92 protein-coding genes, 1 tRNA gene and 1 pseudogene are annotated in these 104,644 nt (G+C 57.8%); 57 read left to right on the top strand and 37 right to left on the bottom strand.

Annotation, left to right across the window (positions count from 1 at the left end):
- Positions 1-21 precede the first annotated feature (21 nt).
- Positions 22-735: pseudogene (locus tag B2590_RS07085) on the top strand (L-serine ammonia-lyase); the annotation flags it as partial.
- A 27-nt stretch (positions 736-762) separates the two neighbouring features.
- On the opposite strand, the gene B2590_RS07080 reads toward B2590_RS07085, so the two are convergent.
- The gene (locus B2590_RS07080; protein ID WP_036204456.1) at positions 763-3,333 is read right to left on the bottom strand and encodes a GcvT family protein; all 2,571 of its coding nucleotides are present in this window, start codon (positions 3,331-3,333) and stop codon (positions 763-765) included.
- Between the two features lie 131 nt (positions 3,334-3,464).
- Positions 3,465-4,583 carry a GGDEF domain-containing protein gene (locus B2590_RS07075; protein ID WP_286811315.1) on the bottom strand — a complete coding sequence of 373 codons (1,119 nt, stop codon included), beginning with the start codon at positions 4,581-4,583 and terminating at the stop codon, positions 3,465-3,467.
- A 176-nt stretch (positions 4,584-4,759) separates the two neighbouring features.
- Here B2590_RS07075 and B2590_RS07070 point away from each other — a divergent pair, with 176 nt between their 5' ends.
- Complete coding sequence (locus B2590_RS07070; RefSeq protein ID WP_041335836.1) at positions 4,760-5,155, top strand: DUF2784 domain-containing protein; 396 nt, start codon at positions 4,760-4,762, stop codon at positions 5,153-5,155.
- A gap of 35 nt (positions 5,156-5,190) precedes the next feature.
- Complete coding sequence (locus B2590_RS07065; RefSeq protein ID WP_036204460.1) at positions 5,191-6,228, top strand: sodium:calcium antiporter; 1,038 nt, start codon at positions 5,191-5,193, stop codon at positions 6,226-6,228.
- On the opposite strand, the gene B2590_RS07060 is transcribed toward B2590_RS07065, so the two are convergent.
- Positions 6,225-6,728 (bottom strand): C40 family peptidase, encoded by a 504-nt coding sequence (locus B2590_RS07060; RefSeq protein ID WP_036204461.1) that lies wholly within the window; start codon positions 6,726-6,728, stop codon positions 6,225-6,227. The two genes, B2590_RS07065 and B2590_RS07060, sit on opposite strands and share 4 nt — an antisense overlap.
- Before the next feature lie 159 nt (positions 6,729-6,887).
- On the opposite strand from B2590_RS07060, the gene B2590_RS07055 reads away from it, so the two are divergent.
- From B2590_RS07055 to B2590_RS07025, 7 genes are all read left to right on the top strand, one after another.
- Entirely contained in the window at positions 6,888-8,456 is a 1,569-nt protein-coding gene (locus B2590_RS07055; RefSeq protein WP_286811314.1) for a bifunctional GNAT family N-acetyltransferase/carbon-nitrogen hydrolase family protein, read from the top strand.
- Between the two features lie 19 nt (positions 8,457-8,475).
- Positions 8,476-10,275, top strand: coding sequence for a YdbH domain-containing protein (locus tag B2590_RS07050; protein WP_286811313.1), 1,800 nt, complete (start codon positions 8,476-8,478; stop codon positions 10,273-10,275).
- Positions 10,276-10,280: 5 nt separating this feature from the next.
- Positions 10,281-10,499 (top strand): YnbE family lipoprotein, encoded by a 219-nt coding sequence (locus tag B2590_RS07045; RefSeq protein ID WP_051946621.1) that lies wholly within the window; start codon positions 10,281-10,283, stop codon positions 10,497-10,499.
- A 29-nt stretch (positions 10,500-10,528) separates the two neighbouring features.
- Entirely contained in the window at positions 10,529-10,873 is a 345-nt protein-coding gene (locus tag B2590_RS07040; RefSeq protein WP_085682039.1) for a YdbL family protein, read from the top strand.
- Entirely contained in the window at positions 10,874-11,548 is a 675-nt protein-coding gene (locus tag B2590_RS07035) for a hypothetical protein (RefSeq protein ID WP_036204465.1), read from the top strand.
- Positions 11,549-11,684: 136 nt separating this feature from the next.
- Positions 11,685-12,218 (top strand): hypothetical protein, encoded by a 534-nt coding sequence (locus tag B2590_RS07030; protein ID WP_286811312.1) that lies wholly within the window; start codon positions 11,685-11,687, stop codon positions 12,216-12,218.
- 23 nt (positions 12,219-12,241) lie between these two features.
- Positions 12,242-12,637: a hypothetical protein gene (locus B2590_RS07025; RefSeq protein ID WP_085681383.1), complete on the top strand. Its 396-nt coding sequence runs from the start codon at positions 12,242-12,244 to the stop codon at positions 12,635-12,637.
- On the opposite strand, the gene B2590_RS07020 is transcribed toward B2590_RS07025, so the two are convergent.
- The 3 genes from B2590_RS07020 to B2590_RS07010 form a co-directional block, all read right to left on the bottom strand.
- Positions 12,634-13,494 carry a PA4780 family RIO1-like protein kinase gene (locus tag B2590_RS07020; protein WP_286811310.1) on the bottom strand — a complete coding sequence of 287 codons (861 nt, stop codon included), beginning with the start codon at positions 13,492-13,494 and terminating at the stop codon, positions 12,634-12,636. The two genes, B2590_RS07025 and B2590_RS07020, sit on opposite strands and share 4 nt — an antisense overlap.
- Before the next feature lie 107 nt (positions 13,495-13,601).
- Positions 13,602-13,970, bottom strand: coding sequence for a ribbon-helix-helix domain-containing protein (locus tag B2590_RS07015; protein ID WP_036205757.1), 369 nt, complete (start codon positions 13,968-13,970; stop codon positions 13,602-13,604).
- Between the two features lie 47 nt (positions 13,971-14,017).
- A complete protein-coding gene (locus B2590_RS07010) occupies positions 14,018-14,587 on the bottom strand; it encodes a DJ-1/PfpI family protein (protein WP_041335849.1) in 570 nt (189 codons plus the stop codon).
- Positions 14,588-14,727: 140 nt separating this feature from the next.
- Between B2590_RS07010 and B2590_RS07005 the strand changes: the two genes are divergently transcribed.
- Both B2590_RS07005 and arfB read left to right on the top strand, forming a co-directional pair.
- A complete protein-coding gene (locus B2590_RS07005) occupies positions 14,728-15,720 on the top strand; it encodes a CobW family GTP-binding protein (RefSeq protein ID WP_286847913.1) in 993 nt (330 codons plus the stop codon).
- Positions 15,714-16,127, top strand: coding sequence for an alternative ribosome rescue aminoacyl-tRNA hydrolase ArfB (arfB, locus tag B2590_RS07000; RefSeq protein WP_075195873.1), 414 nt, complete (start codon positions 15,714-15,716; stop codon positions 16,125-16,127). Before B2590_RS07005 ends, arfB begins: the two co-directional genes overlap by 7 nt.
- A 13-nt stretch (positions 16,128-16,140) precedes the next feature.
- Here arfB and B2590_RS06995 read toward each other — a convergent pair whose 3' ends face one another.
- Complete coding sequence (locus B2590_RS06995; RefSeq protein ID WP_286811306.1) at positions 16,141-17,157, bottom strand: permease; 1,017 nt, start codon at positions 17,155-17,157, stop codon at positions 16,141-16,143.
- A gap of 102 nt (positions 17,158-17,259) precedes the next feature.
- On the opposite strand from B2590_RS06995, the gene B2590_RS06990 reads away from it, so the two are divergent.
- Positions 17,260-17,586 carry an ArsR/SmtB family transcription factor gene (locus B2590_RS06990; RefSeq protein WP_036204480.1) on the top strand — a complete coding sequence of 109 codons (327 nt, stop codon included), beginning with the start codon at positions 17,260-17,262 and terminating at the stop codon, positions 17,584-17,586.
- Positions 17,587-17,592: 6 nt separating this feature from the next.
- Here B2590_RS06990 and soxR read toward each other — a convergent pair whose 3' ends face one another.
- Positions 17,593-18,066, bottom strand: a complete 474-nt coding sequence (soxR, locus tag B2590_RS06985) for a redox-sensitive transcriptional activator SoxR (RefSeq protein ID WP_286811305.1) — start codon at positions 18,064-18,066, stop codon at positions 17,593-17,595.
- An 89-nt stretch (positions 18,067-18,155) separates the two neighbouring features.
- Here soxR and B2590_RS06980 point away from each other — a divergent pair, with 89 nt between their 5' ends.
- Positions 18,156-18,788, top strand: a complete 633-nt coding sequence (locus B2590_RS06980; RefSeq protein ID WP_041335856.1) for an MBL fold metallo-hydrolase — start codon at positions 18,156-18,158, stop codon at positions 18,786-18,788.
- Position 18,789: 1 nt separating this feature from the next.
- On the opposite strand, the gene B2590_RS06975 is transcribed toward B2590_RS06980, so the two are convergent.
- From B2590_RS06975 to B2590_RS06965, 3 genes are all read right to left on the bottom strand, one after another.
- Positions 18,790-19,143, bottom strand: coding sequence for a DUF1428 domain-containing protein (locus B2590_RS06975; RefSeq protein WP_036204482.1), 354 nt, complete (start codon positions 19,141-19,143; stop codon positions 18,790-18,792).
- Positions 19,144-19,159: 16 nt separating this feature from the next.
- Positions 19,160-19,519, bottom strand: coding sequence for a YciI family protein (locus B2590_RS06970; RefSeq protein WP_007151921.1), 360 nt, complete (start codon positions 19,517-19,519; stop codon positions 19,160-19,162).
- A 79-nt stretch (positions 19,520-19,598) separates the two neighbouring features.
- Positions 19,599-20,825: an RNA polymerase sigma factor gene (locus tag B2590_RS06965; protein WP_199448815.1), complete on the bottom strand. Its 1,227-nt coding sequence runs from the start codon at positions 20,823-20,825 to the stop codon at positions 19,599-19,601.
- Between the two features lie 107 nt (positions 20,826-20,932).
- On the opposite strand from B2590_RS06965, the gene B2590_RS06960 reads away from it, so the two are divergent.
- Both B2590_RS06960 and B2590_RS06955 read left to right on the top strand, forming a co-directional pair.
- On the top strand, positions 20,933-21,310 hold the full coding sequence (locus tag B2590_RS06960; protein ID WP_036204488.1) for a thiol-disulfide oxidoreductase DCC family protein: 378 nt from the start codon (positions 20,933-20,935) through the stop codon (positions 21,308-21,310).
- Between the two features lie 77 nt (positions 21,311-21,387).
- A complete protein-coding gene (locus B2590_RS06955) occupies positions 21,388-21,705 on the top strand; it encodes a DUF2007 domain-containing protein (protein WP_036204490.1) in 318 nt (105 codons plus the stop codon).
- 58 nt (positions 21,706-21,763) lie between these two features.
- On the opposite strand, the gene B2590_RS06950 is transcribed toward B2590_RS06955, so the two are convergent.
- The 3 genes from B2590_RS06950 to B2590_RS06940 all read right to left on the bottom strand — a co-directional run bounded on the left by B2590_RS06950 (position 21,764) and on the right by B2590_RS06940 (position 25,823).
- Positions 21,764-22,588 (bottom strand): DUF6160 family protein, encoded by an 825-nt coding sequence (locus B2590_RS06950; RefSeq protein ID WP_007151916.1) that lies wholly within the window; start codon positions 22,586-22,588, stop codon positions 21,764-21,766.
- Positions 22,589-22,687: 99 nt separating this feature from the next.
- Positions 22,688-24,499 carry a choice-of-anchor D domain-containing protein gene (locus tag B2590_RS06945; protein ID WP_286811304.1) on the bottom strand — a complete coding sequence of 604 codons (1,812 nt, stop codon included), beginning with the start codon at positions 24,497-24,499 and terminating at the stop codon, positions 22,688-22,690.
- A gap of 289 nt (positions 24,500-24,788) precedes the next feature.
- Positions 24,789-25,823 (bottom strand): AraC family transcriptional regulator, encoded by a 1,035-nt coding sequence (locus B2590_RS06940; RefSeq protein ID WP_174447640.1) that lies wholly within the window; start codon positions 25,821-25,823, stop codon positions 24,789-24,791.
- 137 nt (positions 25,824-25,960) lie between these two features.
- Here B2590_RS06940 and B2590_RS06935 point away from each other — a divergent pair, with 137 nt between their 5' ends.
- Positions 25,961-26,638, top strand: coding sequence for a class I SAM-dependent methyltransferase (locus tag B2590_RS06935; RefSeq protein ID WP_075195865.1), 678 nt, complete (start codon positions 25,961-25,963; stop codon positions 26,636-26,638).
- Here the strand turns inward: B2590_RS06935 and B2590_RS06930 are convergent.
- The 3 genes from B2590_RS06930 to B2590_RS06920 all read right to left on the bottom strand — a co-directional run bounded on the left by B2590_RS06930 (position 26,632) and on the right by B2590_RS06920 (position 29,623).
- On the bottom strand, positions 26,632-27,624 hold the full coding sequence (locus B2590_RS06930) for a PA2778 family cysteine peptidase (RefSeq protein ID WP_075195864.1): 993 nt from the start codon (positions 27,622-27,624) through the stop codon (positions 26,632-26,634). The two genes, B2590_RS06935 and B2590_RS06930, sit on opposite strands and share 7 nt — an antisense overlap.
- Before the next feature lie 12 nt (positions 27,625-27,636).
- Positions 27,637-28,038, bottom strand: a complete 402-nt coding sequence (locus tag B2590_RS06925; RefSeq protein ID WP_075195863.1) for a PA2779 family protein — start codon at positions 28,036-28,038, stop codon at positions 27,637-27,639.
- 142 nt (positions 28,039-28,180) lie between these two features.
- Positions 28,181-29,623 (bottom strand): phospholipase D family protein, encoded by a 1,443-nt coding sequence (locus tag B2590_RS06920; protein WP_228210527.1) that lies wholly within the window; start codon positions 29,621-29,623, stop codon positions 28,181-28,183.
- A 216-nt stretch (positions 29,624-29,839) separates the two neighbouring features.
- Between B2590_RS06920 and B2590_RS06915 the strand changes: the two genes are divergently transcribed.
- Genes B2590_RS06915 through B2590_RS06905 form a run of 3 tightly spaced genes read left to right on the top strand, consistent with a single transcriptional unit; the run spans position 29,840 to position 32,606 of the window.
- The gene (locus B2590_RS06915; RefSeq protein WP_091641896.1) at positions 29,840-31,498 is read left to right on the top strand and encodes a serine/threonine-protein kinase; all 1,659 of its coding nucleotides are present in this window, start codon (positions 29,840-29,842) and stop codon (positions 31,496-31,498) included.
- Positions 31,498-32,241: a PP2C family protein-serine/threonine phosphatase gene (locus B2590_RS06910; RefSeq protein WP_286811316.1), complete on the top strand. Its 744-nt coding sequence runs from the start codon at positions 31,498-31,500 to the stop codon at positions 32,239-32,241. Before B2590_RS06915 ends, B2590_RS06910 begins: the two co-directional genes overlap by 1 nt.
- Positions 32,242-32,255: 14 nt before the next feature.
- A complete protein-coding gene (locus tag B2590_RS06905; protein WP_091641659.1) occupies positions 32,256-32,606 on the top strand; it encodes an FHA domain-containing protein in 351 nt (116 codons plus the stop codon).
- Here the strand turns inward: B2590_RS06905 and B2590_RS06900 are convergent.
- The 3 genes from B2590_RS06900 to B2590_RS06890 all read right to left on the bottom strand — a co-directional run bounded on the left by B2590_RS06900 (position 32,603) and on the right by B2590_RS06890 (position 34,622).
- Positions 32,603-33,331: a glutamine amidotransferase gene (locus tag B2590_RS06900; protein WP_286811303.1), complete on the bottom strand. Its 729-nt coding sequence runs from the start codon at positions 33,329-33,331 to the stop codon at positions 32,603-32,605. The two genes, B2590_RS06905 and B2590_RS06900, sit on opposite strands and share 4 nt — an antisense overlap.
- Before the next feature lie 13 nt (positions 33,332-33,344).
- On the bottom strand, positions 33,345-34,067 hold the full coding sequence (locus B2590_RS06895; RefSeq protein WP_091641657.1) for a YebC/PmpR family DNA-binding transcriptional regulator: 723 nt from the start codon (positions 34,065-34,067) through the stop codon (positions 33,345-33,347).
- Between the two features lie 126 nt (positions 34,068-34,193).
- Positions 34,194-34,622, bottom strand: a complete 429-nt coding sequence (locus B2590_RS06890; RefSeq protein ID WP_041335876.1) for an SRPBCC family protein — start codon at positions 34,620-34,622, stop codon at positions 34,194-34,196.
- A 187-nt stretch (positions 34,623-34,809) separates the two neighbouring features.
- Between B2590_RS06890 and B2590_RS06885 the strand changes: the two genes are divergently transcribed.
- The 3 genes from B2590_RS06885 to B2590_RS06875 all read left to right on the top strand — a co-directional run bounded on the left by B2590_RS06885 (position 34,810) and on the right by B2590_RS06875 (position 38,139).
- A complete protein-coding gene (locus tag B2590_RS06885) occupies positions 34,810-35,883 on the top strand; it encodes an AI-2E family transporter (RefSeq protein WP_091641654.1) in 1,074 nt (357 codons plus the stop codon).
- A gap of 79 nt (positions 35,884-35,962) precedes the next feature.
- Entirely contained in the window at positions 35,963-37,111 is a 1,149-nt protein-coding gene (locus B2590_RS06880) for a zinc-binding dehydrogenase (RefSeq protein ID WP_286811302.1), read from the top strand.
- A complete protein-coding gene (locus B2590_RS06875; protein WP_286811301.1) occupies positions 37,111-38,139 on the top strand; it encodes a proline racemase family protein in 1,029 nt (342 codons plus the stop codon). The genes B2590_RS06880 and B2590_RS06875 overlap by 1 nt, the downstream gene beginning before the upstream one ends.
- 338 nt (positions 38,140-38,477) lie before the next feature.
- Here B2590_RS06875 and B2590_RS06870 read toward each other — a convergent pair whose 3' ends face one another.
- A complete protein-coding gene (locus B2590_RS06870) occupies positions 38,478-38,756 on the bottom strand; it encodes an ACT domain-containing protein (RefSeq protein WP_199448720.1) in 279 nt (92 codons plus the stop codon).
- Positions 38,753-40,450 carry an acetolactate synthase 2 catalytic subunit gene (gene ilvG / locus B2590_RS06865; RefSeq protein ID WP_286811300.1) on the bottom strand — a complete coding sequence of 566 codons (1,698 nt, stop codon included), beginning with the start codon at positions 40,448-40,450 and terminating at the stop codon, positions 38,753-38,755. The genes B2590_RS06870 and ilvG overlap by 4 nt, the downstream gene beginning before the upstream one ends.
- Before the next feature lie 327 nt (positions 40,451-40,777).
- Between ilvG and B2590_RS06860 the strand changes: the two genes are divergently transcribed.
- Entirely contained in the window at positions 40,778-41,860 is a 1,083-nt protein-coding gene (locus B2590_RS06860) for an efflux RND transporter periplasmic adaptor subunit (RefSeq protein WP_286811299.1), read from the top strand.
- 5 nt (positions 41,861-41,865) lie between these two features.
- The gene (locus tag B2590_RS06855; protein WP_286811297.1) at positions 41,866-44,952 is read left to right on the top strand and encodes an efflux RND transporter permease subunit; all 3,087 of its coding nucleotides are present in this window, start codon (positions 41,866-41,868) and stop codon (positions 44,950-44,952) included.
- 16 nt (positions 44,953-44,968) lie between these two features.
- On the opposite strand, the gene B2590_RS06850 is transcribed toward B2590_RS06855, so the two are convergent.
- Positions 44,969-46,783, bottom strand: a complete 1,815-nt coding sequence (locus B2590_RS06850; protein ID WP_258955190.1) for a putative bifunctional diguanylate cyclase/phosphodiesterase — start codon at positions 46,781-46,783, stop codon at positions 44,969-44,971.
- A 327-nt stretch (positions 46,784-47,110) separates the two neighbouring features.
- Between B2590_RS06850 and B2590_RS06845 the strand changes: the two genes are divergently transcribed.
- Entirely contained in the window at positions 47,111-48,994 is a 1,884-nt protein-coding gene (locus B2590_RS06845; protein ID WP_258955189.1) for a sensor domain-containing diguanylate cyclase, read from the top strand.
- On the opposite strand, the gene B2590_RS06840 is transcribed toward B2590_RS06845, so the two are convergent.
- The 3 genes from B2590_RS06840 to B2590_RS06830 all read right to left on the bottom strand — a co-directional run bounded on the left by B2590_RS06840 (position 48,984) and on the right by B2590_RS06830 (position 54,319).
- Positions 48,984-50,450 (bottom strand): amidase, encoded by a 1,467-nt coding sequence (locus B2590_RS06840; protein WP_227544250.1) that lies wholly within the window; start codon positions 50,448-50,450, stop codon positions 48,984-48,986. The genes B2590_RS06845 and B2590_RS06840 overlap by 11 nt on opposite strands.
- A 140-nt stretch (positions 50,451-50,590) precedes the next feature.
- The gene (gene djlA / locus B2590_RS06835; protein WP_036204533.1) at positions 50,591-51,361 is read right to left on the bottom strand and encodes a co-chaperone DjlA; all 771 of its coding nucleotides are present in this window, start codon (positions 51,359-51,361) and stop codon (positions 50,591-50,593) included.
- 90 nt (positions 51,362-51,451) lie between these two features.
- Positions 51,452-54,319: an HD domain-containing phosphohydrolase gene (locus tag B2590_RS06830; protein ID WP_286811296.1), complete on the bottom strand. Its 2,868-nt coding sequence runs from the start codon at positions 54,317-54,319 to the stop codon at positions 51,452-51,454.
- 106 nt (positions 54,320-54,425) lie between these two features.
- On the opposite strand from B2590_RS06830, the gene alkB reads away from it, so the two are divergent.
- Positions 54,426-55,076, top strand: coding sequence for a DNA oxidative demethylase AlkB (gene alkB, locus B2590_RS06825; RefSeq protein WP_036204535.1), 651 nt, complete (start codon positions 54,426-54,428; stop codon positions 55,074-55,076).
- Here alkB and B2590_RS06820 read toward each other — a convergent pair.
- Positions 55,046-55,945, bottom strand: coding sequence for a LysR family transcriptional regulator ArgP (locus B2590_RS06820; protein WP_036204537.1), 900 nt, complete (start codon positions 55,943-55,945; stop codon positions 55,046-55,048). The two genes, alkB and B2590_RS06820, sit on opposite strands and share 31 nt — an antisense overlap.
- An 83-nt stretch (positions 55,946-56,028) precedes the next feature.
- Between B2590_RS06820 and B2590_RS06815 the strand changes: the two genes are divergently transcribed.
- The 4 genes from B2590_RS06815 to B2590_RS06800 all read left to right on the top strand — a co-directional run bounded on the left by B2590_RS06815 (position 56,029) and on the right by B2590_RS06800 (position 60,900).
- A complete protein-coding gene (locus tag B2590_RS06815; RefSeq protein ID WP_007151886.1) occupies positions 56,029-56,649 on the top strand; it encodes a LysE/ArgO family amino acid transporter in 621 nt (206 codons plus the stop codon).
- 246 nt (positions 56,650-56,895) lie between these two features.
- Positions 56,896-58,383 (top strand): SulP family inorganic anion transporter, encoded by a 1,488-nt coding sequence (locus tag B2590_RS06810; protein WP_286811295.1) that lies wholly within the window; start codon positions 56,896-56,898, stop codon positions 58,381-58,383.
- Position 58,384: 1 nt separating this feature from the next.
- Positions 58,385-59,311 carry a universal stress protein gene (locus B2590_RS06805; RefSeq protein WP_041334700.1) on the top strand — a complete coding sequence of 309 codons (927 nt, stop codon included), beginning with the start codon at positions 58,385-58,387 and terminating at the stop codon, positions 59,309-59,311.
- A complete protein-coding gene (locus B2590_RS06800) occupies positions 59,311-60,900 on the top strand; it encodes a phospholipase D family protein (protein ID WP_286811294.1) in 1,590 nt (529 codons plus the stop codon). The genes B2590_RS06805 and B2590_RS06800 overlap by 1 nt, the downstream gene beginning before the upstream one ends.
- Positions 60,901-60,920: 20 nt before the next feature.
- On the opposite strand, the gene B2590_RS06795 is transcribed toward B2590_RS06800, so the two are convergent.
- Both B2590_RS06795 and B2590_RS06790 read right to left on the bottom strand, forming a co-directional pair.
- Positions 60,921-62,105: an NAD(P)/FAD-dependent oxidoreductase gene (locus B2590_RS06795; protein WP_036204542.1), complete on the bottom strand. Its 1,185-nt coding sequence runs from the start codon at positions 62,103-62,105 to the stop codon at positions 60,921-60,923.
- A gap of 61 nt (positions 62,106-62,166) precedes the next feature.
- A complete protein-coding gene (locus tag B2590_RS06790) occupies positions 62,167-62,976 on the bottom strand; it encodes a PhzF family phenazine biosynthesis protein (RefSeq protein ID WP_286811293.1) in 810 nt (269 codons plus the stop codon).
- Positions 62,977-63,166: 190 nt separating this feature from the next.
- On the opposite strand from B2590_RS06790, the gene B2590_RS06785 reads away from it, so the two are divergent.
- On the top strand, positions 63,167-64,585 hold the full coding sequence (locus tag B2590_RS06785) for a PLP-dependent aminotransferase family protein (RefSeq protein ID WP_286811292.1): 1,419 nt from the start codon (positions 63,167-63,169) through the stop codon (positions 64,583-64,585).
- Between the two features lie 7 nt (positions 64,586-64,592).
- Here B2590_RS06785 and B2590_RS06780 read toward each other — a convergent pair whose 3' ends face one another.
- Entirely contained in the window at positions 64,593-65,231 is a 639-nt protein-coding gene (locus B2590_RS06780) for a response regulator transcription factor (protein ID WP_286811290.1), read from the bottom strand.
- On the bottom strand, positions 65,224-66,729 hold the full coding sequence (locus B2590_RS06775) for a sensor histidine kinase (RefSeq protein ID WP_085681360.1): 1,506 nt from the start codon (positions 66,727-66,729) through the stop codon (positions 65,224-65,226). The genes B2590_RS06780 and B2590_RS06775 overlap by 8 nt, the downstream gene beginning before the upstream one ends.
- Before the next feature lie 145 nt (positions 66,730-66,874).
- On the opposite strand from B2590_RS06775, the gene B2590_RS06770 reads away from it, so the two are divergent.
- The 6 genes from B2590_RS06770 to B2590_RS06745 all read left to right on the top strand — a co-directional run bounded on the left by B2590_RS06770 (position 66,875) and on the right by B2590_RS06745 (position 73,996).
- On the top strand, positions 66,875-68,503 hold the full coding sequence (locus B2590_RS06770) for an acyl-CoA synthetase (protein WP_136633124.1): 1,629 nt from the start codon (positions 66,875-66,877) through the stop codon (positions 68,501-68,503).
- Positions 68,504-68,595: 92 nt separating this feature from the next.
- The gene (locus B2590_RS06765; protein ID WP_085681358.1) at positions 68,596-69,972 is read left to right on the top strand and encodes a solute carrier family 23 protein; all 1,377 of its coding nucleotides are present in this window, start codon (positions 68,596-68,598) and stop codon (positions 69,970-69,972) included.
- A 244-nt stretch (positions 69,973-70,216) separates the two neighbouring features.
- Entirely contained in the window at positions 70,217-71,050 is an 834-nt protein-coding gene (locus tag B2590_RS06760; protein WP_286811289.1) for a metal-dependent hydrolase, read from the top strand.
- A 106-nt stretch (positions 71,051-71,156) separates the two neighbouring features.
- Positions 71,157-72,107 carry a DegV family protein gene (locus tag B2590_RS06755; protein WP_036204559.1) on the top strand — a complete coding sequence of 317 codons (951 nt, stop codon included), beginning with the start codon at positions 71,157-71,159 and terminating at the stop codon, positions 72,105-72,107.
- Between the two features lie 157 nt (positions 72,108-72,264).
- On the top strand, positions 72,265-73,299 hold the full coding sequence (locus B2590_RS06750) for a hypothetical protein (RefSeq protein WP_286811288.1): 1,035 nt from the start codon (positions 72,265-72,267) through the stop codon (positions 73,297-73,299).
- A 31-nt stretch (positions 73,300-73,330) separates the two neighbouring features.
- Complete coding sequence (locus B2590_RS06745; RefSeq protein ID WP_036204562.1) at positions 73,331-73,996, top strand: LysE family translocator; 666 nt, start codon at positions 73,331-73,333, stop codon at positions 73,994-73,996.
- A gap of 67 nt (positions 73,997-74,063) precedes the next feature.
- Here B2590_RS06745 and fdxA read toward each other — a convergent pair whose 3' ends face one another.
- Together fdxA and mutS are read right to left on the bottom strand one after the other, a co-directional pair.
- Entirely contained in the window at positions 74,064-74,387 is a 324-nt protein-coding gene (gene fdxA, locus B2590_RS06740) for a ferredoxin FdxA (RefSeq protein ID WP_007151871.1), read from the bottom strand.
- A 137-nt stretch (positions 74,388-74,524) separates the two neighbouring features.
- Positions 74,525-77,158 carry a DNA mismatch repair protein MutS gene (mutS, locus tag B2590_RS06735; RefSeq protein WP_091644149.1) on the bottom strand — a complete coding sequence of 878 codons (2,634 nt, stop codon included), beginning with the start codon at positions 77,156-77,158 and terminating at the stop codon, positions 74,525-74,527.
- Positions 77,159-77,240: 82 nt separating this feature from the next.
- Between mutS and B2590_RS06730 the strand changes: the two genes are divergently transcribed.
- From B2590_RS06730 to B2590_RS06720, 3 genes are all read left to right on the top strand, one after another.
- Positions 77,241-77,741 carry a CinA family protein gene (locus B2590_RS06730; protein ID WP_036204565.1) on the top strand — a complete coding sequence of 167 codons (501 nt, stop codon included), beginning with the start codon at positions 77,241-77,243 and terminating at the stop codon, positions 77,739-77,741.
- A gap of 147 nt (positions 77,742-77,888) precedes the next feature.
- The gene (gene recA, locus B2590_RS06725; protein ID WP_036204567.1) at positions 77,889-78,941 is read left to right on the top strand and encodes a recombinase RecA; all 1,053 of its coding nucleotides are present in this window, start codon (positions 77,889-77,891) and stop codon (positions 78,939-78,941) included.
- A gap of 37 nt (positions 78,942-78,978) precedes the next feature.
- Positions 78,979-79,449, top strand: a complete 471-nt coding sequence (locus B2590_RS06720) for a flavodoxin family protein (RefSeq protein ID WP_041334718.1) — start codon at positions 78,979-78,981, stop codon at positions 79,447-79,449.
- A gap of 6 nt (positions 79,450-79,455) precedes the next feature.
- Here B2590_RS06720 and B2590_RS06715 read toward each other — a convergent pair whose 3' ends face one another.
- Entirely contained in the window at positions 79,456-79,830 is a 375-nt protein-coding gene (locus tag B2590_RS06715) for a PilZ domain-containing protein (protein WP_227664956.1), read from the bottom strand.
- Positions 79,831-80,010: 180 nt separating this feature from the next.
- A complete protein-coding gene (locus B2590_RS06710) occupies positions 80,011-80,295 on the bottom strand; it encodes a hypothetical protein (protein WP_286811656.1) in 285 nt (94 codons plus the stop codon).
- A gap of 167 nt (positions 80,296-80,462) precedes the next feature.
- On the opposite strand from B2590_RS06710, the gene B2590_RS06705 reads away from it, so the two are divergent.
- The 3 genes from B2590_RS06705 to B2590_RS06695 are packed head-to-tail and all read left to right on the top strand — an operon-like array spanning position 80,463 to position 85,192.
- Positions 80,463-82,871 (top strand): Lon protease family protein, encoded by a 2,409-nt coding sequence (locus B2590_RS06705; RefSeq protein WP_228210815.1) that lies wholly within the window; start codon positions 80,463-80,465, stop codon positions 82,869-82,871.
- Positions 82,872-82,930: 59 nt separating this feature from the next.
- Positions 82,931-83,557, top strand: coding sequence for a response regulator FixJ (fixJ, locus tag B2590_RS06700; RefSeq protein WP_007151863.1), 627 nt, complete (start codon positions 82,931-82,933; stop codon positions 83,555-83,557).
- Positions 83,558-83,602: 45 nt separating this feature from the next.
- The gene (locus B2590_RS06695; RefSeq protein ID WP_286811785.1) at positions 83,603-85,192 is read left to right on the top strand and encodes a response regulator; all 1,590 of its coding nucleotides are present in this window, start codon (positions 83,603-83,605) and stop codon (positions 85,190-85,192) included.
- Positions 85,193-85,205: 13 nt separating this feature from the next.
- Here B2590_RS06695 and B2590_RS06690 read toward each other — a convergent pair whose 3' ends face one another.
- Positions 85,206-86,081 (bottom strand): MaoC family dehydratase, encoded by an 876-nt coding sequence (locus B2590_RS06690; protein ID WP_286811784.1) that lies wholly within the window; start codon positions 86,079-86,081, stop codon positions 85,206-85,208.
- Between the two features lie 169 nt (positions 86,082-86,250).
- Between B2590_RS06690 and B2590_RS06685 the strand changes: the two genes are divergently transcribed.
- The gene (locus B2590_RS06685; RefSeq protein WP_199448698.1) at positions 86,251-87,282 is read left to right on the top strand and encodes an AraC family transcriptional regulator; all 1,032 of its coding nucleotides are present in this window, start codon (positions 86,251-86,253) and stop codon (positions 87,280-87,282) included.
- Positions 87,283-87,407: 125 nt separating this feature from the next.
- A tRNA-Asp gene (locus B2590_RS06680) sits at positions 87,408-87,484 on the top strand.
- A gap of 204 nt (positions 87,485-87,688) precedes the next feature.
- On the opposite strand, the gene B2590_RS06675 is transcribed toward B2590_RS06680, so the two are convergent.
- On the bottom strand, positions 87,689-88,747 hold the full coding sequence (locus B2590_RS06675) for an AraC family transcriptional regulator (RefSeq protein ID WP_286811783.1): 1,059 nt from the start codon (positions 88,745-88,747) through the stop codon (positions 87,689-87,691).
- 131 nt (positions 88,748-88,878) lie between these two features.
- On the opposite strand from B2590_RS06675, the gene B2590_RS06670 reads away from it, so the two are divergent.
- The 11 genes from B2590_RS06670 to B2590_RS06620 all read left to right on the top strand — a co-directional run bounded on the left by B2590_RS06670 (position 88,879) and on the right by B2590_RS06620 (position 104,585).
- Entirely contained in the window at positions 88,879-90,945 is a 2,067-nt protein-coding gene (locus B2590_RS06670; protein WP_286811782.1) for an FAD-dependent oxidoreductase, read from the top strand.
- A gap of 214 nt (positions 90,946-91,159) precedes the next feature.
- Complete coding sequence (locus B2590_RS06665; protein ID WP_041334726.1) at positions 91,160-92,410, top strand: DNA repair protein; 1,251 nt, start codon at positions 91,160-91,162, stop codon at positions 92,408-92,410.
- Positions 92,411-92,542: 132 nt separating this feature from the next.
- Positions 92,543-93,427 carry an NAD(+) kinase gene (locus B2590_RS06660; RefSeq protein ID WP_007151855.1) on the top strand — a complete coding sequence of 295 codons (885 nt, stop codon included), beginning with the start codon at positions 92,543-92,545 and terminating at the stop codon, positions 93,425-93,427.
- 4 nt (positions 93,428-93,431) lie between these two features.
- Positions 93,432-94,445, top strand: a complete 1,014-nt coding sequence (locus B2590_RS06655) for a metallophosphoesterase (protein WP_036204586.1) — start codon at positions 93,432-93,434, stop codon at positions 94,443-94,445.
- A gap of 3 nt (positions 94,446-94,448) precedes the next feature.
- Positions 94,449-95,324, top strand: a complete 876-nt coding sequence (locus tag B2590_RS06650; RefSeq protein WP_151981838.1) for a rhomboid family intramembrane serine protease — start codon at positions 94,449-94,451, stop codon at positions 95,322-95,324.
- 138 nt (positions 95,325-95,462) lie between these two features.
- Positions 95,463-95,762, top strand: coding sequence for a YeaC family protein (locus tag B2590_RS06645; protein WP_036204593.1), 300 nt, complete (start codon positions 95,463-95,465; stop codon positions 95,760-95,762).
- The gene (locus tag B2590_RS06640; protein ID WP_085681349.1) at positions 95,759-96,601 is read left to right on the top strand and encodes a DUF2797 domain-containing protein; all 843 of its coding nucleotides are present in this window, start codon (positions 95,759-95,761) and stop codon (positions 96,599-96,601) included. Before B2590_RS06645 ends, B2590_RS06640 begins: the two co-directional genes overlap by 4 nt.
- A gap of 30 nt (positions 96,602-96,631) precedes the next feature.
- Complete coding sequence (gene pepN, locus B2590_RS06635) at positions 96,632-99,277, top strand: aminopeptidase N (RefSeq protein ID WP_286811781.1); 2,646 nt, start codon at positions 96,632-96,634, stop codon at positions 99,275-99,277.
- Between the two features lie 185 nt (positions 99,278-99,462).
- Positions 99,463-100,851, top strand: a complete 1,389-nt coding sequence (locus tag B2590_RS06630; protein WP_036204601.1) for a DUF1329 domain-containing protein — start codon at positions 99,463-99,465, stop codon at positions 100,849-100,851.
- A 154-nt stretch (positions 100,852-101,005) separates the two neighbouring features.
- Complete coding sequence (locus B2590_RS06625; RefSeq protein ID WP_226909899.1) at positions 101,006-102,154, top strand: YCF48-related protein; 1,149 nt, start codon at positions 101,006-101,008, stop codon at positions 102,152-102,154.
- A 46-nt stretch (positions 102,155-102,200) separates the two neighbouring features.
- Positions 102,201-104,585 carry an efflux RND transporter permease subunit gene (locus tag B2590_RS06620; RefSeq protein WP_036204606.1) on the top strand — a complete coding sequence of 795 codons (2,385 nt, stop codon included), beginning with the start codon at positions 102,201-102,203 and terminating at the stop codon, positions 104,583-104,585.
- The last annotated feature ends 59 nt before the right edge of the window (positions 104,586-104,644 follow it).

The following is a 104,644-nucleotide window of genomic DNA, read 5'->3' as shown; positions in this document are numbered from 1 at the left end:
CACCAGATTCAGTTATAACTCGTGCAAAACGGTATCCGCCATGAAGGGGAGTTGCCCGGAGGCCTCAAGGTTCGGCGCAGGGCTGCGTCGCTGTATCGCTCGCTGATGGATAAAACGCGAGTGGACCTGATATCGCCGTCGTTGAGCGCGCTCGACTGGGTGAATCTCTATGCCCTCGCCGTCAATGAAGAGAACGCGGCCGGCGGTCGGATTGTGACTGCACCGACCAACGGCGCCGCCGGCATTATTCCTGCGGTGCTGCACTACTACTGGGAGTTCTGCCCCCAGGCGGATGAAGACGGCGTTGTCCGCTTTATGCTGACAGCGGCGGCAATTGGCGTTCTGTTCAAAGAAAACGCGTCCATTTCAGGGGCGGAAGTGGGTTGTCAGGGCGAAGTGGGATCGGCCTGTGCGATGGCTGCTGCCGGCCTGGCTGCAGCGACAGGCGGCTCACCAGAACAGGTTGAGAACGCGGCCGAGATTGGTATGGAGCACCATTTGGGGATGACCTGTGACCCCATTGGTGGGTTGGTGCAAATTCCCTGTATCGAGCGTAATGCCATGGCATCGGTGAAAGCCATCGACGCAGCCATTATGGCTTTGCGAGGAGACGGCAAGCATTTTGTGTCCCTCGACAAGGTGCTGCACACCATGCGGGAAACCGGTCGCGATATGCTGGACAAGTACAAGGAAACTTCAAGAGGCGGGCTGGCGGTCAACATCATCGAGTGCTGACCGCCAGTGTTGGCTGAACGACAGCGTTCAGGACTTGACCCGCTCGTTGTCCGGATCAAACAGCGCCCGGTAGCCGACGGCTTCGATACGGATGGGGTAGTGCTCCTGGAAGTATTCCAGAGTCAGTTCCCGGCCCTCCTGAGCATACTCCACGGGAATGTACCCCAGCAGGATGATCTTGCCCACTGACGGCCCCCACACCACGCTGGTGTTGTAGGAGCGGCGGCCGTGACTGTCCACCAGCACTTCTCCGGTTTGCGGGTCGAGGATCGGCCACTGGCCAACCGGGTAGCGCAATACCCCGTTGGCATCCCGATGTTCCGTCATGGTCATGGTGCACAGGTACGCGGCCTGCTGTGACCAGCTTCGTTGTTCCAGGTAGGCGGCCTTGCCATGGAAGTCTGCCTCCTTGACCTTGGGTCGCTGGAGTCCGGCTTCGTAAAGGTTGTACTCCGTTTCGAGGTCTACGTTCTGCAGCCGCAGGCTCTTCTCCAGACGGCGCGTGTTGGCGTAGGTTTCGATGCCAACCGGCGTAACGCCAGCGTCGTACAGCAGATCCCAGATTCGCAGGCCATAGCTGAACGGGAAGTAGAGCTCCCAGCCCTGTTCGCCCACATAGGATATCCGGAATGCCCACACCGGAACGCCCTGGACATTCAGTTCCCGGGCGGTGGCAAATGGGAAATTCTCTGCCGACAGCTCGTCAGGGTTGGTGACGAACTGTGCCAGCGTTTCCCGCGCCTTCGGCCCCCAAAGCCCCAGGGTGGCCAGCTCATCGGTGCGGTCCTGCAGGCGGATATTGTTCAGGCCTTTTTCCCGTGCGATGCGTTTGATCCAGCAATGGTCCCGATGGCCAGTGTCGCCGCCGCAGACCACCCGATAATCGTTGTCGCCCCGCCGGATGATGGTCAGGTCTGAGCGGATGCCGCCACGGGCATCCAGAAAGTGAGTATAAACACCCTTGCCATGAGGGATGGTACCGCCCACCTTGGCGACGGACAGATACTCCAGCAGAGTTTCGGCGTCGTCTCCGGAGATGTCGAAAATAGCGAAGTGGGACAGGTTGATCATGCCCACCGATTCGCTCATTTCCAGTTGCTCGGCGTTGGACACTTCCCAGAAATGCCGGGCGTCCCATTCATGTTCCCGTACCGGAATGCGGTCGCGGTATTTCGCCAGCAAAGTGGACTCGTTCGCGGCGTAGCCGTGAGCCCGCTCCCAGCCGGCGGCTTCCATGAAGTAGGCACCCAGCTCGACTTCCCGCAGATAGAAGGGGCTGGTTCGCATCTTACGACCGGTCATGTAGGGCTCGCGGGGATGCACCGCCGGGGTGTAGATTTTTTTGGCGGTTTCGTAGCATCGGTTGTAAACGTAGTCCGGGGTTTTCTGCAGCGGATAGTGGCGGGCGATGTCGATGCTGTGGGGGTCCATCTCCGGAGAGCCATGGGTCATCCAGTCCGCCAGGATTTTGCCTGCACCGGGGCCATCCTTGACCCAGACCGCTTCACAGAACCAGAGGTTGCGCACTTCCGGGGATTCCCCCATCAGTGATCCGCCGTCGGGTGTGACCGACAGCAGGCCGTTAAAGGAGTGCTTTTCCTCCCAGCCCAGTTCGCCAAGGATCGGCGTCATTTCGATGGCTTTTTCGTAGGCGTCCATAACCTGATCCAACGTCAGATCTCGCATGGATGGCGACATCCGCGCCTCGCCGGGCTCGGAAATGGCCGCGGGGTAGACCAGTCGGGGATCTTCCGCTTCGTAATAGCCCCACTCAATGCGGCCACCCTCGGTGGTGGTAGGGTCGCCAGTATCCCGCACGTAGGCGGAGTTGCCCTGGTCGCGGAACAAGGGGTAGACAATCTGCTTGCCGGTGCCGGCCAGTTCCTCGTAAGGGCCGAAGAACAGCAGCGGGTGTTCCAGTGGCATCAGCGGCAGGGGCGAGTTGGCGGTGTTGGCCATCAGGGGCCCCCAGATGCCCATGGACAGCACCACGTACTCGGTTTCGATATAGCCTTTGTGGGTTTCCACGCCCCGTACCTGGCCGTCCTGTATGTCGATGCGGATGGCCGGAGTGTAGGCAAAGGCCTGCAATTTCCCGGTAGCGACCGCCTCTTCAACCAGATCGCCTGCAACGCTCTGGGAGCGGGGCACCACCAGCCCCGCGTCCGGGTCCCACATGGCGCCCTGGATACAGTCTTCGTTCAAAAGGGGAAACAGTTCTTTCGCCTGTTTCGGTGAAATCATGCTGACGTTGGTGCCGAATGCCTTGCCGGAACCGACCTTGCGGCGGAGTTCGTCCATGCGCTCGTCGTCATCAGCGCGAGCCACTTCCATGCCGCCGCATTTCACATAGTTGCCGCGCTTTTCATAGAACGCCTGGCTGTACTTGGTGGTATAGATATTCAGCTTGTCGTGGGAGGTGGTGAAGCAGAAGTCCGAGGCATGGGAGGTAGAGCCGATGTCCGAGGGAATGGCGGATTTTTCCAGCCCGACGATGTCGTCCCAGCCCTGTTCGATCAGGTGGTGGGCGACCGATGAGCCAACGATACCGCCCTGGCCAATGATGACGACTTTTGCACGTTTCGGTAGTTGTGCCATCTCGATTCCCCTTTACCCACAATGGCAGCCGCGTGCGCGGCCTTGATTCAATGTGGCCCGGATCGGTCAAGGGTGGTAAATCCAATACGACACCAAGTCGTCCAAAAACGGCAGGGATGCTCGCGTAGCGTTCAGGCCAGTTCGCAGGCCTCCGTAATCACCCGGTTTCGGCCAGCGGCCTTGGCGCGGTATAGCATGGCGTCGGCCCGGCTGATGGCATCCTCGATGCCCTGCCCAGGCAGGTATTCGGCAATACCGACGGTGGCAGTCACGGAGACACCCGCGATGGGTGCCCTTTCAATGGCGCGGCGGCAGCGTTGTGCGGCGTGGCGGGCGCTGCGAAGGTCCACGCCCGGTGTGGCGACGAGGAATTCGTCTCCGCCCCAGCGTGCGGCGAGGTCCACTTCACGAACGGTTTTGGAAAGGATGTCTGCAAACCCGCGAATCACCGCATCACCGATTTCGTGGCCGTAGTCATCGTTGATGCTCTTGAATTCGTCAATATCAATCAGAATGATGGTCAGAGGGCGCTGGTATCGGTCTGCCTGGGCGGCTTCGGCAGACAGGAAACGGTCAGCACCCCGGCGGTTTGCCAGGCCGCATAGCGGGTCTGTGTTCGCCCAATGGTGCAGGGTTTCAGCTCGCGCAAAGGCACTCCAGGAGCGTTCACGCAGCAGCGTTCCGGCGCTGGTAAGCACCAACAGAACGGTGAGGAACAGATGGATGCGCAGCAGGTATACCCAGTTTTGACAGTGATCGCCTGCTGCCAGGAAGCATTGAGAGACTTCCTGGGTGGCCAGCGCGCCCGAAAACAGCAAGGTCGCGACACCTGTCACCATGCCGCCCCGAAAACCAAGCGCAATAAAACCGCCAACGATCATGATACCCACTGCCCAGTAGTGCCCGCCCGTGAGCAAAAGAAGGTGTTCGCCGAGCGGGTCGCCAACCGCAAAATGCCATGCGAGGCGGCTGAGAATCATTGTCCCGACTACAGCGACGAGGGTGATTTCCATGGTTCTGAGCTGCAAGGATCGGTGCCAGAATGCGAAGCCAAGAATGGTGAGAATGATGGAAAAAACAGGGTAGGCGATGGTAATGAACGGATCGCTCTGTTCCCGGAAGGCCCAACTGAGCATCATGATAGCCACGGTCAGGGCCAGTACGCCAAGATAGGTACGCCGCCGGTAGGTCTCAAGGCGGTTAAGTTCTATTTTGACGGCTTGGAGATGATTTCCGGGTGCTGGATCCATAGCGTTTGTAATTCCGTTTATCACGGGCGCGCTTGAGGCGCCGACATAACCACAGAAGATTGTAGGTATTTGCTACAGATATTATCGTGCATTCCGTGCGCGAGTCCACGTTTGCCAACCGATGTTATCTGGCGGGATCATAGGAATCTGGCAATTTGTTAGAGTAGACAGTCGTCATGGGCAACGTTTATCAGATTCTCGCCGATACCGTCCTGACCATTCATCTGCTGGTGGTGGCCTTCGTTCTGTTCGGGTTGGTTCTGGTGCTGGCGGGCAACGGCCTGGGTTGGCGTTGGGTGAACAACTTGTGGTTCCGGCTGGCCCATCTGGGCGCGATTGCCATCGTGGTTGCAGAGGCCTGGCTTGGTATTGTCTGCCCGTTGACCACGCTGGAAATATGGCTACGGTCAAAGGCGGGTGTTGATGGCTACACCGGCAGCTTTATCGAGCATTGGCTGCAGCAGATTCTCTATTACGATGCGCCTGCCTGGGTGTTCATTGCCGCCTATACGGTATTTGGGCTTCTGGTCGTCGCTACCTGGTGGTGGTTTCCGCCTCGCTCGCGCAGATAGGCGCCATTCTCTCTTTTTCCAAGGAGATTTTTAACGTGGAGCTATCGTCTCCCGGAAGCTGGACCCTTCTTCAGGGTAGTCTCGTGTTTTTCGTGTGTGCCGCCATTATTGCGCTGGCCGGTACGCGTATCACACGGGTTGTGGACCAACTCGCTGACCGCACAGGAATAGGAGAGGCCGCTGCGGGTGCGGTGCTTCTGGGGGCGTCGACATCCCTGGGTGGGTCGGTGCTGTCGGTGACTGCAGCGTGGCACGGCAACGCGGAACTGGCCGTGAGCAACGCTTTGGGTGGCATTGCTGTCCAGACGTTTTTCCTTGCGGTGGCGGATATGGTTTATCGTCGCGCCAATCTTGAGCATGCGGCTGCGTCTGTGCCGAACATGATGCAGAACGGCTTGCTGATTTGCCTTCTGGCGTTGATCCTGTTCGCGCCCCACCTGCCGGACGTGACGTTCTTCGGTGTTCATCCGGTCACACCGGTTCTTCTGGGCGCCTACATCTACGGAATTTACCTGGTGCGGGACGCATCGGAATCGCCCATGTGGCGGCCCTCAATAACCAGGGACACGCGGCAAGACGAGCCTGACGACGTAACAGCCATGCCGCCGCTGCTGCGGCTTTGGATAGAGTTCCTGGCGCTGATGCTGGTGCTGGGAATTGCAGGCTGGATGCTGGAGCCGGCGGCAACGGTGATTGCAGACAGGGCTAACCTGAGCCAGACCATTGTTGGCGTGATGTTGACGGCGATCAGTACCTCAATACCCGAGCTGGTGACGTCCATAGCCGCAGTTCGCCGAGGCGCTCTGACCTTGGCCGTAAGCGGTATTATTGGCGGCAACGCGTTCGACACGCTGTTTACTGCAGCCTCCGATATCGCCTACCGGGACGGGTCGATCTACCATGCCATGCCGGAGGATTCGGTATTCTGGGCGGCGCTCACCCTATTGATGTCCGGCGTGCTGATGATGGGATTAATCCGCCGTGAGCGCCACGGTATCGGTCAGATCGGTACAGAAAGCGTGGTTATCATGGTTCTCTATCTGCTGGGCGTGGTGTTGCTATTGGCGGGCTAGTCAAACCGTCTAGCCTGGCTGAAACGATCCCGCCAGTAGTATCCGTTGAGGGACGAGCGGGTAACGCCGATGGAGGTCGAGGAATGAATGAAGCTGTCACCACCCATGTAGATGCCAGCATGCTGGTCCTTGCCTTTGATACGGAAAAACACCAGGTCGCCAGCACGCAGCTGGTCACGCCCGACCACGTCACCGGATGCCAGCATCTGTGAGGTTGTACGGGGTAACTGACGGCCGAGGGCTTCATCGAAGGCAGTGGCGATGAAGCCAGAGCAATCGAAGCCATTGGCTGAGGTGCCGCCGTAGCGATAGGGCGTGCCTTCGTAACGCTCGAATACCTGCCATAACCGATCTGCTGTCGCCGCATCCTCGGGTGTGGCGTTGTGAGGGGGCTGCCAGGTGGTGCCATTCGTTGGAGGCAGGTTCTGGTTACTGGCGCAGCCTGCGAGGCCGACGGCCATCAGGATTGCGAGCATCGGAAGCACTGGGCGCCGATTCATGGGAAAGCCTCTAATCGTTTTACATGGGCCTACTCTAAAAGGCCTGGCGCCGGTTTGTCAGGTTAAAGTTTGCTTCGATTTGTTTTCTGCAGAGGCCACTTGACGGCTCGAGGACATTTCGCGAACTATGACTTTAGGCTTCCAGCTTCCGAGGTTTCCATGAGTCCTCCCTTTTCAGACAAGACACAGCGCCTGTACGTAAGAAACGCCACCCTTGGCGATATACCGGGAATCATCGCCCTGAGCCGCCGGGTGTACGCGGGCACAGGGATGTATGGCTACACCGCTGGCCCCCTGACAGGGCAGATCAACACCTTTCCTGATGGCCAGTTTGTCGCCATGCTGGGTGACCGTGTGGTGGGGTATTGCGCCACGTTTCGTATTGGTGAAGACGTTGCATTGGCGCCCCATGACTGGACAGAAATTACCGGTAACGGTTATGCCTCGCGCCACGACCCGGAAGGGGAGTGGCTGTACGGCATGGAGGTGTGTGTAGACCCCGACTGCCGTGGCTACCGCATTGGTGAGCGCTTGTACAACGAACGTAAAACGCTCTGCCAGGCGCTGGAGTTGCAGGGCGTTGTGTTCGCGGGCAGGTTACCGACACTGGCCAGGCGCCTGAAGAAGTTTGAATCGGTGGAAGAGTACGTGGAGGCGGTGAAATCGAAAAAGCAGCGGGACCCGGTACTGTCGTTCCAATTACACAACGGTTTTGAAATCCACGGCATTATTCCGCACTACCTGGATGCTGACCACGCTTCCCTTGGTTACGGTATCCACCTGACCTGGCGGAATCCCAAGGTTGCCCGTAACGGCGACAATGGCAAACGCAAGCGATACGGGCGGCGAATGCCCGACACCGTTCGGATCGGCACGGTCCAGTACCAGCAGCGCCGGGTGACATCGTTTGAAGAATTCAGCGACATCGTCCGGTACTTTGTGGATGTGGTGTCCACCTACAAAGGTGATTTCGTGGTGTTCCCGGAGTTGTTCACGCTGCAATTGCTGTCCATTGAAAGCCGTGAAGGGACCCCGGCAGAAGCCATCGAAGCGGTGACGGAATACGCCGAACCCTTCCGCAACCTGATGCGGGATCTGGCCCTGAGGCACAACATCAACATTATCGGTGGCTCCACGCCGGTCAAGGAAGAGGACGGCCGGGTTCGCAATGTTGCCTATGTCTTCCTGAGGGACGGGCAGGTGTTCTCGCAGCCCAAGATTCACCCCACGCCAAACGAAGCCTATTGGTGGAATATCACCGGTGGCAGCCGTGTCACTGCCATTGAAACCGATTGCGGCCCCATTGGTGTCCTGGTTTGCTACGATGCGGAGTTTCCCGAGCTGACGCGTCATCTGGTGGACCAGGGCATCCAGATCCTGTTCGTGCCTTTCTGTACCGATGAGCGCCAGAGTTATCTGAGGGTACGGTATTGCTGCCAGGCCCGTGCGGTGGAAAACCAGCTGTTCGTGATCATGTCCGGCAATGTCGGCAACCTGCCCAAAGTGCCCAACATGGAGTTGCAGTACGGCCAGAGTTGCATCCTGACACCCTGTGATTTTCCCTTTGCCCGTGATGGCATCGCAGCGGATACCACGCCGAACGTGGAGACCGTCGCCTTTGCCGATCTACGGCCGGAAACACTGCTTACCGCCCGCAACAGCGGCACCGTGAAGAACCTCAAGGATCGCCGCCACGACCTGTACGCGGTGAACTGGCGCGGACACTGACCCATTGATGGCAGCTTTCATGACATTACGCCGATGCCTGCTACTGCTTCTGAGCCTGATTGTCATGTTGTCGATGGCGGGAGGCCTGTATGCCCTTGTGGCGTGGGAGACCTGGCGGAAGGCCAACGGCATCAGCAACCTTGAATGGCGATGGGGTGACGTCTCGCTGGCGGGCCTGCGACTGCACCGATTGTCTGCAACCCAGAGCCGGGAAGGGCAGCGCTATCACATGGTGGGGAAGCAACTGTCGCTGGCCTGGCGCTGGCATTGGTATGGCCCCATGCCCGAGGCCATTGTGATCGAACAACTGGCACTGACTCTGCCGCAAGGTGTCCATGCTGAGGGCGATCTGACAATCTCAAATCTCCTGGAACCCGATAAACGGCAACTCACCACGAGCGCCATGAAGATCAAAGGTCGTTTGGCCGAACGCGGCCTCGCCGGCTGGACGATGGGTGAAGGCCGGATAAACCTGACGGTCAGCGGTACAGCCAGCGAGCGGTCTGCAACACTGACCCTCGGCGAACAAAGCCGTGTCGAGTTCGACGATATTGCCGCGCCCGGAAAGGATTCCCGGTTGGATGACCTCGTGGTCAACCTGGCGGGTGTGACTCTGGTCGGGGACTATCAGCTGGCCCCCATGGCATTGGAGCGTCTTGCGGTCGAGGGGCCGTTTGAAGCGACCGTCGCCACCATTCACAACTCCCAGTTGCTTCCCCAGCCCTGGCGATTCGATGGGCAACTGGACGGCACCCTCAGCGAATTGAAGATCGAAGGCAGGCTTTCGTCGGATGCAGGCGTCGATGCTGACATGGACATGAACTATCCGTTCGAAGGCATACCGGCGCTTGAGGTGAGCATGAACGCTGCCGGAGCAAGTGGCGGTCGCGCGCTGGCGGATACGTTCACCGCGTGGCCCGCGGCGCTCGAGGTGAGTGACGGCCGCGTCGAGGCGGCCCTGAGTGCGCGCTTCCCATCTCAGGGCATCCGCGTTCAGGGAGACCTTGTTTTCGATAACCTTGGTGGATTGTACGACCGGACGGCCTGGACCGGTCTCGACGGCAGGGTGAATCTGAACCTGGACAATGACCACGTAAATGTCCGGACCTCCGACCTGGTATTAGATATCCTCAATCCGGGCATCGCCTTGCGCGATGTGCGGGTCGCCGGCCTCTATCGCTCACCCCGGGATCAGATTGCCAACGGTACCCTGGTTCTGGACCAGGCCTCTTCCGAGCTTCTGGGTGGCGAGGTTTGGGTCACACCCGGAGAATGGCAACTTGCCGACATGCCGCTGCGGATTCCCCTTGAACTCAGCGGCATTGAACTGGCGAAACTGATGCAGGTATACCCCGCCGAGGGGTTGGCGGGCAGTGGTTTGCTTCAGGGCGCCATTCCGGTCCGGGTTGGTCCGGAGGGTGTGAGCATTGATGCCGGGCAGGTCCAGGCGGTGGCTCCTGGCGGTACGCTGAAACTGCCTGCCGATCGATTGAAGGGGATGGCTCAGGGTAACCAGGCGATGGCACTGGTGGTCCAGGCCATGGAAAACTTTCACTACTCCGTTCTCAACAGCACGATAGACTACGCTCAGGATGGTACCCTTGTGCTGGGATTGCGGTTGGAAGGCAGCAGCCCCGAAGTACGAGATGGTCATCCCATTGTCCTGAATATCAATCTGGAAGAGGACATTCCAGCGTTGCTGACCAGCCTGCAACTGAGTGGCCGGGTCAATGACGCCGTGACAGAAAAAGTGCGCAACCTGATACGGGAGCGGGACGCGCAACGTCAATCCACCGGGGCGGGAAACAATCAGGAGTAAGGCATATGGTCGCATTTGGGCCGGGCGGTTTGTCCGGAAAAGGTGGTTACACGCTGGTGCTGCTGGCACTGGCCCTGGGTATGGCAGCCTGCACGCCTACGGTCAGGATGGAGGCGCCCAAGGAGCCCATCACCGTGAACCTGAACGTCAAGATTCAGCATGAAATCTACGTGAAGGTGGATGAAGAGGTGGATGAACTCTTCGGCGAGAAGGGGTTGTTCTGATGGTCAATTCTGAATCCAGGGAGTCACTCATGAAACGGTTTTCCAAACTCGGTGCGTTTATCCTCGTGCTTTGCCTGGCCATACCGGCCGCGGCCATGGGGCTGCAAGAGGCCAAAAGCCAGCTGGATACCGCCAAACAGCAAGGGCTGGTAGGGGAAACCCCAACGGGTTATCTGGACGTGGTCAAGGCAAGCGGAAACGCCCAGGGCATTGTCGACGCCATCAACCAGGCACGTCGGGATGAATACGCCCGCATTGCGGAGAAACACGATATTCCTGTCACCCAGGTGGAAACGGTGGCCGGCCAGAAAGCACTGGAAAGAACACCATCGGGGCAGTACATCCTGAAGGATGGCCAGTGGGTTAAAAAATAGATGGGCCGATTCCAGGAAATCGGTACAGCGACGATTCCCGGTAACGGGACCCGGTTGCGACTGCTGCAACGTAATGATGAGTTCTCTATCAAGATTGCCGGTACCACCGGTGAGCTGATGAACAGCCGCCTGCATGGCTCGGAGGACGCTCTGGCCACGCTCGCCTGCGAGCGTATCGGCGGCCTGGCTGGGCCCCGGGTATTGATTGGTGGGCTGGGCATGGGGTTCACGCTGGCTGCGGCGTTGTCGGCCCTTGCAGAGGATGCCAGGGTAACCGTGGCGGAGCTGGTGCCCGAGGTCGAGGACTGGAACCGGGGGCCGCTGGGCGCTGCCGCCGGGTACCCACTGAACGACGCTCGTGCCAGTGTTCATGTGGGCGATGTGGCGGAGTTGCTGAGAGAAGGCGATGGCAACTGGGATGCCATCCTGCTGGATGTGGACAACGGCCCGGAAGGGCTCACCCGCAAGGAGAATAACTGGATTTACTCCCCGGACGGTATTGCAGCTGCCCAGAAGTCCCTTAGCCCCGACGGCGTACTGGCCTATTGGTCCGCCGGCCCGGAGCATGCATTCACCGAAAGGCTGCGCCGCGCGGGCTTCTCCGTAGAGCCAGTTACGGTCAGGGCTTTGAGACCGGGCAAGGGCGCACGCCACGTGATCTGGCTGGCCTGGTAGAGCGGGCCCTCCGAGGGCCTTATTGCTGGATGGTCATTCGAAATACAGGTATGTGTGTTGTATGTTTGTGGATAGAGGGGCGATGCTCCACAGCAAACGCCCCATCCATTCGCTGAAAGACTCAGGAGGTATTGTCATGAAACCCTCAATGAGTTTGACCGGTGAGCACGAAAGCCACAAAGTGGCTGCTGTTTTCGAGACAGAGTCAGATGCCAATGGAACGGCAAAAGCATTGTGCAACGAGACCAGCCTGACCAATGATCAGGTATCCGTGCTGAGCCCCGCGGACCGGCGCCAGGGAAAAGAACTTGAACCTGAAGACCAGGGTATCTGGCAGACGCTTGTGCGTTCCCATGTGGGTCTGAGTGTCGGCGGTGCCGTGTCGGGTTTTGTCGTCTATGTGATACTGAATGCCCTTGGCATTGGCTTTGTTTCGCAGAATACGGTGGTTTCTGCGTCTGCGCTCACCGCGCTTGGTTTGATGCTCGGGCTATTGCTCGCAGGGGGCATAACAATCCGCCCGGACCATACACCCTATCTGATGAAGGCACAGTCAGCATTGCGCAAGGGCCATTACGTATTGGCCATTCATGCTGAAAGCACACAACAGATTCAGGAAGCAAAGTCGCTTCTGCGCGCCCGGAATGTTAAAACAGTGCAGACCTTGTGATGTAACCGACCGGGATTCTGTGTATGGAAGATCTGAAGCGTTCGCGGGTAACTATTGTCGCCGTCAGCGCCGTTGTTCTGTTTTTTCTCACCAACTATCTGGCGCGTTTCCTGTTCGGGCTGACAGGGGTGGTGGTTTCCGTGGTGATCGCAGCATTGATTGCGGCCTACATCGGCTGGTCGGTGGCCCGGGTATTGAAACGGGTGCCGACCAGTGAAGAGCGCGGTCGCGTGCTGTGGGCCTATGGCGGCTTTCTCGGCGCACTGTTCGTGGCCTGGGGTGCCTATGTGGGCCTGTCTGCCGGGCTGGATTCCTCGGGAGTACTGTTCCTGCTTAGTCATTACCTGCCGTACCCGGCGCTGGCCCACCTGATGTTGTCAGACCGTATGGCAGCCCGGTTCGTGGGGAAGGCCGGTTAGTCGTCGCCGGCCTCGGCATCCCTCAGGCGTTCCAGGCGTTCGCGCTCTTCCTCTTTCGCGGCATCAATAACCGCCATCAGCTCGTCCACATCCGCGCTTTCCGTGTCGTGCTCGAAACACCCGGTCAGCCGGCTGTCGGGGTGCAGGTCGCCGGACTCATAGAGCGCCCAGATTTCCTTGCCATAATCCGTGTTCAACAGTTCAGGGGCGAAGCGGCCAAAATAACGGCGCATGTTGTCCACGTCCCGTTCCAGCATTCTTTCCGCGCTGTTGTTGCCAGAAGCATTAACCGCCTGCGGCAGGTCGATGATGACCGGGCCAGTGGCATCGACCAGTACATTGAACTCTGACAGGTCGCCATGGATCAGGCCGGCGCTGAGCATGCGCACCACGTCAGCAATGACTTTGCTGTGATAATCCCGGGCCTGCTCCGGCGTGAGTGTGACATCGTCCAGCCGTGGCGCTGCTTTGCCGTCTTCGTCGGCAATCATCTCCATCAGCAGCACGCCATCCACGAACCCAAACGGTTCCGGTACTCGCACGCCAGCGCCTGTCAAACGATAAAGGGCGTCCACCTCGGCGTTTAGCCAGGCGTCTTCCTGTTCCTTTTGCCCGTAGCGGGTTTTCTTGCCCATGGCGCGGGCGCGACGGCTGTTACGAACCTTACGGCCTTCCTGGTATTGAACGGCCTGTTTGAAGCTACGTTTCTGAGCCTCCTTGTACACCTTGGCGCAGCGAACACTGTCACCGCAGCGCACTACGAACACCTGGGCCTCCTTGCCGCTCATCAACTGGTAGAGCACTTCGTCCACCATGCCGTCATCGACAAGGGGCTGCAATCGTTTGGGTATCTTCATAGATCCTTTCGGTCGGCTGGTTGGGCCTGGCGGGTCATCGGATGTCGACCGGCGTGTATGGGGGCATCTTACCTGAAATTGGTAAAAGACCCCTCATATTCGCGGATTTAGTGCGTGGCTTCGCTGGGGGGCTTCTGGTCCATGTTCCTGGCGAGGATCTTGTCGGCATCCAGGGAGGCGATGGGTATCTGGGTGTCGCGGGGAATATCGCCGCTGAGTTGCAGGGCGACGTATCGCATGGCACAGACCCGCAGAAAGGAGGTGAAGTTGCCCAGGTCATGCCCGGCATCGATGGATTCGTGATAAAGCCTGGTGATCATCTGGGGCAGGTTCATGCCGTCCCGGGCGGCGATTTCTGTGAGTGCGTTCCAGAACGCGTTCTCCATGCGAATACTGGTGACCATGCCGTCGATGCGCAGGGAATGGGTGCGGCTGATCCAGAGTTCGGAATCCGCGTGGACGAAGAGTTTACACATGGTGTGGTCCTCGTGAATCCGGGGCTGCATTGGCAGCCCCGTTTCCGTCACTTGTCCAGCAGTTTGAAAAACTGTGCCAGCCACTGCGGATGCGCTGGCCATGCCGGTGCTGTCACCAGATTACCATCGGTGACCGCGGCGTCAACGTCGATGGCGGCGAAGCGGCCTCCCGCCAGCTCCACTTCCGGTTGGCACGCCGGGTAGGCAGAGCATTCGCGGCCTTCGAGCACACCGGCCGCGGCCAGCAGTTGTGCGCCGTGACAAATGGCCGCCACCGGTTTTTCGGTTTCAAAGAAGTGGCGGACCAGTTTCTTGACGTCGTCGTTCAGGCGTAGGTATTCCGGGGCGCGACCACCGGGTACGACAAGCGCGTCATAATCCGCGGGGTTGAGTCCGGCGAAATCGGCGTTCAGGGCGAAACGATGGCCCGGCTTTTCGGTGTAGGTCTGGTCGCCTTCGAAGTCGTGGATGGCCGTGGCCACGGTGTCTCCTGACTTTTTGTCAGGGCAGACCGCATGCACCGTGTGGCCAACGGCCTGAAGTGCCTGAAAGGGCACCATGGTTTCGTAGTCCTCGGTGAAATCACCTGTGATCATCAGTATTTTTTTACCGTTCATACCCGTCTCCTTGTGCTTGTTGGTGGTAGCCTGAATACAGTATCAGCGGGCGAATCGCAGCGGGTATTAGGGGAATACTACAGTGTTATGTTATAACACTATGTTCTGCCGACCTTTTCAATGAACGACACGGGCGATCTATGACTTCACCAATACCCACCAATCTGGTGCTCGGCTTTCTGGGCGTGGGAAAGACCACCGCCATACTGGACCTGCTGAAAAAAAAGCCGGAAGGGGAGGTGTGGGCGGTTCTGGTGAATGAGTTTGGCGAAGTGGGCATTGATGGCGCCTTGCTGGAAACCGAAGGTGCTTTCGTGCGGGAAGTGCCAGGAGGCTGCATGTGTTGCGTGGCCGGGTTACCGATGCAAATCGGACTCAACCAGTTGATTCATAAAGCCCGCCCAGACCGGTTGCTGATTGAACCCACGGGCCTTGGGCATCCCTCCCAGATTATTGAAACCCTGACGGGAGAGCATTATCAGGATGTGCTTCAACTGGGCCCCGTGCTTTGCCTGGTCGACCCGAGAAGGCTTGAGGAGCAAAAGGTTCTGGAAAACGTACAGTTTCAGGATCAGGTTGCGGCAGCTGATATTGTGATCGCCAATAAAACTGACCTTTGCACACCGGAGCAGGTTGACCGGTTTGATCATTGGGTGGCCGAGCTGCAGCCGGAAAAGACGGCTGTTTTCCACACCCGGAAAGGCCGGTTGGAATCCGCCTGGCTCGACGGGGAGACCGCGCTCTCCGAGGTCAGTACGCCCCACGCGCATCATCACCATGCCTCTTCGGAAGCCTCGCCGGTTCCCGATATCCAGGACGAACCGTGGCAGCGGGTCAGCAACTGTGGGCAGGGGCATTTCAGCGTGGGCTGGCGTGTCCATCCAGACACGGTCTTTTCAGAAACCGCTCTGCTGGCATTATCGCTCGATAGCCGTTTTGTCCGGTTCAAGGCTGTGGCTCAAACCAGTGATGGCTGGCGGACGATCAATATGGCGGACGGCGCGCTGTCGGTATCTGAGTGCGAACCACGAGAACTGTCCCGTCTCGAAGTCATTAGCGAGCAAAGCCTGGACGTTGATGAGCTGGATGCCAGCCTGCGTGAATCTATCGAGAAAACGGGCCTGTCATGCTGAAAATTTCCAATGCGGTGGAACTGGGGGACTGGGAGATCGAGCTTACCCAGATCCGGGCCCAGGGCGCCGGTGGCCAAAACGTCAACAAGGTAGCCTCCGCCGTTCACCTGCGCTTCGACGTCCTCAACTCCAGTTTGCCACCGTTCTATAAAGAGCGGTTGATGCGACTGTCCGATCAGCGCATTAGCAAGGAAGGTGTGATTGTCATCAAGGCGCAGAAATTTCGCACCCTGGAGCTGAACAAGGAAGACGCCCTTGAACGCCTGAAAGCCTTGATTCAGGACGCGGTAAAGCAGCAGAAAGCCCGCCGACCCACGCGCCCCACCAAGGGATCACAGCGACGGCGCGTGGACAAAAAGACCCGCAAGGGGAAAACCAAGGCCTTGCGGGGGAAGGTCCCGTTGTAAGTATCGGGCGTGTTCAGTACAGCAAAAAGGTTGCATAGCCGGCACTGATTGCCATGCCTATTACCACCGCCAGGAAGACAGCCACGAGCGGCCAGCGGAACAGAGACTTCAACAGGATCAGTTCTGTCAGGCTGGCGCCTGCACTGCCAATGATCAAAGCCATCACCGCGCCAGCGCTGACACCTTTACCCAATAGGGCCGCTGCCAATGGGATGACCGCCTCGGCACGGATGTAGAGGGGCGCGCCAATAACCGCTGCAATCGGTATGGCAAAGGGGTTGTCGTCGCCTGCATACGCAGCGAGCAGGTCTGCTGGAACAAAACCGTAGATAACACTTCCGACCGCGATACCCACTATCAGGTATGGCAGCACCTTTCTGAAATCCGACCAGGTTTCGTTCCATAAACCGTTGAATTTCCCGGCACGGATATCCCCGAGAAGTGATTCGTAGTAGGACACGACGGGAATAGCGTACCCCTGGCTGCTGTATGTAATGGAACTGCTTGCCCCGGAGCTGCCGCCGGAGCAGGAGGGTTCCGTATTCGTGGACCCGGCGTTGCCGGATGCCGCTGAGCAACCACCCTTAACGGTATCGACGTTGAGCAGATATCGCTCGAATCCCAGGCGTTGCAGTACCCATCCGGCAATAACGGAGACCAGCAGGCCGAAGGTAACGAAAATACCGGTTAGCTTCAGGCCAAACGTGACGGACAGCAGCACCACGATGATCGGATTCAATAAGGGGGACGCGAAGAGGAAAACCATCATCGGCCCAAACCCGGCACGGGCACGGATAAGCCCTTTCAGTAAGGGAATTGTGGAACAGCTGCAGAAGGGGGTGATCGCTCCCAGCAGAGCGGCATACAAATAGCTTTTGCCGCGCCGGGCGCTGAGCGCGGCTGCGATCTTCTCTTGCGGCACATAACGTTGCAGCACTCCAACGAGATAGCTGATCAATAGGAACAGGGCTGATAATTCCAGGGCGAGAAAAGCGAACATCCCCAGGGTGTCTTGCATTTCCTGTGACATGGTAACCTCTATATTTCTAGATATATGGAAATATAAATCTAAATTGCGCTTGGCTTTGCTGTCAAGTAAGTTTCTAGAATTATCGAATTAAGAGTGATGGCTATGACAAATGAAGAAGCGGCTATGTGTCTCGCAGAGCTTGGAAATACTCACAGGCTGTCGATTTTCAGGTATCTGGTGAAGGCGGGCCACGACGGCGCGTCCGTCGGCGATGTGCAGCGCCAGCTTGGAATTCCCGGGTCAACTCTTTCTCACCATCTGTCGCGCATGGCCAACGCGGGTCTTATCAAGCAGGTGAAGCACAGCCGTGTTATTACCTGCTTGCCAAATTTCGAACTACTGGAAGCACTGACCGGGTTTCTCAAGGAGGAGTGCTGTGTGGGACATGAATCGGAAAAACCTGCTACAGAGAGCGGAAAGCAGCCTTGATAACGTCTATTTCTCGGGAGCGTCGCTATCGAGCAATCTCGCGCCGGGGCCTTCATCGCCAAGCTCGTCCCAGGGATTGCGTAGCCGGCAGGCGTCGATGGACAGGCAGCCGCAGCCGATGCAGCTTGTGAGTTGATCCCGAAGTCCGACCAGTAACTCTATGCGGTGATTCAGATCGGACTTCCATTGCTCGGAGAGCCGCTGCCAGTCGTGGGATGTCACGGTGCGGTCGGTCGGCAGGGTTGCCAGGGTTTCGCCGATCTCCGACAACGGAATGCCAAGCCGTTGCGCTACTTTGATAACGGCGATTCGACGCAACACGCCCCGATGGAAACGTCGCTGGTTTCCGGCATTGCGCCAGCTGTCGATCAGTCCTTTCTTCTCATAGAAGTGTATGGCTGAGACTGCGACTCCACTGCGCTCAGCAACCTCGCCGACGCTCAGAGCGGTTTTAATTTCTCCGTTTTCTATGCTCACCATAGCCAACTCCAATCGCTGGATTTGTTGACCTCAAGTTTACTTCAGGTTTTAAGCTGCTGTCGAACCTGACACAACAACAGGAGGAAGCGATGAGACAGATCCAGACTGATTTGTGGGAAACGGATGTTGAAAGCCCGTTTCCGGGGCTGACAACCCACGCCTATCTACTGACCCGGGACGACGGCAACGTATTGTTCTACAACACAGGCCATCATCACGAGATTGATAGAATGGCAGAGCTTGGTGGTGTCGCCCATCAACTCCTTAGTCATCAGGACGAATTGGGGGAGACGCTGGTGACGATCCATCAACGCTTTGGTGCCACTCTTGGCGGTCATGTCCGAGAGCGGGAGGTGTTCGCCAAGATCCGCGATCCCGACGTTCTGTTTGATCATCGTGAAACCATACTGAACAACATTGAGGTGATCCCGACGCCAGGGCACACACCCGGAAGCACCTGTTTTCAGGTGTTGTCTCCGAGTGGGAAGCGTTATCTCTTCACCGGCGATACCCTGTTCCTGTCGGAGTCCGGTGAGTGGCAGGCGGGTTACATCAAGGGTGTCAGCGACAGGGAAGAGCTGGCTCGCAGCGTGAGGTTGCTGGGTACCCTGACACCGGACGTGGTTATCTCCAGTGCATATACTGGCACGTCCGGGTTCAGGGAAGAGACTCCGGATGGCTGGGCGGGGGCCATCGAGAACGCGTTGAAACGGCTGGGGTAGACTACTCGTCCACAACCGTTTCAAATCCGCCATAAATGAGGCGTTTCCCATCGAAGGGCATGGGATTTACATCCGCCTGGATACGGGGGTCTTCCATCACTTTTGGCATGCCCCTGTTCCGGGCCTCGCGCGAGGGCCAGAGTATCCAGGAAAACACCACCGTCTCATCGGGCTTGCACTTCACCGCCATGGGGAACGATGTGACCTCGCCGTCGGGCACATCGTCACCCCAGCATTCCACCAGTTTGAGGGCGCCGTGATCCTTGAACACCACGGCCGCATCGCTGGCGTGTTTGATGTATTGCTCTTTGTTGGCGGTAGGGACCGCCGCTACAAATCCGTCGACATACGTCATGTTGAATCTCCTGGTATCAGTCCTTGGGAGGAAGTTCGCGCGCGGGCCTGACTTCAATGCTGCCAAAGCGCGCAGGGGGGATACGGCTCGCGAGTTGCAGAGCCTCGTTCAGGTCGTTGGCATCCAGCAGGTAGAAGCCCGCCAGTTGTTCCTTGGTTTCGGCAAACGGGCCGTCTGAGATCAGCACCTCGTCGTCCCTGACTCTCACCGTTGTAGCCGTGTCGATGGGCTGCAGAGGTTGGCCGGTTACAAACTTGCCCTGACTGGTGAGCTTCTCCACGCCGGCAATACACTCCTGGTTGAGGTCGTGCCACTCCTGTTCCGTCATGTTGTTGATGATGCTTTCCTGGTAGTACACCAGAGCCACGTACTTCATGTGAATCTCCCTTTTTGCGTGTGGTTATCTGTATGTCGTACGGAAGGTGGCTGAATCGACAGCCCGGGAAAATTTTTTATCACGCGCTGTCGAGAGCCGTCAGCCGTCGGCTCAGGTAGCGTTGTTCCGGCCCCTGTTGCGTGAGGGTCAATGCTCTCTGATAAGCAGTGCGGGCGCCTGCGAGGTCGCCCGAACGGCGAAAGAGATCGGCGCGTGCGGCGTGATAGAGGTAGTAACTCTGGATGGCTTTGTGGCCGGCCAACTGGTCGAGCAGCTTCAGGCCTTCCTCCGGTGTGTCTCGCATGGCCACTGCCACGGCGTGGTTCAGGGCAATGACCGGGGATGGCTGACGTTGATAGAGAGCCTGATATAGCCTGGCGATACGGGCCCAGTCGGTATCCGAAGCGGTGGCGGCCTTGGCGTGGGCGGCGGCGATGGAAGCCTGAAGGGTATAGGGTGCCGCTGGTGTCAGTTCCAGGGCTCGGGCGAGCCAGGCCAGTCCGGAGCGAATCTGCTCCTGGTCCCAGAGAGCGCGGTTCTGGTCCTCCAGGGTTATCAGTTCGCCATTCGCATCCTGGCGAGCATGGCGCCGTGAATCGTGCAGGAGCATCAGCGCCAGCAGGCCGAAGACTTCCCCATCCGGCAACAGTTCGGCCAGTAGTTTGGCCAGGCGAATGGCCTCGCCAGCGAGGCTGATGTTGACGACGGTGTTGCCTTCGCTGGAGGAATAACCCTCGTTGAAGATCAGGTAGACGACCTTCAGGACGCTCTGCAGGCGCTGAGGGAGCTCCTTTCGTTCCGGAACTTCGTAGGGAATATTCGCTTCACGTATCTTGCGCTTGGCGCGGACAATTCGTTGCGCTGTGGTGGTGGGTTTCTGCAGCAGGGCGCTGGCGACCTGTTCGGTGGTAAGGCTGCATATCTCGCGCAACGTCAGTGCCAGTTGGGCCTCGATGGCAAGGCTTGGGTGGCAACAGGTGAAAATCAGCCGCAGCAGGTCGTCGTCAATGTGGTCGGTGTCCGGCTCTGGGGTGTAGGGCTCGTCCTCGGCGACGCGGGAAAGGTTATCCCGGGCGGTCTGTCGCCGGCGAATGTGGTCAATGCCGCGTCGATGGCCGGTTTTGATCAGCCAGGCCGCAGGATTGTCAGGAATGCCCTGTTCAGGCCACTGTTTCACCGCAGCGGCGAAGGCCTCCTGCATGGACTCCTCGGCCAAGTCAAAGTCGCCAAGCAGGCGAATGAGCGTGGCCTGCACCCGGCGTGACTCGGTTTGGTAAAGCGCGTTGATACGGCTGGCTATGGTCATAGTCGCTACACCTGGTCCCTTGCGGCGATTTTCTGATTGTTTTGATAACAGTAATCATTGTTTTATCGTGTAATCAAGTGAATGCGATGCAACAAATGGAGAGGGCTATGACCGCATCAGAAGATCGGCTTCGGGTATTTTATGATGGCGCCTGTCCAAGCTGTGTGAGGGATCGCAAATTTTATGAACGGCTGGCGGGCCGAACCGGTGACGCTGTCGAGTGGGTTGATATCACCGGCCGTGACGAAGAGTTGAAACAGCTGGGTATTGACCCGGTTGCAGCACTTCAGGAACTGCATGTTGAAGATGGCCGGGGCAACATTCATCGGGAACTGGATGCCTACATTTTGCTGATGTCGCGGGTGTGGTTGCTGAAGCCACTGGCATGGCTGATTGGCTTGCCGGTGATTCGCCCGGCACTCGCAAAGCTTTATCATCGCTGGGTGGGTGAACGGCTGGAGAGGACCGGTCGACTGCCAAAATAACCCGCGAGAATCGACGAATGTCGTGAAGCAGGCTAGGGTTCAATTAAGACATTCCTGGAAGTGACCGGAGCCTGCCAATGCAAATAGCGTATCGCGCCCGAGATCTGGCCGAAGCCCATATCGTCGCCGGCCTCCTGCAGTCCAGAGGCATCGAGTGTCATGTTGGCGGTCATTACCTGCAAGGGGCCATGGGCGAGATAGGTGCCGCGGGATTTACCAATGTTCATGTTGAGGATGAAGACTACGTTCTGGCTCGTACCCTGGTCGCTGAATACGAATCGGCAAATGCCCCGGAGAGTGCGTCTGCCCATGGAGAGGATCGGGCCAACCGTTACGCCACCTGGTTTCTGCTGTTCCTGGCGGTCGTGATGGTGGTGCTCTTTGGCGCGTTGTAGCGACCGGTCGGAGATTGGGGGGCTCCCCGGGCTTGCGCCCGGAGAGCGATGCCGGGTGTCAGTGCCCGTACACCCGCATGGAGGTGTTGCGGATAGCAAGATCATCCAATCCCACTGAACCAATGGAGGTGCCTCCCACCAGCACCTGGCCGATGGACATATCGGCTTCAAAGGTGTTGATGTCGATAGCCAGGCTGTCGGTACCCGCCGCATTGGCATCCTTGTAGATGTCCATATCCACCAGTGTGAACAGTGGCAGAAGTGAAGGGTTGTCCGGATCGTAACCTGCGCCGGTAATCCGCATGTCACGAATCCCCACGGCCATGAAGGGCACATCCAGTTCCAGCTCATCGATGGCGAACCGGGTGGTCAGGTTGAGGGTGTCCGTGTCGGTATCCACGGTTGCCTGGGCCTGGAGTATAAGACCCTCCGCAGAGAAGTTGTCCGCCAACAACGTGCTCTCGCCGCCGTTGCCCCGCAGCTCCCAGGCGCCGGTACGTACGGCGAAGTCCACGGGCCGTGCGGTGATGGGGAATACGTTGATAATGGCATCACCATCGTCGGCGACATCCAGTTCAATCTTGATGTTGTCGATCAGATCCGTGCTGCTGGTGCCGAAAATGGCATCGCGCCCGGAGGTGAATTCCTCGAACATGTCGATGCGATCCGCACCGCCAATGAAGATGTCGCTGATGCCCAGCGTGCCTTCATCGGTGTAGGTGAACTCGTCCATGGTGACCTGGGTTTCGAGTTCAATGGTAACGCCCGCCTGGCCGGTAATCTGGCCCATGTCGGCGTCGTGCAGTGGTTTGAGTTCGGCATACCCGCTCAGGGGCAGGCCCGCGATGGCTAACACTAACGCTGATTGCTTCAGGCTTTTCATTGTTATCATCCTTCCTGGTGTTGTTATGGTGGTTTGCCGGCACCCGAAAGTGCGGCTGCCGGCAAACCGGGAGGCCTCTGGGGGCCTCCCTTACTTCCCTCAGAGGTTCGGGGTCAATGTCAGATCAATGCCATTGTCCGGACCGGCGAGGAACTGGTTGAGAACGTCGGTCAGCGGACCGCAGTTCTGCAGGGGAGGCAGTGTGTAGTTGCCAGTCACATCGCCGCCTTCGGACAGCGAGAAGTTGGTGCCTTCCACCGAAGCCAGCTCGATGTTGACCGGATCCGCCGTGCGGCAATCCTGGCCACCACCTACCGGAATCTTCAGGCCGAACAGGCGTACGGTTACCTTCGGTACTTCCACATACAGCGAGGAGTTGGCCGTCAGGTTGCCGTCTATCAGCGTGCCCGTAGTCATGTCAGCCTGTTCGAACGTCACTTTCGCGTTGGCAGTCAAGCTCTTGAACAGCAGCGGGATCTTGAACTGTCCCTGGGTGGGGTCAAGCGCAAGATCTGCTTCGAACATACCGGTTGCCAGCTCCAGTTGCGTTGCAATGCTGCCTGAGAGAGGCAGAGAGCTTCCGGAAGCGTTGATGTCGGTCTGTCCTTCCAGATCCAGAAGCACCTCGAGCACGTCGTCGCTGCCATCGTTACCCTGACCACTCAGGGCCACGGAGACGTCCGGGGTTTCAGGGTCGTCAGAGGCAATGTTGAGCGTCGCACTGCGTCCACCGGCGGCAGACGGCATGAAGCTGATTTCAACGGTACAGCTTCCATCCTGTGCCGCGGTTGTGCAGTCGTTGGTTTGGGTGAAATCGCTGCTGTTGGTACCGGCGATCTCAATGGCGTTGATCATCAGCGATGCGTTGCCTTCGTTGGCAATGGTGACCTGTGCGGTGGCAGTTTCACCGAGCATCACCGAGCCAAAGCTGACGTCAGCAGGCGTAACGCTGATTTCCGGAACGGGCGCGAGCACGCTGGTACCTGTCAGCGGTACGTCCACCACAGGGTTCTCGGCGTCGCCGGATTCAATGCTCAGAGTAGCGCTCTGGTCACCTTCGCCATCGGGGATATAGGTGACGTTGACGTCGCAGCTTTCGCCGGCAGCAACAGTGGTACAGCTGTTGGTCTGGGTGAACGCTGCTGCGTCCGCACCACCAAGGCTGATGTTGTTGATGCCAAGTTCTGCCTGGCCGGTGTTGGAAATGGTAACCACCTCTTCCGCGGTGGTGCCGGCCTGCACGTTGCCGAAGTCGATGTTTTCCGGGCTGACCGCGATACGGGGTTCAAACTGCTCGTCGGGAACCACCTGCACGGTCTGCAGAATGTTGTCCTGGCCGGCGTTCTGAACACACTCGGAGGTAAATTCGCCGATGGGCGCAGGCGCAATATCGCCGTTCTCAACACGGGCGATCATGTCGAGTGTAAGGCCACCGATGCTGATGACCGCCTCGCCAACATCATCCTCGGTGAAGGTGATGGCCGGGGAAGTGCCCTGAGCCGGAACGGTAAATTCGCCGGTTTCATCGGGAATGGGCGACTGGGGAATGGTCAGCGGTACCGTCAGGTCAATCTCACGGCTCGGCGTGACAACAATGGTTTCATTGGTGGCGGTGCCTTCAATGGTGGCGGAACCCACCAGCTTGAGGCCCAGCCTGGAATCTTCATTCACCGTTGTCAGGGCATCCACCGTGAACTCTGGTGTGGGTTGCCCCACGGTTGCCTGGGTGGGTACATCGGCACTGATTTGCGCTCGAATGGGCTGTTCGCCAATCAACGGGAACGGGCAGGTGAATTCCAGTTCCAGTGACACCGGTTCGGCAAAGGCATTGCCACCACCGGTCATAAGCGCCGCGGCTGCTATCGCAGTACCGAGCGTGCGGACGCTTTTGTTGGGATTCCTGAGTTTCATGAGTTCGTCCTCTAGGGTTTCAATCTTTGTTGTGTGGGTATGCAGAAATCACCGATGAGGACTGCTGTATCGGTCTTGCAATGTGTCCCTTTATGACTGCGCGGAGGTTACTATCTCCACGCAGTGCCATTAGGCCGTCGCCGAGCGGTTCGGGTCATTGCTAAGGCCGGCAAGGTTTTTGTTCAAAGCGGAGAGAGAGCCGGGGAAATTCCAATTTCGTGACGCCCTTCAAATCCCGAAAATCATTCAGTGCGGGCTATCAGGAGCGAGAGCACTTTGAGGATGAGAGCTATTTACGGTCGCGGGCCTGCCGGCGGACATCACCGGGCGTCTGGCCCGTCCAGGAGCGGTAGGCTTTGGTAAAACCGGCCTGGTCGCTGAACCCCAGCTTCTCAGCAATGGAATCGAGTGGGATGACTGTATCGGTGAGGTACAGAGTGGCAAAGTTCTGACGTATCTCGTTTCTGAGCACTCTGAATGAGGTGCCTGCGGTCGACAGGTGCTGTCGCAGGGTGCGGGGACTCATGTCGAGCCGACGTGCAAGATTGTCCATGGTGCAGGGGCGGCCCGGTTGGCTCATGATCATCTCCCGCACCTGCATGACGGTTTCATCGGCCTGTTCTGACGGTTCCCGCTCTCGTGAGCGGGCGTTGGCCAGGATGAATTCCAGGCCGGTATCGTCGTTGCGAACAGGTCGGCCGGACAAAGGCATGGTGACCTGGCTCGCCGGAGCGTTGAAGCGAAATTCGCAGTCGGCAGCAATGCTGCGCCACTGCTCGGGTTCCAGGGACGAGTCGAAATCGAACTCAAAACAGAAGTGATTGCACACCTGGGATGAAATTCGATGGATGCTGCCCATATAGATTTTGGTGAGGCAGGGGCGTAAGTCGCCGAGGCCCCAATTGTCGATCAGTTGTATCCTGAAAGTGGATCCAGTTGAACTGAGGTCCATGTCCATCAGCGGCAGGCCCACGCGCAAGTACTGTACAATCATGCTGATCAGTCGCCGGGGGTTTTCCTGGCCGAGCACGGCGAAGCCAAGTAATCCGTGGGCCGGGAGGTCCAGTTGCTGGCCGAACTGGAAGGCCGCCCTCTCGTCGCCCATCAGCCACTCCGCCTTGCCCAGCAGTTGCCGGACCTGCCCCATGGAAAGACTCGCATCGGGATCGTCCAGCATATCGCTGGAAATGTCGGTATCTCCAAGGATGGCGTGGCGCCGAACGCCCTTGCGCTCCATAAACCGAATAAACTGTCGGGCGTAGCGTGCCGAGATCAGCGGCACTTCGAGCGCCATCGGGCTGGACGTTTCCACCGTTCGTTCCATGAGAGGTAGCCTTATTGAACTGGAACTGTCGCGTTCAGCGCACAGTTGTTTACTCTGTCTTGGCCCAGTATAGGCAGGGTTGCTCGGGTCGATTTTGCTCACCGGTCACGGTTCTGGTGTGATGGCCGGAAATGACAATGAAACATTCGTTAGATTTTGCAGGAGATCGCCCATTGAAAGTGCCCTGTCCGGTGTGTGAAACACGCTCACTGGTGCCGTTCCAGACCATCAAAGGCATACCGTATTATCGTTGTGAAACCTGTGAGGCCACAGTCATGGACTCGTCTTGCTGGCTGGACGAGCGCCGGGAAAGGGATATCTACAACCTTCACGACAATCATCCGGAAGATGAGGGCTATCGCCGCTTTCTTTCGAAGATGACCAGGCCGTTACTCGAAAGGCTGGAAGCGGGTGCACGCGGCCTGGACTTTGGCTGTGGCCCCGGCCCGGCGCTGGCCGGGATACTGCGGGAAGCGGGCATGGACATGTCGCTCTATGATCCCTTCTTTCATCCGGAAACGTCTGTTCTGGACCGCCAGTATGATTTCGTATCCTGCACGGAGGTGGTGGAACACCTTCATCGCCCGGCGGATACGTTCCGTCGGCTGGACAGGCTGCTGAAACCGGGTGGCTGGTTGGGTGTGATGACCTGCTTCCAGACAGACGACCAGTTATTTGCCAACTGGCATTACCGGCGGGACCCAACCCACGTTGTGTTTTATCGGGAGTTCACCATGGCCTGGTTGGCCCGGAGGTATGGGTGGCGCCTGGAGGTTCCGGCCAAGGATGTCGCGCTGTTCCAGAAGATTCAGTGAATCGGGGTAGGGCAGTCCAGTGCAGGGCACTCGACGGGACGGGGTCTGTCGCTGTCGTTCTGGACATTGCCGTCGAAACGCTCTGGATCGATGGCGCTGGCACAGCTCGCTGCGGTCCTTGATGCCGTGGCACAGCCTTGGGTGGCCAGTGCGTGGGCCAGGTTGTTCCAGCCTGCGGCCAGGTTCGGGAATTTGGCGGTCAGTCTCAGGAAATGTTGCGCGGCCAGGTCCACCTGGCCCTGTTGCCAGGCAATGTTTCCCTGCCCCATGATGGCAGCCGGCTGGTCTGGCCAGGCCTGTTCGGCCGTTCGATAGGCTTCAGTGGCAGCGATGGTCCTGCCGGTGGTTTCCAGGTCGTTGGCGGATGTCAGATAGCGCAGGGGCTGCGCCGTTGCAGGTAGTCGGTCGGGCGGCAGGATGACCGCGGCCCAATTGTCTGCGCGGTCCCATGTGGCCATGAACACTTCCAGTGCCTGCTCGTGCCGCTCCTGGGTGCCGGTGTGAAGGATGATGGAGCGGTCGCTGGCGTCGTAACCAATCGCCACGGCAAAATGCCATTGTGGCCACCAGTCGAATCGCAGATTCTGCATCACCAGCACCGGGTGGCCAGAGGCTATCTCCTCCAACAGGCTCTTGAGCGAACCGTCCAGCGGGTAGACCAGTAAGCCATGGGATCGGGCGGCGGACACCATTTCAACTTTCAGGCTGCCCTGGCGGGCAGGCAGGTATACCAACTCCTTCAGTACGGCGGGGTTGGTGTTCAGGCCCTGGCTGTTGAGCATCATGGCCAGGGACGCCGGGCCGCACTGGTACAGTTCCTGAGCGTGGAAGGGAACATGGTCCAGCACTTTCCGCTGGTCAACACCGGCCGTGTTCAGGGCAGGGGTATCGGGCCATTGGGGGCGGCTGGCGCAGCCCGCCAGAATCGTTGCCAGTAAGAGACTGACAACGACTCGCAGCAGGTGCAACTGGGTAGGACGGATCACGGAGCTATTGCGCTACCGGATGCAGTTGATGAACGGGAAGATATTGGTGGCGCACAGCATGTCGGTGATGATGAACACCAGCAGGAACAGAACGATGATCCCGACAACGCCCTCGCCAACGGGAGCCTCCGCCAACTGTTGCTCAAACGACGACAACTCCTCCGGCGTCAGGTTCTGTATGCGCTGTTCAACCTGCTCCTGACTAACGCCCATTTCCGCCAGTTTCTCCTTTACCTCATCCCGCTCAAGCATGTTGAGCAGTGACTGGCGGTCCAGATCCGTGCGTTGCTCGGTCAGCAGTTCACCGGTTCCAACCATGCCCGCCGAGGCGGACGATGCCCAAACGGAGCCGAAAGCCATCATGATGGCCATGACAAACGATACGTACCGCAGATGGTTTCTCAGGGTTTGCATTACACTCTCCTGTTATTTTCGTTCAAGAAGCGGTCTTTCCGGTTGCTGCCTGCGATGTAGCCGACGGCTACATCCGACATTCAAGCTGACCTAATAGTAGCACGCGTTTTCGGCGTCCCAGGTTCCTAATGGTGACGGAAACTTAAAATGTGGACAGTCCCGTTGCCTCCATCAGCCTGTATTGCCAATACCGTATCCGGGATTCATCGGCCCAGGCATTGTAAGGCAGGCTCATTACCGGTGTTTCGCCCGGGCCGTGGTTCCATTGCTCATCGAAGAAGCCGGCCGCTTTGCGCACGATCTCTGAGTGCACGTTGGAGCGCACGAGTACGCTGGTTTCAAGGTTCAGGTCGTCAAGGTTGCGGCGGGTGAAGTTGGCCGAGCCGAGCAGCAGTTGAGCGTTGCCGTGGCTGTCGCGCCTGAGCAGTAATTTACTGTGGCACTGCTCACCTTCGGTGTTGCACCAACGTACGGTAATGCCGGCGCCATTTAGCTCCATGGCCGACTGCCGGTTGGGTATGCCGCTTTTTTCCATGCCAAAAGCATCGTTGTTGGCGTCTAACAGTATCCGCACTTCGACACCGCGTTCGTGGGCTTCTTTCAATTCTTCCAGTAACGTTCGGTGCGACAGGTAGAACATGGCCAGATCCAGCCTGTCGCCTGCCTTTGCGGTGCCAATGATGTCTCTCGCGGTTGTCCGTATGGCCGATTCTGTGACGACCTGGATGGTATCGAGCGAAGCGATGCCGGCCGCGGCTTGAGGCAGGCTGCTGATCATTTCGTCCACCACCTCGGTGTCTGCACCGGACATCGCCAGAACGGCACGCTCACTGAGCAGCAAATCGGCCACGGCAGGCCCTCCGAATCGCAGGCCGATGTTGCTGTGCCGGCTACTGCCATCGTGGGGGTTGGCAGAGGTCACCAGGGCGTTAAAGCCCTCTGCGTTGTCGGTGATCAGAACCTTGCGGTGGTTGGCCTTGAAGTTGGGGAGGGCCAGGTAACTGCGCAGGGTGACCGGCTGCTCACCGAGTGCGTTCGGCAGCCAGCCCCCGGTCGCGGAGTTGCCCATCCACTGACAACAGAAGCGCCACAGGCCGGACCAGGTGGGGTTGCTGTCACGAAGGCGCTCCAACCTGGTTTCTATTACCGGAATGCCTGCTTGCCTTAGTTGCTGGAAGTAGGGCGAGACCGTACCACCGTATACGGTGTTTATGGGATCGGAAATAACGACAATACGCACATCCGGATTCGCCTTGCGTTGCTTGAGCAGGGCGTCAGTCAACTCCCTTGCCAATGGCCGCTGACGGCTGCCTTCCTCGCGGGTGCCGTTGAAGAGGAACATATCCACCAGAACAAAACGGCGAGCCGCCGAAATCATGTTGAGGGCCTCGTCGAAAATTTCCTGGTCCAGCCGCGGTTCCTCGTTGCCGAAATGCAGGGTCCTGTCGGTGAGAAGCCTGGCATTCGTCAGAGGATGGACTGTGCCCTCGTAACCTATCCCCGGCGGCAGGGGCTTCAATGTGTGGTAAAAACCGGTTGTTGTGATGGTCAGAATAACCAGGCCGATCAGTAACTTCACTGTCATCGTCGTACTTCCTGACGGAAAAGGTCCAAAGACGAAACTATACTGCACCGGAACCTGTGCCGTCCTTACACCCTTGTCATCCTGGGTTAATAATGGTCGCGACGTGATCGTGGTCCCAGGTAAACAAACACTTACAAAAAACGTTCTTCTGGAACTATCGCTGCCGGCGTTCACTTTCTAAACTTGCTGGATCAATCATTTACGATAACGATTCCTGTGAATTCACTGGCTTTTATTGGTTCCCGTCTGTTCAGTCTGCGCCTGCTCATTGTTGTGCTGGCGTTGGCTTGTGTGTTTGTGGGTGACGCGCTGCCACTGCTGGGCTGGTTGGATCGGGTGCTGTTCAGCGCTCTTGGCAACCCTGAGGGTATTGGGGATGCTGTTCGGGTTGTGGATATGACACCGGACGCCTTCGCAATAGCGCTGCAGGCCCGGGGGCTCGTCGAGCCAGAGTGGTCGGCGCTGGCGATTCGTGCCGGGTTGATGGTGTCGACACTCATCCTGGTACTTGCAGTTCCCAGAATGGGTGGAGCGGTCGCGCTGCCGGTGCTGTTACTGATTGCCGGGGCACTGGTGGTTCTGCAAGCAGCGTTCATGTTCTATCAGAGCGCCTGGCTGCCATTGGGTGAAGTGGTGACCCTGCTGATGGTCGGCTATGTCATCATGCTGTTCTGGCTGCAACCGAGGCGGGATATCGTCGCCTTGTCAGAGAATGTCCGCGTAGCCCGCACGCGGCTTGGTCGTCTGCTGCTGCAACAGGGACAGCCCGAAGAGGCGCTGGAGGTGCTGGCTGAATGCCCGCCCACCGAAGATACCTTGGCATTGCAATACGACATCGCCATTCAGCAGGAGCGCAAGCGGCAGTATGACCGCGCGTCAGCCACCTACCAGCAGATTCTTCAGCAGAAGCGAAAGTATCGGGACGTGGAAAAACGCCTGGCGGCACTCGGGAGCCTGACCACCGAGGCAACCGTTGTTTCTCCCGGTGGCTTTGACAATACCCGAACCCTGGTCATGCCTGAGCAAAGTGTCAGCCGGCCCACCCTGGGCCGCTACGAGATCGAGCGCGAGATAGGGCGGGGCGCCATGGGCGTGGTCTATCTCGGCAAGGACCCCAAGATTGCCCGTACCGTGGCCATCAAGACGCTCAGTTACCAGGCGTTTGAGGACAACGAACTGCGGGACCTGAAATCACGCTTCTTTCGGGAAGCCGAGGCGGCGGGCCGCCTCAGCCATCCGGCAATTGTCACCGTGTATGATGTCGGGGAAGAGGCCGACCTTGCGTTTATCGCCATGGATTATGCCAAGGGCAGGCCGCTTAGTGAATTTGGCAAGCCGGGGCGGTTACTGCCGTTGGCGAAGGTGCTGGATATCGTCGCCCGGGTGGCGGATGCCCTCGATTACGCGCATCGCCAGAAGATCATCCATCGCGATATCAAACCGGGTAACATCATCTTCAACCCGGACAATGGGGAGATCAAGATTACCGATTTTGGCATAGCCAAGATCTCCGACGACTCCCGGACTCGCACTGGCAGTGTCATGGGCAGCCCACTGTATATGTCCCCTGAGCAGCTCAAGGGCCAGAAAGTGACTGGCGCCACCGATACCTACAGCCTGGGAATCACGCTGTACAAACTGGTGTGCGGGGAAACACCCTATCAGGGTGATACCCTGGCCAACCTGACCTACCAGATTCTGAACAAGCGCCCACGGAGTGTCCGCGAGTTCAACCCGGAACTCCCCAACGGTGTTGTCCGTCTGATTAATAAAGCCATACAACGGGAGCCTGACAAGCGCTTCCTGAGTGCCGCCACCATGGCGGAAGCGTTGCGAAGACAGGCTAGCCGTGAGGCAAGGGAGGAAGCATCGTGATGAATCCCCAGGTGGCTGGCATAACGGATGTAGGGGCGTTGCGTACAGCCAACCAGGACGCTATTGACTGGCGGGTCAGCGAGGATAACCAGCAGGTGCTGCTGGTGGTTGCCGATGGCATGGGCGGTTACCACGGCGGAGAAGTGGCCAGCCGCATTGCCGTAGACACGGTGATGGAAGTGCTGGTGCCCTGGTTGTCGCCGGATGAGGGGGTGCCGGAGGAGCCGGACGATGCCATACAGTTTGCGATCAACCTGGCCAGTGAGCGAATTGCTGATCGAAGGGCTGCCGATGCGGACCTGGCCAAAATGGGGACCACGCTGGTCATGGCCTGGGTGATTGACGGTGAGGCTCACATTGCCCACCTGGGGGATTCCCGCTGCTATCTCGTTCAAGGGCGCGAACTGGCATGCCAGACCCGGGATGACACCGTGGTACAGAACATGCTGGATGACGGCAGCATCCGCCCTGATGACGTGCCCCATGTGCCTTTCCGTAATGTGCTGACACGGGCGCTTGGCGCCTCAGCGGCCATTGCCAGCTTCCGCCGCGTGCGGATGGCAGCTGGAGACTCCCTGTTGCTCTGTTCCGATGGCCTGACGGGGGCCTTGCCAGAGGACCAATGGCTGTCGCTGATGTCTGTGTGCGAAACACCCGACGATAAAGTCCGGGCGCTGGTGGATGCGAGCCTGGATAACGAGGCGGCCGACAATGTGTCCGTTGTACTGTTGATTCTTAATTAATGGAGGAGGCCTGTATGGCGTCACTTTCCCAACTGGTGGACAACGTTGTGGTGACCACTTTTGAGCTGGATCAGCCGGAGATTCATGTCGGCAGGCGTGGCGATAACGATATCCGCATCGACGAGATTTCAGTCAGCGGCCATCATGCGTTGATCGAGGCGGTGCCCAATGCCTATCTGGAAGGCACGGTGGACTATTACATCACCGACCAGAACAGCACCAACGGAACGTTTGTGAATGAACTGCGGATTGACCGACGCCAGCGCCTGAACAGTAACGACCTGGTTCGCATTGGCTGGAACGAATTCCGCTTCATTGACGAAGATGAAAATGCGCTGGAGAAAACCGCCTACATACTGGATTAGTGGTCCGTTGGCAGGCCGTTGAGCACCAGTCTGGAGAACCGGCCGAGCAGGGAGGTGGCGTTGGGCGCATCGATCACGTTCTCAATCAGTGCCTTGGCATCGAGCCCTTCCTTTTCCAGATCGGGTGCCTGCACCTTGAGGTAGGCCCGCATCACCTCTGCTGAGAATTCCGGGTGGAACTGGATACCCCAGGCGCAGCGGCCCACACGGAAGGCCTGATGCGGTTCGAACTCGTTTCGGCCCAGAAGAACGGCGTTCTCCGGCAGCCGGAGAACGGACTGCCTATGTGTCAACTGCGCCGGGAATGTTTGGGGCAACCCCTTAAATAAAGGGTCATCCATCGCAGCGTCCAGCAACTCTACCTGATGGGTGCCGGTTTCCCGGCCACGTGGATGATAACCCGCTTCACCACCCAGAGCGTGGGCCAGCAGCTGATGGCCATAGCAGACCCCCAGAACCGGCACCTCTTCCGTCACTGCCTCAGCCAGCCACGCGGCAGTGCGCTCACTCCAGGGCGCCCGGTCGCTGACCATGGCCGGTGATCCCGTCACCACGATACCGTCCCAATCCCTAGGTTTGCCCGGCATATCGTCAACCGTGACATCCACCACATGAAGGTCGAGTTCCGGAGCCAGCCCGGCCAAAAACCAGCTATCAAAATCCCCGAATGACTCCAGAAGGGACGGGTAGGTATTACCTGTTTTGAGTATGACGACCCTGGCCAAGGTGTTGCTCCCGTCAGTCTGCGATGACTGCGTTGTGGTAAACATTCTGGACGTCATCGAGGTCGTTCAGCATGTCCATGAACTTCTCGAACAGCTCAATGTCGTCGCCTTCGACTGTGGTGGTGGTCTGGGGCAGGAACTGGATCTCATCCACTTCAAACTCCAGGCCTTCAAACGCTTCCTGCAATGCCTGTCGCGCCTTGGCGTATTCGGTGTGGGGCGCGAACACAGTAATCATACCCTCTTCGTGCTCAATGTCAGTGACATCCACATCCGCCATCATCAGTGCTTCCAGGGCCGCTTCCTCGTCGTCGCCCTTGAACCCGAGAATGGCGCAATGATCGAACATATGGCTGACGCTGCCCTGGGTGCCGATCTTGCATTTGGTCTTGGTAAACGCCAGGCGCACGTCACCGAAGGTGCGGTTGGGATTGTCGGTCAGACAATCCACGATGGCCATGCAGTTACCCGGGCCGAAACCTTCATAGCGGGCAGGGGAGAAGTCCTCACCGGCTCCGCCACGGGCTTTCTCGATGGCCTTCTCAATGACGTGCGCGGGCACCTGGTCCTTCTTGGCACGGTCGATCAGGCCTCGCAGGCTGAGGTTGGCCTCCGGGTCCGGACCGCCGGACTTGGCGCATACATAGATTTCACGGCCGTACTTGCTGTAGACCTTGGTTTTGGCGGCGGCCGTTTTGGCCATGGAGTCTTTGCGATTCTGATAGGCTCTGCCCATTACGCTGCCTCAATGTCGTTTTCAAAAGTGCGGATTTTACTCGACTAGACAGGCTGGCGACAGCCTTATTTGTCGAGGCTGCCGATGACAACGGCATGATCACAAAATGCCTTGTTTGAAGTGTTTTCAGGCCAGTTTGGGGACCCGGCGGATGCCCTTGCGGATGCCCTGGTCGAGAGCGGAGCTGACCAGCTTGCCGGTAAACGGCACGATGTCGTCAAAGGAAATCGTGTACTGGACGCGAGTTCTGCCGTTGGCGGCATCGTCGAAGCGGATGCGGCCGAGATGGTTGCGGATGGGGCTCATGCTGGAAATCGTGTACTCAATGAGCGTGCCTGGCTCGAAGGTAATGACGGTCTCTTCAAGGCCGATGGGGCCTATGCCGATCTTGCGGATGGACCCAAGGCCGTTGGGGTCGGCCTGGTCGCTGTCGCGAATGCGCTTCACCGGCGCTCCCAACAGCTTCCCGAAGCGCTCATGGTCCGCAAACAGTGCAAACACACGGTTGCGCGGCACATCAAAGGTTTCGTCAATTTCAATCTTGTAGTTCGCCATGTATGAACTCTTCAGAGACAGTTTCCAACAGGGTATCCGGTTATGTGTTACAACAAAAGTGACGTGCTGGCAATGACCGGGCGTTGGCCCAAAAGGCTGAATGGCAGCCGAGCGACAGGTACACTGAGCATCGTAGTGCCTCAGGTATCATACCCCCAATACAGCCCGACAAGGTGCATGGACCCGCATGAACAACGATAACGAACAACCCGCACGCTCTGAACTCGCGACACCACTGAATGGCCTCTTTGCGCTCGGGATACTCTATACCCTCTACGTCGCCCACCAGATTGTCCTGCCAATTGTCCTGGCGGTCCTGACCAGCCTGCTGTTGTTTCCCCTTGTCAAAAAAGCCTATGACAAAGCCGGGATCCCAAGGGTGCTCAGCTCATTGGTGTTGATCATTGTGGTGATCGCTGGTCTGGCGGGTGTTGGGGCCGCCGTCGCAACGCCTGCCCTGGAGTGGGCGCAGCAGGCGCCACAGGGGATCTCACGACTGCTCATGGGGGAGAGCGGCATTAAAAGCCAGATTGACAAGGTCAACGAATCGGCAAAGAAAGTGGAGGAGTCCATGGACGAACTGTCCAAGGACGAGAAGACCACAACCAACACTGTCGTGCTTAAAACCGACTCGTGGCGCAACCAGCTATTGACCAAGGCCCGTAACGGTGCGGCCGGCCTCGCACTTGCGCTGGCCCTGACCTATTTCCTGTTGGTGGGCGGTGACCGCATCATCCTCAACTTTGTGCGGCAACTCCCGAGACGACAACGTCGCAATGTGCTCCAGATTGCCCGCGATTCCCAGCAGCAGATCGCCCAGTATCTGGCGGTACTCAGCCTCAGCAACCTGCTGGTTGGCATCACCACCGGGCTCATCTGCTGGGCAGTGGGGCTTCCGGACCCAGCCGTTTGGGGGCTCGTTGCCGGCTTGGCCAGATTCATCCCTTATCTGGGCGTTATCCTGACCATCATCCTGCTTGCGGTTGTGTCTGCCACCAGCCTTGACACACTCTGGATAATGGCCATCGCCCCGCTCGGCTACCTGGCACTTACCTCCACCGTCGGTTTTTTCATCGAACCCTGGATCCACGGTTTTCGCATGGCCATCAATCCCGTGGTCATCTTCGTATCCATCTTCTTCTGGGGCTGGTTGTGGGGGCCGGTGGGTGTGCTGCTGGCGGTGCCTCTGATGACCATCATCCAGGTGGTCCTCAAGCAGATCCCGAAACTGCGGCCGATCTACAAGGTTATTGCACGGTAAAAGCTGCCAGGGGCCCTGACACTGGTATGAATCTGGCCTATCCTGACCTGATATCCAGCAAAGCAGGAGCAGAACGCCCATGATCCAGAAGACCATGAAAGCCATGCTGCTCACCGGCCACGGTGGCGTCGAGAAACTGGAATACACCGAAAACGTGCCCATCCCCACACCTGGTGCGGGAGAGGTGCTCGTCCAGGTCACCGCCACCGCGAAGAACAACACCGACCGCAAAGCCCGGGAGGGTCTATACCCCACCAAGGATAAAGGCGACGTAACCTCCTTTCAGATGGGAGGCTCAGCCACGCTGACGTTCCCAAGAGTTCAAGGCGCGGACGTTGTTGGGCGTATCGTCGCCGTGGGGCAGGGTGTTGAGGATACGCGGATCGGCCAACGAGGCCTGCTGGACTTCAACCTCTACGCCGACGACCGCCGGGATATCAACTTGACCCCGGACTACTACGGCCACGGCGCCGATGGTGGGTTCGCGGAATATATTGCTGTGCCTTCCGACCAGTTTCACCATGTCGAGAATGCCGATCTGGCCGATGCCGAACTTGCCGCCATGGGCATGTGCTCCTACCAGACCGCCTTGCACATGCTCACATCCGCACGGGTAAAAGCGGGCGAGCACATCCTTGTGACCGGTGCCAGTGGTGGCGTTGGTACGGCCCTTATCCAGCTTTGCCGCATCATGGGGGCGATTCCCTATGCGCTGAGCCAGCGTGACAAGGCCGACCCACTGCTCAAGCTGGGCGCCGAAGCCGTGCTGGACCGTTCCGACATGGACAACTTCACGGATCAGGTGCGGTCCGTCACTGGGGGGCGGCCGATAGACGCCGTGATGGACCTGGCCGGTGGCGAGATGACCGATCAGTTTATCGACACCATGATCTTCGACATGAACAGCCGCAATGATTACCCAAGGCTCAGCATCGCTGGCGCCAGCGCCGGAAACGTCAGTGAAATCATGTGGACACGGATTTACCTGTATCAGGTGCAGGTGTTCGGCGTGTCACACGGCACCCGGGAGGAAGCCGAACAACTGGTGGCCTGGATTCGCAGCGGCCAACTGAAGCCGGTGCTGCACGCCGCTTTCAGACTGTCAGAGTTGCACGAAGCTGAACGCTACTTCGTCAATCGCAACAGCAACTACCTGGGCAAAATCGTGATCGTCCCGGATGCCCAATGGGCCGAGCATGGCGCCCCGTTTGCCCTGGAGAAGTCCTAATGCGTCCCGAACTCAAACTGCAACTGATGGACACCCACGCCGGCGGAGATGTCAGCCGGATAGTAACTGGCGGGATCTGCCCGCTTCCGGGGGACACCGTGCGCGCCCAGATGGAATACCTGCGGGACAAGGCAGATGGCCTTCGCACTCTACTACTGGAAGAGCCCTACGGCATCCCGGAAATGTCCGTGGACCTGCTGGTGCCGCCCACGGACCCCGAGGCAGTCGCCGGTTATATCATCATGGAAGTGATGGGATATCCGATTTACTCCGGTTCCAACACCATCTGTACCGCCACGGCCGTTCTGGAGAGTGGCATTGTCGCCAAGCGGGAAGGGTGGCAGAGTTTCGCCCTGGAAGCGCCAGCGGGCCTGGTCCACATTGACGCCCTTGTTCGGGACGGTGTTGTAGAAGCCATTACCTGCGGCGGGCTGCCCAGTTACATTGACACCTACCAGGCCAGCATCCACGTGCCCTCGATCGGCGACGTATCCTACAGCGTGGCCTACAGTGGTGGTTTCTATGCCCTGGTAGATGCAACGAGCCTTGGGTTTTCCCTGACCCTGGATGAAGAACGCAAACTCAGCGAATGCGCCTATCATATAGTAGAGGCTATCCAGGCTGAGCGTGGTTTCTCCCACTACACGCTGGGTGATGTCGGGCCCTTACCCTTTCTCCATTTCATGGGGCCGGTTGAACAATTGTCGGATCATTCGTATCGCTCCCGTTCGGCCACTTATGTGCACCCTGGAGTCATCTGTCGCAGCACCACCGGCACGGGTACTTCAGCACGGCTTGCGTTAATGAACTACGAGGGCAAAATCAGCCCGGGCGACCGCCTGGAAACCGTCTCCCTGCGTGAAACCGGGTTTATCGGTGAGTTCACAGGCGTGCGCCAGGAAGGGAAGCACCAGGTGGTCGAGAATACCATCACCGGCAAGAGCTACGTTCTTAACCGGGCGGATATCATCGTGAACTGCGATGATCCGATGGTGGACTGTGGGGGGCTTACTCACATTCTTTTGTAGCCTGAGGTTTTGCGGGCGGATACGGGGGGTGGGGGTATTTTTTCTTCTGGAAAAAGAACTCGCTTCGCTCAGACATCTTTTTCCTTGCCAGAAAAAATAACCCCAACCCCCTATCGACGTGCAGCTCAGGAATATCCAGGTCAACCTTTCCAGTCGCTTTTCCTCTCTTCGCGCTTCGCGAACCCTCCGTGGTCAGCTCGGCGCGGGGTGGTATCTGGATCTTTCGCCAGAAAAAGATGTCTGAGCGAAGCGAGTTCTTTTTCAAGAAAAATACAGATGCCACCCCGCAAGCCCGCCCCAAAATCGGCAGGCTACAGAAGGCAGGCAACTCCCAAACTTCATGCAGTCTGAGCCCGAACCACCGAAACCTGACCAAGGGCAACTTCAGCGACCGTATGCAACTTCTCCAGTTGCGACTGGAGCATGGCAATCGGTCGGGTTCCCTCCAGGGTCAGGGTGATATTGAGGTGCTCCCCGGCGGACTCCACCGCCATTGTTGCAATCCGGAAACCGCGAATACGGACCACCTGGCAAAGGCGCTCCAGGCCAGCCGCTTCCTGCGACATGCGGCAACTGATTTTATAGCTCGGTGTTGAGGACTGGCTTTGCGGTTTCATGCAACGTGTTCCTTTTTGTTGTTGGTGCGTCGGGTTTCGTCGATCATTTCGCGGTTGCTGGCGCCGGGTTTGACGATGGGCCAGACGTTATCGTCACGGCTGATGGCCACATGCAGCAGCATCGGGCCGTTGTAGGCCAGGATGGTTTCGATGCCACGGCGGATCTGGTCAGTACGGCTGATGTGTAATGCCGGGATGTCGAAGGCACGGGCCATGGCGACGAAGTCCGGGTTGTCGTCCAGGTTGATCTGGCTTTCACGATTGCCGTAGAACAGTTCCTGTTGCTGGCGCACCATGCCCAGGCACTGGTTGTCCATGACGATCAGTTTTACAGGCAGGTTATAGCGGCGGATGGTGGCCAGTTCCTGGGCGTTCATCATGAACGAGCCATCGCCCGTCACGTTGATCACCGTACTATTGCGGTCGGCAAACTGGGCACCGATGGCAGCGGGCAGGCCAAAGCCCATGGTGCCCAGGCCGCCACTGGTGAGGTGGTGGCGAGGGTGGTCAAAGTCGTAGTGCTGGGCTACCCACATCTGGTGCTGGCCGACGTCACAGGCGATAACGGTATCATCCGGGGCAATTCGGGAGAGCTGGCGAACAAAGGCCGGGCCGGTGATCGGCGCCAAGGGTTCTTCGTTGTCGGCGGCATGGAAGCCGCCGGTGGTGTACCAGGTTTGGCACTGTTTCTGCCAGTCGCCAATGTCCAGCGGCTTGTCCTGTAAGGCGTTGGTCAGTGTTTCGAGAATGTCATTCAGGTCCCCCCGAATAGCCAGCTCGGTCGGGCGCAGTTTGTTGATCTCGGCGGCGTCGGCGTCAATGTGAATCATCTTTGCATTGGGGGCGAAGCCATCCAGGCTGCCGGTGGCGCGGTCATCCAGGCGGGCACCGATAACCAGCAACAGGTCGCATTCATCCACGGCTTTATTGGCCGCCCGGGAGCCGTGCATGCCCAGCATGCCCAGGTTGTAAGGGTTGTGTTTTCCCGGGTTGCCGATACCTTTGAGCGTTACCACCGCTGGCAGAGCGGCGGATTCAGCAAACGTGCGAAAGCGATCTTCAGCGTGTGCCAGGCTGATGCCACCACCGCTGTAGAGTATGGGTTTGCGGGCCGCCCGCAGCATCGTGAGCGCTTCGGCCAGATCCGGGAAGCTGATCTCCCGTGGCTCGGACCGGGGGAAGGGAGCATCGCTGACATCAGCCAGCAGCAGGTCCTTGGGTATATCAATCCACACCGGCCCCGGCCGCCCACTTTGAGCCAGTTCCATCGCCTCTTCCATGATCGCGGGCAGGCTGTCTGCGTCGTCAACCAGATAGCTGTGTTTAACGATGCCCAGCGTCATGCCCAATACGTCGGTTTCCTGGAAGGCGTCGGTACCGATCAATCCCGAGGGCACCTGGCCGGTGATGACCAGCATGGGGATGGAGTCCCGGTGAGCGTTGGCAACGCCGGTGATCAGGTTGGTGGCGCCGGGGCCTGAGGTGGCAATACATACGCCGAGCTTACCGCTTGCGCGGGCGTAGCCGTCGGCGGCCAGGGCGCAGGCCTGCTCGTGGCGGCACAGCACGTGTTCCACACCGACATCGTCCACCAGCGCATCGTATAGCGGCATGATGCAGCCGCCCGGATACCCGAAAACCGTGCTGATACTGTGGCGGTGGAACGCGTCAAGAATGTGCTGTGCGCCGTTCATGGTTGTTATTCCTTTTTCCTGATGCAAAAAAAAGCCCCCGGGACCTTTCGGTGCCGGGGGCTTTCGTGTGTTTGTCGAGTCTGTTTCTATCTCACCCGCTTGTCCACGCAGAAGCCCCCGGACGGTACCACGACCACCAGGACTAGCTTCACAAGGACAACCACTGCGTTGAGATTCATAAAATCAGTATCTGCTCTGAATCTGAGAGAAGTTTATGTGTAGAATCTACCCCACGAAAACAACCGGATGCAACCGTTTTCTGACAGTTTCTAAAACGACTGCCTGGACTGTAAACCGACATCACCCGAATTTAACTGCGAGCGATCAATGACCAAAGCAAAACTGGGATCTATCGGATTGTCCTTTCTGGTACTGGCTTTATTGGTGGTATGGATGGCAACCGGTGACGTCAAGGAAGCGCGGGACCAGGCGCCAGAGGACACACCTGAGGAGTCGGTCAGCGCGCCCTCCGTTCAGGTGGATGTGTTGCGTACAAGGCTTTACGAGCCCGGGTTAATGCTGCAGGGGCAGTTGGAGCCCTGGCGAACCGTGTCAGTTGGCGCTCGGGTAGCCGGCACGGTAGAAGAGCTGATGGTGGAGCAGGGTGACCAGGTTGAGGCGGGGGATGTCCTGCTTCGACTCTCCGAGGATGGGCGACGTACCTCGGTAGAACAATGGCAGTCCCGCATTCGCAAATTGGAAGCCGATTTATCGGCTGCCCAGAAGCTCCGATCCCGGAATCTCACCTCCGAATCCGAAGTGTTGACCCTGCAAAGTGATCTGTCTGCGGCAAGAGCTGAGCTCACTCAGGCACGTCTTGCTGTTGACAACCTGGAGCCACGAGCGCCTTTTGATGGAACGGTGAATCGACGGGATGTCGACCTTGGTGATCTGGTCCAGGTCGGGTCCCCACTATTGGAGCTGGTGCGCGTTGATCGGCTGAAAGCGACGGGGCAAATCCCGCAGCAGTCAGTGAGCGCCGTCGAAGAAGGGCAGGCCGTAACCATTCGCACGTTGGATGGCGACAGCCTGGAAGGCGTGGTGAATTTCGTGGCCAGTGCCGCAGACCCGGACACCCGTAGTTTCCCGGTGGAGGTGTCCATAGACAACCCGGAACGTAAGCGGGTTGCCGGCGGTAGTGCCACGCTGCGCATTGCGCTGCCGGAAGTGGAGGCGATGTTCATTTCGCCGGCCTATCTCAGTCTTGGGGATGATGGCCGGCCTGGTGTTCGCTATGTGGGCGACAATAACGAAGTGGTGTTTACCACGGTCAAACTCCTGAACGTCACCACGGATGGCGCCTGGGTCACTGGCCTGCCGGATGAAATCCGGTTGATTACCCGGGGCGCGGGTTTTGTATCCATCGGGCAGCAGGTACGCCCGGTTGATCGTGATTCGGACCGGGGCTAACCGATATGCGAACCTTGATTTTCGCCGCTCTCGACCGCAGCCGGACCACACTGCTGACACTGGCTTTCCTGATCCTGGGTGGTGTTGCGGCTTTTCAGACCATCCCCAAAGAAGCGAACCCGGACATCACCATTCCCATGATCTATGTGTCAATGACACTGGAGGGAATCAGCCCGGAAGACGGTGAGCGCTTGCTTATCCGGCCAATGGAGCAGGAATTGCGTTCCCTCGAGGGCGTCAAGGAAATGCGTGGTACGGCTTCCGAGGGCCACGCCTCGGTGATGCTGGAATTCGACGCCGGGTTTGATCCGGACATCGCGCTTCAGGATGTGAGGGAAAAGGTTGATACCGCCCGCAGCAAGCTGCCTCAGGAAGCTGACGAACCAAGGGTCAATGAAATTAACGTGGCGCTGTTTCCGGTCATGTCGGTTGGCCTCTCCGGGCCTCTTTCCGAACGCGAGCTGGTCACTATTGCCCGGCGTTTGCAGGACGCCATCGAAGGCATCCCGGAAGTGCTGGAAGTAGACATTGGCGGTGACCGGGAAGACCTGCTCGAAATCGTGGTTGATCCTCAGGTGCTCGAAAGCTATGGCGTCGACTTTGATCAATTAGCAACTCTGGTTACCCGCAACAATCAGTTGGTGGCTGCAGGCAGCCTGGATACCGGAGCGGGTCGTATGACGATGAAGGTACCGGGCGTTATTGAATCCGTTGAAGATGTCATGGCCATGCCGGTCAAAGTAGGTGGTGACACCGTTGTGACCTTTGGCGACGTGGCTATGCTTCAGCGAACCTTCAAAGACCCGGGAGGGTTCGCCAGGATCAATGGTGAGCCGGCGCTGGTGCTGGAAATCTCCAAGAGGACCGGTTCCAATATCATCGAAACCGTGGAAAAGGTGAAGGCGCTGATTGAAAGTGCTGGGCCGCAACTGCCTGACGAGCTGGAAGTTCGCTACATCATGGACCAGTCTGGTGAAGTCCGCGATATCCTGAGTGACCTGCTCAACAATGTGCTGACCGCCATAGTACTGGTGATCGTCCTGATCATTGCCGCCATGGGTCCCCGTTCTGCCCTGTTGGTGGGACTCACTATTCCCGGTGCGTTCCTGACCGGTATCCTGGTGATCTGGGGCATGGGCTTTACCCTGAACATTGTGGTTCTGTTCAGTCTCATACTGGTGGCAGGCATGTTGGTGGACGGGGCCATCGTGGTGTCGGAGCTTGCCGACAGGAACCTCTCTGAAGGCCAGAGCGTGAAGTCTGCATGGGGCGAGGCTGCCAGCCGCATGGCCTGGCCCATCATCGCGTCAACCGCCACCACACTGGCGGTTTTCATCCCCCTGTTGTTCTGGCCGGGCGTGGTCGGCCAGTTCATGAGTTTTTTACCGACCACCGTCATCATCTGCCTGATCGCCTCATTAGCCATGGCTCTCGTGTTTTTGCCGGTCCTTGGTAGTATCAGCGGCGGAAAACGCCGTCCCCAGGCAGCAATCCGTGGCCGTATGACGGACATCTATCGTGGCGTTCTCGGGCGATTGTTGGCAAAGCCCGGTTTTACACTTCTTGGCGTGCTTGGCGTCGTTGTGGTCATCTATGCGGCTTATGGCAAGTTCAACCATGGTGTTGAATTTTTCCCGAGCGTGGAGCCGGATTCAGCGCAGGTACATGTCAGGGCCAGAGGCGATCTGTCTGTGCAGGAGCGCGATGCCATCGTTCGGCAGGTCGAGCAGCGTTTACAGGGAATGCCGGAGGTGAAAGCCCTCTATGCTCGCTCAATGGTCAGTCCCGGAAATCAGATGGCGCCAGACGTCATCGGTGTGCTGCAGTTCCAGTTCACGGACTGGTTTGAGCGACGGCCAGCGACACAGATACTGGAAGATTTCCGTTCACTCACTGCGGACATTCCCGGCATTGAACTGGAGTTTCGCAAGCAAGAGGGTGGTCCTGCGGATGGCAAGCCCATTGAGCTTATGGTCAGCAGTATGGACAGCGACCAACTGGAACGATATGTCGCTCTTGTCCGGGAACGAATGTCTGGCATCGATGGCTTTGTGGATGTCGAAGACGACCGCAGCCTTCCGGGCATCGAATGGCGCCTGAACGTCGACCGCTCAGCCGCCGCCCGATTTGGCTCAGACGTGCTCAGTGTGGGCAGTGCGGTGCGACTGATTACTAACGGCCTGGTGCTCGCCACCTATCGCCCTGAGGATGTGCGCGACGAAGTCGATATCGCCGTGAGAGTGCCTAATAACTGGCGGGAGCTGGATCAGTTCCAGCGCCAGACGATTAACACCAGCCGCGGGCAGGTACCGCTCTCGGAGTTTGTTGAGTTGGCTCCCGGTGACAAGATTGGCAGCATTACCCGCGTGGACGGACAGCGCACCATTACGATCAAGTCCGAGATAGAGCCGGGTCGCCGTGCGGACGAACTGCTGATGGAGTTGCAGCAGCAAATGCCGGAAACGCCCGAGGGTGTTTCCGTCCGATTTGCCGGCGAGAATGAGGACCAGGAACAAGCCTCGAATTTCCTGGCATCGGCGTTTCTGGTCGCGATTGCCCTGATGCTGTTGATCCTGGTGACCCAGTTCAATTCGCTCTATCAGACCATGCTCATTCTATCGGCCATTGTGCTTTCCACAGCGGGCGTATTGCTTGGCCTGCTGCTTAACGGGCAGTCGTTCGGAATCGTAATGGTGGGCATGGGCATCATTGCCCTGGCGGGCATTGTGGTGAACAACAACATCATTCTGATCGACACCTACAACCAGATGCGAAAAAGCGGTATGGCGGCATTCGAGGCCGCATTGGAGACCGGATGCCTGCGCCTGCGACCGGTATTGCTGACGGCCATCACCACGATACTCGGGCTGATGCCAATGGTGCTCGGGGTAAATGTGGATCTCCTGACCCCGTCTTTGGGCATCGGTGCTCCGTCCACGCAGTGGTGGACCCAGCTATCCAGTGCTATTGCCGGCGGGTTGGCGTTTGCAACGGTGCTCACGCTGTTGCTGACCCCGGCGCTGCTGGTACTGGGGGACAAAGTGGGACGGAAAATCAAACCGGCTGTTACGGACTCCTCCAGCAATGCATGACCTTTCGCCTTGATCGTCAGGATTGCGGGAAAAACTCGTCCATGAGCGTGTTGAATGGCAGAGGCCTGCTGTATCGATAACCCTGCAGGTAATCACAGCCCCGCTGGAAAAGCCATTGTTCATGGGCTTCGGTTTCGACGCCCTCGGCGACGACCGAGAGCCCAAGCCCTCGAGCCAGGCCAATGATCGAGAGGGTAATGGCGCAGTCGTCCTCGTCGTCTGGCAGTTGGCTGATGAAGGAACGGTCAATCTTGATCCGCGAGAAGGGCAGACTCTTGAGGCGGGACAGTGAAGAATAGCCGGTTCCGAAGTCGTCTATGGACAGGCTTGCACCATCGGCCACCAGCTCTTCCAGGATACTGTTCAGTGAATTGAAATCCCCTTGAATGGAATCCTCGGTTACCTCGAAATGCAACGCGCTGGCCGGCACGCCATATTCATGGCAGGTTTCCCTGATCAGGCTGGGCAGTTCCGGTATCGATACCTGCTCGGCCGCCAGGTTGACGGAAATCTCTGGCAGCGTAATGCCCTGGTTGTGGGCCTGTTGCCAGTGTTCGCACACGCGGCGAAGCACGCACTCCCCCAACGCATACATCAGGCCACCGCTTCTGGCTATCCCCAGAAATTCAATGGGTGACAGCCAACCCCGTTGCGGGTGTTGCCAGCGTACCAGGGCTTCCAGCGACTCCAGTTTCATCCCGGCGGCGCTCATGATGGGTTGATAGAACACTTCCAGGGTGTGGTTGCTGATGGCGGCCCGCAACTCGTTTTCCAGAACGAATCGCGAACGGGCCGTTACCTGAATGCTCGAATCAAAGAAGCACGCCTGGTCCCGGCCCCGCTGCTTGGCGTTGTACATGGCGGCTTCGGCGCCACGCAACAGCTCTTCGGTGGTTTGACAGTCTCCGGGCAAGTGGCAGATGCCCAGGCTTGCGCCAACGGTGATGGAGTGGCCAGTGAGGCGGATGGGCCTGTTGATTTCCTGCCTTATACGCGAGGCGGTCAGTTCCAGAGAGTCCCGCATGGTGTGGTTGCGCACCATGAGGGCGTACTCATCGCCTCCAATCCTGGCCAGTAGATCCTTGCCTGGAACAGAGAGCTTTTTCAGGCGGCGGCCGACTTCGGCAATAACGTTGTCACCCACCTGAGGCCCAAGCCCATCGTTGATGGATTTCAGGCGGTCCACGTCAATCCATATCAGCGCCAGGCTACCAAGCCCTCGTCGTTCTATTTTGTCGGCGAGGTGGCCGATACGGTCTCGCAGGGATTCGATGTTTGATAGCCCGGTCAGTGAGTCGTAACGGGTAACGTATTCAAGTGCGCGTTGTGAGTGGAGCCAGGCTTCGTGGGTATTGATCAGGCTGATGGTATCGGCAATAGCGATAACGAAGGATATTTCCGGCAGGGTCCAGTCCCGTTGATGGGTTGATTCGAGGCAAATGACGCCACTGAGCCGGGCACCATCAAATACCGGTGCATCAAGCATCGATAGGATGTTCAAGGGTATAAGGTAGCCCGGCGCGAATGCCCGGGTGCGGGGATCGTTCTGGGCGTCCCGGACAGACAGCACGCGTTCGGTTTCCAGGGCCGAGAAGTACTCCGGGTTGCCGGACTGGTACAGGCTGGATTTGTCACCGGTGGCAGCGTCCGTAGTATGAAGCCACTCGGACTCAATGCGGTCACGCTCCTCCGGAAACTGCCAGACACTGACCCGGTCAACGTTGAGCAGCCTCGCGCAGAGCGCCGTCAGGTCTGCGAGTTTTTGCGGGCGCTTCTTGTCGATAAACGCCGGACTGTGGCTGAGTTCCGTCAGTGCCTTGTGAAAGGTCACGAAGGTGTCCGTATCGTGCATAGTCTCTGGCTGTCAGTTTCGAGGACGATAGTAGGTGTACGACAAGGAGCGGCGTTTGGTCGCTTTGCGCCAGCATTTTTCATTTTTCGACTTTCTCATACTGGCACCCGGCCCCGATACTGTCCACTTTGAAGTCATAAGAGTGGGACATGGGTCTTCACCAGCGTTCGGAAGTACCGCAGTTAGTTAGGCTTTATTGTCTGATTGAGTCATTTTAAAGGCGCCTGCGGCGAAATGCCGGTTTCTGGTTTATGCTGGTAGCGAAAAAACAACAAATTTATTGTCTCTCTTGAACTGGGAATATCTTTGCAAAAGGGTCTGACGCAGATTCTGTTCGCCATTATGCTGTTTGCGCTGCCTGCTCTGGTTTCAGCGGAGCCGGCGGTTTGGGACAGTTATGCCAAGCGGTTGGAGCTTCTCAGGTATGTGGAGTATTGGCAGGAACCCGCCGGCGCCGTTCCCCTGGATTCCGTGAGACAGCTTCCCGAAAGGGAGTGGCAGTCAAACGGAAAAGACAGCGTTAGCCTGGGATACGGTGATGAGGTTTACTGGTTCCGGGTAAATGTTCGCAACCCAGGGGCCGCCACGGCTCCCCTGTTCCTGGAAATCGGGTATCCGGTGTTGGACCATATCGAGGTCTATCTGCTCGAAGATGGCGAGCTTGTAAAACGACAGTTATTGGGTGATAAGCAGCCGTTCTACCAGCGCCCAATCTACCACCGCAATTTTCTTGTCCCGCTCTCCCTTTCACGTGACGACGAGCTCTCCATCTATCTTCGAGTGGACACCACCAGTTCCATGCAGGTGCCCCTGACCCTTTGGGATCAGGATGCTTTCTACGTGGCCGAGCAGGCCCGCAGCCTGTTCGAGGGCATTTACTACGGCATTGTGCTGGTGATGATCCTCTACAACTTGTTTGTGTATATGGCGGTTGGCGAGCGGAGCTTCCTGCATTATGTGGGGTACATTTCGGCCATGCCCCTGTTCCTGGCGAGCCTGCATGGCGTTGCTTTCCAGTATCTCTGGCCGGAGGCTACCTGGTGGAATGACCAGGCGATCACCGTGTTCCTCAATCTGGTCGTGCTGTTTGGCGGCACCTTTAGCCTTCACTTTCTCAATGTGACGTCAGCCAACCACCCGTTTCTCAACAGACTGACGGTGGGGATTGTCGTTATGGCTGGTGTGATGGCAACGGCGGGATTGCTGGTTCCGTATCGACTCTTGATCCTGCCGACCATTCTGCTTGCTTTCCTGGGCTGCACGACCATGCTGGTGCTCAGCATTGTGCGCTGGCTGAAAAAGGACCCCGCAGCGAGGTACTACGCGTTGGCCTGGGTGTTTATGCTTTTCGGAGGGATTGTCCTGGCGCTGAGCAAGTTCACCGTGTTGCCACGCAACCTGCTGACGGAGAACGCAACCCAGGTGGGCTCCGCCATGGGCGTCATTCTGTTATCGATGGCGCTGGCAGACCGGCTCAACAGGGAAAAGAAGCGTGCTTTCGAGGCCCAGCAGCGCCTGTTGCTTGAAGAACGCAAAGCCAGGATGGCTCAGGAAAAGTCCCTTCGTATTCAACAGGAAGCCAATACGTTACTTGAACAGAGAGTACAGGAGCGCACCCGGGACCTCGAGTCGCTCAACGATCAGTTGCGCGAACTCAGTGCCACCGACGCGCTCACCGGGCTCAAGAACCGTGGTCACTTTGACCGTACCTTCAGCTCGGCGGTGGTGAAGGCGTATCGATTTAGTCAGCCATTGTCACTGCTGCTTCTGGATATCGATCATTTCAAGAAGTTCAACGACACACATGGTCATCTGGTCGGCGACGATTGCCTGCAGATGGTGGCCAACTGTATCCGCGACTATGTCACGCGCCCACAGGATTTGGCTGCCCGCTACGGCGGCGAAGAGTTTGTGGTTCTGTTGCCGGATACCCCGAAAGAGGGGGCGCTGAGAGTGGCCGAGAAAATCCGGAGCCGGATTGAGGAAACCGGGTTCCGGGTGTCGGATGAAGTCTTGCACCTGACGGTGAGTATTGGTTTGTGTGCCGTCTGTCCCAGCCAGGCGGATGCCACCAAAGACATCTTCAGTTGGGCCGATGGGGCCCTCTACGAGGCCAAGGGGCGTGGGCGGAATCAGGTCGTCGTCTGCGAGCCCCCCTCCGTTCAGGGAGCGGAACCTGTCATGACCTGATGGGCTGGCTGTCTATCCTGGGCCAGTTCATCGTCTCCTCCAGCAAAAACGCCAGTTCCAGCAGTGTCTGCTCACCCCCGTGCTTACCCATCAGCTGAATAGAAACCGGCAGACCCTGCTCAGTGAGGCTGGCTGGCAGCGAAATGGCGGGTGCGCCGGTGGCGTTGGCCAGTGGCGTAAAGCTGACGTATTGGGTCAGGCGGTCGAACAGGGTATCAAAGTCGACCGTGGGGCTCAGGTAGCCGATTTCGGGCGTGGTGTGACCCAGTACCGGAGTGAGAATGGCATCGTAACTGGCCATGGTGCGAGCGTAGTCCTGATACGACCGGTGCAGGCGCCAGAGTGCCGCCGGGAATTTGTAGAACTGCCTCCGGAAGGCTTTGTCCAGCCCAAGGGTTAGCCCGTCCAGCTGTGACTTGTCAAAACTAGGGTGAATCAACCGCTTGCCATTTGCGCGCACACCAAAGGCCAGCATTCCCCAATAGAGCGCAAAATCATCAGGGAAAGATGAGGCAACGGGAACTCCTACCGGTTCCACCTTGTGGCCAAGCTTTTCGAGTAGTTGTGCTGTATTTTCAACGGCTGCGCGGGTCTGACTGTCGGTGGCGTGACCGTTGATGGAGTCGGTCACCAGGCCAATACGGAGTGAGCGTGTGGCGGGGCGCTCTACCTTTCCTATGGCCGGGAGTTTCGGGTTTCGGAAAAAGCGTTCCGCTCCGTGATAGAAGTTGGCGGTATCCCTGACCGTGCGCGTTACCACACCATCACTGACGATATTGATGGGGAGTGTTTTAGCCGCATCGTTGTCGATCAGCCGTCCCCGGGTTGGTTTCAACCCCACCAGCCCACAACAGGCGGCTGGAATGCGGATGGAGCCACCGCCATCGTTGGCGTGTGCGATGGGGATGACACCTGCGGCAACCAGCGCCGCGGAACCTCCTGATGAAGCACCGGTGGAATATTGAAGGTGCCAGGGGTTGCGGCTTGGGGTGTCATGGGCGGGTTCGGTGGTTGCATTGAAGCCGAACTCAGGCAGGGTGCTTTTGCCAAAACACACCAGGCCCTGGGCCAGCAACTGACGGGCGAAAGGGCTGGTTTCGTCGGCCGGGTGGGAATGGATGGCCGCAGTGCCATGGGAGGTGGGGAATCCCTTCACCTCGGTGTTGTCTTTGATCACCGTGGGAACGCCCGCAAAGATGCCAGGCACCGTTTTTGCAGCCGGAGTTTTATTTGCGATCATGCCGGCACCGTCGTCCGGAATGGGGGTAACCAGGCCATGGATAAAGGGTTCGGCTATTCGCGCCCGGGCCAGGGTAGCCTGGAGGACTTCGCCGGCTGATACGTCGCCGTTGTGAATCAGTTCGGCCAGCCCGGTGGCGTCGTGCCGGCCCAGCAGATCGTCACTGAACGTGTGCATTGATTGCGGGTGGGGTTGCAACGGATGTTGGGCGGTCAAAGCAGATACTCCGTGTTGTTTTCGGGACTGTATCCACTGTATATAAAACCTAAACGTGACGATATGTCATATCAGGAAATTGCATCGCGGCGCACGACAAGTAGAGGGGATGTAAGTAAAGGCCCTCGCCGGGCCTTTCGTTAGTTGCGGGCGTCCTTTATTACGTCGTAGGCGTGGCTGATCTCACGGGTGCGCTCTTCTGCCATTTCCCGCATGCTTTCCGGCAGGCCGCGCCCAGCCAGTTTGTCCGGATGATTCTCGCTCATCAGTTTGCGGTAGGCTTTCTTGATCTCGGCGTCGCTGGCGGAGGGCGACACCCCGAGAACCTTATAGGCATCGTCGATCTGGCTGGCGGACGATGGTTGGCCAGACGCACCTGCCTGGCCGGCGTGGGCTCCCCTCAACATGGCTTCCAACTGGTCTACCTGGGCCTCGGGCAGTCCCAGCCCCCGGGCAATACGCACCAGCATCTCATGTTCGGCCGGGTGGACCACACCATCGGCGGCAACGGCAGACACCTGTACCTGAAGGAACATCTGCAGTAATGCGGGCTGGCGGCCACTCACCCGCAGGAAGTGTTGCAGTTCCGCATCCAGGTCGAAGTCATTGGCCTTGCCACGGTTGAAGGCAGCCTTGGCGCGCTCCCGGTGTTCGCCGGAGAGACGAAACCGGTCGAACAGGCGTTCCGCCACCTGGATCTCATCGCGAGTGACAACGCCATCGGCTTTGCACAGGGCGCCCATCACCGCAAACACGGATTCCAGGAAGTCCGTCTGCACATTGCGCAGTTTTTGCCACAGACGGCTCTTGATGTATCGGGTCAACAGTACGCCTGCCACAGCGCCAATCAGAAGGCCGGGAAAACGGCCAAATAAGTAGCCGATCAAACCGCCGATAAACAGGCCGAACATGTCAGTGTCCTTTTCAAGTGTTTAAAACTGCGCAAAGTATACGGGTTTCGGCGAAGAATTCGAAAACAACCCGTCGCGATGGAGGAATGTTCATGTCAGAAAGCGTTCTTCATTCACGGTATCAATTTGCTCCGGGCGCAGGTGTTGCTCCGCGTATCGACGATATACACCGGAACGAACAAACAACTCGAACACTGCTCGGTCAATGTGCTCCTCATCCACCATTCTCTGCATGATGGTCAGGGATTCGGTCAGCGTCTTGCCCTCCTTGTAGGGGCGGTCCACGGCGGTCAGCGCCTCGAAAATATCCGCCACCGCCATGATCCGCTCGGGAATGCCCATGTCATCTGCTTTCAGCCGGCAGGGGTAACCCTGTCCATCCATTCGTTCATGGTGGGTGCCTGCCAGGTGGGGCACGTTCGCAAGCCTGTCAGGCAGGGGCAGGGCGTCCAGCATGCAGATGGTCTGTACGATGTGGTCGTTGATCCGGAAGCGTTCCTCGGGGGTCAGGGTTCCTTTTGCCACGGTCAGGTTGTGGAGCTCACCCTGATTAACGGCATGTTCCGGAAGTGTCATGTCGAATCCCCACCGGTTCCGTGGGTCGTCTTTGGTGACGGGCGGTTTGTGCGCACCCCAGGGACGAAGGTGGCCGGGCTTGTCCGCCAGCAGGGACTCGGTAGCCGGTGGCGTCTGCTCCGGCGTGCCAGTCAAAACCTGCTTTTCGTCGCCGGACAATCCCAGCCTGTCACTGAAATGACGCACCCAGGTGCGTTGGCCGATCTGCCGGATGTGCTCTATGTTGTCCTCCGACATGAATTCGCCACCAGTGTTGGCGTTGGCGACTGCGCGAAAGGCTTCCTGCAGCTCTTCCTGTTCCCGATCCCGGTCGGTTTCCGCCTGCTGAGAACTCTCGCCAGCCAGTTGCCTTTTCAGGCACCGGATCTCCGCATCCCGATGCAGAACTTCAAAGCGGGTGCGAATCTCATGGATGCGGTTGTAGATCGTTTCCAGTTTGACGGCCTTGTCCACCACATGCTCGGGGCTGGTGATCTTTCCACAGTCGTGAAGCCACGCTGCCAGGTGGAACTCGTAGCGCTCGTCGTCGTTCATGGTGAAGTTGGCAAAGGGTTCTGCGGGGCTCTGGATAGCTTCATCGACCATCATCTGGGCGAGTTTTGGTACGCGGTCGCAGTGGCCACCCGTATACGGTGACTTGGCATCAATGGCGTTGGCAACAAGGCGAATGATGCCCTCAAGCAACGCCTGCTGGCTTTCAATCAGTTCACGGGTTTCGATCGCAACGGCGGCGGAGCCGGCGATCTCATCGACGAATACGATCAGGTCGTCGCTAAGGTGGGTGTGCTCACCATGCTCCATTTCGATAACGAGGGCCCCAATCAACTGTTTGCGCCGGTTTCTGAGAATGGCGAATACCGGATGGCCGGAAAGGGCGTTACGGAGCGCCCTTATCACGTCGTTGTCGTCGTCCTTGGCGTTGACGCCGGTGATGGTCTCCGGCGGGTGTATGTCGCGGTCCACGGAAAGCCTGAGTTCGCTGCTTTGGCGGCTCATCAGGTAGATAGCACCCCGGGTCTGCCCGAGGATGTGAACGATCTGTTCGAGGATATCCTGCAAAAGGCTATCCAGATCCTGACCCCGATTGAGTGCGGTCGCAATGCTTTGGAAGCTGCGGATCGTACTGGCCATATCGTCCAGGGCGACGCTGAGTTGACGCGCTTCGCGAATATGGGAATCAACGGAAACGGACGTGTCGAAACGAAAACGGGAGAGTGCCCCCACCCGGCGTGTCAGCAATTCCAGTGGCCTACCCACACGACGGCCCAGGAACCAGCCGATGACCAGCAACAGAAGTGCGATAGCACTCGCCAGGATAGTCTGACGGGTCAAAGCTGCCCAAACATCAGCCAATAGTTCGTCGGCGGGAATGGCCACGGCGATTTTCAGGTTCTCCTGGTCCAGGGACTCAAGGGGCTCGGTCATGCCGTACCAGTCCCGGTTTTCAGTGGTAAAGCGGTTTACCAATTCACTCGTGGCTTGCATGCCATCGCGTTCCAGGACGGCGTTGATGGCTCCGTCATTCAGCCCCTGTGGCTTTGTTGTGTTGGATGTTGTTCCGCTGTTGGTGGTATCAGGCCCTGTGTAGGCCAGGGGGGAACCCTCGGCATTGACGATGGCAATCCGGGTGCCGGGCGTCTGCCGCAGTTCGGCCAGCTGCGTACCCAGGTCGGTAACAGTTACATCGATGCCAAACACGGTATTGTTGTCCATGCCCTTCGCAGTGGCTTGCCGTCGGGAAAGCGTCAAACCGGTTTCACCCGTGGTAAAGAAAACATAGGGCGCGGTCAGTTCCGTCGTACCGGAGGCATCAGCGAGCTCGTACCAGCCACGATCTCTGGGATCAAAGCGGTAGTCGGAAGGCGTGCGACGTTCCAGAAGGGTGCGGCTGGCATCGTAGAAGTGCCACATGGGTTGCGGCCTTCCATCCTCGGCCCTGGTGATGGACTGGAGCAGGTACTGCGCATTGGTGGGGGCGTCAGGAAACTGCATGGCGCCAGAGCTACGTATCTTGCGTAGCAGGAAAAAATCGCCGTTGTCATACCCAGCGTAAACGGCACTGACGATGTCGCTGCTATCGAGAATGTTGGCGACAACCGGCATCCGGACCAGGCGTTGTTGCAATGTATCAGCGACGGCCAAAGGGTCATGGCTGAGGACCGCGAGGGCGGTTGACGGCGGGCCTGTGATGGCGCGGATACGGTCATCCACACTGACGGCAAGCTGGCGGGCCGTGGCGCTGGCGGCAGTTATCTTGGCGCTTTCCATGCCGCGAAAGCTTTGCCCGACCAGTACAATGGTGAGTGCCAGCATGCCGAGGGTGATTGTAGAGGCAATCAGAAAGGCAAGCGATACCTGTGCGGACTGGCGGTTCCGACGCATGGTTCATCCTTAAACGGTGGTCTGGCGTAGCGAGGCGCAGGGGACTGCACTGCCCTAAGGGTAGACGTTAAACTCCCGGTTTTCCTGATCATACGGTGAACGCGTAATGACCATGGACTTGTTCGAGTCATCTTCATCAGAGCCCTGGGTCGAGCCGCTCTGCGACGGGGCAGTTGTTCTTCGCCGTTTTGCCCGGGCCGACGCCAGCCGATTGCTGGAGGCGATTTCAGTCGTGGCGGAACAGGCCCAGTTTCGGCAAATGCAGACACCCGGTGGCCACACCATGTCGGTGGCGATGACTTGTTGCGGAGACTGGGGCTGGGTGACCGATGCGGGCGGTTATCGGTATCAGCAAACCGACCCGCTTTCGGGGGAACCCTGGCCGTTGATGCCGGCCGTGTTTCGGTCCCTGGCGGCAAAGGCAGCAAGCGCGGGGGGCTACTCGGGGTTTGAGCCGGACGCCTGCCTGGTGAACCGCTATGCACCTGGCGCCAAAATGGGGCTTCATCAGGACAAAGACGAGGACGACTTCGATCAGCCGATCGTTTCTGTGTCCCTGGGCACGCCGGCAATGTTCCAGTTCGGAGGCGCCCGGCGCAGTGACCGGCCGCAGCGAGTGCCCCTTGAGCATGGTGATGTTGTGGTCTGGGGCGGCCCGGCGCGGCTCCGCTACCATGGCGTGTTAACGCTCAAGCAGGCACTGCATTCGCTGACGGGCGCCTGCCGTTACAACCTGACGTTTCGCCGTGCGCGGTAATGGTGGGTGATGGCACCCTCAAGCGTGGTGGTCAAACGCTGTAGCAACTCCCCGCTGTGTCGCCAGAAGTGCCAATAGAGGGGCACTTTCAGCTCATGACCCGGTGCAAGGTTGACCAGGCCCCCATTGTCCAGCCAATGACTGGCCTGGATTTGCGGAATCATGCCGTAGCCCATGCCGGCCCTGGCAAGCTGGACGAAACCTTCGGAGGAGGGGCACAAATGGTAGGGGAAACGGCCGTGGTAGCCACAGCCGGCCATGAATCGGTGCTGTAGCTGGTCGTTGGGGCCAAATACAATAGCCGGAGAGGTGGCGAAAGCTTCTGGTGTGATGCCATCCGGAAAAAACTGGCGAACATACTGTGGGGTCGCCAGCGGCATGTAGGTCATTTCCCCCAGTGCCACGCAACGCCCGCCAGCAATGGGCTGGCTGCTGCTGCACAGACAGGCGGCCACATCGCCATCGCGCATTCGCTTCAGGCCTACGTCCTGGTCCTCAATAACCAGATCGAGCAATAAACCCTCCCGGCTGCAGAACTCCCCAACCACAGCGGCCCACCAGGTGGCCAGGCTGTCGGCGTTGATAGCGATACGCAGGCGGGTGGTGTCCTCGGCAAGGGCGGGTATGGTTTTGCGCAGGTCCCTTTCCAGAAGCTGTACCTGCTGGAAGTGGTTCAGCAGCTTGTTCCCGGCCGGCGTTGCCTGCAGTTCCGGGTGCCGGACCAGAACCGGCTGGCCCAGGCGTACTTCAAGTGACTTGATGCGTTGTGATACGGCGGATTGCGTGAGCCCGAGTATCTCCCCGGCACGCTCAAACCCACCGTTCTCGATCACCGCGGCAAGTGCCTGCAGAAGCTTGTAATCCAACATAAGAAATATTCATGGGATATAAGGTTTATGATTTTTAAGTATAGCCCTTACCCCTTAAGCTTCCAGCAAATTCGGAGGGAAATATGCTGACAAGTTATCTGACAGGGCTGCTGGTGTGCGGCGGCATCATCATTGCGATTGGCGCTCAGAACGCCTACATCCTGGGGCAGGCGATTCGCCGGGAACATCATTGGTATTGCGCTGGCATTTGCATGACGGCGGATATCTTGCTGTTCACGGCAGGCATGTTCGGCGTTAACGCCGCGTTGATGGCCGTGCCTGAAGCGCTGGACGTGATGCGCTGGTTGGGTGTGGCGTTCCTCAGCTGGCTGGCGTTGCTGGCCTTCGCTCGTGCTGCGAAAGGACGTGATGCCCTGGATGCCAGGAAAGCGGATGTTTCGAGCCTGCGGACCGTAGTGTTGACCACCCTGGCGGTAACGCTACTGAATCCCCAGGTGTATCTGGATACCTTGTTGCTGATCCCTGCCATCGGCGCGCAACAGGCCAGCCCGCTGGTGTTTGTGGCCGGCGCCAGCAGTGCGTCTGTCATGTGGTTCTGCCTGCTGGCGTTCGGCGGGGCGGCGCTTTCCCCCTGGTTGTCGAGCCCCATGTCCTGGCGGTTCATTGATGGCGCTATTGGTTCCATGATGGCGATCATTGCCTTTCACCTCGCCAGCAACGGCCTGTCCGGGCCGGTGGCGTAAACAGGGCCCGGTCTCCGGGCCCGCCGGTTACTTTTCCAGCACCGTTCTGGTATGCTTCGCCGCCTTTAATTCGCAGCTTATGAACGTACCTTAATGAACGTCCCCACGACAGTTACGACGATCACTCCGCCCTAGCGTCCTGTGCTCCCAGGTTTACGTCCTGATTGAACTCCGGTAGTCACCTCATGAGGACTACAACCGGTTTTTACGTCCCGAATTTGCCCTCTCTGACTGGATACCAACGATATGGTGAACAAGCTTAAGGCCGACTGGCTTTCCAATATACGCGGCGATTTGCTTGCCGGCATTGTGGTGGCGCTGGCGTTGATTCCCGAAGCCATCGCTTTTTCCATTATCGCCGGTGTGGACCCGAAAGTGGGTCTGTATGCCTCGTTCTGTATTGCGGTGGTGATTGCCTTCGTCGGCGGCCGCCCCGGTATGATCTCCGCCGCGACAGGCGCTATGGCGCTGTTGATGGTGACGCTGGTAAAGGAACACGGCCTGGAGTATCTGCTTGCAGCTACGCTGCTGACCGGGTTGCTGCAGATCGGCGCTGGCTATCTGAAACTCGGCGGCCTGATGCGCTTTGTGTCCCGTTCCGTGGTGACCGGGTTTGTAAATGCACTGGCTATCCTGATCTTTATGGCGCAGTTGCCAGAGCTCACTAATGTCACCTGGCACGTTTATGCCATGACCGCTGCCGGGCTAGGGATCATTTACCTGTTTCCACTGGTGCCGGTCGTCGGCCGCATACTGCCATCGCCGTTGATCTGTATTGTCTCGCTGACCATCGTCGCGATGGTCTACAACATCGATATCCGCACGGTCGGTGATATGGGGCAACTGCCGGATACGCTTCCGATTTTCCTGTGGCCAGACGTGCCACTGAATCTTGAAACCCTGATGATCATCCTGCCTTACTCCGTCGGTCTGGCCATTGTTGGCCTTCTGGAATCCATGATGACCGCCACCATTGTGGACGACCTCACGGACACAACCAGTGACCGTAACCGGGAGTGCAAAGGGCAGGGCGTTGCCAATATTGGCTCTGGCCTGCTGGGTGGCATGGCTGGTTGCGCGATGATTGGCCAGTCCATTATCAACATCAAATCCGGCGGCCGAACCCGGCTTTCCACGCTGACAGCGGGTGTATTCCTGCTGGTTCTCGTGCTGGTGCTGGACCAGTGGCTGGTACAGATTCCAATGGCGGCCCTCGTAGCCGTGATGATCATGGTGTCCATCGGTACCTTCAGCTGGGCGTCGATCAAGAACCTGAAAGAGCACCCCCTGTCCACCAACATTGTGATGGTGGTGACCGTTATTGTCGTCGTTGCCACGCACAACCTGGCCTTCGGCGTGCTGGCAGGCGTGCTTCTGGCGGCCCTGTTCTTCGCCAACAAGGTGGGTCATTACATGCTGGTGACGTCCGACTTTGACGAAGCGACTGACACCCGCACCTACAACGTTGTCGGGCAGGTGTTCTTCAGTTCCTCGGAAAAATTCACGGAATCCTTTGATTTCAAGGAAGCAGTGGATAATGTGGTGATTGACCTGACCCGGGCTCACTTCTGGGACATTACGGCAGTGGGCGCTCTGGACAAGGCCGTTATCAAGTTCCGTCGCGAAGGTGCGGAGGTGGACATCATCGGGCTGAATGAAGCCAGCGCCACCATTGTTGACCGCTTTGGGGTGCACGATAAACCCGACGCCGTTGACCAGTTGATGGCGCACTGATATGACACAAGCCAAGGAATTCAAAGACGTAACCGGTCAGAATAACAACCACAAGGATCACCAAGGCGAGGTTGAAATGCTACGAGTAGTTGCCTGTATCGACGGCTCCCGGGCTGCACCGGCGGTGTGTGATTACGCTGCCTGGGCCAGCAAGCACATGGAAACCCCGATGACTCTGCTGCACGTTCTCGACGAGGAACGCTATCCAACAGAGCCGGACCTGGCTGGTAGCATTGGCTTGGGAAGCCGTGAACAGCTGATGGATGAGCTAGCCGAGCTTGACCGCAAGCGTTCCAAGCTGGCTCTCGAACACGGTCATCACATGCTGGATGAGGCAGAACACCGGGTGAAGGAGCAGGGCATTGACGACGTGATCAAACGCCAGCGCCACGGGGACCTGACGGAATCCCTGCTTGCCCTGGAAAACCAGACCCGTCTGCTGGTGATGGGGCTGCACGGCGAGAGCAGTTCAGACCGTGACGTACATGTGGGCAGTCAACTGGAAACCGTGATTCGCAGTGTCCACCGCCCGATTCTTCTGGTTCCGGACGAGTACGAGCAGCCAAAGAGCGCCATGCTGGCTTTTGACGGCAGCGCCACGGCGTTCAAGGGCGTGGAACTTCTGGCGGGTAGCCCGGTACTGAAAGGCATGCCGATTCATCTGGTGATGATTGGAGCGGACACCAATGACCGCTGGGAACAGCTCAAGAAAGCAGAGAAGATGCTGGGTGACCTTGGCTCCGACATCACCCTCGCGATCCGCGCCGGGGATGTAGAGCCAACGCTCCACGCCTACCAGGAAGAACACGACATCGACATCCTGGTAATGGGTGCCTATGGCCATTCACGAATTCGACAGTTCCTGGTGGGAAGCACCACAACCACCATGCTGAAAACCGCGAAAAAGCCGCTGGTGATCCTGCGCTAATGCTGAACCAGCGGCGCTCTGTTGCCGGGCTGATGTCGGCCCGCTACTTTCTGTCGGGGCTGCTAGTGCTGCTAGTGCTGCTGGTCTTGCTGACAGGCTGTGCCGGCAGTTTGCCGCCGGCCACTCATTCCGGAGCCGAAACCGCCGTGTTGACTGACGACAGTTTCCTTTCCAGCCAGTCCCGGCAACGGCTGGCTGACGCGAACGGTCAATCCGGTTATTACCTGCTGGATTCTGGTCAGGACGCCTTTCTGTACCGAGCCGCTATGATTGAGGCGGCTGAACACCGTATTGATGCTCAGTACTACATCTGGAATCGTGATGACTCCGGACTGCACCTGGCCGGCCGGCTGTTACTCGCAGCGGACCGTGGTGTTAAGGTCCGGCTGCTGCTGGATGACTTTAACGCCGAGGGGATCGGCGAGTTGTTTGCCTCCCTGGATACCCATCCGAATATTCATATTCGCATCTTCAACCCAGCCAGAAACCGCAGTGGCTGGGGCCGATGGGTATCGTTTCTGATGGACTTCCAGCGTATCAACCGCCGTATGCACAACAAGACATTCGTGGTGGACGGGGTTGCCGGCATTGTCGGTGGCCGCAACATTGGTGATGAATATTTCGGCTTCGATGAGAGCCGCTATTTCAGGGATCGCGATGTCCTTGCCCTGGGGCCGGTGGTTGAGGGTATGGCGGATAATTTCCAGGCTTACTGGAGCAGCCCCTGGGCTTACCCCGCTTCCGATCTATACACATCCATGCCTACTGGAGCGGAATTGGCCGAGACGCTGGAGGGGCTTCGGCAGCAGGCCATCGCACAACCCCGGCTCCCCACCTCTGCCCCCACAGGAGCGGAGCAGGGCAGGTCTGAACTGACCAACGTGTTCAGCCGAATGACAATTGCTCAGGGGGAACTGGTGTTTGACCCTCCCCCTGAAAACATGGACGCGCCATCCGAAACGCCCAAACGGAGCGCACTGGCGTTGCAACGCCTGGCGCAGACAGCCACCCGGGAAATCCTGATCGAGTCCGCCTACCTCATTCTTGCCAGGGAACAGTTGCAGGCCCTGGGTGCCAATGAGCGCCCGCAACTGGAGGTTGCCGCGCTGACCAACTCTCTGGCTTCCAATGATCTGGTCACCAACCATGCCGGTTATGCCCGCTGGCGTCCCTACATGCTGGAGCAGGGCATAGACATCTACGAACTCAAGCCTGATGCCGAGGCCTGCCGGCAATGGTTGAGTGACGACGCCTTCTGCGCCACGGGCGAGGTCAGCCTGCACTCCAAATCAGTGGTTTTTGATCGCAGCACCCTGGTGGTGGGGTCCTTCAACGTTAACCTCCGCTCCATCTACCTCAACGGTGAAACCGTATTGATTATCCACAGTGCCGACCTGGCAGAGCGTGTGGCGGAGGATGTACGGCTGACCATGGCGCCCGGCAATAGCTGGGAGGTGGCTCTGGACGAGGACGGAGATCTCCAGTGGCGCAGCGGTGAGGCGGTATATGGCAGTGAGCCGACCGTCCATTGGTGGCGCCGGGCGAAGTCCGGGTTCTTGTCGTGGTTGCCTATCGAGAAATACCTTTAGTCTGGGCTTTGCCCGGGGTGTCAGGCAGCGCTCCCTGCTGCCACACCCGAGGCCCAGGCCCACTGAAAGTTATGGCCGCCAAGGTGTCCGGTAACATCCACCACCTCACCAATAAAGTACAGGTCAGGCTTGTCCAGAACCGCCATGGTTTTTGATGACAGCTGGCGGGTATCCACGCCACCCAGGGTTACTTCGGCCGTTCGATAGCCTTCGGTGCCGGCAGGTTTGATGGTCCATTGGTCCAGGGCGCGAGCCACCTGCTCTATGTCGCTGTTTTTGTAGCCCTGCAATGGACCGGCCCAGCCGTGAACGTCGTTCAGGGCCTGAGCGAAGCGTTTGGGCAGGTGTTGTGCAAGGTATTGGGCCACCGTGGATTGCGGTTTTGATTTCCGCAGGTCGTGCAGGTCCTGTTCTACATTGGTGGCGGGCAGCATATTGACGCTCAGGCTGTCGCCGGGGTGCCAGAAGCTGGAAATCTGCAGCATCGAAGGGCCACTGAGCCCGCGGTGGGTGACCAGCATCGGTTCGCGGAAATGTTCGTTGTTGCAATGCACGTCCACAGGGCAACTGACACCGGACAGGGGCGCCAACTGTTCCTTCAGCTCCGGGTGCAGGGTGAAGGGCACCAGCCCTGCCCGGATTGGCAGTATGGCAAGCCCGAACTGTTTCGCAATATCGTAGCCAAAGCCGGTTGCGCCCATGGTGGGGATGGACAACCCACCGCAGGCGATGACCAGGGATTCACAGGTCAGGGTGCCGCTGTTTGTTTGTAGCTGGTAGCCGTGATCGACACCGCTGATTGTTTTAACGCTGGTTTTAAGTCGCACTTCTGCGCCCGCCCATTCGCATTCGGTGAGCAGCATATTGAGTATTTCCTTGCTGCTCTCCTTACAGAATAGCTGGCCGGCGGCCTTTTCCTCGTGCTCGATGCCGTGGCGTTCCACCAGGTCCAGGAAGTGCTGGGGGGTGTAGCGTTTCAGGGCGGAGATGCAGTAGTGGGGATTGTCCGAGAGGAAGTTCGCCGGTGTGCTGTTGAGATTGGTAAAGTTGCAGCGGCCACCGCCGGACATGAGGATCTTCTTGCCGGGTTTGTTGGCATGGTCGATCAACAGCACACTGCGGCCACGGTAGCCTGCGGTAAGAGCGCACATCAGGCCTGCGGCACCGGCGCCTATGATGATGACGTCGTAGTTCTGGGTTGTCATGATTTGAAGTTACAGTGTTGGCTCTGGGAGTTCCGGCGCAGTATACATTTTTGCGAAGACGTTAGGGCAGTTGCACGGAACCTTCCATATAGAATGCCGCCTGGCCCGCAATGGCGACGCGGTCGCCCTTCAGTTCACATCGCAGAACGCCGCCCCTTGCGGACACCTGATGTGCCAACAGGTGATCCTTGCCGAGTTTTTCGGCCCAGTAGGGCACCAGAATACTGTGGATTGAGCCGGTGACAGGGTCTTCATCAATACCGCCGCCGGGGGCGAAGTAACGGCTGACGAAGTCGCAGTCATTGCCGTGTGCCGTAATGATGACACCCAGATTGCCAAGTTCCTTGAGCTTGCGGATGTCCGGCTGCGCAGTTTTTACTGCCGCTTCGTCTCCGAGGACGATGAGATAGTTGGTGTCTTTGGGGACGAAAAACGACGTGTTCGGGCAGTCTTCCAGGGCATCCAGGATCAGATCGGGCGTTGAGCATTCCTCAAAGGCAAGATTCGGGAAGTCCAGTTCGAGCCAGCCGTCGTCGGTCTGTTTCACTCCCAGGGGCCCGCTTTTAGACTGGAATCGGATTTGTTCCTTTTGCCACCCGAGCTTGTTGAAGATAACCCAGGCGCTGGCGAGGGTGGCGTGACCGCATAGCGGCACTTCAGTGCCTGGGGTGAACCAGCGTATGTGGAAGTCTTCGTCCGCTTCCTCGGGTAAGGGCACCAGAAAGGCTGTTTCCGAGAGGTTATTTTCCAGTGCCAGTTTCTGCATGGCGTCGTCCGGCAGCCACTCTTCAAGCGGCATGACGGCCGCTGGATTGCCGCTGAAAACCTGACTGGCGAACGCGTCGACCTGATATATCGGTAGTGTTTTCATTCTCTTTCCTTTCGCGAGATTCGATGAGTGATAGCCAGAGTCACCATTCTCCGTTTATGCAGACAACCATAACAGATTCAGATATTGTGATTTTGGACCGGTACAGGCTTTTTTGTTCGACATCTGTGCTGGTAAGAATCTGTTTGATCTGTACTGCAGCCATTCTGGATTGATCTGGCAGGATGAAGCGATGGGCATTCTCTATAATCAGGTAGCAGACCAGTTACACGCATTGATTCGTGATGGGGTTTATCGCGAAGGTGAGCGGTTGCCTGGTGTTCGGGCGCTCAGTCGCCAGTTTGGCGTGAGCGTGTCAACGGTGCTTCAAGCACACCAGACGCTGGAGGCCCGAGGCTACCTCGAAGCGCGAGAGCGCAGCGGCTATTTTGTGCATCTGCCCAGGCGGGATACACCAGAACCGGTGATGCAGAAGCACAAAGCCAAGCCGGTGCCGGTGAGTGCCCGTGACATGGCGCTTGATCTTTGTGCTGACGAAGAGAAACGCATGGTGCCTCTGGCGGCCGCTGTGCCACATCCCGATTTCCTGCCCGTGCGGCAGATCCAGCATGCCACCCTCTGGGCTGCACGGCGAGGGCTGGAAACATTAGACTATGCCTTTCCCGGCAAGATCGAGTATCGCCGTCAGGTGGCCCAGCGAATGGCCGCATTGGGGATTATTACCACGCCCGACGACATTCTTGCCACCAACGGTGCCCAGGAAGCCATTATTCTTGCCCTGCAGGCGGTCACTTCGCCTGGGGATATCGTGGTTGTCGAGTCACCATCGTTCCCGGGCATCCTCCAGGCGCTGGACGTGGTTGGGCTCCGGGTCATTGAAGTGCCGACGCATCCTTCGGAAGGGCTGAGCCTGGAGGGATTGGAGCTGGCGCTGGAACAGTGGCCGGTGAAGGCATGCGTGGTGGTCCCTAATCACAGCAATCCCATGGGCGCGACGATGTCTGATCTTCGCAAGCAGCAGATGGTAAGGATGCTGGAGGCGGCAGGCGTTCCGTTGATTGAGGACGATATCTACGGCGATCTGTATTACGGCACCCATCGACCCAGACCGGCAAAAGTCTTTGACCGCACCGGCAATGTTATCTATTGCAACTCCTTCTCCAAGACCATTTCTCCGGGTTTACGGCTGGGATGGATGATGCCCGGAAAATATCTGGCCGAGGCTAGCCAACAGAAGTATTTCAGCAACCTGGGCACCGCGAGCGTGCCGCAGCTTGCCGTGGCGCATTTCCTGGAGCAGGGCGGTTATGATCGTTACCTTCGTTCTGCCCGGCAACGCTATCGCGAGGCGACGGACCGTATGCGTGCGGCAGTAGGGCGCTCGTTTCCCGAAGGTACGGCCGTCAGCCGTCCCCAGGGTGGTTTCGTACTGTGGGTTCAGCTTCCTGGCACAGTGTCCGGTACAGAGGTGTTTCGCCGGGCGCGGGAGGAGAATATCAACGTGGCCCCGGGCCTGATGTTCTCCACCACCGACAAGTACGAAAACTGCCTGCGACTGAACGGTGCCAACCCCTGGAGCGAGCGGGTTGAGCAGGCGATTGCGCGCCTTGGTGCCATTGCAACGGCTGTGGCGGCTGAGTCCCGGTCCTGACTCGGGACTATTTATTGCGCAGGTTCATCGGATCCAGCAGGCCGATGGCAACCGCAATGCCCGTAACGTCCGGCACGCGCTCGACGCCCAGCCGTTTCATTACGCGCGCCCTGTACAAGTCAATTGTCTTCACACCGATGTCCAGTTGTTCCGCTATTTCCCTGCTGGTGTATCCTTGTGCCAATGGCATGAATACATCCCGTTCCCGACGTGTGAGAGAAGCGACCAGCGTGTCAGTATGCTGGTCTCCACGTTGTTGGCTATTGGCTTTCTGATGTTCCTGAAGTGCCTGCTGGACGCTATCCAGAAGAAGCTGTTCGTTGAATGGCTTCTCAATGAAATCAAACGCCCCGGATTTGAAGGCGCGGACCACGATGGGGACATCCGCGTGGCCAGAGAGAAAGATGATAGGAAGTTGCGAGCCCCGTTTTTGAAGCTCTTCCTGAACGTTCAGGCCGCCGAGGCCGGGCATCCGTATGTCGAGGACTACGCAGCCGGTATGCTCCGGATTAACGGCGTTCAGAAATTGCCGTCCATCTGCATAAGGCTGCACATGTAGGCCAACTGACTCCAGCAGCCACTGGGTAGACTCCAGCATGCCGGCATCATCGTCTACAACATAAACAGTATGGGCTGAATCACTCATCCTGATCTGTCTCCCTGGGGTTGCCGGATTCATTCTTCTTGCAGTGAGGGGGCGGGAAGCGGCATATCAGTGTCAGGCCGCCACATTCCGCCGGTTGTGCATCCAGGAAGCCGCCATATCCCTCAATAATGGAGCGGCTCATGGAAAGTCCGAGGCCAAGCCCTTGAGGTTTGCTGGTATAGAAAGGCGTGAACATGTGTCGCATGCCTTCCTCGTCAAGGCCCGCTCCGTAGTCAGTCACCTTGATCAGGGTCTCCTGCGTTGGTGTTACGCAGGTTTCAATCTTAATGCGAGATGGGGCGCTGTCACCCTGTCGGGCTTCGGTATTGGCGTCGATACCGTTGCGAATCAGGTTGATCAACACCTGCTCGAGTAAGACCGGGTCGGCAGTGAGGACAGGGTTGAGCGGCGTCAGGTTCTCCTGGATGACGACATTATGCTTGTCGGCATCCCATTGGCACAGTCGCTTGACGTTGGTTACCGAGTCATTGATGTTAACCGGCGCGGTGCGTTGCTGCCCCTTGCGTAGAAAGGCCCTCAGTCGCTTGATGACTTCCGAAGCGCGGTTGGCATGATGGGTTATTCGTTGCAGACCGTCGTCCACCCGCTCAAGGCATTCCGGGTTCTCCTGAGCCAGTTTCAGATAGCGCTGGCTTGCACTGGCAAAGTTAACGATAGATGCCAGTGGCTGGTTCATCTCGTGGGCGATACTGGATGCCAGTTCGCCCAGTGTCGCCAGGCGGGCAGTGTGGGCGAGTTCTTCAGCCAGACGGCGGTTGTTTTCTTCGGACCTTACCCTTGCGGTTATGTCTCGCGAGACGCTGACGACCTCGATCACCGCTCCGGTGTAGGTTTCCCTGATCGCCCGGCTGGCAATTTCAAACCATCGCCTGCTACCGTCCCTGTGAGTGATCTCAATGGTCATGGTGGCGTAGCCTTCGTCCCGAAGCCGGTTGCGGGCTTCTTCTACTTCGGCGCTGAACGCATTGCTTCGGAATACCTCTTCAAGAGGTTTCCCCCTCAGCTCCTCAGGCCAGTACCCCAATAGCCTCCAGGATGCCGGCGTGGCGTCAATGAACCTGCCGTCCGGTGCATGTCGGGAAATAAGATCTGTGGTGTTTTCGGTAATCAATCGGTACAGCCGGCTGGATCGGGTTGCCTCATCCAGTTTCCGGATATTGTCGGTGACATCCCGTCCCCGCGCCAGAACCTGGCGAGAGTCCTGGTCGGGAATGAAGGTCCATGACAGGGTGGCCGAATGCTGGCGACTCTCCACGCCTTCAATAGCACGTCCCTGGGTAAGGCAGGCATTGATCAGAGCTGAGAAATTGATTGGTAGCAGTCTGATCGGGTTGTCGGTTCCGGTCTCTGCGCACAGATCTTTCGCTGCCTGATTCTGGCCTAGCAGCTGGCTGTCGGAATCGAGTATAAGCCCCGCTTCAGGGTCGGAACTTGGCAGTTGGAAGGTTGTGATAGTGCTTCCTTGGTTATTTTTCATTTTAATATAGTATATATACTATAATACATTGGTGTAATTTCTAGTATTGTTGCTATAAAATAGTATCTCGATACCAGAGATTGTAGCCCTTTCAGTGGACTTCTTTAATACACCATAAGAATAATGACGCCTACAGGACCATACAATGACATCAATTTTTGATCAGGGCCTCGAGCCAGTCAGCGCCAATCACTCTGTCCTTTCCCCCATCGACTTCATTGAGCGTACCGCCAGTGTGTACCCGGACTATCCGGCAGTCATACACGGAGCCATTCGCTATACCTGGGGACAGACCTATGAACGGTGTCGCCGACTGGCCTCTGCGCTTTCCAGCAGGGGCATTGGTCGTGGCGACACGGTGGCGGCGATACTGCCCAATATTCCGGCGATGGTGGAATGTCATTTTGGCGTTCCGATGATTGGGGCTGTGCTCAACACTCTTAACGTGCGACTGGATGCAGAGGCCATTGCTTTTATGCTGGAGCACGCTGAGGCCAAAGTGGTGGTGGCCGATCGGGAGTTCGGTAGCGTGGTTCGCGATGCAATCAGTCGTCTGGACTCAAAGCCATTGGTCATTGACGTTGACGATCCCGAATACGGTGAAGGTATCCAGGTGAGCGATCTGGATTACGAAGCGTTCCTTCAGGAAGGCGACCCGGAGTTCCAGTGGAACCTGCCCGAAAACGAATGGGATGCAATTTCACTGAACTATACATCAGGCACCACCGGCAATCCGAAAGGTGTGGTTTACCACCATCGTGGCGCTTATCTGAACAGCCTTGGCAATCAGGCCGTGTGGTCAATGGGCCAGCACCCCGTCTACCTGTGGACGCTTCCCATGTTCCACTGCAACGGCTGGTGTTTCCCCTGGACCGTCACAGCGATGGCAGGCACCCATGTGTGTCTACGGCGGGTGGACCCGGAGAAAATCCTCCAGCTGATTCGCGATCATCAGGTTACTCACATGTGCGGTGCGCCAATTGTGCTCAACGCTCTGTTGAATGTGCCAGAGTCTGCGAAAGCCGGGATTGATCACGAGGTGAAGGCGATGACAGCCGGTGCAGCCCCTCCTGCACAAGTTATCGGTGCCATTGAGGAAATGGGGATTGCGATTACCCATGTATATGGTCTCACCGAGGTATACGGCCCGGTGACAGTGTGTGCGTGGAAATCCGAGTGGGATGAGAAAACGCTGGATGAGCGAGCCACGATCAAAGCACGTCAGGGCGTTCGTTATCACACGCTGGCAGGCACGATGGTAGGTGAGCCCAGCACCATGGAGCCGGTACCCAAAGACGGTAAAACCATTGGCGAGATCTTCCTGCGCGGTAACACCGTAATGAAGGGTTATCTGAAGAACCCCAAGGCCACTGAGGAAGCCTTTCGCGGCGGTTGGTTCCACACCGGTGATCTGGCTGTGTGGCACGAGGACGGTTATATGGAGATCAAGGATCGTCTGAAGGACATCATCATTTCGGGGGGCGAGAATATTTCCACCATTGAGGTGGAAGACACTCTGTATCGCCATCCGTCGGTATTGGAGGCAGCGGTGGTTGCGCGGCCAGACGCCAAATGGGGCGAGACTCCTTGTGCGTTTATCACCCTGAAGCCGGAAGCCAGCGAAGTGAGCGAGGAGGATCTGATCGACTTCTGCCGTGAACGATTGGCTCGCTTCAAGGTGCCCAAGACGATCGTATTTACTGACCTGCCAAAAACCTCAACCGGCAAGATCCAGAAATTCGTGCTGCGAGACCAGGCAAAAGAACTGGATTGATCTGGTGCTGTTATAGCCCGGCGACCGGGTCTGGAAACCGTTAACACAAAAACAACATGAGGTGCGGATGATTCCGCACCAGGAGACTTTTTATGCAAGTTTACCACCGTAAAAATGGGGAAGAGCAGCCATATTGGCCGGCTGGTCCCTTCAAGATTCGGCTGCCGTTTGTTCACTACCGCTGGGAGTTTGCCGAAATGGTGCAAGCGCTGATCATGTTCGTGGTCAGCCTTGCGATGATTCCGCTTCTGGAGAAATACCTCGGTGTGCCCTACGACGTTGCGCTTGCCTACGTGGTGATCTGTGGCATCGGTTTCATGTTGCCAGCGTTACTCGGTGTTCCATTGATACCGGGCTGGATCACGCCGGGCATCCCTGTAGTGCTTCTCTTCCTGGGTGACTACGAGCCGGGTCCGGAAGCCATTCAAGCGTTGTTTGCGCTGCAGTTCCTGGTGTTCATTATTTTTCTGGTGCTGGGGGTTACCCGCTTGGGTAGCAAGCTGGTGGAGCTGATTCCCCGTTCCATGAAAGGCGGCATTATTATTGGTGCCGGTATTGCTGCGCTGATGGGAGAGATTGAAGCCGGTGGACGGCTTGCGGAAACCCCTATCTCCCTGATAGTGGGTGGCTTGGTCTGCCTGTACCTGATGTTTTCGGTGTCCTTCAAAGGCTTCGTCGACACCAGCCATCTTGCCCGTAAAATCGCGAATTACGGCATGGTTCCGGGCATGGTTGTTGCCATTTTGGTGGGCTTTGCCACCGGTGAGTATGCCGTTCCAAATGTGGAGTGGGGAATCACCAAGCCGGCATTCGACGAGCTCTGGAACTACTTGCCGTTTACAGTTGGGTTTCCGGATGCCGAAGTATTCATGTATGCGATTCCGACAGCGGTGATTGCCTATGTCATTGCCTTTGGCGATATCGTGGTTGGCCAGTCATTGATGAATCGGGTAGACCACCTGCGAAAGGATGAGGACATCGACAACAGCATTGACCGGGCCCACCTGGTAACGGCCATTCGTAACGGTGGTCACGCATTCTTTGCGCCTTATCCTGGTCTTGCCGGCCCTATCTGGACTGCGGTTACCGCTACCATGGCTGAGCGCTATAAATACGGCCGCAACGCGATGGATTCTATCTACAGCGGCGGCGGTACGTTCTGGATCACTGGCTTCATCGCGTTATTTGTTTTGCCGTTGGTAAGCTTTTTTCAGCCAGTATTGCCGATTGCGTTGTCCCTGACCCTACTACTGACTGGTTACATCTGCCTGATGGTTGGCCTCGAACAACTGGAGAACAACACCGAGCGCGGTATCGCCGGTACCATGGGCGTGGTTCTGGCGGTTTACGGTGCGGGCTGGGGCCTGGCCACCGGAGCGGTTCTGTATTTCCTGATTGAGCGAACAAAACTCCTCGGATTTACATCCGACCCAGAAGCGCCGGGCGTTAAAGGCGCGGAAGAGCATTAAACCGACGGCCTCTTGGCTGTTCCGAAGCACTATACCCTTATGTGTCCTTGGAGGCATTGGCTCAGCCATGCCTCCTTTTTTTGACAACCTGTCATTTCGTGACAATTTGTCCAATTTTTTGGGTTGCCACCTTCCTTCCGTGTTGAATTCGGGTTTAAACTGAAGTCTCTGATCAATTTTCGTACGCGACGTTGCCGCTGTACGGTGAATGCCGCTCCATAATCACAATAACCCGGAGGCAGTCATGACCATCAGTTCCACGCCCGAAGGCGTTTCGGTTGCACCCCGACACATGCACTTCGATATTGCCGACGACCTCAAAACCCTGTGGCACGGCAATGACACCTTCCGCACGGCGTTCTTCAATGCGCTTTCGCTCCAGTTCCCCGATGGCGAGCAGCAGTTTATCAATGCGGTTCGGCTCTACCGGGACAAGGTGGGCGATCCCAAGCTTAAGGAAGAGATTCGCGGGTTTATTGGCCAGGAGGCGCTGCATAGCCGGGAGCACAAGCACTACAACGAAGCGTTGAAGGCTCGTGGGTACAACATCGATGCCATTGATGAGCGATTCCGCAGGCATATGGCGTGGGTAGGCAACCTGCCGCCCAGTCGCCAACTGGCCGGAACCTGCGGTGCCGAGCATTATACCGCGGTGCTGGCGAATGCCATTCTCCGTCACCCGGAATGGATGGAAGGGGCCACACCGGACATGGAAAAGCTGTGGCGCTGGCACGCCATCGAGGAAACTGAGCACAAATCGGTGGCTTTCGACGTCTATCGACACTGCGTTGGCAATGAGCGTCTTCGCCGGATTGTATTCCTGTTTGTGACCTGGAATTTCTTCAAGTACACCTGCCTGAACACCTGCAGCCTGTTGAAAACCGACGGCAAGTTGTGGAGCCTCGGCACGTGGATCGGTGGTATTAACTTTCTATGGGGTAAACCGGGGGTGTTGCGCAAGTGCATGCCGGACTTCCTGGCCTATTTCCGCAAGGGGTTTCATCCGTGGCAACAGGATAACCGTGAACTGATCGAGAAAAACCTCAATGAACTTGAACTGAAGCCATCCGCTCGCTAGCAGGGTGCTGAAATATTGACCGCTTTGTGTAAGACTGGGCCTGCCAAAAACAATGACAATAAAGGGAAGCAACCGGCTGGAATAGCTTCCCATAGCTGGAGGCCCCATGCGCGTTGGTCTTATCGTTGATTCCGCCTGCGATCTGCCCTATGAGTTCAGTCGCAAGCACGATCTGTTTGTTCTGCCGGTCACGGCCGTTATCGACGGCCAGACCTACATCGACGAGCACGACCCGGTCAGGACCCAGGAATTCTACCAGAGCGGCCTATTACAGAAGGGCCACCACGCCGAAACACATGCCTTCTCCGCCGAACAGATCCACGACCTGTTCATGGAAAAAATTGTCACGGAATTTGACGTTGCCATCTGCGAAACGGTCACCCGGTCTCGCAGCCTGATTTTCCAGAACGCTACGGAAGCCATGAACAGTGTGATGGGGCACTATCATGAGGCCCGCCACGCCGCCGGGCGGGAGGGCAAATTCTCCATGCGGGTGATCGACAGCAAACAGATCTTTGCCGGCCAGGGGCTGCTGGCGGCTCACACCCTTCGCCTGATTGAGCAGAAGCTTTCGAAAAACGCCTTACGCAATGAAGTCGACACGTTCACCGACAGAATCTACACCTGCGTGATTCCCCGGGATTTGCACTATATCCGCGAACGGGCCCGTCGGCGTGGAGACAAGAGCGTGTCGGCACTGGTGGCGTTTCTCGGCAAGGCACTGAACATCACCCCGGTCATTTTTGGTCAGGGCGCTGAAGGACAACCGGTTGCCAAAACCCGGAGTTTCGACGTGGCAGTGGAAAAAGTGATGAACTATGCCACCGCGAGGGTCGAGGCAGGACTGTTGACGCCCTATGTCAGCCTTTCCTGCGGCCTGACCTGGACTGAAATCGAGGACCTTCCAGGATTGAATCGCCTGCGTGACGCCTGTGAGAAAAACGGTGTTGAGCTGTTGCTCTCCCAGATGGGCATTACCAGCAGCATCTACATCGGCCCCGGCAGCCTGTGCCTGGCGCTTGCCGCAGAACCCCACGAATTCAGCGATTTCCAGTAGCCGGGACTATCGGGCGCCCAGGCACCACCTCCCGTTTCTTGGCTCACTCGCACACCAAAGGCTGTATCTTCGGCAAACGCAGCCGGTCGGGCTTCGTGTTAGCCTCATATCGTTCTCAATTCAGAAGCCCACTTCCAGACAGCACCGGACCCCGATTATGACCAAAGGTAAAACGGATCTCGCCAATGCGTTGCTCGAGCAACACGTAAAACACGAACTGGCTTCCCTGAAAGGGGCCAAGTTGCGGCGCTTTCTCGAAACCGAAGTGGATGAACTGTTTGACTACGCCGGGGCCATCACCCTGAACCGGCTGACCTCGGCGGAACAGGTTATGGGCGTGATCCAGCGCATTGTGATCAACATGGAACTGGATGCCGGTATCCCGGAACTGGCGGCCGAAATGGCTACGGAGGTATTGAACGCGCCGGTCCAGCGCACGTCCCGGTTACGGGATATTATCACCCGAGAGCAGGCCACCGGGTTCCTCGAAGAGGCCCTTGAACTACGTCAGCAGCGTGAGCGGGTGATCAGCGAGATCATGGCTCACCCGGTCTATCAGGAGCTGGTTTCCAACGTGGTGTATCAGGGCGTGGTGAACTACCTCTACGAGGACAACCTGATTACCAAGAGTGTTCCCGGTGTCGGCTCGATGATGAAGTTTGGCAAGCGCATGGCCAACAGGGCGGTTCCGGGCCTGGACGAGACCTTTGAGCGCCGTTTCAAGGCCTGGTTGTCCGACAGCCTGCCGGGGTTGATCAGCCGGAGTGAACAGTTCCTGAACAAGGCGCTGAGCGACGAGGAGCTGCGCGACAGTGTGATGGCCGTATGGGTGTCACTGGAAGACCGAACCATCGAAGAGTTGCACGAGGGGCTGGGTGACATACAACTTCAGGAGTTTGTGGTTCTGGGGTATGAGTTCTGGCTGCAGTTCCGACAGACGGCCTATTTTGAGGGGTGTGCCAGGGCCGTGGTGGAGCACCTGTTCACCCTGTATGGCGACAAGCCGGTAATTGAGCTGTTAGCTGCCGTTGGGGTCGATCGCGATATGGTCATGGCGGAGGTGGATGCCTACGCACTTCCTGTGATAGACGTGCTGCGGGAGGAGGGGTATCTTGAGGCCCTGATCCGTCGTCGTCTTGCGCCATTCTATAAGTCGGCCGCGGCGAAAAAACTTCTGCAGCAGGAGAGCTGAGCACTCCTGCGTTCGCGTGGGATGTTTGGCAATGCTGGTACCAACGGAGCTGTTCTGGGCCTATCTGGTGGCCATCTCGCTACTGACTGTCACGCCAGGGGTGGACACCCTGCTGGTGATGCGGAACGCCGGGCGCGGTGGATTGAAACATGGTTTGCGGGATGGCTGTGTCACCAGCGTGGGCATCTGCTGTGGGTTGTTTATTCACGCGACCCTGTCCGCTCTGGGTATTTCGGTGCTGCTGGTAGAGACGGCCTGGGCGTTTACCGCGGTCAAATGGGCAGGTGCCTGCTACCTGATCTGGCTGGGGCTGAGTTCGTTGCGTCAGGCCATGGCCCGGGGCCCCGCAAACGCCGATGAATCCTCGATATCGAGCGCCGAACCGCCATTGATGAAACCGGTATCAATCTGGGTGGCGTTTCGCGAAGGCCTGCTGTCGAACGTGCTGAATCCGAAAACGGCGCTGTTCTATATGGCGTTGCTTCCTCAGTTTATCGATCCCGCCGGCAACGCATTCCAGCAATCGCTGTTCCTTGCGGCGGTTCACTTTGTGCTGGCGATGGCCTGGCAATGTGGGCTGGCGTTGGTGGTGGTCAAATCAAGAAGGCTTGGCGTGGGGCAGGGCGTAAAGCGCATGCTGAACGCGCTGACTGGTGGCTTCTTCGTCGCTATCGGGGCAAAACTGGCGACGCAGTGAAGTGGTGATGTATCAAAAAGGGGAGCCGAGGCTCCCCTTTTTGATGGTAATACGCTGAACGCAGCTATTACTTTTCGAGGTACTGCAGCTTGTCCGGCTTGCCGTCCCACTCTTCGGCTTCTGGCAGCGGGTCTTTCTTTTCGGTGATGTTGGGCCACTTGCCAGCCAGGTCGGCGTTGAGCTCCACAAACTGGACCTGATCCGCCGGCAGCTCGTCTTCCGAGAAAATGGCCTCAGCAGGGCACTCTGGCTCACACAGGGCACAATCGATGCACTCGTCCGGATCGATTACCAGAAAGTTCGGGCCTTCGTAGAAGCAGTCAACCGGGCATACTTCCACGCAGTCCGTGTATTTGCACTTGATGCAGTTATCAGTAACGACAAACGTCATAGTCAGTTTCCTGGTCCAGTAGTCAATCTCATCAGTGTAATAATAATTGCGCGATATTGTATTGAGCGGCCTGCCCTGTCGCAAGCGCTGAGGCGCACTATCGTTATTACACAGATCAATTCTGCCGCTGAGTTCCGCTATTTCCCCAGCAGTTCTTTCAATTCGTACAGTCGGTTAAGGGCATCCCGCGGAGTCAGTCCGTCCACGTCCAGGTCGGCCAGGCATTCTTCCACTTTGCTGGGCTCCAGGCTGGCGAACATGTCTGCCTGCATAACCGGCTCGCTAACGCGGGCGGTGCGTGGCTGTTTTTCAGGTTCAGCCGGCGCCACGGCGGTATGATCGGCTGCCGGCCTGGCTGGTGCCGCACCGCCTTCAAGGTGGGACAACTGCTCCTTGGCATTGCGAATCACGTCCTGGGGCACGCCAGCCAGCTTCGCCACCTGCAAACCATAGCTCTGGCTCGCCGGGCCGTCATGAACGTTGTGCAGGAACACGATGGTGTCGTCGTGCTCGGTGGCAGTCAGGTGAACGTTAACGGCGTGCTCAAGATCGTCGGCCAGTTGCGTGAGCTCGAAATAGTGAGTGGCAAACAGGGTGTAGCAGCGAATGTGTTTGGCCAGGTGTTCCGCTGTCGCCCACGCCAGGGACAGGCCGTCGAAGGTGCTGGTGCCGCGCCCAACCTCGTCCATCAGCACCAGGCTGTATTCCGTGGCGTTGTGGAGGATGTTGGCGGTCTCAGTCATTTCCACCATAAAGGTTGAGCGGCCGCCGGCGATGTCGTCTGACGACCCCATGCGGGTGAAAATACGATCCAGTGGCCCGATGACCACACGGTTGGCGGGCACATAGCTGCCGGTGTAAGCCAGCAGGGCAATCAGTGCTGCCTGCCGCATGTAGGTGGACTTACCGCCCATGTTGGGGCCGGTGATCACCAGCATGCGCCGTTGCTGGTCCATCAGCAGATCATTGGGCACGTAGGGATCGCTCAGCAGCTGTTCCACCACCGGGTGGCGGCCTTCCTCGATATCGAAGCCGGGCGTGTCACTGAATTCCGGGGCATTGAAGCGCAGGCTGGTGGCTCGCTCGGCAAAGTTGCTGAGCACATCCAGCTCCGCCAGGGCCTGGGCAGCGTCCTGCAGCGGCGCCAGTTCTGCGGCGACGGTTTCCAGCACCTCGTCGTACAGGGCTTTCTCCCGTGCCAGCGAGCGGCTCTTGGCGCTCAGGGCCTTGTCTTCGAATTCTTTCAGTTCCGGGGTGATAAAGCGTTCTGCGTTTTTCAGGGTCTGGCGGCGGATGTAATCCACTGGCGCCTGCCCGGACTGGGCGCGGGTGATCTCAATGTAGTAGCCGTGCACCCGGTTGTAACCCACTTTCAACGTGCTGATCCCGGTGCGCTCGCGTTCGCGAGTCTCAACGTCCAGCAGGAACTGGCCTGCGTTCTCGCTGATATTGCGCAGTTCGTCCAGTTCTTCGTCAAAACCTTCGCGGATAACACCGCCATCCCGGATAACCACCGGCGGGTTGTCGATGATGGCTCGTTCCAGCAGGTCCGATAGTTCGGGGTACTCGCTGATCGTTGTGGCGAGTCTGACGACGTGGTGGGAATTGACCGGTGTCAGTGCCTTCTGTAAATCCGGCAGGCTTAGAAAAGCATCCCGCAGCCGTGCCAGATCCCTTGGGCGCGCTGAACGCAGCGCCACGCGGGCCAAGATCCGCTCGATATCACCGATGCTTTTCAACAGGTCATGAACCGGCTCATAGTGAAAGCCGTCCAGAAGTGCTGAAACCGCCTGCTGGCGTTGTTCCACCACGGTAATGTCCCGTAAGGGCCGGTTAAGCCATCGTCTTAGCTGGCGCCCACCCATGGCGGTCGCCGTCCGGTCCATCACCCAGGCCAGGGTGTGCTGGGTGCCGCCCATGAGGTTAGTGTCGATTTCCAGGTTACGGCGGCTGGTGGCATCCAGAATCACCGCTTCCTCGCGCCGTTCACGGCTGAGTTTGCGAATGTGGGGCAGGGCGGTGCGCTGGGTTTCTTTGGCGTACTGCAGCAGGCATCCGGCGGCACAGATGGCCAGCGTGAGGTCTTCGCAGCCAAAACCGGTCAGGTCGCGGACCTGCAGTTGCTGGGTAATCACGCGGCGGGCGGTGTCGGACTCAAACAGCCATGGGCCCTGGCGACGGATACCGGTATAGCCGTCCAGTACGTCCTGATAAGGGAAGTCCTCGCTGATCAGGATTTCCGCTGGGCGCAGGCGCTGGAGCTCCCCCTGCAGGCCCTCGAGATCGTCCAGTTCAGACACGGTAAACCGTCCGCTGGAGATGTCGAGTGAGGCAAAACCAAACTGCTCCCGGTGGCTGTAGATGGCGACCAGGAGGTTATCCCGGCGGTCCTCAAGGAACGCATCGTCGCTCAGCGTGCCCGGCGTCACAATGCGAACCACCTTGCGCTCTACCGGCCCCTTGCTGGTCGCCGGGTCGCCAATCTGTTCGCAAATGGCGATGGATTGACCAGCACGAACCAGACGTGCAATGTAGCCTTCAGCGGAATGGTAAGGAATGCCCGCCATGGGAATCGGGCTGCCCCCCGACTGCCCCCGGGCTGTCAGGGTGATATCCATCAGCTCGGCGGCTTTCTTGGCATCCTCGTAGAACAGCTCGTAAAAGTCCCCCATGCGGTAGAACACCAGTTCATTGGGGTGTTCACCCTTGATCTTGAGGTATTGCCTCATCATCGGGGTGTGGTGGGACAGATCGGTCTGGGCTGCTGACATGAACGGTTCCGGATCCATTGGCTTTATGTGAAGGCAGGGATTGTAAGAAAATAACCGCCATGATGAAACGAAGGAGATCATTATGCCACTGACTGACGAGGCATTGGCGGAAGCCGGCACGCAATTGGCTGACGTATTAATGCAACGCGAGCTTACGATAGCCACTGCCGAAAGTTGCACTGGCGGCTGGGTTGCCAAGGTGCTGACCGACCGCGCGGGCTCTTCTTCCTACGTTCTGGCGGGACTGGTGACCTACAGCAACGATGCAAAAAGGGGCTTGCTGGGTGTGACTGAACCGTCGCTGGGGGAGCACGGCGCAGTTAGCGAACCGGTGGTACGGGAAATGGTTGCTGGTGCCCTGGCGGCCACGGGTGCGGATGTGGCTGTTGCGATCAGTGGCGTGGCGGGCCCTGGTGGCGGCAGTGACGACAAGCCGGTAGGCACGGTGTGGTTTGCCTGGGGGCGCTCTCCGGCTGACACCGAAGCGGTGGTTGAGCAGTTCCAGGGCGACCGTGATCAGGTTCGGCGCCAGGCGGTTCTTTATGTGTTACAGGGAGTTAGGGGCTTTCTGGAAAAGGCCTGAAACGGAGGGGTTGGTCTTACCCTCGTGTTGTGTTTTAATACTGTTCAAATATACAGGAGTCCGGTTTTTTCCGGGTTCCGCAGTCCATGATTTTGGCCGCCGGGCTCCCGTCCCGATAACGGCATTGGCGACAGAGGGTTTGCAACGATGGAAGACAACCGCAAGAAAGCACTGGGTGCAGCACTGAGCCAGATCGAACGCCAGTTCGGCAAGGGCGCCGTCATGAAGATGGGCGACCAGCCCAGGGAAGCGATCCCTGCGGTATCCACCGGTTCCCTGGGCCTGGATGTGGCGCTGGGAATAGGCGGTCTGCCTTATGGTCGTATCTGTGAGATCTACGGCCCGGAAAGCTCTGGTAAAACCACGCTGACCCTGCAGGTGATTGCCGAGGCCCAGAAGGCCGGAAAAACCTGTGCGTTTGTGGATGCGGAGCATGCCCTGGACCCGGTCTATGCCGAAAAACTGGGCGTGAACGTGGATGAACTCCTGGTATCCCAGCCGGACACCGGTGAGCAGGCGCTGGAAATCTCTGACATGCTGGTACGCTCCAACGCTGTTGACGTCATCATCGTGGACTCCGTGGCAGCGCTGACGCCCAAGGCCGAAATTGAAGGTGAGATGGGGGACAGCCATGTTGGTCTCCAGGCCCGCCTGATGTCCCAGGCGCTGCGTAAGCTGACGGGTAACGTCAAGCATGCCAACTGCCTGCTGATCTTTATCAACCAGATCCGCATGAAAATTGGTGTGATGTTCGGCAGCCCCGAAACCACCACCGGCGGCAACGCCCTGAAATTCTACTCATCCGTTCGCCTGGACATTCGCCGCATCGGTGCTGTTAAAGACGGCGATGAAGTGGTGGGCAACGAAACCCGAGTGAAAGTGGTCAAGAACAAGGTATCTCCGCCGTTCAAGCAGGCCGAGTTCCAGATCATGTACGGCAAGGGCATCTACCACATGGCCGAAGTGCTCGATATGGGTGTGAAGGAAGGCTTCGTGGACAAGTCCGGCGCCTGGTACGCCTACAAGGGCGACAAGATCGGCCAGGGCAAGGCCAATGCCTGCAAGTTTTTGGAAGAGAACCTTGAGATCGCCAATGAGATCGAAGCGGCGGTGCGTGACAAGCTGATGCCCAAGCCGGCCAAGAAAGAAGAAGCGGCAAAGGAAGAGGCAACAGCAGACGCGAACGGTGAGCTTCTCTAAGCTCTGTTATTAGTTCCTGCGTTATCGGGGAGATAGTATGGATGCGAAGAAAAAACTACTGGTTGTCGCCCATGCACCCTCCCCGAATACCCTTAAACTAAGGCAAGCCGTAGAGCAGGGCGCAAAACACGAAGACATCGAAAATGTCGAGGTCACGGTGCTCCCTCCGCTGGAAGCAGGCCCGGAAGATGTTCTGGCCTGCGATGCCATCATCCTCGGTACCACTGAAAACCTTGGTTACATGAGTGGTGCGTTAAAGGATTTTTTTGACCGCAGTTACTACCCCTGCCTTGAGAAAACCCAGGGTTTGCCCTTCACCTTCTACATCCGCGCCGGTCTCGACGGTACCGGCACCCATCGCGCTATCGATTCCATCACCACGGGCCTGCGTTGGCGGCTGGTGCAGGAGCCATTGCTCTGTCATGGCGACTATCGGGACGAATTCGAGGATCAGTGCCGGGAACTGGGGCTCTACATGGCCGCCAGCCTGGATGCCGGGCTGTTCTAGGAAGGCTTAGCTGGCGTAGCGGTTGTACAGGCCTTCAATGCGGGAAAGGGCATTGTCCACGGTTCGTGAATACCCCTTTTTGTCGAAACAGTAGCTGAACTGGATGCTTACCCGGTAACCGGTCTGATAGGGCTGGCAACTGATCACCCGGGCGGCGACACGGGATTCGCGGATGTACTTGCCATGAAAGTCCATATAGAGACGGGCGCCAGACTCTACTGGCCTTGGGCAAAGCACCGCCATGCCATAGCGATTCAGGTCCAGGCAGGTGACAGCGGTTGAATTCTTCCCTCGACCAAAGAAGCCACGCTCCTGCAGTTGTACCTTCAGGCACATGGCAGGGTAGCGGTCCTTGATTCTGCGGTCTGCGGAATCACTCATCATACGTAGGCATCCGTTGCGTATCTTGTGATTATTATTGGCCCGTTCTTCCACCGGGACGTTGAAGTCTAGTGCCCACGATGGTGACTGAAAAATGACCAAGCGAAGAACTGTGACCGGGTTATCAAAATGGGGCTGCAGTGTGCCGACAGCAAAATCATGCCCCTAATGACATGGCATTCAGGCCTGGGTGCTGACCAGTCGCCCCCTGCGGTCTTCGGTGGGAGCGGCCCTGCCGGTTTTCGGGTTCAGTAATCGCGGGCTGCGCCTGGACCGCTTCTTGCGGCGGTCTGGCCCTTCAAAGGCCACCTGCGCCCGGCGCCGATCCGGTTGTACACGTCGGTCGCCTTGTGGTTTTTCCGGCGACGGTGACGCCTGTTGCGGCTGCGGTGCGGTAAAGGGTTTGCGTTTTCGCAGTGACTCCAGCACCGTCAACGGTTGTGACTGATTTCGATAAATATCCATTGAATGAGTGTCCCGCCCTGAGGTTGAGGCCTCTGTTATTATGCCCGATTGATCAATTTATCGACAAGTTGGGCTAAATCTTTAGCGAGAGCGCGACAGGGCCGGCCCCAGATTCTACAATGAGCGGCCAACACCAAAATGCTTTCATACCGTTACAGGACCGAACCTTGAAGTCACTGTCCCTGAACCAGCTCTACAAAGCCTGTGTTTTAAAAGATCTACCGTTCAAGACCACGCGACAGCTCGAGCCCCTGGCGGAAATTGTTGGCCAGAATCGGGCCCAGGCAGCGGTGCGTTTTGCGCTTGCCATGCCCCATGGCGGTTACAACGTCTACGCCGTGGGCCGTAACGGCTTAGGCAAGCGCACGATGATGCTCCGTTATCTGGAGCATCACGTGGACACTGAGAATCAGAGCCACGACTGGTGTTATGTCGCCAACTTCGAGGAACCGCGAATTCCCCGTGTTCTTCAGTTGCCCGCCGGTAAGGGCACCGAGCTCAAACAGGATATGGAAAAGTTGATGGGGCGTCTGATGAAGATGATCCCCCAGACGTTCGACAGCGACAGTTTCCTTGAGCGTGCAGAGCAGCTGAAAAACGGGTATGGCAAGAAGCAGGAAGATGAACTGGAGAAGGTGGCGGCCCAGGCCAAGCGAAAGAAGGTCAGCCTGAATATTACGACACCCGGCGGCTATCGGCTGGTGGCGATGAATGGCGAGGAACCCCATACCGCTGAATCCTTCCAGGCATTGACAGAAGCTCAGCGGGACAAATTCGAGAACGACATCAACAAGCTCGAGAAGAAGCTGCGTCAGGCCCTGCGCAAACTGGCGGATTGGGAGCAGGAATACGCCGAAAGCCAGCAGGCACTCAACGAGGAAACACTGGAAAGCATCTCCGGACACCAGATCGACGAGTTGATCGAGAAATACAGGGATATGCCGGAGGTGGTTTCGTATTTCGAGGAAGTGCGTAAGGATCTGTCCGAGAGCCTGGAAATTTTTCTGGAAGACAATGAAGAGCAGGCGGCCATCGCCTATGCGTCGCTGGATAAAAAAATGCCCCGGCGCTATCTGGTCAATGTGCTGGTTCACCAGAAAACCGACGAAGTGCCGGTTGTGGTCGAGGACAATCCCACCTACCACAACCTGTTTGGCTACGTGGAAAGCGTTACCTTCAAGGGTTCGGTGTTTACCGACTTCTCGCTCATACGCCCTGGCAGTATTCACCGTGCCAACGGGGGGTATCTGCTGATGGATGCGATCAAGGTGCTTGAGCAGCCATTTGTCTGGGACGGGTTGAAGCGTGCCTTGCGATCCAAGTCCATCCAGATCAACTCGCTGGAACGGGAGCTGACCCTGTCGGGCACGATTTCATTGGAACCCGAAGCTATTCCGCTGGACGTAAAGATCGTACTGTTTGGCGATCGGGAAACCTGGATGCTGTTGCAGGAATACGACCCCGAGTTCGCTGAGCTGTTTCGGGTCACCGCAGACTTTGAAAACGAGATGATGCGTACGGACGAGAGCCAGCTCCTGTACGCCAAGTTCATCGCCAGCCTGGTGAACGAAAAGAAGCTGCTGCATTGCAGCAACAAAGCCGTGGCACGTGTGATTGAGCACAGTTCGCGCATGGCAGAACATCAGGATCGGCTGTCGCTGCACGCAGCGGATATCGCCAATCTGCTGAGGGAGTCTGATTACTGGGCGAGACAGGCGGGGGCAAAGCTGATCCAGAACTCCCATGTGGATCAGGCATTGGAGAGCGCCCAATATCGCAGCAGCCGTATCCGTGATCAGTTTTACGACTCCATCCGCGATGGCACCACGCTGGTGTCCACAACGGGCACCTGTGTTGGGCAGGTGAACGCGTTGTCAGTGCTCTCTACCGGCGGATTCGAGTTTGGTTTGTCCAACCGTATCACCGCTACCTGCTATTATGGAGATGGCGGTGTGATGGATATCGAACGGGACGTCAAGCTGGGAGGTAATATTCACTCGAAAGGGGTGATGATCCTCAGTTCCTGGCTGTCTGCCCATTTTGCCGTTACGGATCCCATGCATCTGTCGGCCAGCCTGACCTTCGAACAGAACTACGGCGAAGTGGACGGTGACAGTGCTTCGCTGGCGGAACTGTGCGCCCTGGTGTCTGCGTTATCCGGCCTGCCTGTCAGGCAGGACCTGGCGATTACCGGGTCGGTGAACCAGTTCGGAGAGGTTCAGCCCATTGGTGGCGTGAACGAGAAGGTTGAAGGCTTTTTCAGCACTTGCAGGCTGACCGGGGAACTCACTGGCACCCAGGGGGTGATCGTACCCTCCACCAACGTCCAGAACCTGATGCTTGAGCAGGAGGTTGTCCAGGCTGTTCGCAATGGACAGTTTGCCGTGCATGCGGTCAGCCGTGCCGAGGAAGCGATTACGCTGTTGCTCGGTAAACCGGCAGGCAAGGCTGATGACAAAGGCAGGTACCCTAAGCAGAGCGTTTTTGGCATTATCCAGCAACGTCTGGAAAAAATGCGCGAGCATGAGCGTCAGGAGCATGCCCGGGACGACCACAAAGATCCGTCGATTCACTGAGAGCCATCAGCCGGTTTCACAAGTGTGATCGGCGGTCATTGAAAGGAGAGACAAGGCACATGACTGATACCCAGCAAACGGTCTACGTAGTTGAGGACGATGAGGCGGTTCGTGATTCTCTTGAACTGCTGCTGAAATCCGATGGCAAGCCGGTCAAGACTTATGACAATGCCAACGCATTCCTCAAGGATTACTCCGAAAAAATGGCCGGCTGTATCGTACTGGATATCCGCATGCCGGGCATGGATGGTATGGAACTCCAGAAGAAACTGAATGAAAAGCACTCCATCCTGCCAATTATCTTCGTCACCGGGCACGGTGATGTCCCCATGGCCGTGGATGCCATGAAAGAGGGCGCGGTCGATTTCATTCAGAAACCCTATCGTGAAGAGGCCCTGCTCCAGAAAATCGAAGCCGCCCTGGAACAGGACAAGGAGCAGCGCAAAACTCTCGGTGAGAAGCAGGAAATCCTGCGCCGCGTAAAAAGCCTGACGCCCCGGGAACATGAAATCATGGATCGGATGATTGCCGGGCAGGCGAACAAGGTCATTGCCATCGAACTGGAGATCAGCCAGCGTACCGTGGAAATTCATCGCTCACGGGTGATGCATAAGATGGGCACGCATTCACTGGCACACCTGGTCCGTATGGTTCTGTCCGTAAAGGACCTTATCGACGCGCGCTGATTTGGCCGGCATCATGCATTCATCATCGTAACCGGCCGTACTTCTATGACAGATGCTGTCCTTGAGACAACAGACGTAACGGTTCTGCTCGTTGACGACAACCCGCAGAACCTCAAGGTTCTCTATGAGACCCTGAAAGACAAGGGTTATCGCCTGCTCATTGCCAACGATGGTGAAAAGGCGCTGGACCTTGCTCATCGCCATCAGCCGGAAGTGATCCTTCTCGACATCATGATGCCGGAACTTGACGGCTATCAGGTGTGTGAACGCCTCAAGGCAGACCCGGTTACGTCAGACAGCGCCGTGGTGTTTCTCTCCGCTCTGGATGATCTGCAGGCGAAAGTCCGGGGATTCTCCCTGGGAGGCGCTGACTACATCTCCAAGCCGTTCCAGGCCCAGGAGGTGATTGCCCGGGTGAAAACCCATGCCAGGGTCATCCGCCTTGAACGGGCGCTTCAGGCCCGTAATCGCCAGCTTGAAAACGATCAGGCACGCATACTCAACTCCATCAGCGAAGGTATTTACGGTCTCGACGCCAGGGGTACCATCGTGTTCGCCAATCCGGCGGCGGCGCTGATCATGCGCAAGCCTGTTGAAGAGTTGATTGGTGAGGGTTTTTTCGATCTCCATTTCCGCACCGCCGGCCACGGATGTGAGTCACTCCCTATTTATGCCACCTGTACCAAGGGTGTTCCGGAGAACCAGCGCGATATCGAGATGTTACGCGCAGATGGTTCACCGTTTCCGGTGGAGTATCGTGCGACACCGAAACTGGATGGTGATGAACTGCATGGCGCGGTGGTTGTCTTCCGTGACATCACTGCTGAGCTTGAAAGTGAGCGGGCACTGGACGACGCCCGGCACATGGTTCAGGAGCAGCGTGAGCAGTTGGCCCACTTCTCCCGCCTGACCACCATGGGGGAGATGGCGGCCGGTGTGGCACATGAGGTTAACCAGCCACTGACGGCCATCACCAACTATGCCCGCGTTGCCAAGCGCGTGTTGGCCAAGGAAGCGCCGGACCACGAGTTGCTTGAGGAAACGCTGGAGAAGATCGAAGCCCAGTCACACCGCGCCAGTGAGGTGATCCGACGCATCCGGCGGTTTATGAAGAAGCCGGCTGCCGGAAAGGATGTGTTGTCGATTGCGGCGCTGTTGGAAGATACCCGCCAGTTCGCAGAAGTGGATATCCGCAACAACGAGGGCGGCGTCGAGATTTCGGTGGCCAATGACGTGCCGGATGTCCTGGCGGACCCGATTCAGGTGCAGCAGGTTGCGTTGAACCTGATTCGTAATGCCTTGGAGTCCACTCGCAGCGCCCAATCGGAAAAGCCTGTGGAGGTAACCGTGGCGATGTCAGGCACGGGCTGTGTCCGTGTGGCGGTCACCGATCATGGCGTTGGCCTGCAGGACGATGCGGAAGAAAAGCTGTTCCTGCCGTTTTATACCACCAAGGAAGAAGGCATGGGGATTGGCTTGCCCATGTGTCGATCCCTGATCCAGGCCCAGGGCGGTGATATCGGGTTTGAGCGGCCCGAGCACGGTGGTGCGTGTTTCTTCTTTACCCTGCCGGTCGCCGGTGCTGTGGGTTCGCCCTGTGCGTCCACTGACGGCTCCGGAGAGCCGACAGAGTAACCTCTCTCCCCACTTAACTTTCCCAATGTATCTGGCCGCTCAGGTGGGGGGCGTTTCCGGACGCGTTCAGTAGCTGATAGTCCCAGCCGTCTTGCCCCGCCTGCCAGTTGAGTTGTGCGGTTCCGGGAAGGAACAGTGGCTTCTTGAACTGGCAGGAGACGGATATCGCGTCCGGGCGCCAGCCGCTTTGCTGTTCCAGTAATGCCAGCACTCGGGCCTTGCTCCACATGCCGTGGGCAATCGCCCGGGGGAAACCGAAGGCCTTTGCGGTCAGCGCGTGAAGGTGTATCGGGTTTCTGTCACCGGATACCCCCGCGTATTGCCGGCCAATGGATTCCGCGGCACTGAAGTCGGTGGTCTCAGGGTAGTGGGGCAGTTCGGGAGGTTTATCGCCCGAGGCCTTTTTGCTTTTATCCGGCTGTCGGAACAGGTTGGTGCTCGTCTCTTCCCACACCAGCCTCCCTGCGGACCAGGCTTCGGTGACCAGATCGAACTCCAGGCCCCTCGACGTATTGTTCTGACCGTCCAGCCGTGCGGTAATGTCCAGCGTTTCCCCGGTGCCGATGGCTCGGTGCTGCGTGATGTTGTTGCGAAGGTGAACGAGACCAAGCAGGGGCAGTGGGAAGTCTTTCTCGGTCAGCAGTTTCAGATGCAACGGAAACGCCAGGATGTGGGGCCAGGTGATGGGCACGTTAGCCTGTGTATCGAAGCCACATACCCTCCGGTAGCGTTTCAGGTTATCGTTGGCCGTACTGACACCGATTAATCGGGTGGACAGGCCGGGGATCCTGAGTTCGTCGCCGGATGGCCTGGTTTTCGGGAGTAGGGCCTTGCTGTAAAGCGACCATAGGCCGGGCGGGTGACGGTGGTAGATTGAAGTATCTGTCATATTGCTATCTCTCCTGGTACACCTGTGCGTCTGTGGCCTGATATGCTCTAATATAAGACTAAGGTCTCAGAGTCTGGCAAACCCGGCCAGTATGAGCATTGACCTGGCTTGCCAGCAAGGTTGTCCGGCCGGCCAAGCCGATTAATAAACAACTATAAAGCGGGATTTTATGCAGGAACTTCGCGATGCGGGTGTGATGTTGCGCCTGATTTATCAGGCCATGAAACGCAAAGGGATTGATACAGATGCCATTTTTGCCCGGCTGGGAGTGGATGAAGACTATGTCTACACCGAGCAGCTAAGAACACCTCACAGTGCCCAGTTGTATTTCTGGCAGGTGGTTGAGGATGTGTCGGGTGACTCCGACGCCGGCCTCCACCTGGGTCAGTTGTTACCGGCCTACAAGGGGCAGGTACTGGAATATCTGTTTCTGAGTAGCCCGACGTTTGGCGAGGGCCTGCGGCGGGCTCAGAACTATCAGCGCCTGTTGAGCGATGCTGCCAATACCGACTTCTTCATCGAGGGCGACGAGGCTTGCATGGTTCTGGATGCCGCTTCCAGCGAAGTCAGCCGTCTGCGGCACTTCAACGAATGCTTCGTGCAGGGTCTGATTACCTTTTTCAAATCGATCACCGATGACCGCTTCTACCCGTCGCGCATCGAGTTTGAGCATCAGCGTGAGCATGGCCAGGAGCATGTGATCGACGTGCTTGGCTGCGATGTCATATTTGGCGCCGAGGAAAACCGGCTGTATTTCCCTGCCACCCTGCTGTCCCACGCTTCACCCCATGCGGAACCGGAGTTGCTGGACCTTCATGAGCGGTTTGCCAGTGAGCAGGTGGCCCGTCTTGAGAAGAAAGACATCGTCGGACAGGTCGAGCGGATTGTTGCGGAACTGCTGGACAGCGGCGAGGTTACTCTGGATGCCGTGGCCGAGCGTCTTGGCATTAAGCCCCGAACCCTGCGTACCCGCCTGACTGAAGCAGAAACCAGCTTCAACCAGGTGCTGGCGGATTTCCGTTATCGCCTGGCGCGGCAGTTGCTGGCAACCACCGACGAATCCATTGACGAAATCGTTTATCTCACCGGCTTCTCGGAACCCAGTACTTTCTACCGGGCGTTCAAGCGTTGGTCGAGCATGACGCCCATCGAATACCGAAAGACCGCACAGGGAAAGGATGCCATGGTTGATGCCATGTAAGAGCCTCCCGGAAACCGAACTTTTTTCATGAAAAACGTTGACATGCAGGGCGGCCTCTTTATAATGCGCCCTCGTTGTCACCGAGCAGTCACACCCTTGATTGCGCCCGAGGTGGCGGCTCACGCGGAGCGGTAGTTCAGCTGGTTAGAATACCGGCCTGTCACGCCGGGGGTCGCGGGTTCGAGTCCCGTCCGCTCCGCCATTTTCCTTTCGTTTATTACCTCTTTGCATTGTCATTCCTGGTTCATCTCTGCGTAATATTTCGCATGTTATCGTTTTCCTGTTTGAAACATGGAGACGAATAATGTCCGATTATGAAGAAGAGCTGATGGACTGTCAGTTTGAAGACTACGATGACGACGATGCTCTGGACGACGCTACTGAACTGTAGGGACGGATTCAGAGTTTATAGAATGCCCTTGGCAGCCTGCTCCGCCAGGTACCGTTTTCGATGTTCCCCCGGGCTGGTGTTGAACCAGCGACGCCACGCCTTATGAAATGCTGCCGGATTGGCAAAGCCCAATAGCCACGCAATTTCTGACAGCGATACCCGTGTTTCCCGTATGTACTCGACAGCCAGCTCCTTGCGGGTGTCGTCCACCAGTTCCCGAAATCCGGTGTTCTCCTCTGCCAATTGCCTTTGAAGTGTCCAGGGCGCGACGCCGAGCTTATGGGCGACGGTCATCAGGGTCGGAGTGCCGCCCTGTAGCAGGGGTGGGAGCTGGTCTTTCACCCGGTCAGCCGTGCTCCACCCGGCGCGGATACGTGACAGTTCCAGCGCGCACTGCCCTGACAGTGACTCGAACATGGCGGCCTGCGCCTGTAGCGAAGCGGCTTCCGCTATTCCCGGGGCCAGTCTGAGGCTGTTGCCTTCGGCACCGAACTTCACCGGGCACCCGAACCACTGTTCAAACACATCGTCGTAACCCTGGGAAGGGTACTCAATGCAGACCCGCTCAACGACCCGGTCGTGGCCGGTAATGAGCCTCAGGAATTGGGCCCAGGCTGCAAGGACCGAATCCACCACGAAGTAATTAAACACATTGTAGGGTTTGATGGAGTAAAAATGCGCTTCACGGCCCTTGCCGGCTGTCCAGGGAACACCCCTGCTGTTGCGGCTGTTGAGTAGGGAATAATGAATCAGCGTGCTGATGGCTTCGCCAGCTGTGGCGGCAGATTGGGCGGCAAGCCCTGCGATACCCGCGTCCACGGGGCGAGACAGCTGGCCCATCGTCAGGCCGAGCGCGGGGTTGCCGGTGAGGGCGATAGCCGCCTGACCCATTCTCATGAACCGGGGGATGCTGATCCGGGCCGCAGGCGCTCCCAGTGCCTGTTCGTCCAGCCCAAACCGGCTCAGCAGGTCTGTGGGGTCCCGGCCTTCGGCCCGAAGTGCGCGGGCCATGACGGCGACGTACAGCACGCTGATATCGCCGAGGGGGTTTTTGTGTCTGGTGCTCGTTTTCATGATGCAGGTATTGTCCGACAAGTCGTTACAGGATATCAAACTGTTGTTTCGGGATATTGTTTGGGAAGGGCCGGATGGCTAATTTAGAGCCCATATCACGGCATTGCCGATCCAATAACAGGAGAGAGATCATGACCGAATCGACACCGGGCGTTAAACGTTACCCCAATTTGCTGGAGCCGTTGGATCTCGGGTTCACGCGTCTTCGCAATCGTACACTGATGGGGTCCATGCATACTGGCCTGGAAGAGGCGAAGAATGGTTTTGATCGGCTTGCCGCTTTCTACGCCGAACGTGCCCGTGGCGGTGCGGGTTTGATTGTGACTGGTGGTATTTCCCCGAATGTGGAAGGTGCGGTGTTCCAGCACGCGGCCAAGATGAACACCCAGGAAGAAGCGGACAAGCATCAGGTGATCACCCGCGCGGTGCATGAGGCCGACGGCAAGATTTGTATGCAGATTCTCCATGCCGGTCGCTACGCTTATCATCCGGAGCTGGTGGCCCCGTCCGCGATTCAGGCGCCCATCAACCCGATGAAGCCTAGAGAGCTGGACGAAGCGGGTATCGAAAAGCAGATTGAGGATTACGTCAACTGCGCGGCGCTCGCGCGGGAAGCCGGGTACGACGGCGTGGAGATCATGGGTTCGGAAGGTTACTTCATCAACCAGTTCATCGTGGCCCATACAAACCATCGTACTGATCAGTGGGGTGGCAGCTACGAGAACCGCATTCGACTGCCGATCGAGATTGTTCGCCGGGTTCGCGAGCGCGTGGGCAGCGATTTCATCCTTATTTACCGTTTGTCGATGCTGGATCTTATCGAAGATGGCAGTACCTGGGATGAAGTGGTGCAATTGGCGAAAGAAATCGAGAAAGCCGGCGCAACCATTATCAACACCGGCATCGGCTGGCATGAAGCCCGTGTACCGACCATTGCTACCTCTGTGCCTCGAGGCGCGTTTACCAAGGTAACGGCGCGCCTGAAAGACGAGGTCAGCATTCCCCTGGTGACCACCAACCGCATCAACATGCCGGATGTTGCCGAGAAGATCCTCGCGGAAGGCGATGCTGATATGGTGTCCATGGCCCGTCCGTTCCTGGCGGATGCGGACCTTGTTCTGAAGGCTGCCGAAGACCGCGCGGATGAAATCAACACCTGCATCGGTTGCAACCAGGCCTGCCTGGATCATACCTTCAGCGGCAAGCTGACCTCTTGTCTGGTCAACCCCCGTGCCTGTCACGAAACTGAGCTGACCTACGTCAAAACCGCCGAGCCCAAAACGATCGCGGTGGTTGGGGCCGGCCCCGCAGGCCTGGCGTTTGCGACGGTAGCGGCGGAGCGTGGTCATAATGTAACGCTGTTTGACGCCGGTAGCGAAGTGGGTGGTCAGTTCAACGTGGCCAAGCGGATACCGGGCAAGGAGGAGTTCTACGAAACCCTGCGTTATTTCCGGGTCATGCTGGACAAACACGGGGTGGACGTACGCCTGAATACCCGTGTGGATATCGATGCCCTCAAGGCTGGTGGATACGACCATGTGGTGCTGGCCAGCGGCGTCAGCCCGCGCACGCCGGAGATTGAGGGAGTGGATCACCCCAGTGTCATTGGTTACCTGGATGCGCTGTTGGGTCGCAAGCCCGTAGGGCAGAAAGTGGCGGTGATTGGTGCCGGTGGCATCGGTTTCGACGTCTCGGAATTCATCGTCCACAAGGGCACCTCGGCGGCACTGGACCCCGAGCACTTCATGCGTGAATGGGGAGTGGACCTGAGCGTTGGTCATCGTGGCGGTATTCAGGGCATGGAGCCGGAGGTGCCGGAGCCGGCCCGCGAGGTGTACCTGTTGCAGCGCAAGGCATCGAAAGTCGGTAAAAACCTGGGCAAGACCACAGGCTGGATTCACCGCACTTCACTGAAGAATCGCCAGGTGCAGATGGTTCCGGGCGTGAGCTACCGCAAGATTGATGATGACGGGCTGCACATAACGGTGACCCCGAAAGGTGCCGAGCAGGGAGAGGATAGGGTATTGCCGGTGGATACCATTGTTGTGTGTGCCGGCCAGGAGCCTTTGCGTGAGTTACAGAGTGGGCTTGAAGCCGCTGGAATGAAGGTGCACTTGATCGGTGGCGCCGACGTGGCCGCGGAACTGGATGCCAAGCGCGCGATCAATCAGGGCAGCCGCCTGGCAGCGGAGCTCTGAGTGCCACGGGCGTGCGGGCCCTGATCACAAAACGTTGCAGTTTTGCTCTACCTTCAGAGGTTTGACCCGCTAGACTATTATCCGTAAGTCTGTCAGTTTGAAGCCGGCCCCGCGCACTGTGCAGGGCCGGTTTCTGGTGTCTGACGAAAAAACGGAACACTTTTGGTGTGTTTGTCGTGTAGCGGTCGGGTTTTCGGAGAGTGGGGAGTTAGCAATGGGGTCTGCCGACCAGGCAAGCGATGGTTATTCGGCGGTGTTTTTCATGGACGGCAGCGACGTGTCGCGCCAGATGCGTGCGTCTGAGTTCGGAGCCTTTCTTGATGGCTACGTTGGCCTGTCCGACCTGGCAGATACCGATGTAAAGGCCGTTTACGTATTGCTTGGCAGCGACCTTCTGGTGCGTTCGCTGGTTTTCTTCCGAATCTATTTTGATGAGGAAGGCAGGGCTGACAGCCATTGGAACTTGCCCGTAGAAAAACTGGCCCGCAAAGGTGCCAAGGGCCCGGATATGGGTGCTGGTCCGATTCGATTGGTGTGTCGCAGTCAATGCCCGAAGTCTGCCAGTGCCGAGGATTTCTGGGATCCTGATATGACCCCGGGAAGCAACCACTTCCAGGCCATTCGGCGCGCCGTGGATGCGAACACACTGAGGTTCCGCAAGGTGGAGCCCACGCCGGAAGAGGATATTCCTGTGTTGGGTGCCGAGTCCCGTTCCCAGGAAGAACCTGAGGTTTCCGCAGACCGGGTGCGGCTTGCCCGTGTTATCCGGGAACAGCGGCTTCGCATCAAAACCCTGCAAAGTGTTCATCGCGATGCGCTGTCTGATCTGCAGCGTGAAAACCGCCATGAGATGCAGGCCCTGCGTAATGAAACCGCCGAACTCCAGCAGAAGTATGAGCGCCAGAAACTCAGCAATGAACAGCTGAAAAAACGCCTTGCTGAGCGCAATGAGCAGTACCTGATGATGCAGGAGCAGATCGCCAGTGGTGAGGCCCGTAACGAGCGCGAGGGTGCTACGGCGGATGCCGAGGTGGTGTTGCTGCGAGAGCAACTGGAGCGCCGTCAGCGCGAACTGGAATTGAGGGACGAAAAGATCGTGGTGCTGGAGCAGGAAAACTATGACTTGCGACACCAGCCGCCAACCGAAAATTCAGTCATGGATCATCTGCAAAACCATTCGGTCTTCCTGGTGGCCTACCACGCCGGGGTAGGTCATATTACCCTGCCTTACGATGATATCGAGAGCTATTTCCGCAACCCTGTGGCCTACGCTGCTGAGCGTTGCGGGCTCAATGAGCCGGCCTACCGGCAATGGCTTGACCACTATGAACACCCGGTCTGCCATCATAAGCTTACCAACGGTAAACCCTGTGGTGAGCCCGTCATGCGCATCAGTCAGCCGGCTGAGTTTCGGGCAGAGGTGGATGATCGCTGCGAACAGCACCGGCCGAAGGACTCCAACTAACCTGCCTCTAGCGATTTCCTGCGGGATCTTTTTTCAGAATCGGGCCGTATTTCGTTACTATGGGTGCTGATACGCCCCCGGGTGATGAATCAGCTCCGCCCCGGCCCAACCCAGACACCCACAGGAAGCTACATGGATCAATTCAGAAACATTGGCGTGATTGGCCGCATGGGCAGCGTAAAGGTGGTCGAATCGCTGCGTCAGCTCAAACAGTATCTGGTGAGCAATAACTATCACGTGATCATTGAGGAAGACACCGCCAGTATGCTGCCTGGTCATGGTCTTCAGGTGGCCAGCAAGAAGCTGCTGGGTGAAATTTGTGACCTGGTTATTGTGGTGGGTGGTGATGGCAGTCTGCTGGGCGCTGCCCGGGAACTGGCCAAATCCAAGATTCCGCTGCTGGGTGTGAACCGTGGTCGTCTTGGTTTCCTGACCGATATTTCTCCGTCTGACCTGGAGGAACGGCTGGGCAAGGTCCTGCAGGGGAAATACATCGAAGAGACACGTTTCCTCCTGGATGGGCACGTGGAGCGCAATGGCCAGCCCCTGGGCTTTGGAACCGCCCTGAATGACGTGGTGCTGCATCCCGGCAAATCGACCCGGATGATCGGGTTCGACCTCTACATCGACGGACATTTCGTATACAGCCAACGCTCGGATGGGCTTATCGTGGCTACGCCGACCGGGTCGACCGCCTATTCGTTATCGGCGGGCGGGCCGATCATGCATCCGAAACTCGATGCCGTCGTGCTGGTGCCCATGTTCCCGCACACGTTGAGCAGTCGCCCGATCGTGGTGGACGGCAAGAGTGAGATCAAGCTGGTGATCGGTGAAACCAACGAAACCTATCCGCAGATCAGTTTCGACGGGCAGATGAACATTGCCTGTGCCCCCGGCGACATCATCCGAATCACCAAGAAACCCTTCAAGATTCGCCTGATTCACCCCGCGGATCATAATTTTTACGCCACATGCCGGGACAAGCTGGGCTGGGCCAGTGAGATTGCAGCGAGCTAACAACATGCCAGGACAGGAAAGATCCGCGAGCCGCGGTTACGACATTATCGGCGATATTCACGGATGCGCTCATACCCTGGTGCGGCTACTGGACCAGATGGGCTATCGCAAGGTTAACGGTGTCTATGAACACCCCCGGCGCCAGGCCATATTCATTGGTGACATCATTGACCGCGGACCTCGTATCCGTGAGGCACTGCATCTGGTCAGGGACATGGTCGAGCACGGTTCCGCCCGCATCGTAATGGGAAATCACGAGTACAACGCCCTGGGCTACTGCACCCGTGCCCGCCCCGGCAGTGGCAAGACGTTCCTGCGGGAGCACAATGCCCGGCACGACCGGTTGATCCGAGAAACCCTCGAACAGTTCGAGCATTACCCCCACGAATGGAACGAGTTTCTGGAGTGGTTCTACACCATTCCCCTGTTTATCGATGAGCCGGATTTCCGGGCAGTACATGCGTGTTGGGACAGCGACCTGATCACCAAATTCAAGGAAAATCAGGGAGGTGCCTGTATCGATGACGAGTTCCTCCATGCGTCGGCGGCGATTGAGTCCTTCGCCGGCCAGGTCATGGATACCTTGCTGCGCGGCACGGATCTTCGCTTGCCGCCGGGCGTGAAGATTACCGGTAAAGACGGCTACGTCAGGGAGTTTTTCCGCACCAAGTTCTGGGCTGATAACCCGAAAACCTACGCCGACGTGGTGTTCCAGCCCGACCCCTTGCCGGAGGACGTCGCCTGCCGTGAGCTGACGGACGCTGAGCGAGGCCAGCTGATCAGCTATCCCGCTTCAGCGCCACCGGTGTTCGTGGGCCATTACTGGATGGAAGGCGAGCCGGCACCACTGAAACACAATGTGGCCTGCATCGACTTCAGTGCGGTCAAATACGGCAAGCTAGTGGCCTATCGCCTGGATGGCGAACGTACCCTGTCCCGTGACAAGTTCGTTTGGGTGGATGTGGAGAGGCCGGAGCAGCCGGACTATCCCACCAGCGAAGACAGCGTGGCGAGGTAACCTGTGTATCGCGTGAAACAGATTGATACCGACATAAACCTGGCTGGTTTCAGTCGTTGGCTGAAAGAGCAGGGGGTGGAGCACCGGATCACCGAGGAGGGTGGGTCACAGGTGCTGTGGCTGGAGAACCCTGAGCATACGGAGCCGGTGTTACAGGCCCTTGAGCGCTTCCTGAAGGAACCCGAGGTGCAGGACGCTGTCAATACGACAGCGCAATCGCCGGTGTTTGTCGGGGGGCGTTGGCAGCCGTCGCCACGCCACGCACCCATGGTGCTCGCCATGATTGCCCTGGCCGTATTGATGGCTTGGGTGACGGCCATGGGACAGAATCAGCTATCCACCCTGTTGATGTTCGTCGATCCGCGTTTCTATGATGTTGGTACCATGGCGGATCGAATCCAGGCGCTGTCTTCTACCTTGGCTGGTGGGCAGGTCTGGCGCCTGATCACGCCAGATTTCCTGCATTTCAGCTGGACCCATATCATCTTTAATTCCGTCATGTTGTGGTTCCTGGGCAGTCAGGTTGAGTGGTTCGATGGCCGTGCGCGGTTACTTGCCCTGTTCGTAGTGACCAGCCTGCTGTCCAACGGATTGCAGTACATCGTGAGTGGGCCTCTGTTTGGCGGTCTGTCTGGCGTTGTGTACGGCATTCTGGGTTATTGCTGGCTGAGCCAGCGGCGCGTGCCCCGTTTCCAGTTCCCGCCTGCGCTGGTGACGTTTGCCGTGGCCTGGATGGTGATAGGCTTTACGCCATTTACCGAAATGGTGGGGTTGGGGCAGATGGCAAATGAAGCCCACCTGGGAGGCTTTGTGGCTGGGCTTGCCCTGGCGGCCATTTTGCCGGTACCAAAAAAAGCCCCGCGAAACCGCGGGGCATGAAAAGAGCGTATAGCTCCTGATGAGAGAGACCAAATGAATACGACCTTCGTCATTTGGTGAGTTAATGATAATCATTATCGTTTATTGTTGTCAACGGGTTTCCTCACATTTTTTGCTAGCAAATGATTGGAGAACGAAATGACCTACGAAGAGCTGATCAAACGGCTGGACCCCGCTGTTTATCAGAGCCTCAAGCGCGCCCTTGAGCTGGGCAAGTGGCCGGATGGTCGTAAACTGAGTGACGAGCAGCGGTCGATCTGCATGGAGGCCGTTATTTATTACGAAGACCACCACAACACACCGATGGAAGAGCGGGTTGGTTACCTTGACCGCGGCGAAAAGGCGGGGACTGCGTGCGATCCCAGCGTGTCGCGCACAGCAGGGAAATCGTCAAACGGTACGGCCGGCTCAGATCAGTACTTTGAGGTGAAGTCTTGACCGCATTGGTTGATGTGACCGGTCGCCTGCGCAAGATGCCTGCAGAGGCCGGTGATCCGGTCAGCTATACCATCCGGGTGGGCGATACCCTCATCCCCCTTAATGAGATGGTCGGGTACCCGTTGCAGTTTGATTTCGATGGCGTGATACGCTGCATCAACTGTGATCGTAAGACCAACAAGAGTTTCAGCCAGGGTTACTGCTATCCCTGTTTTCGTAAGTTGGCCGCCTGTGACAGCTGCATCATGAGCCCGGAAAAATGCCATTACCATGAGGGCACCTGCCGTGAGCCGGAGTGGGGAGAGACTCACTGCATGATTGAGCATGTGGTGTATCTGGCTAATTCGTCCGGTCTCAAGGTGGGCATAACCCGTGGTTCTCAGGTGCCAACTCGCTGGATAGACCAGGGTGCCGTCGATGCCATCCCGATGGTCCGGGTGACTACCCGACAGTTAGCAGGTTTTGTGGAAGTCGCGTGCAAGAAGTACGTCGCGGACCGAACCAACTGGCGGGCCATGCTTAAAGGCGACGTGCCGGATCTGGATCTGGTTGAAGAGCGTCGCCGCATGCTGGAGCTGGTCGCCGACGATTTGTCGGAATTGCGCGCCGCCCACGGTGAGAACAGTATCCGGGCTGTCGATGAAGACGGGTTGGCTTTGAGCTATCCGGTCGAGGTATGGCCCCGGACGGTAAAAACTCATAATCTGGACAAGTCGCCCTCGGCGGACGGCGTGCTCCAGGGGATCAAGGGCCAATACCTGATCCTGGATACCGGTGTTATCAATATCCGTAAATACACCGGTTATGAAGTCCGCTTCCGGGTCTTCCCAAACCACTGAGCCCGGCCCAACGAATTCTGGAGAAAGTGAATGCGTACCAGTCAGCCACAGACCATTTTCCTCAAGGATTACCGCGTGCCCGCCTTTCTGGTGGACCATGTGGATCTGCGTTTTGAACTGTTTGAAGATGGGGCCAGGGTTCACTGTACCCTGGCCATGCGCCGGAATCCCGACAGCGATTCCTCGGACAAGAGCCTTGAACTCGACGGCGACAGCCTGACCACACTTGAATCGGTGAGCCTGGATGGCAAACCCCTGGAGGGCAGCGCCTACGAGGACCGTGACGACAAACTCACCCTTTATGAAGTGCCGGATCAGTTTAATCTGGGGATCGTGACCTGGATCGAACCCCAGAACAACACGCGCCTGGAAGGTCTGTACAAATCGTCGGGCATGTTCTGTACCCAGTGTGAAGCCGAAGGCTTCCGCTGCATCACGTACTTTCCTGACCGGCCCGATGTGATGGCCCGTTTCCGCACCCGTGTTGAGGCGGATAAAACCCGCTATCCCATCCTGCTGTCCAACGGCAACGATGTTGAAAAGGGTGATCTGGCCGACGGCAGGCATTTTGTCACCTGGGAAGACCCATTCCCGAAGCCCTGCTACCTGTTTGCCCTGGTGGCCGGTGACCTCCTGGAAAAGCGGGACAGCTTTAAGACAATGTCAGGTCGTGACATTGATCTGCGCATGTACGTTGAGCCCCGCAACGCCGAGAAGTGCGACCACGCCATGGACTCCCTGAAACGCGCCATGCGCTGGGACGAGGAGGTGTATGGCCGCGAGTACGATCTGGATATTTTCATGATCGTCGCAGTGGATGACTTCAACATGGGCGCCATGGAGAACAAGGGGCTGAACATTTTCAACTCCTCGTGCGTACTGGCCAGCCAGGAAACCGCGACGGACATGGCGTTCCAGCGCATCGAGTCGATCGTGGCCCACGAGTATTTCCACAACTGGTCCGGTAATCGCGTGACCTGTCGCGACTGGTTCCAGCTTAGCCTGAAAGAAGGCTTCACGGTGTTTCGGGATTCCTGTTTTTCTGCCGATGTGGGTTCGCCCACTGTCAAGCGGATTGAGGATGCGACCATGCTTCGTACCGCTCAGTTCGCCGAGGATGCGGGGCCAATGGCGCACCCGGTTCGTCCGGAATCCTATATGGAGATCACGAACTTCTACACGCTGACCATCTACGAGAAAGGTTCGGAAGTGGTGGGCATGATCCATACGCTGCTGGGGCCCGATCTGTTCCGCAAGGGCAGTGACCTGTACTTTGAGCGGCATGACGGTCAGGCGGTGACAACAGACGACTTTGTCCGCGCCATGGAGGATGCCAGTGGTCGTGACCTGTCGCAGTTCCGTCTCTGGTACGAGCAGTCTGGCACGCCAGAGCTGACAGTGCGGGATGAGTTTGATGACGCTGCTGGCATCTATCGCCTGACCATCAAACAGTCGATTCCGGATACACCGGGACAGACCGATAAGAAGCCGCAGCACATCCCATTTGCCATCGGCCTTCTGGGTGCCGAGGGTGAGTCGTTGCCACTGAAGCTGGCTGCAGATGATGCCGATGCGCCAACGGACCGGGTCCTGGAGTTGACCGACGCCAGTCATACCTTCGAGTTCCACGGCTTGTCGGAGCGGCCAGTGCCTTCATTGTTGCGGGGGTTCTCGGCGCCGGTGCGGGTATTCTACCCGTGGACACGGGAGCAGCTCACCTTCCTGATGAGCCATGACTCGGACGGTTTCAATCGCTGGGACGCGGGACAGCGCCTGGCGGTGGACGTCATCAACTCACTGGTGTCGTCCACCGATGGGAACGTGGACGCCGGCCTGGTTGAGGCGTATCGCAGCCTGTTGGCGGACTCGTCTCTGGATCAGGCGCTGGTTGCCAAAATGCTGCAACTGCCATCCGAAGCCTATCTGATCGAACTGGCTGATCAGCCCAACGTACCTGCCATCCACAGAGCCCGTGAACGCGTGCTTGCGCATCTGGCGAGATCGCTGAGGGACGAGCTTCTGGCCTGCTATCACCGCAACACCCTGAGCGGTCACTACGAGGTGACGCCGGAGGCCGTGGCGCGTCGAAGCTTGCGGAATACCGCCCTGGCCTGGCTCCTGCACATCGATGATGAAGAGGGCCGGACGCTGGCGACAAGCCAGTTTAACGAGGCCGATAACATGACGGATCGTATGGGGGCCCTTCGTGCCCTGGTGAACTCCGGTTACGAAAAAGAGCAGGAGCAGGCACTCGCAGACTTCTACCAGCAGTGGAAGGACGACCCCCAGGTGGTTGAGCAATGGTTCGCGGTGCAGTCGGGCAGTACCCGCACCGGAGGCTTGCGCAAAGTCCATGAACTGATGGAGCACCCGGCGTTCGACTGGAAGAACCCCAACAAGATCCGCTCGGTGATCGGGGTGTTTGCTGGCCAGAATCTCCCTGCCTTTCACGCAGAGGATGGAGCCGGTTATCAGTTCCTGGCGGAGCAGGTGCGAAAACTGGATGACAGTAACCCACAGATTGCGGCCAGGCTGGTGTCTCCGCTGACCCGCTGGCGCAAATTCGCGCCGGTTCACGGCGAGCAGATGAAATCGGCGCTGGAGACCGTTCGTGACAAGTCTGGATTGTCGCGAGATGTCTACGAGGTGGTTCACAAGAGCCTTGCCGGCCAATAGGGAAGCGAGATCGCTGGGGTATCCGTCTGCCGCAACGCGGGGCCTGTCACAGGCGGATACAAAATCGCACTTTCGGTCGATAGACAATATCGGCCAATCGGCTACTCTGTCAGGAGCCGATATTCCATGACAACACAATAAGAAAAGCCTTCTACAGGGCTTTCAGACAGGTTTAAGGTTAAAAAATGACATACAAGAACAATGTGATTTTGGGCAGTCTGTTTGCTCTTTCGGTTTTTGCCATGCCAGCCAGTTCCGCCGTTTCCAGTAGTGAAGCCGCTCGACTGGGTCAGGATCTTACCCCGTTTGGCTCCGTGAAAGCCGGCAACGAGGCAGGTACCATTCCCGCGTGGACGGGTGGCCTCACCGAAGCCCCTACCGGATATGAGGGTAGTGGTCAGCACCATATCAACCCTTTCCCGGACGATGAGGTGTTATTCACCATCAGCGCGTCCAACATGGATCAGTATGACGAGTACCTGACCGACGGCCTCCGCGCCATGCTCGACACCTATCCGACGACCTTCCGTATTCCGGTCTACAAAAGCCGTCGCACACACGCGGTGCCGGATTGGGTTGCTGAAAACACCAGGGAAAATGCCGTAGATGCTGAGGTAGTGGGTAAAGGCGAGGGTATCGATGGCGCCTTTGCCGGTTATCCTTTCCCCATCCTGCACGGTAATAATGAGCAAAAAGCCTGGCAGGTAATCTGGAATCACCTGACTCGCTGGCGTGGCGTTTCCGTAACCCGCCGTTCAAGCGAAGTGGCAGTGCAGCCGGATGGCGATTACTCCCTTGTGACCTCTCAGCAGGAAGCCTTCTTCAATTACTACAACCCTGAGGGTAGTGAAGAAGAACTCGATAACGTTATTTTCTATTATCTGTCGTTCACCCAGTCGCCACCCCGTCTCGCCGGTGGTGCCATCCTGATTCATGAAACTCTGAACCAGATTATCAACCCGCGTAATGGTTGGGGTTACAACGCCGGCCAGCGCCGTGTTCGCCGTGCACCCAACCTGGGCTATGACTCTCCGATTGCAGCCGCAGATAATCTGCGAACAGCCGATGACACCGATATCTTTAACGGTGCCCTGGACCGCTACAATTGGGAATATGAGGGCATGCGGGAGATCTACGTTCCCTACAACAATTACCGCATCGGTGAGCAGGGCACGCCTTACTCCGAAATCCTGGGTATTTCCCACCTGAATCCGGACCTCACCCGTTGGGAGCTCCATCGGGTGCATGTTGTGGAAGCGACCCTGAAGGAAGGGGAGCGCCATATTTACGGCAAGCGTCGCTTCTATGTGGATGCCGATAGCTGGAACACCTTGCTGCTGGACCAGTACGATGGCCGCGGTGAGCTCTGGCGCGTAACCATGGGCCTGGCGAAAAACTATTATGAATTGCCTGGCGTATGGACAGTGCTGGATGTGTACCATGACCTTCAGGCCCGTCGTTATCACGTGCTGGGCCTGGATACCGAAGAGGGTTCCACCCGTAAGTTTACCAACGACGTGCCCAACCGACGGTATTTCTCGCCGGCTTCCCTGCGTCGCAGGAGTGTGCGTTAACGTCTTGACTCGCTGTTGGAACACGATTTTCGCCAGAGACGGATGGCGACGGATATACCGGTGGTCGGAAGGTCACCGGTATATTCATAGTATTGGCCGGTGCGACCGGCAAAATCAGAGTGACACAGTTCAACACAACATATAGGCAATCTGAATGGCTACAAGGTTGATGTGCAAGACTCTGGGAGCGGCCTGTCTTGGACTATCCATGGCATTGTCCGCGCCCACGGTGTTTGCGCTTGCAGATATCATCGAAACCCCATCCCGGCCAACTGCGCTTGCGCCAGAGCATCTGCTCAATGATGTCGACACGGCGGGCGAACGAATCGTGGCAGCCGGTGTGCGTGGTCATATCATTTTTTCCGATGATGATGGTGAAAGTTGGGTGCAGGGTGAAGTTCCGGTATCCGTCACATTGACCGGCGTGGATTTTGGCACTGAACAGCATGGCTGGGCCGTTGGGCACAGTGGTGTTGTTCTCCATTCAGACGATGCGGGCGAAAACTGGGAGCTCCAGCTCACCGGTGTCCGGGCTGCTGAATTGGCGATTGAAAGTCGCCAGGAGCAGATCGACGAAATGGAGCAGAAACTGGAAGAAGCCCCGGAGGACGAGAAAGACGACCTCGATTGGGCGTTGGGCGATCTGTATTTCTCGCTGGAAAACCTGCAGGCGGATCTTGAAATCGGCCCGGTGAACCCATTTCTGGATGTTTGGTTCGAAAATGAGAACCACGGTTTCGTTGTTGGTGCCTATGGCATGTTTTTGCGCACGACGGACGGCGGAAAGACCTGGAAAGACTGGGCGCCGAAGCTTGAAAACCCCAGCAGTTTTCACCTGAACAGTATTGGCCAGATCACTGGCGGTGGCCTGGTGATCGTCGGTGAGGCTGGGCAGATTTTCGTGTCCGTCGATGGCGGTGACAGCTGGGAGAGACGTGAGAGCCCCTATGAAGGCTCCCTGTTCGGAGCAATCGGAACCGGTAATGTGAATGAGATACTCGCATTCGGTTTGCGTGGGAACATCTTCTTTTCATCCGACCTGGGCAGAAGCTGGAAAGTGGTGCCCAGTGAGTCGGACGCAACCCTCAATGATGGCACGGTGTCCGAAGACGGCCGTATCACGTTGGTTGGCAATGGTGGCGCAGTGCTAATGAGCACCAACGGTGGAGATACCTTCCGTCCCTACTTCCGGGATGATCGGGAAGGGGTGATGGATGTTGTCCCCGTATCGGGAACCAATCTGCTGATTGTGGGCGAGGGTGGCGTGAAGCACACCGACGCCCGCGGCAAGAATCTTCAATAACGCCCTGATGCGGCACCAACAGATAGAAAATTAGAGGGGCTTTTGAATGTCGAACCCGAAGCACGACAAGGGCGAGCATTACCTGACTACACCGAAGGCAGAACCGTTCCTGGAACGGCTGATCTTCAACAATCGGGCCATCATCCTGATTGCCTTTTTCTTCCTGACGCTGTTCCTTGGCTACAACGCGGTCAAGATTGAGCCGGATGCCAGTTTCGAGCGGATGATTCCGTTGGAGCATCCCTACATCGTCAATATGCTTGAGCACCGGGACGATCTGGAGAACCTGGGTAACTTTGTGCGTATCGCCGTGGAAGTGGAAGAGGGCGATATCTTCACAGCCGAGTATATGGAAACCCTGAAGCAGATCACCGATGAGGTGTTCTATCTCAACGGGGTGGACCGTTCCGGATTGAAATCACTCTGGACCTCCAACGTTCGCTGGGTTGAGGTGACTGAGCAAGGGTTCCAGGGCGGCACCGTGATCCCGGACGGTTACGATGGCTCCCGAGCCACCCTTGAACAGCTGCGTCAGAACGTACTCCGTTCGAACGAAGTAGGGCGCCTGATTTCCGACAACTTCCGTTCTACCATCGTGTACGCGCCGCTTTATGAGAACAACCCTGAAACTGGCGAGCCGCTGGACTACGGTGAGTTCTCGCGCCAGTTGGAAGAAAAGATCCGGGACAAGTACGAGGCGCAGAATCCGAACATTGAAATTCACATCGTCGGTTTCGCCAAGAAAGTGGGCGACCTCATTGAGGGTATTGGTTCCATTGCCTGGTTTGCGGGCATCACCATTATCCTGACGACCCTGTTGCTGTTCGGGTACTCACGTTGCATTACCGGAACACTGGTTCCGGTGTTCACCTCCATCATCGCGGTGTTCCTGCAACTGGGCACATTGAGGCTGTTGGGGTATGGCCTGGACCCTTACTCGGTTCTGGTTCCGTTCCTCGTATTTGCCATCGGCATCAGTCACGGCGTTCAGATTGTGAATGCCATGGCGGTGGAAGCGGCGAAAGGGTTTGATTCCGTTACCGCGGCCCGCCTTGCGTTCCGGGCGCTCTATATCCCGGGCATGCTGGCTCTGATTTCAGATGCCTTCGGCTTCCTGACTCTGTTCTTCATCGAGATCGATGTTATCCGGGATCTGGCCGTTGCCGCCGGCATCGGTGTGGCGTTCGTCATTCTGACCAACCTGGTATTGCACGTATTGATCATGTCGTACCTTGGTATCTCCAAGGGCGGTGTTCGTCATGTGCAGAATCATGGTGAAAAGCAGGATCGCAAGTGGCGCGTCATGTCTTACTTCGCACATCCCGGTGTGGCACCGATTTCTCTGTTGATAGCGGTTATTGGCCTGGGGCTTGGCCTTTATTACAAGCAAGGCCTGAAAGTCGGTGACCTTGATCAGGGTGCGCCGGAGCTGCGGGCCGATTCCCGCTACAACAAGGACAATGCCTATATCATCGACAACTACTCAACGAGTGCCGATGTGTTGGTCGTGATGGTGAAAACCGAGGAAGAGCAGTGTACCCAGTACAACGTTCTCCGCGCCATGGACAACCTCCAGTGGGAACTTCAGAACACGCCTGGTGTGCAGTCCTCGGCGTCTTTGGCCGATGTGTCCAAGATTGTTACCAAGGCACTGAACGAGGGTAACTGGAAGTGGTATGAGATTTCCCGCAACCAGACCATTATCAATGCCTCGATCCGTGAGGCGCCGGCAGGCCTGATCAATACCAATTGTGATCTGACACCGGTGCTTGTTTTCCTTGAGGATCACAAGGCAGAAACGCTGGAAACAGTCACCGAACGCGTTGAGGAGTTCGCCAGCAACAATAACAACGACGAATACACGTTCATGCTGGCCGCCGGTAATGCGGGCGTCGAAGCTGCCACGAACGATGTCATCTCAAGTGCGAAGAACATGATGTTGATCTTCGTCTACGGTGTGGTCGCGTCATTGTGCCTGCTGACGTTCCGTTCTATCCGTGCGGTTCTGTGTATTCTGATCCCACTGGGCCTGACGTCGATCCTGGCCGAGGCGATCATGGCGGTATCAGGCATTGGTATCAAGGTAGCGACGTTGCCGGTTATTGCGCTGGGCGTGGGTATTGGTGTCGACTACGGTATCTATATCTACAGCAAGCTCGAGAAGTTCCTGTTGGAGGGCAAGACACTCCAGGAAGCATACTTCGAGACCCTGAGGTCTACTGGTAAGGCGGTTATCTTTACCGGTGTCACACTGGGTATCGGTGTGGTTACCTGGATCTTCTCGCCGATCAAGTTCCAGGCGGATATGGGGTTGTTGCTGTTCTTCATGTTCATCTGGAACATGGTGGGCTCTATCTGGCTGCTGCCGGCCCTGGCGCGTTTCCTCCTGCGCCCGGATCGAATGGTTGCCAAGGCCCGCGCGAACAAATAAGATTCGCGTCCGCCTGATCAAAAAAGCCCGCTCTGCGGGCTCAGATTGCTGACGAACCC

Source organism: Marinobacter sp. UBA3604 (assembly GCF_002375325.1).
GTDB lineage: Bacteria > Pseudomonadota > Gammaproteobacteria > Pseudomonadales > Oleiphilaceae > Marinobacter > Marinobacter salarius.
Note: the sequence above shows the minus strand (reverse complement) of the source record. Positions and strands in the feature narration are given on the sequence as shown.

What these genes read in the sequence shown, in the direction of transcription:
- B2590_RS06625 (WP_226909899.1), top strand. Translation starts at nt 101,006, where the DNA reads ATGGCTACAAGGTTGATGTGCAAGACTCTGGGAGCGGCCTGTCTTGGA.
- B2590_RS06815 (WP_007151886.1), top strand. Translation starts at nt 56,029, where the DNA reads ATGCTGACAAGTTATCTGACAGGGCTGCTGGTGTGCGGCGGCATCATC.
- B2590_RS06910 (WP_286811316.1), top strand. Translation starts at nt 31,498, where the DNA reads ATGAATCCCCAGGTGGCTGGCATAACGGATGTAGGGGCGTTGCGTACA.
- B2590_RS06630 (WP_036204601.1), top strand. Translation starts at nt 99,463, where the DNA reads ATGACATACAAGAACAATGTGATTTTGGGCAGTCTGTTTGCTCTTTCG.
- B2590_RS06780 (WP_286811290.1), bottom strand. Translation starts at nt 65,231, where the DNA reads ATGAGTGATTCAGCCCATACTGTTTATGTTGTAGACGATGATGCCGGC.
- recA (WP_036204567.1), top strand. Translation starts at nt 77,889, where the DNA reads ATGGAAGACAACCGCAAGAAAGCACTGGGTGCAGCACTGAGCCAGATC.
- B2590_RS06905 (WP_091641659.1), top strand. Translation starts at nt 32,256, where the DNA reads ATGGCGTCACTTTCCCAACTGGTGGACAACGTTGTGGTGACCACTTTT.
- B2590_RS06785 (WP_286811292.1), top strand. Translation starts at nt 63,167, where the DNA reads ATGGGCATTCTCTATAATCAGGTAGCAGACCAGTTACACGCATTGATT.
- B2590_RS06890 (WP_041335876.1), bottom strand. Translation starts at nt 34,622, where the DNA reads ATGGCGAACTACAAGATTGAAATTGACGAAACCTTTGATGTGCCGCGC.
- B2590_RS06755 (WP_036204559.1), top strand. Translation starts at nt 71,157, where the DNA reads ATGCGCGTTGGTCTTATCGTTGATTCCGCCTGCGATCTGCCCTATGAG.
- B2590_RS06885 (WP_091641654.1), top strand. Translation starts at nt 34,810, where the DNA reads ATGAACAACGATAACGAACAACCCGCACGCTCTGAACTCGCGACACCA.
- B2590_RS07035 (WP_036204465.1), top strand. Translation starts at nt 10,874, where the DNA reads ATGGGCCGATTCCAGGAAATCGGTACAGCGACGATTCCCGGTAACGGG.
- B2590_RS06685 (WP_199448698.1), top strand. Translation starts at nt 86,251, where the DNA reads ATGCAGGAACTTCGCGATGCGGGTGTGATGTTGCGCCTGATTTATCAG.
- B2590_RS06665 (WP_041334726.1), top strand. Translation starts at nt 91,160, where the DNA reads ATGGGGTCTGCCGACCAGGCAAGCGATGGTTATTCGGCGGTGTTTTTC.
- B2590_RS06765 (WP_085681358.1), top strand. Translation starts at nt 68,596, where the DNA reads ATGCAAGTTTACCACCGTAAAAATGGGGAAGAGCAGCCATATTGGCCG.
- B2590_RS07015 (WP_036205757.1), bottom strand. Translation starts at nt 13,970, where the DNA reads ATGTGTAAACTCTTCGTCCACGCGGATTCCGAACTCTGGATCAGCCGC.
- B2590_RS06750 (WP_286811288.1), top strand. Translation starts at nt 72,265, where the DNA reads ATGACCAAAGGTAAAACGGATCTCGCCAATGCGTTGCTCGAGCAACAC.
- B2590_RS07005 (WP_286847913.1), top strand. Translation starts at nt 14,728, where the DNA reads ATGACTTCACCAATACCCACCAATCTGGTGCTCGGCTTTCTGGGCGTG.
- B2590_RS06950 (WP_007151916.1), bottom strand. Translation starts at nt 22,588, where the DNA reads ATGAAAAGCCTGAAGCAATCAGCGTTAGTGTTAGCCATCGCGGGCCTG.
- B2590_RS06940 (WP_174447640.1), bottom strand. Translation starts at nt 25,823, where the DNA reads ATGGAACGAACGGTGGAAACGTCCAGCCCGATGGCGCTCGAAGTGCCG.
- B2590_RS07075 (WP_286811315.1), bottom strand. Translation starts at nt 4,583, where the DNA reads ATGGATCCAGCACCCGGAAATCATCTCCAAGCCGTCAAAATAGAACTT.
- B2590_RS06860 (WP_286811299.1), top strand. Translation starts at nt 40,778, where the DNA reads ATGACCAAAGCAAAACTGGGATCTATCGGATTGTCCTTTCTGGTACTG.
- B2590_RS06800 (WP_286811294.1), top strand. Translation starts at nt 59,311, where the DNA reads ATGCTGAACCAGCGGCGCTCTGTTGCCGGGCTGATGTCGGCCCGCTAC.
- B2590_RS06660 (WP_007151855.1), top strand. Translation starts at nt 92,543, where the DNA reads ATGGATCAATTCAGAAACATTGGCGTGATTGGCCGCATGGGCAGCGTA.
- alkB (WP_036204535.1), top strand. Translation starts at nt 54,426, where the DNA reads ATGACCATGGACTTGTTCGAGTCATCTTCATCAGAGCCCTGGGTCGAG.
- B2590_RS06880 (WP_286811302.1), top strand. Translation starts at nt 35,963, where the DNA reads ATGATCCAGAAGACCATGAAAGCCATGCTGCTCACCGGCCACGGTGGC.
- mutS (WP_091644149.1), bottom strand. Translation starts at nt 77,158, where the DNA reads ATGTCAGCAGCCCAGACCGATCTGTCCCACCACACCCCGATGATGAGG.
- B2590_RS06770 (WP_136633124.1), top strand. Translation starts at nt 66,875, where the DNA reads ATGACATCAATTTTTGATCAGGGCCTCGAGCCAGTCAGCGCCAATCAC.
- B2590_RS07025 (WP_085681383.1), top strand. Translation starts at nt 12,242, where the DNA reads ATGGAAGATCTGAAGCGTTCGCGGGTAACTATTGTCGCCGTCAGCGCC.
- B2590_RS06745 (WP_036204562.1), top strand. Translation starts at nt 73,331, where the DNA reads ATGCTGGTACCAACGGAGCTGTTCTGGGCCTATCTGGTGGCCATCTCG.
- B2590_RS06720 (WP_041334718.1), top strand. Translation starts at nt 78,979, where the DNA reads ATGGATGCGAAGAAAAAACTACTGGTTGTCGCCCATGCACCCTCCCCG.
- djlA (WP_036204533.1), bottom strand. Translation starts at nt 51,361, where the DNA reads ATGTTCGGCCTGTTTATCGGCGGTTTGATCGGCTACTTATTTGGCCGT.
- B2590_RS07045 (WP_051946621.1), top strand. Translation starts at nt 10,281, where the DNA reads ATGGTCGCATTTGGGCCGGGCGGTTTGTCCGGAAAAGGTGGTTACACG.
- B2590_RS06960 (WP_036204488.1), top strand. Translation starts at nt 20,933, where the DNA reads ATGACCGCATCAGAAGATCGGCTTCGGGTATTTTATGATGGCGCCTGT.
- B2590_RS06875 (WP_286811301.1), top strand. Translation starts at nt 37,111, where the DNA reads ATGCGTCCCGAACTCAAACTGCAACTGATGGACACCCACGCCGGCGGA.
- B2590_RS06955 (WP_036204490.1), top strand. Translation starts at nt 21,388, where the DNA reads ATGCAAATAGCGTATCGCGCCCGAGATCTGGCCGAAGCCCATATCGTC.
- B2590_RS06775 (WP_085681360.1), bottom strand. Translation starts at nt 66,729, where the DNA reads ATGAAAAATAACCAAGGAAGCACTATCACAACCTTCCAACTGCCAAGT.
- B2590_RS06830 (WP_286811296.1), bottom strand. Translation starts at nt 54,319, where the DNA reads ATGCGTCGGAACCGCCAGTCCGCACAGGTATCGCTTGCCTTTCTGATT.
- B2590_RS06975 (WP_036204482.1), bottom strand. Translation starts at nt 19,143, where the DNA reads ATGACGTATGTCGACGGATTTGTAGCGGCGGTCCCTACCGCCAACAAA.
- B2590_RS06935 (WP_075195865.1), top strand. Translation starts at nt 25,961, where the DNA reads ATGAAACATTCGTTAGATTTTGCAGGAGATCGCCCATTGAAAGTGCCC.
- ilvG (WP_286811300.1), bottom strand. Translation starts at nt 40,450, where the DNA reads ATGAACGGCGCACAGCACATTCTTGACGCGTTCCACCGCCACAGTATC.
- B2590_RS07020 (WP_286811310.1), bottom strand. Translation starts at nt 13,494, where the DNA reads ATGAAGATACCCAAACGATTGCAGCCCCTTGTCGATGACGGCATGGTG.
- B2590_RS06670 (WP_286811782.1), top strand. Translation starts at nt 88,879, where the DNA reads ATGACCGAATCGACACCGGGCGTTAAACGTTACCCCAATTTGCTGGAG.
- B2590_RS07060 (WP_036204461.1), bottom strand. Translation starts at nt 6,728, where the DNA reads ATGAATCGGCGCCCAGTGCTTCCGATGCTCGCAATCCTGATGGCCGTC.
- fdxA (WP_007151871.1), bottom strand. Translation starts at nt 74,387, where the DNA reads ATGACGTTTGTCGTTACTGATAACTGCATCAAGTGCAAATACACGGAC.
- B2590_RS07050 (WP_286811313.1), top strand. Translation starts at nt 8,476, where the DNA reads ATGACATTACGCCGATGCCTGCTACTGCTTCTGAGCCTGATTGTCATG.
- B2590_RS06675 (WP_286811783.1), bottom strand. Translation starts at nt 88,747, where the DNA reads ATGAAAACGAGCACCAGACACAAAAACCCCCTCGGCGATATCAGCGTG.
- B2590_RS06710 (WP_286811656.1), bottom strand. Translation starts at nt 80,295, where the DNA reads ATGGATATTTATCGAAATCAGTCACAACCGTTGACGGTGCTGGAGTCA.
- B2590_RS07030 (WP_286811312.1), top strand. Translation starts at nt 11,685, where the DNA reads ATGAAACCCTCAATGAGTTTGACCGGTGAGCACGAAAGCCACAAAGTG.
- B2590_RS06855 (WP_286811297.1), top strand. Translation starts at nt 41,866, where the DNA reads ATGCGAACCTTGATTTTCGCCGCTCTCGACCGCAGCCGGACCACACTG.
- B2590_RS06795 (WP_036204542.1), bottom strand. Translation starts at nt 62,105, where the DNA reads ATGACAACCCAGAACTACGACGTCATCATCATAGGCGCCGGTGCCGCA.
- B2590_RS06805 (WP_041334700.1), top strand. Translation starts at nt 58,385, where the DNA reads ATGACACAAGCCAAGGAATTCAAAGACGTAACCGGTCAGAATAACAAC.
- B2590_RS06790 (WP_286811293.1), bottom strand. Translation starts at nt 62,976, where the DNA reads ATGAAAACACTACCGATATATCAGGTCGACGCGTTCGCCAGTCAGGTT.
- fixJ (WP_007151863.1), top strand. Translation starts at nt 82,931, where the DNA reads ATGACTGATACCCAGCAAACGGTCTACGTAGTTGAGGACGATGAGGCG.
- B2590_RS06620 (WP_036204606.1), top strand. Translation starts at nt 102,201, where the DNA reads ATGTCGAACCCGAAGCACGACAAGGGCGAGCATTACCTGACTACACCG.
- B2590_RS07080 (WP_036204456.1), bottom strand. Translation starts at nt 3,333, where the DNA reads ATGGCACAACTACCGAAACGTGCAAAAGTCGTCATCATTGGCCAGGGC.
- B2590_RS07040 (WP_085682039.1), top strand. Translation starts at nt 10,529, where the DNA reads ATGAAACGGTTTTCCAAACTCGGTGCGTTTATCCTCGTGCTTTGCCTG.
- B2590_RS06965 (WP_199448815.1), bottom strand. Translation starts at nt 20,825, where the DNA reads ATGACCATAGCCAGCCGTATCAACGCGCTTTACCAAACCGAGTCACGC.
- B2590_RS06695 (WP_286811785.1), top strand. Translation starts at nt 83,603, where the DNA reads ATGACAGATGCTGTCCTTGAGACAACAGACGTAACGGTTCTGCTCGTT.
- B2590_RS06760 (WP_286811289.1), top strand. Translation starts at nt 70,217, where the DNA reads ATGACCATCAGTTCCACGCCCGAAGGCGTTTCGGTTGCACCCCGACAC.
- B2590_RS06645 (WP_036204593.1), top strand. Translation starts at nt 95,463, where the DNA reads ATGACCTACGAAGAGCTGATCAAACGGCTGGACCCCGCTGTTTATCAG.
- B2590_RS06810 (WP_286811295.1), top strand. Translation starts at nt 56,896, where the DNA reads ATGGTGAACAAGCTTAAGGCCGACTGGCTTTCCAATATACGCGGCGAT.
- B2590_RS06730 (WP_036204565.1), top strand. Translation starts at nt 77,241, where the DNA reads ATGCCACTGACTGACGAGGCATTGGCGGAAGCCGGCACGCAATTGGCT.
- arfB (WP_075195873.1), top strand. Translation starts at nt 15,714, where the DNA reads ATGCTGAAAATTTCCAATGCGGTGGAACTGGGGGACTGGGAGATCGAG.
- B2590_RS06820 (WP_036204537.1), bottom strand. Translation starts at nt 55,945, where the DNA reads ATGTTGGATTACAAGCTTCTGCAGGCACTTGCCGCGGTGATCGAGAAC.
- B2590_RS06980 (WP_041335856.1), top strand. Translation starts at nt 18,156, where the DNA reads ATGAGACAGATCCAGACTGATTTGTGGGAAACGGATGTTGAAAGCCCG.
- B2590_RS06870 (WP_199448720.1), bottom strand. Translation starts at nt 38,756, where the DNA reads ATGAAACCGCAAAGCCAGTCCTCAACACCGAGCTATAAAATCAGTTGC.
- B2590_RS06995 (WP_286811306.1), bottom strand. Translation starts at nt 17,157, where the DNA reads ATGTCACAGGAAATGCAAGACACCCTGGGGATGTTCGCTTTTCTCGCC.
- B2590_RS07010 (WP_041335849.1), bottom strand. Translation starts at nt 14,587, where the DNA reads ATGAACGGTAAAAAAATACTGATGATCACAGGTGATTTCACCGAGGAC.
- B2590_RS06970 (WP_007151921.1), bottom strand. Translation starts at nt 19,519, where the DNA reads ATGAAGTACGTGGCTCTGGTGTACTACCAGGAAAGCATCATCAACAAC.
- B2590_RS06945 (WP_286811304.1), bottom strand. Translation starts at nt 24,499, where the DNA reads ATGAAACTCAGGAATCCCAACAAAAGCGTCCGCACGCTCGGTACTGCG.
- B2590_RS06895 (WP_091641657.1), bottom strand. Translation starts at nt 34,067, where the DNA reads ATGGGCAGAGCCTATCAGAATCGCAAAGACTCCATGGCCAAAACGGCC.
- soxR (WP_286811305.1), bottom strand. Translation starts at nt 18,066, where the DNA reads ATGGTGAGCATAGAAAACGGAGAAATTAAAACCGCTCTGAGCGTCGGC.
- B2590_RS06715 (WP_227664956.1), bottom strand. Translation starts at nt 79,830, where the DNA reads ATGAGTGATTCCGCAGACCGCAGAATCAAGGACCGCTACCCTGCCATG.
- B2590_RS06990 (WP_036204480.1), top strand. Translation starts at nt 17,260, where the DNA reads ATGACAAATGAAGAAGCGGCTATGTGTCTCGCAGAGCTTGGAAATACT.
- B2590_RS07070 (WP_041335836.1), top strand. Translation starts at nt 4,760, where the DNA reads ATGGGCAACGTTTATCAGATTCTCGCCGATACCGTCCTGACCATTCAT.
- B2590_RS06655 (WP_036204586.1), top strand. Translation starts at nt 93,432, where the DNA reads ATGCCAGGACAGGAAAGATCCGCGAGCCGCGGTTACGACATTATCGGC.
- B2590_RS06920 (WP_228210527.1), bottom strand. Translation starts at nt 29,623, where the DNA reads ATGACAGTGAAGTTACTGATCGGCCTGGTTATTCTGACCATCACAACA.
- B2590_RS06925 (WP_075195863.1), bottom strand. Translation starts at nt 28,038, where the DNA reads ATGCAAACCCTGAGAAACCATCTGCGGTACGTATCGTTTGTCATGGCC.
- B2590_RS06690 (WP_286811784.1), bottom strand. Translation starts at nt 86,081, where the DNA reads ATGACAGATACTTCAATCTACCACCGTCACCCGCCCGGCCTATGGTCG.
- pepN (WP_286811781.1), top strand. Translation starts at nt 96,632, where the DNA reads ATGCGTACCAGTCAGCCACAGACCATTTTCCTCAAGGATTACCGCGTG.
- B2590_RS07055 (WP_286811314.1), top strand. Translation starts at nt 6,888, where the DNA reads ATGAGTCCTCCCTTTTCAGACAAGACACAGCGCCTGTACGTAAGAAAC.